Raw genomic sequence first — 114,777 nt, forward strand, 5'->3', positions numbered from 1 at the left:
CAGCAGCGCGGCGCCCTCGGGCAGCAAACCGTCCACGGCGTAGCGCAGGGGCGGGAAGTGCTGGCCGTCCAGCCATGCGCCGTCCCGGATGCTGTCGAGTAGCTTGCTCACCTCCTCTTCCGATGACGCGTCAGAAGTGTCAGAAGTGTCAGGGTCGATGCCGTGCGCGGCCAGGATCTTCGTTGCCGCCTCACGGGTGCCGCTCACGCGCTCACCCCGGTACGGACGGGGGCCTGTTCGGCACTACGGACGGTGCGGGTCGCCTCCGTCTCGGAGAGGCCGACGTGCCGCCCGGCGTCGACCAGAGCGCCGGACACCGCGCCCTCATCCACCTGGCCAGCCTGGACGAGCTCCCGTGCGCGGCACGCGGCCCAGTACAGCCGCGCGTTGCGCTCCCCCTCGTGCGACTCCAGCACGAACGCCACCAACCCCCTCAGCGAGTCACCGGCCCGACGCTGGCCGCGCGGTGCGCTCGCCGCGACGACGGGACGCGGAGCGGCGGACGTGCGGAGCATCAAATCCAGTAGCCAGCCGGGCACCGGTCGCGGGCCGGCGGTGGCCGCGGTGGTCTCCCACTGATAGGGGCTACCACCCGCGGTCGACGGCGGCGCGACGACGTACCCGCCGGCCGCGCGCACATCGACCTTCCACCCGACGCGCCCGGCGCTGTTGCGCACCTCCTGCTCCGGTGCGGAGTGGTACAGGTGCATACCGCCCGAAGCGGTTCGCACTGCCGGGGTGCTCCCGAACGGGAAACGGTCGGCGTGCCGGGCGTACAACTCGGCCAACACGTCCAGGCCGTCGACCACGCCAGGCAACCGCCACTCCTCCGGCGGAGCGTCGTCCTTCGCCGTGTCCAGGTCTACGACGACCAGCCGCGACGGGCCACACGCGATGCCGACCCCGTACGGTCCGGCCGTCCAGGCGCGCTCAATCCGGGCGGAGTCGGTGGTGGCGCGCTGCTCCCACCCCTTGATGGCGGGGCGCTTATCGTTCGGGCGCAGCGGGAAGACATGCCAGCCCCGCGCCGCGTACTCCAGCGCGGCAGACAGCAGCCCCAGGGGGTGTCCCGCAACGGTGGTCACGCCGCCACGCCTCCGCCCTGCTGAGCGTTCAACCAGGCTTCGACGTCCTCCGGCCGGTACCGGACGTGCCGACCAACCTTCCGAAACTTCGGGCCGGTGCCCTTGTAGTTCCAGCCATAGACGGACTTCACGGGTACACCGAGGTAGCCGGCGAGGTCTTCCGGCGACCACATCCGAGGTTTCGACACCTTGCCTCCATGGATCACCAAAGAACAAAAATGTTCTTTGAGGGAACGCAAACGGGCAACAGTTACCCGTCTCGACTCATGGTGACCGGTCCTTGCGCGTTCCACAAGTGCCCTTTAATGTGCTCTCATGGAACACAACGAACGATGGGCACCGACGAGTGTCATCGCGAAGCGTGTACGCGAGGTCCGCAAGCGGCGCGGCCTCACGGCCGAAGACCTGGCCAACCGGCTCGTGGAACAGGGCATCGGGTGGCAGCGCAGCACCGTTGCCAAGTTGGAGAACGGCAAGCGCGAGAACGTCACGGTCACTGAGTGGCTGGCACTTGCCTACGTGCTCGGAGTGGCGCCGGTCCACCTGCTGGTGGACCCCAACGACGATGAACCGTTCCAGATCACCCCTGAGCACTCCGAATCCGGCTCTACCGTCCGTGCATGGGTGCGTGGCTCCAGCCCTGCCCAGGGTGTGGACACCCGCACCTTCTCGGCTGAGGTCCCCGAAGGCGAGTTCGCGCTACGAGACCACTTTGCGGGCCGCGCGCTCGCCGCCGCCCAAAGCGACGTGGAGCGGTTGATCACCCGCTCGGGCTTCGTCGTTGAGGGCACCGAGGACGAGTTTCAGAGCGCTCTGGACAGGGCCCGCGCCTCGGTGGAGCGACTGTCCGCGGAGATCGACCACATCGCCGAAGGCCACGCTTCCCTCGCCCGGGAAGCCCAGCAAGTGAAGGACTCCAATGGCTGAGGTCTACGACCGGTGGCACAAGTCGCGTCCGAGTGAGGACGACAAGCCGTGTGGCGAGCACAGCAGTAAGACGCGCAAGCTCGTGCCCACCAGCGAGCATGGCGTGGGCAAGCGGTGGCAGGTCCGCTACAGGGACGCTGCGGGTGTGCAGCGCAAGGAGAATTTCGCCAAGAAGTTCGACGCGGACACGCGCGCGTCGGCCGTGCAGGCGGAGCTCGACGCCGGTACCTACGTCGATAAGACGAAGCGGCGCCAGGACTTCCGTACGTTCGCTGAGGAGTGGCGTACCTCAGCTACGCACCGAGAGCGGACGGAAGGGAATGTGGAGCGGGCGCTGCGGCTGCACGTCTACCCGACGTTCGGCAGCCAGCCGCCGGGTAGCATCAGGCGATCCGACGTGCGCGCATGGGTCAAGGACCGGTCTGAGATCCTCGCGCCGATCAGCCTCCGTACCCCCTGGAACGCGCTGGCTGCGGTCATGAACGCCGCAGTCGCGGACGGCATCATCACGTCGAACCCGTGTCACGGCGTCGAACTGCCCGAGCCGCGCAGAGCCGAAGTGGTGCCCCTTGAGCCCCTGGTGGTGAAGGCGCTCATGGGAGCCGCGTCGGAGCGGTACACGGCGCCGGTGCGCCTGGACGCGACGACGGGGCTGCGTGGCGGCGAGCTGTTCGGGCTGGAGGACCACCACGTCGACTTAGACGCCATGGAAGCTGTGGTCGAGCAGCAGCTGATAGGGCCTGACAAGGGCGTGCCGTACTTGGGGCCGCCCAAGACGGACAAGAGCTATCGCACTGCGCGTCTGGCGCCGTCGACGGCCGAGGCGATCAAGCTGCACCGTGAGATGTTCCCGCCGCGTGAGATCGAGATCGAGGACCGGACGGACCCCCGGAACCCCAGGTGGCGCAAGGCGCGACTGTTGTTCCTGAGTGAGGTGAACGCTCCTGTGCGGCGCGGGTCGTGGGCCAAGGCGTGGGCCCGAATCGTCAAGCGGGCAAACAAGCTCTTGGGGGAGTGGGGTTCGCCGCTACGCGTCCCCGCGGGTACGACCCTGCATGACCTGCGCCACTTCTTCGCGTCCGTCCTGATCAAGCACGGGGCTACGGTGAAGAAGGTTCAGCGGCTTCTCGGGCACGCGAAGCCCTCGATCACGTGGGACCTGTACGTGCATCTGTGGGAGGACGACGAAGACGAGACCGCCGGCATCATCGAGGCGGTTCTGACGTGATGTGCCCTCAGAGTGCCCTACGTGCCCAGCGATTGAGCATCTTTGCAGGTCAATTGCAAGGGGGCGGCACCTGTGCGGAGGTGCCGCCCCCTCTCACTCCCCCCACGGGAGCTGTTGCCGCTCGCATCGGCCCGAGCGGCAACAGAAGTGCTCAGTGGCCGGTACGCACTCGTCACCCCCCACGGGAACGAGCAATCCGATCCTGAGCACCGCTGTTGAATAGCGGACATTCGCCACGCTCCCGCCGCTGCGGCGTTGGGGCGTATACCCGCTTTCCTGGGGAACAGCATTCCGGTTGGCGTCCCGTCTCCGCGACCCGTTTCAAGTGTGGCCAAAAGGGCGTGGTGACTGCCTGTGTTAGTGTGCATACTCGTCCGTGATCGGGGGGTGGCCACGGCATGTCGCATGTGGGGGTCAGGTGCTACGCGTTCACTTCAGTGAACTCGATCTGGCGCGGTTGCGGATGGCGACCCGCCCCGACGCGCTCTGGGAAACCGTTTTAAGTTTCCACCGGCTCCGCGACAAACAGGGGGAGTTGGTATACGGGGAATGGCGCTCCGGAACGCGCGCCCGGTTGAAGGGTGAAACGCGACTGCTGGCGCCGCTGATTCCGCTCCGCGGCTATTTCCCCGACTTCCTGACACCTGCCGAGGGAATAATCGGCGCGGACGCCGCGATGGAGGCGCTGCGGGCCACGGATAGCAATCGCTTGCATGATGAAATCTCCCGGCTCACCGCAGCGCGCAGTCTACCCGCGTGGATACGGGACTTGGCCGAGGGGGTGGACCGGTCGCTGGAGCGGCTGGTCAGTGCGTTGCGCGCGTACCACCAGGCGGCCATAGCGCCGTACTGGCCGCACATACAGGCCCGCATCGAGGCCGATCGGGCCACCCGGGGCCGGGCGCTGCTGGACGGGGGTGCGGACGGTCTGCTGGCCTCGCTGCCGCCGACGATGCGCTGGAGACCTCCGGTCCTGGAGGTGGACTACCCCGCCGACCGGGATCTGCGTCTGGGCGGGCGCGGTCTGCTGCTCCTGCCGTCGTTCTTCTGCCGGCGGACGCCGGTCACCTACCGCAATCCCGATCTGACGCCGGTGCTGGTCTATCCGGTGGAGCACACGCCCGAGTGCGCCCCGCCGCGCCCGCTGTGCCAGCCGGTCAGCGCCCCGGGCAAGACGCACTCGCTCGGCAAGCTCGTCGGGCAGACCCGGTCCGCGGTGCTCCAGGGCGTCGGCGGCGGGTGCACCACCAGCGAACTCGCCCGCAGGGTCGGGGTGTCGCTGGCCTCCGCCAGCCAGCACGCCAGTGTGCTGCGCGAGGCCGGACTGCTGTTGACCCTGCGCCAGGGTGGCGCGGTGCTGCACACGCTGACCCCGCTGGGCGCCGCCCTGCTGCGGGGCGGCGCGCCGGCGGAGGTCTGAGCGGCCTAGCCGCGGAACGGTCCCGTCACCTCGTAGGTGACCCCGGCCGAGGAACTCCCCGAGCTGCCGCGCTGGCTGGAGAAGTAGAGCCGGCGGCCGTCGGGCGAGAACGCCGGGCCGGTGATCTCCGAGCCGGAGTGGCCGGTGACCCGCAGGAACGGCGCGACGACGTCGTCCGGCGTGATGAGGCAGATCTCCATGTTCCCGCCGTCCTCGGCGATGTACAGATCGCCCGAGGGGGCCCCGGTGATGTTGTCCACGCCGGTGAGCGGGGGCGTGCCGGAGACCAGCGAGTCGTCGTAGGCCAGCTCGTAGCTGCCGGCCGCGAGGTTGATCTGCCACACCCGGTTGTCGCCCTTGGTGGTGAACCAGACGGTGTCGTCCGCGTAGTGGCAGCCCTCTCCGCCGTTGAACCGCTTGGCCCCGGAGACCTGGTTGCGGGTGGCGGTCGGTGAGCCGTCCGGGTCCGGCACGGTCGCCCAGGTGAACGTGCCGGACGTGGCGGAGCCCGCCCTGAGTACCTGGAGGGTGCCGGCGGACAGGTCGCCCCAGGTGGTGGGGAGGAAGCGGTAGAAGCAGCCGTCGCCGGTGTCCTCGGTCATGTAGACGGCCCGGCGCACCGGGTCGGCCGCCGCCGCCTCGTGCTTGAAGCGCCCCATGGCCGGACGGCGGACCGCCGCGTTCACGCCCCACGGGTCGGTCTCGTAGACGTAGCCCCGGTCGACCTCCTCGCAGGAGAGCCAGGTGCGCCACGGGGTGGCGCCACCCGCGCAGTTCTGCCGGGAGCCGGACAGGATCCGGTAGGCGCCGGTGATGGTGCCCGCCGCGTCGAAGCGCACGGCGCTCGCCCCGCCGCCGGGGTTGATCTCGGAGTTGGAGACGTAGATCCAGCCGCTTCCGTCGGCGAAACAGGCGCCGCCGTCGGGGGCGTCGTGCCAGCCGTACGAGGTGCCCGCGACGGTCTGGCGAGACCGGGCGATCACCCGACTGGAGAAGCCGGCGGGCAGCTGGACGCCGTGGGCGTCGGCCGCCCCGAGGGCGCCGTACGGGCCGGGGCCGGGCTGGGCGGGCGCGGCGTACGCGGCGCCCCGGGTGAGGGTGCCTCCGAAGACGGCGGCCGAGGTGCCGATCACCGCCGCGCGCAGGAGACTGCGTCGTTCCATGGTCACTCCACCGAAAGTCGCGGGTGCCCCGCGACCGGGCGGGCGCGGGGGAGGAGCCAGGTCAGTGCGCTGAGGACCATAGGAGGGGTTGGTTGACTGTACGCGAACAAGTAGTGAAGGGGAAGCGGCGAACCCGGGACCCTCCGGGCGCCCGAACGGCGGCGCCGCCCGGGTCAGTCGTCGATTCCGGAGCGCTCCACACCCGCGACGATGTGGCGCTGGAGCAGCAGGAAGACGACGAGCAGCGGAAGCACCGACACCGCGGCCGCGACGAACAGCTCGTGGATCCGGACCGTCTGGGCCGTGGTGAACGTGGAGAGCGCCACCTGGACCGTCCAGGAGTCCCGGTCCTGGCCGATGACCAGGGGCCACAGGAAGGAGTTCCAGGAGCCGATGAAGACGATGGAGCCCACGGCGGCGAAGACGGGACGGGAGTTGGGGACCACCACCCGCCAGAAGACGCGCCAGTAGCCGAGCCCGTCGACCCGGGCCGCGTCCTCCAACTCCTTCGGGAAGCCCAGGAAGTACTGACGGAAGACGAAGCAGGCGAAGGCCGAGAAGAGGGTGGGGATGATCAGCCCGCGCAGCGTGGAGATCCAGCCCAGGGTCGAGACCAGCACGAAGCTCGGCAGGAAGGTGACCGCCGCCGGCACCATCAGGCTGCCCAGGATGGCGTAGAAGACCGCGTCGGCGTGGCGGTAGGGGATGCGCGCCAGCCCGTAGCCGGCCAGCGAGGCGAGCAGCAGGGTGCCCAGCGTCGTGGCGACCGCGATCAGCGAGGAGTTCAGCAGGGCCCGCGCCATCGGCACGGTCGGGTCCTGGAACAGCTCGCTCAGGTTCGACCAGCGCACCTCTCCGGGGAAGAACGTCCAGTCGGGCGCGGTGATGTCCTCCTCCCGGGCCAGGCCGTTGCGCACCAGCAGGTAGAAGGGGACCAGGAAGAGCAGGGCCAGGGTGAGCAGCAGCACCAGCCGCAGCGCCCGGCCGACCCGCACCAGCGCGTCCCGCACCTAGAACTCCTCCTTCCGGCCCAGCCCGAACCAGCGGGCCTGGACCACCGTCACCACGCCGATGACCAGCGCCAGGATCACCGCGCCGGCGCTGCCCAGCCCCAGGTTCTGCCCCTGCCCGAGCGCGGTGTAGTAGAGGTAGACCAGCGGGGGACGGGCGTACGGGGGGTAGCCGCGGGCGTCCGAGAGCAGGTTGTAGAACTCGTCGAACGCCTGGAAGGCGTTGACGACCAGCAGCAGCACCACCGCCACCGAGGTGGCCCGCAACTGCGGGAAGGTGATGTGCCGGAAGACCTGCCAGCCCGGTCGCGCGCCGTCCACCGCCGCGGCCTCGTACAGCCGTGGCGGGATCCGCTGCAGGCCGGCCAGGAAGAGCAGCATGTAGAAGCCGGCCTGGAGCCACAGCCGCACGGTCACGATGACCAGCCAGTACCAGGGCGGGTCGGTCGTCGACAGCCAGGCGATCTGCTCCCCGCCGAACCGCCCCAGCACCGTGTTGGCCAGCCCGAACCGCACCCCGTTGAAGATCGACATCTTCCAGACCAACGCCGCCACCACATAGGAGCAGGCCACCGGAAGGAAGAAGACCGACCGGAAGAACGCCTGCCACCAGCGCAGCCGGTTGACCATCAGCGCCAGCGCCAGGGCCAGCGCGTAGGTGGCCGGAACGATGAAGGCGGTGAAGACGGCGAAGGTGCGCAGGCTGTCGGTGAAGGCGTCGTCCCGCAGCATCGCCGCGTAGTTGTCCAGCCCGACGAAGTCCTCCCGCGACGGCGAGACCGTGTTGTGCGCGTCGAAGAGGCTGAGATAGACGCTCCAGCCCAGCGGCACATAGGTGAAGACGAGGAGCCCGAGCACGAACGGGCCGACGAACACCCAGAACCACAGCGTGCGGTTCCGCGGGCCGGCCGGCGCGCGCGGCCGCCACCGCATCAGCGCCGCTTCCGCACGCGCCGCAGCTCGTCCTCGGTCGTTCTGAGCACCGCGCGCAGCTCGCGCCCGGGGTCCGCCCCGCCCTTGACGATCCGGCTGAGCGCGTCCTGGTACGCGGTCCGGGCGACCACCGTCCAGAGCAGCGGCTGGGCGGCGAAGCCGTGCTCGCGGGTGAACCGGACCGCGGCCGCGGCCGGACCCCGCCGCAGCGGTTCGGCCTTGGCCGCCAGCGAGGCGCGGGCCGGGATGTGGAAGCCGTAGGAGAGCGCGAAGTCCACCTGGTGGTCGGTGCGTTCGACCCACAGCCAGCGCACGAGCTCCTTCGCCACGGCCCGGTTCCGGCCGCGGGCGCTCACCGCGGCCCCGTACGCCCCCACGGGGACGGCGGGCCGGCCGTGCGCGCCGTCCGCCGGGAACGGCAGCACCCCGAAGTCGTCGCCCAGCTCCTTCCGCACCCGCGGCAGCGCCCACAGCCCCGACCACTGCATCGCGGTCAGCCCCTGGAGGAACGCGGACGGGTCCGACCAGTCGGAAGGCGCGCCGAGCAGCAGCGACTTGTCGGCGTAGAGCCGGCGCAGCTTGCCGAGCGTCCGCGCGGCGGCCGGGTCGTCGAAGCCGGGACGGCCGTCCTCCGTGACCGGCGCCAGGCCGGCGGCGTGCAGCGGGGTGCCCTGGAGGACGCCCGCCCCGCCGTCGTTGCCGAGGAACAGCCCCTTGACGTCGCCCCGCGTCAGCTCCCGCGCCGCGTCGACCAGCGCGTCGAGCGTGGTCGGCGGCTCGACGCCGGCGTCGGCCAGCAGGCTTCGGCGGTAGTAGAGCAGCTGGGTGTCGACGACCTGCGGGACGCCCCAGATCCGGCCCTCGTACGTCTTGGGCGCCAGCACCGCCGGGTCGAAGTCCTCCCGCACGCCCCGGAGCAGATCGGTGAGGTCCACCACCTGCCCGCCCTGGATCTGCTCCAGCGTCGGGCCGCCCTCGAAGACGTCCGGCCCGGAGTCGGTGAGCAGCGCGGTGGCGGTCTGCTGGTCGTAGTCGCCGGGCCGCCACTGCACCCGCACCTCGGCCCGGTCATAGCCGGCGGCATACCGGCGCACCGCCTGCTCGACGCCCGCCTCGCCGTACTGGTGGTACCACTGCTCGATGACCGGCCGGCCACCCGAATCCCCCGATCCACGGCCGGTGTCAGACCCGCACCCGGCGGCCAGCGCGCCGGTGAGAGCGAGCCCCGTGCCCGTGCCGAGCAGTCGTCTGCGGCTGATGGACATGTCTGTGCGCCCCCTCGTCTCGTGGGTTCACCCATCCAACGATCAACCATGGAAGGGGAGGACGACAGACGGATTGCGGCCGTGTGTCACCCGCACGAGGGACGCGGGGGCCGGTGCGGTCAGTGCGGCGGTGCGGTCGGTGCGGTCGGTGCCGGTCGGTGCGGTCGGTGCGCCGGGGCCGGTGCGGGCCGTGAGGCGGGCGCACCGCCCGCGCGGTGGTGGCGTCCACGGGGACGCTCTGCCCGGCGGGCGGTTCGGCCCCCGGCCGGGTGGGGCGCCGTCGCGGAGGGCGGCCGGACGGAGCCGGGGACGCGGTGGGTTCGGCACCGCCGGGCTCCGCCGTCGCGCTTCTCGCCGTTGCGGCGGGAGGTGACCGCCGTCCTGGCCGGGTGGGTGCCTTCCGCCATCCGCGTCCCTCTGGCGCGCTCTTGGCGCGCGACGGCTGGATCCCGTCCGGACCTGCGGCGCCGACATCAGCGGTGCGTCAAGGAAAGGCAGCGACGAGTCAGCACTGCGTCAACGACCCGCACAACCGGTCGAACCGGTCCTACCGTCCGGAAGTATGGAACCCGGACCCGGATGCGGCCCCATGACCGGTGGCGACGACGCCGACCGGAACGGTGGGCGGCGGCGCCACGAGCCGCCCCACACCCCTCCGTCGGCTGCCGCGGCCGACCCCCTCGACGCCCCCGCCGACCGCGCCCGGCCGCTGCCCGCCGACGAGGGTGCCCGGCCGCTGCCCGTCACCGGCCGCGCCTGGCCGTTGCCCGACGGCCCGGAGCCGGTCGTCCTCGTCGGGCCGCCGTCGGCCACGCTCGTGGTGGACCGGCACTGGGCCGGTGAGCGGCGCTCCGCCGTCCGGGTGGCCACCGTCATGCTCGCCGTCATGGCCGTCTTCGACCTCGCCAACGGCACCCTGACCGCGCCCCGGGGCCTGTGCTGGACGGCCGTCGCGCTGCTGCTCCTCGCCGTCCTCCACCCCGCGCGGGTGAGCGCGGGCGACGGCTGGCTGGCCAGCCGCGGTCTGCTGCGCGAACGGTGGGTCCACACCGACCTGCTCACCAGCGTCGTGCGCGCCGAGGGCATGGCCCCGCGGCTGGTGCTGCGGGACGTCTTCGGCCACCGGGTCGAGCTCGACCCGAAGGTCCTCACCGCCAACCCGCTGCTCTGGCACGAGCTGGACCGCGGCGCCCGCCGCTCGCTCCAACGCGGCCTGCTGCGCTGCGGCGAGGCCCCGCTGCGCGCCCTCGCCGCGCGCATCGACGGCGACGGCGCCCGTCGGCTGCTGGAGTCCTCAGGGCTGGACTGACCCGTGGTGACCCTCCGCGGCCGGCGAGCCGTCCGGCAGCTCCAGGGCCTCGTACGCCACCCCGGTCAGCCGCACCGAGGCCGCCCACAGTTGGGCCGCCGCCTTGTCGCTGCGGGCCCAGGAGGCGCGCAGCGAGCGGGTGGGCGCGCCGCGCCACAGCTGTAGCCGCGGCCCGAAGAACTCGTCCGCCCGCACATCGGGCGCGGTCGCCGCGTACAGCGTGGGCAGGGCGCCCGCCTCGGCGCTCTGCGCGAAGACCCGGTTGCCCAGCTCCATCAGGCGCGTCGCCGCTCGCCGGCCCTCCATGCGCGGCCCGGCGGTCTGCAGGTTGGTCGCCGCGTACCCGGGGTGCGCGGCGACGGCCGTCAGCGGGGCGCCGGCCGCCCGCAGCCGCCGCGCCAGCTCGTGGGTGAAGAGCAGGTTGGCGGTCTTGGAACGGGCGTAGGCGGTCCACCGCCCGTACCGCCGGGTGCTGTTGAGGTCGGCCGGGTCGACGGTCGCCATCAGGTGCGCGCTGCTGGAGACCGACACCACTCGCGCCCCGCGGCCGGCCGCCAGCAGCCGCGGCAGCAGCAGCCCGGTCAGCGCGAAGTGCCCCAGGTGGTTGACGCCGAACTGCATCTCGAAGCCGTCGGCGGTCTCCAGCCGGGGCAGCGCCATCACCCCGGCGTTGTTGATCAGCAGATCGAGCCGGTCGCCCGGCAGATGGCGCGTGAGCTCCGCGGCGAAGCCCCGGACGGAGGCCAGGTCCGCCAGGTCCAGCGGGGCCACCCGCACCCGCGCCCCCGGCGCCTCGGCCCGGATCCGCTCCGCGGCCGCCGCGCCGCGCTCCGCGTCGCGGCAGGCCAGCACCACCTCCGCGCCCCGCCGCGCCAGCTCGCGCGCCGTGACATAGCCGATGCCGCTGTTGGCACCGGTGACCACGGCGGTGCGGCCGGTCTGCTCGGGGATGTCACTCGCCGTCCAGCCCGTCATGCGGCCAGCCTAGGCCCCGCGGGGCGGCGGCGCGTAGGGATCGGGAGCGATCCGGGTACGTCAGCCGGTCCGCACCTCGTACGCCGTCACGCTGACCGAGGCGTCGTCCAGGCACCGCCCGGTGGTCAGGTCGAAGCGCTGCTTGAGCAGGGGCGAGGCCACGAAGGCCCGGCCCCGGGCGGAGCCCAGCAGCCCGCGCGAGAGCACATAGGCGCCGGTGAACGGGTCGCGGTTGGCGATGGCGTACGCCCGCCCGGCGCGGTCCAGGAACACCGCCACCTGACGGCCGTCCGGCAGCAGCGCCGCCACCCCCCGCCCCGGGGTGAGGTCGGTGAGCGCGCACACCGGGAACCAGCGCTGGTCGACCAGCAGCTCGACGCGGAGATCGGTGTGCTCGGGGGCCAGGGTCATCGGGAGGGGCTCCCTTCGAGGGCTTCGAGGGTGTCGAAGGCGCGGACGGGGATGGTGGGGCCGGACAGGATCGTGAGGTCCGGCTTGAGCTGCTCGCGCTCCGGGACGAACTTCACCGTCGGGTCGGGCGCGTCCGGGGCGTTGACGAAGGAGACGAAGCGCCGCAGCCGCTCAGGGTCGTCCAGGGTCTCGGCCCACTCGTCGCGGTAGTGGGCGACGTGGTCGGCCATCAGCGCCTCCAGCTCGGCGCAGAGCCCCAGCGAGTCGTGCACCACCACGTCCCTTACGTGGTCGAGTCCGCCCTCGATCCGCTCCAGCCACGCCGAGGTGCGCTCCAGCCGGTCCGCGGTGCGGATGTAGAACATCAGGAACCGGTCGATGAGCCGGATCAGCTCCGTGTCGTCCAGGTCCTGCGCCAGCAGCTCGGCGTGGCGCGGCTCCGCCCCGCCGTTGCCGCCGACGTACAGGTTCCAGCCGTTGGAGGTGGCGATCACCCCGAAGTCCTTGCCGCGCGCCTCCGCGCACTCGCGGGCGCAGCCGGAGACCGCCGACTTCAGCTTGTGCGGGGCGCGCAGCCCCCGGTAGCGCAGCTCCAGGTCGATCGCCATCCGCACCGAGTCCTGCACCCCGTAGCGGCACCAGGTCTGTCCCACACAGGACTTGACGGTGCGCAGCGCCTTGCCGTACGCGTGCCCGGACTCGAAGCCGGCGTCCACCAGCCGCGCCCAGATCCGCGGCAGCTGGTCCACGCGGGCCCCGAACAGGTCGATCCGCTGCCCACCGGTGATCTTCGTGTAGAGCCCGAAGTCCCGTGCCACCTCGCCGATCACGATCAGCTTCTCGGGGGTGATCTCGCCGCCGGGGATGCGCGGCACGATCGAGTACGAGCCGTTGCGCTGGAGGTTGGCCAGGAAGTGGTCGTTGGTGTCCTGGAGCGCCGCCTGCTCGCCGTCGAGCACATAGCCGCTGGCCCCGAGCGTCGGCGCGAGCGAGGCGATGATCGAGCCCACGGTGGGCTTGCAGACCTCACAGCCGTCGCCGCTTCGCGCCTCCTCGCGGCCGTGGCTGTCCAGCAGCCGCGCGTAGCTGGTGATCCGCAGCGTCCGCACGATCTCGTACAGCTCGGCGCGGGTGTAGGCGAAGCAGCCGCACAGCCCCTTGTCGACGGTGATCCCGCCCGCCTCCAACTCGGCGTTGACCAGGGCGGTCAGCGTCTTCACGCAACTGCCGCAGCCGGTACCGGCCTTGGTGCACTTCTTCACCTCGGCCACACAGGTGCACCCGTCGTCGGCGACGGCCGCGCGGACGGCGCCCTTGGTGACGTTGTGGCAGTTGCAGACGACCGCGGCGTCGGGCAGCGCGGCCGGGCCGAGCGCCGCCCCGCCGCCCGCCCCCGCGGGCAGCACCAGCTGCTCGGCCGGGACCGGGGGAACGCTGCCGGTCAGCGGGCGCAGCAGGCCGTACCCCTCGGCGTCGCCGACCAGCACACCGCCCAGCAGGGTGCCGTCGGCGCCGACGACCAGCTTCTTGTAGACGCCCGCGCGGGCGTCGGAGTAGACCACGTCCAGCGCGCCGTCCGCGGCGCCGTGCGGGTCGCCGAAGGAGGCGACGTCGACGCCGAGCAGCTTGAGCTTGGTGGAGGTGTCGGCGCCGGTGAAACCGGGGGACGGCGGGGTGTCGCCGGGGCCGGCGGCGCCCGCCGCGATGTCCGCGGCGGCGACCAGCGCCATCTCGTAGCCGGGGGCCACCAGCCCGTAGACCCGGCCGTCGGCGGCGAGCGCGCACTCGCCGATCGCGTATACGGCCGGGTCCTCGGTGCGGCACCGCTCGTCGACCGCGATCCCGCCGCGCTCGCCGACCCGCAGCCCGCAGTCGCGGGCGAGCTGGTCCCGGGGCCGGACCCCGGCCGAGAAGATCACCAGGTCGGTGTCGATGCCGGAGCCGTCGGAGAGCTCCATCCGGGCCACCGCGCCGGAGTCGTCGGCGACGATCTCCTTGCCGCCGACGCCGGTGTGCACGACCAGCCCCATCTCCTCGATCGTGCGGCGCAGCGCGGCACCCCCGCCGGCGTCCACCTGGAGGGCCATCAGCCGCGGCTGGAACTCGACGACGTGCGTGGTCAGCCCCAGCCCGCGGAGCGCCCCGGCGGCCTCCAGCCCGAGCAGCCCGCCGCCGACCACCGTGCCGGTCCGGCAGCCCTTGGCGTACTCCTCGATCGCCAGCAGGTCCTCGATGGTGCGGTAGACGAAGCAGCCCGCGCTGTCCCGGCCGGGGACCGGCGGGACGAACGGGTACGAGCCGGTGGCCAGCACCAGCGTGTCGTAGCCGATCATCAGCCCGGACCGCGAGGTCACCGTCCGCGCGCCGCGGTCGATCGTCACCGCCGGGTCGCCCAGCCGCAGCTCGATCCCGTGCCGCTCCAGGAAGCCCGCCTCGACCAGCGAGAGCTCCTCGGCGCCGCGGCCGGCGAAGTACGCCGACAGCTGCACCCGGTCGTACGCCGGCCGCGGCTCCTCACACAGCACCACGATCCGTGCCGCCTCGGTGACCCCCCGCTCGGCCAGCGCCTCCAGGAACCGCTGGCCGACCATCCCATGGCCGACCAGTACGATCGTCGGTCGCGCCGGATCCGGCGCGCTCGGCTTCGTGTTCGGCTTCGTCTTCACCACCGCCTGACCTCGCGTCTCCCGCGTCGTCTCCGCGCTCATGCCACTCATGGCACGAAGCGTGCGATGGCGCTGTTAACCACCCGCATCCACGCCGTTTCCCGCGCGCAACGCTGCCCTCAGCCGTCCGGGAGGCGCTGTGTGAGGCCGGTGCGCCCGACCGGGCCGGGACGGCGCCGGACCGTCGCCCGCGGAGCCGTACGACCGGTCCGCGGACATTTCGATCATGCTCGCGGCGGGCTCGCTAGGGTCGCGATCATGCCTGACATATCCCTGACGACGGTGGTGCTGCTGTGCGTCGCGGCGGCCGCGGCCGGTTGGATCGACGCCGTCGTCGGAGGCGGCGGCCTCCTCCAACTCCCCGCCCTCATGGTCGCCCTGCCCCACCTCCCACCCGCCCACATCCTCGGCACCAACAAGGCCGTCGCCGTCGTCGGCACCTCGGCCGCGGCGGTCACCTACACCCGCAAGGGCCTGGTGGACGTGGGCTCGGCGCTGCGCATCGGCCTGGCGGCCGCGGGCGGCTCGCTGACGGGCGCGTTCTTCGCCGCCGGCATCGACAGCGAGGTGCTGCGCCCGCTCATCATGGCCGTCCTGCTGGCGGTGCTGGCCTTCGTCCTGCTGCGCCCCGCCTTCGGCACCGCCCCGGCCACCGGCCCGGTGACCCGCGCCCGGGTCGTGGCCGGCATCGCGATCGCGGGCCTGGGCATCGGCTTCTACGACGGCCTCATCGGGCCGGGCACCGGCACCTTCCTGGTCATCGCCCTCGTCGCCACCCTCCACATGAACCTGGTCACCGCCTCCGCCACGGCCAAGGTCGTCAACGTCTGCACCAACCTGGGCGCCCTGGTCACCTTCGCCTACCAGGGCACCGTGCTGTGGCGACTGGCCGCCCTGATGGCCGTCTTCAACTTCGCCGGCGGCACCCTGGGCGCCCGCATGGCCCTCAAGCGCGGCAGCGGTTTCGTCCGGGGCGTGCTGGTCGTGGTGGTGGTCTCGCTGGTCTGCAAGCTGGCGTACGACCAGTGGCTGGCGTGAGCCCGGCGCACCCGAGAAGCCCGTCCTTGACTTCAACCAAAGGTGAACTTCTACGTTGATCACGTCCGGCCGTTCGAAGACGAGAAGGAGCCGCCGCCGTGGTCATCAAGGAGTACCCCCGAGAGCGCCTCGCCGCCCAGCCCATCGGCTACTGGGCGAGCTATGCCGGCCGGGTCGTCGTCGGGCGGATCCGCGCGGAGCTGGCCGTGGAGGGCCTGACCCAGCCGCACTGGTGGACCCTCAACCACGTGGCCGGCGCCCCCGGCTCCTGGGACCGGGACCGGCTCACCCGGCGGCTGACCCCCTTCGACGACCAGGACACCGACTTCGACGCGGTCTTCGACGACCTGGTCGCCCGGGGCTGGATGACGGAGGAGAACGGGGCGCTGACCCTGACCGAGGCCGGCGAGGCCGGCCGCCTACGCGCCAGGGAGCGCAACGCGCGGGCCCATGAGCGGATGCACGAGGGCATCCCGACGGACGAGTACGTGGCGGCCCTCGACGTCCTGCGCCGCGTGATCGCCAACCTGGGCGGGGAGAGCGACCTTCCCTGAGGGGCGGCCGACCAATCAGCCGGATGGTGATCACCCGGGGACTACCGAAATGAGTGAGCCCCGCTTGCAGACAGGCAGGAGTACGGCGAACGGGGCTCGCTCGTTTTCGTCTGCCGGGTCAGTTGCCGAGAGCGGCGGTCACGGCAGAGGGGCCGGGGAAGTCCTCGGGCAACACGTCCATGAGCAGTTCGTCAACGGGCTGCCCGAGCCAGAACCCGGACTTGCGTAGACGTCCGGACTGGCGGAACCCAGCCTTTGCGTAGGCGGCGATCCCGGCGCGGTTGGGCTCCATCACCTTCAACCACACCATGCGCAGGGCTGCGAGGTGGAACGCCCAGTCCAGTGTCAGCCGGGTTGCCTCTGCGGCGTGTCCCTTCCCCCGCTCTTCCGGGGCCAGCACGATGACGAATTCGGCGGTGCGGTCGAAGGTATTGACCTGAAGGACCGTCATCCCCACGGACGCCTGGTCCTCCAACCTGACGACCTCGAACTGTTGGTAGCGATCGTTGCCCCTCTGCCGCTCGTACCCTGCGGCGCGGACCTCCCACGACTGGGCCCACTGGTTGCCGTACCCGAGGATGGTTCGGGCATCGTTCTCCCACCTGTGGTACTCGGGCAGCATGTCTTGGCGAGGCATCCCCAGGGCAAGGCTCTGGCCGCTCAGGAGGATGTGCGGGTCACTCACGGGCGTACTCCTCTTTCGGCCCTCGGCGGGCCGGGTCCGTCTGGCGTGTAGGTGGGGGTGTAGAGGGCGGTGTCCGCTGGTTCCTCAACTGGTTCCCCTTCCGGGTCGGCAATCCAGGCATGCAGGCGCACCGGGTCGGTGGCTATGCCATGCCGCCATTCGGCCCGGCGTCGAGCCATCGTCAGCAAGACAGCCGCAGCCGTCGAGTCCTCCAGGCAGGCCCAGCGCACCGGCATCGTCCGCGCGGCCCAGCGAACCGCGCACACAGCGTAGCGAGCCTGATACGCCGTAGCCGCGGGTAAGTCGCGCCCAGCGCGGGCCAGCCGTACAAGTCGGGAGAACCGGCCGCGGTGAGGGCCGATGGCCCATGTCACAGCGGTGACGAGTACGGCCAGCAGGGCACCGGCACGCCACCGCAGCGGGATGGACGCCGGGGCCGGCAGGATGGCCGACTGTTCGATGGTCCCCCACGAAAGGCCGGTATCCCGAAGGTGTACGACCGTCGCCCCCATGTTCGTGGCAGCGTCCGAAGGAGGGCGCAGCTCGGTGTGTCCTGTGTCGTAGTCGATCAGACACGCAGACATGGGCAGTGAGCGCGGCCACGGTGGTGTTACGGCTCATCGCACACCCCCAGGGCGGTCGCGGACCGCTTCCACTCGGTACTCGGCGCGCTTTCGACAGCCTCTAGCCACCCTTCGGTGGCAAGCGCCGATAGCAGCGGGGGCCAAACCGTTTGCGCCCGAGCGATGCGGCATGGATCGTGGCTCGCAAGGGCGCCGGGCTGACGAGGCCGAGGGCAGCCAGACGCCCGTCCGCGAGATCGAGAACGCGTCTCAGGTTGAGGCGTAGCCCCTGGTGGAAGTCGCCGACGAATAGTCCCTTAGTGGCTCGTGTGAGGTGTGCCGCCGGCAGTAGATCGGCGAATGTGTCGGCGAGCAGGGGCTTATACCGCCGCGCGGAGAACCGTTGTTCTGCTGGTGCCGAGACGACGGCGTCAAGAACAGCCCCATCAAAGTAAGGATTGTGGAGCGAGATGTTGAGTGAGTCCGCAAGCTGGATTTCCGCGTAGGCGGACCGTGCCAAGTTCTGAATCGATGCGACGAACACAGCGTCCACATCGCTACCCTCGGGCACGCTCACAGCTGGCACGGGCACACTCAGCCACGCAGGCCGAGGCCGCGCGGTGCGGCCGATCTGCGCCGTGTTGCCTCGGAGAGCCGCTGAGATCAGCGGGCGCGGGCTCTGCCTTCGCAACCGCGCCCAGTCCATTGCGTCCCTGAGTAGCCGCAGCCAACGTACTTGGTGAACGAGACTCGCAAGGTGGGTTGGAGCGGATAGGAATAGGCCGTCTCCGCCGTCCCCGGTCAGGTGGCAGGCGGAGCCCGCTGTGGCCATCTCCCAGAGTTGGTTCGAGAGCATCGACCACACAGGAGTAGACGGAGCGGGCTCGTCCGTGGCAGGCAACGCGACGTCGGCTTCAGTGAAAGGCAGGTGACGAGGGGTGAGTGGAAGGGCCACGCGGTGCAGACCGGGGACGGTCAGGGCGCGGGCATAGTCGAGGTCGCCGCCGTGGCTCACTCCTGCTGGATGGAGCGTGATGCCAGTGACCGGGCCGCACTGCGCAGCCAACAAGGCCAGGGTGGTTGAGTCCATGCCCGCAAGGTCTGTTGTTGCTGTCACCCCTTCTACGCGTACGCGGACGCCTTCGCCGAGAGCACGCCGAAGCGCTACGGAGGCGTCGACAGGCGTGCGCTTAGTCGGGCTCCACCAGGGGATCAGCGATGCTCTCCCCGCAGTGTCCAGCGATAGCAGGTGTCCGGCGGGCACCGGCTTTACCCCCGTCCAGGCACTACGACCGTGAGCGGGGGCGTACTTCTCTCGCAGGAAGGCAGCTAGCCATTCGGTATCCACCTTCCCGCCGGCCAGCGGAGAGCGCGAGCGAACTCGATCCCCACACCAGTCCATCGGTACCGCACACCGTATAGAGGGGGGACGCGCCGGATGCGTCGGAGAGGACTTCAACGGCACCGCGTGCATCTGTGCGCACCACAGTGTGCGAACCTGCCCACAAGCCGGCTACGGCCGGAAGAGCCGGACACAACAGGGCACGGGCGAGATCGCGTTCCGAAGCGGAACACGGACCGAGTACGGCAATCCGTGTTTCCCCGAGTTGCAACGTTCGTACGTGCCCCGGCTCCCAATCGCCAGAGACCCACAGCATCGGATCGCGCCAAATCAGACGTGCACCTAATGGAGTTGCGACGGTTCGGCTGCCTGGCGCGCACCCACCGAACCAGCGTGCTTTTCGTTCTTCCAACTCAACACCTCATCCGCCACGAGGAACCGGAGCGGCCCCCGTGGGATTCCTCCCGCCGGGGGCCGCCGCGCTTCGATCAGTCGTACGGGCTCTGCTTCGACTCGGTGCTGTTCTGGTCGCTACCGCGTGTAAGCGCGGCAGCGTCGCCCAGAACGATAACCGAAGGAACGGCAAGGGGGTCTAGATCCCTTTCCGTGTCCGCTGCGGTCTGCTGCTGCGACATGCGTGGTTCCTCCTCTCCACATGTGGCGGGGCGAGACAACCCCTTGCAATGCGAGCACCCAATATTGCGTGCAAGGGGAAGACTGGTCAGACCTGTACGCCCCCGTACTCACTGAAGATGCGGCTCACGCTTGCCCCCTGTCATTTCGGGCGGCTACGAGCTCAGCGATGCGGCGCTCAAACTCAGCGAGGTAACGAGGATCGGAGAATCGCGCTTCGGCCTCAGCGTGCGCCCACCGACGGCTCGGCGAGACCAGTCGCACGAGCCACGAGAACTGGGCCTTGAGACACCACCACATCTCGACCCGGACGAACAGCCCCCTCACTCCGCACCCCCCACGGGCGTGCTCGCCGCATCGGGGCGCAGGCGTACGGAGGAGTCGGGCCGCCCCTTCCCCGCCCGGTGCTGTGCGCAGGCGCACTCGGGGTACTTCATGGTGCCCGGGGGCAGCTCGGCGCCATCGCCGTCGAGCACCCGGGCTGACCCGCCATGCTCAGCCCGGAGCTGCGGGTAGGGGTGTTCCGCGCTCACTGCGTCACCCCCTTGGGGGCACGCGGACGGATGAGCGCCACGTCCACGGCGGCGACGAACAACCAAGGGTGGCACAGTCGGAGGGGTGCAGTGTCGGGGGTGTCCTTGGTGGGTGGGCGCCGGCTGGTCTCCGTGCGGCGGTCCGAGATCCGGAGCAATCGCCGCAGCACCAGTTCGAAGATCCACGCGATAGCGTGGTGCATGTCGTCAACCTCCCGGGGTTGATGGCCACGCCCCCGGACGTTCGCAGCGTCGCGGGGGTCTTGCTTGCTCTAGGCAACCCCTCGGCTACACATCGCGCTACGGTGGGCCCCGCAGCAGCCTTCAAACGACTTCAAATGTCATTAGCAAGACGGGAGTTGAGTCATGGGCGCACGGGAGCCGAACCAAGATCTACGGCGGCTGCACAGCGAGGCGGGATGGACGCTGCGTCAGTTCGCGCAAGCGGTGAATCGGGTCGGCACCGAGTGCGGCACTCCCACGACGTACAGCGCTCAGACCGCCCACACATGGCTCAAGGGGCACCTGCCGTCGGAGGAACGGCGAGCGTTGATCCTCGAAGCGCTGTCGCGAAGGCTTGTGCGCCGGGTCAGGCACACCGATGCCGGGTTCCCGGCGACGAGTGAGGCGAACGCCAGTCCGGGTATCGATACGGTGGACGAGATCATCGGACTCGAAAGGCGAGCTATGGTCGACACAAGCCGCCGGAGCATGCTGGGTATCGGCCTGTATTCCGCGGCGCTAGCCATTCCCGGGTGGCAGGACGTGCGTGCCCGCATGAACTCCATCAAGATGGACCCTCATGCCCGAATCGGTCGTCCAGATGTGCAGGCTGTCTCGGCGATGACTGATCGTCTTTCGGACTTGGATGACGATTTCGGCGGCCAGTATGTGCGCCCCATGGCTGTGGCCTTCTTCGAATGGAAGGTTGCGCCGTACTTGAGGGCAACCGCATCCGGAAAAGTTCGGCAAGAGATGCTGTCTGCGGCGGCGTTCCTCTGCTATCTCACGGGTTGGATGGCAGAGGATGAAGAAGCACAGGGTCTCGCGCAGCAGTATTACGTAAAAGGGCTGGAGCTTGCTGGCGCCAGCGGTGATCGCATGACCTATTGCCACATTCTTCGAGGTATGTCCGTGCAGGCCGCCAACTTGGGGCACGGGGCGCCAGCTGTACGTCTCGCAAACGCCGCTGCCGAGGCGTCTCCGGAGTCCAACCCCCGCATGCGAGCTTTCCTTGCAGGGCAGCAGGCGCACGCATACGCTCTGGCCGGAGAGCGTATACGCGCGCTGAACAGCCTTCGAGAGGCTGAACGCTCCGTAGAGCAGGCGGAAAGCGGATACGGAACCTTCGGCGGATACAACCCGGCGACGTTGGCCTACCACACGGCGCAGGTGCGGCACGCTTTGGGGGATGTGAAAGGGGGCATTGTATCGCTGACCGACCACTTTCGACTGCGGCAGGCAAACGACAAGTTGCGAACCGAGCTGATTTTCGGATCGCTCCTTGCTGAGCGGCAATTGAAAGTTGGTCATCTAGAGGCCGCATGTGCGCGGTGGAGTAAGGTTCTGGACGCCTATCCACATATGCATTCGGGCCGTCTTGACAGTCGCGTAGCTGATATCCCAAAGCTTTTGTCCCCCTACGAGGGTAACGCCGCTGCGCGGGAGTTGCGTCAACGCGTGCGTGAGCTGCGCCCAGGACATGAAGTCGGTAACCGGCACGACCCTCGGTAGGGTCCTCAGTCGTACGGCGCGAACTCCACTGTGGAAGCGGGGCACGCCGGTGTGGGGAGAGGTGCGCAATGGGTAGGCGGGACTACGAGGACGACTCCGATGCTCCGGCGGCGAACAGCCTGGTTCCCGCTGCTTCCGTGGTGGTTGTCGACGGCTCGGGGAGCATCCTGCTTCAGCGTCGGCGCGACAACGACATGTGGGCGCTCCCCGGCGGCGTCATGCACATCGGCGAGTCATTGCCGGATTGCGCCATCAGGGAGACGCGCGAGGAAACCGGGATCGACGTCGAGATCGTCGGCATCGTCGGCACCTACACGAACCCTGGTCACGTCTTCGCCTACGATGACGGCGAGGTGCGGCAGGAGTTCTCCATCTGCTTCCTGGCTCGACCCCTCGGCGGGCAAGTGGCGGTCTCCGAGGAATCCACGGATGTGCGCTGGTTCGCGCCCGGAGAGATTGACGCGCTGCCCATGGTTCCCAGCATTCGAAAGCGCGTGGATGACTGGCGGGACGGAAACATGCCGGCTATTCGGTAGTCGATACTTCCCGGCGGCTTAGTGGTCGGCTCCGCAAATCCTTCGGGGGTTGACTCCGGGGCCGGTGTTGTGCGCGAGACGTGGAAAGGGGGGTGCTCAGAAGATCACGGTGATCTTTCCTGCCAGGCTGCCTTGGCGGAGGCGTTCGTGTGCGGCTTGGATCTCTTGGAGGCCGAAGGTGGAGTGCACACGCAGCCGCAAGGAGCCGCGGTCGACGAGCTTGGTGAGTTCGTTCAGTCCCGCGCCGTCCTCACGCACCTGGTTGACGGTGGTACGCACATCGCGGGAGGACAGGTCGGGTACTGGACCTGCTTGGGTGGCGATCGACGCATACCGGCCGCCATCTGCCACTGTCTCGGTCACGAACGCCCCGAAGGTATCGAAGACCGCGTCATAGCCGCCGTCTTGAAGAGCGCGGCGGTCGGTGGTGACGAGGTCAGCACCGTGCTCGCGGGCGAAGGCGACCTGGGCATCCCGGGAGACCAGAGCGTCGACCTCGACGCCGCGCGCACGGGCGATCTGCAGCGCCAACCCGCCAACCGCACCCGCGGCACCGGCGATCAGCAGCCGCTCACCGGCCTTCACCGCAAGCCAGTCCAGGGTCTGCCAAGCCGTCAGTCCGGGAAGCGGCAAGGTGGCCGCCTCGGCCAGGCTGACCGTCTGCGGCGCAGGGGCGACGGCCTGTGCTGGAAGCGCGACCAGATCGGCCCAGGTCCCCCGGCCGGAGCCGAGCTGGTGCGACATGGCGATGACGCGTTCCCCAGGGCGCAGCCCACTGCTGCCGCCGTCGACCACGATGCCGGCCAGGTCCCAGCCAAGCGTCATCGGCAGAGGCGGCGTTCCTTCGCCGATGGCCCCTTCTCGCGTCTTGTCGTCGACGGGATTGATGCTGGTCGCGACAGTCCGGACCAGTACATCCCCGGTGCCTGGTTCAGGCTCGGGAGCATCGACGACGCCGAGGACGTCGGGGGTGCCGAAGCGATCGATCTGTATGGCGCGCACGAAAGGTCCTTTACACGACTGGTGCTGACGGGAAGATCAACACCTGAGGTGATCACGGGATTCCCGAGGGCTGGCCGCCGAGAGCGGGGTACGCCCGCACCTGGCAGGGCGAAGAGCTGGGCGATTCCTTCGCAAGGCGCACCGAGCACGGTCTGAACCGGTGGTCCAGGCCGTGCTCGGTGCGTGTTCCTGTGGCTCAGCCCGCTCAGCCCTCGCGTAGGGCCATGCGCAGGTGGGTGGCGAAGAGGTCGGGGGTCTCGACGAACCCGGTGTGGCCGCCGGGGAACGTCGTCGGCTCGGTGCCCAGCGACTGAGCGAGCGCGCGGGAGGTTCGGTCGCAGAGCTGTCCGGCGGAGTCGTCGCCGATGCCCACCAGGATGCGGGTGGCCGCCGCGCGCAGGGCTGCCGGGTCAGGCTGCCAGTAGGTGGAGGCACGCATCTCGTGCGCGAACCAGCGGCGCTCGTCCGCCACGTGCTGCGGCTCGCGCTCCCCGCCGAACATCTGCTCTATCAAGGGCTCGGGCATCGTGAGGTCGGCCTGGGCGAAGAACTTCTTCCATGCCCCCGTCACGTCGCCGGCGAGGTAGGTGGCGATGAGGTCCTCGGTTCCGGTGCGCAGTCGCTCTCGGTCCTTCAGGAGCTCGATCAGCGGTGGCTCGTGGGCGACGATGGTGTGCACCTGGTCGGGATGGGTCTGGGCGAGGGCCAGCACGCTGACGGCGCCGCCGCTGGAGCCCACTGCGACGGCTGGCCCCGCGCCGACGTGGGCGATCAGCCGGGACAGGTCGTCGGCGCGCAGTCGGGGTGTCGAGTCCTGGTCGGGGTCGTCGAGCTTGCTGCGGTTGATGCCGCGTGGGTCGGTGGTGAGCACCGTGTGGTCGGTGGCGAGCAGTTCGGCCAGCGGGGCGAAGGCCGCGGCGTCCATCGGGGCACCGGCCAGCACGATGAGAGGACCCTCGCCGCGCACTTCGTAGTGCAGGCGTGCGCCGGGCACCTTGAGCGAACCGACGGCAGCGGTGTCAGTGGGGTGAATGGTCATGCGTTCTCCGGATGAGGCGGTGATGAGGTCTGTCGATGAGTGAGACCCCCCGGATGGTGCGGACTCATCGCTCGCAGATCGCGGCCCGACTGCAAAAGCACGGGGCGGCGTCGCCAGGCGGACCAGCCGAGCCGGTGGGCAGCGTCGCGCGTGGGCCGGGCGACATGCGTCGTGGGCTCGCGGTCCACCGCCGCGTGTCTCCGGCTGGAGTATCAGGCCCCTCGGCCGTACGACGCGAACTCCTCGACCACCAGCTCCCGGAAGCGCCGTGCGGCCGCGGAGAGGTAGCCGTCGCGGCGCCAGGCGAGGGTCAGGGTGCGGTGGCAGTCGGGGTGGTCGACGTGCAGCCAGCCGACCGGGGCGTCGGTCACGGCGCCCTGCGCGGCGCGGGCCATGGCGGGCATCAGGCCGAGTCCGAGGCCGGCGCTGACCAGGAACTGGGTGGCCGCGGGCTCGTTGCCCTCGCAGGTGATGACCGGGGACAGCCCCTCCGTGGCGAACAGCCGGTCCAACAGGGTGCGTTGCCAGTGTCCGGGGCGCGGCGTAATGAACGGCTCGTCCGCCAGCTCGCGCACGGTGACCCGGGCCCGCGCGGCCAGCCGGTGGCCGGGCGGGACCGCGAGCAGCACCTCCTCGCGGGCCAGCTCCACACCGCACAGGGTCGGGTCTCGCAGCGGCTCGGAGGCGAGACAGAAGTCGACCTCGCGGGTGTGCAGCTGCTGCGCCATGAGCTCCGTCGAGGACTGGAAGAGCCGCAGCTCCGCCGAGGGGTGGGCGGCCCGGAAGGCGGCGAGTGGGCCGGCGACGGTCAGCAGCGTCTCCGCCGCCACCGCCACCCCGCCGTGGTCGAGGCCGGCGGCGTCGGCGAGCTCCCGGCGGGCGTCGTCGAGCTCCCCCAGGGCGCGGTCGACCCGGTGCAGGAAGGCGGCGCCGTAGCGGTTGAGCCGCACCCGGCGGCCCTGCCGGTCGAAGAGCGGGACGCCCAGCTCCGCCTCCAGGCGGGCGATGGTGCGGCTCACCGAGGGCTGGGCGACGCGCAGCTCCTCGGCGGCCCGGCTGATGTGCTCAAGACGCGCCACCGTCTGGAAGTAGCGCAACGACAGCAGGTCCACGCGGACACTCCTCCCCCGAGTCCCCGAAGCGGCGCCCCGAGACGCCGACTCATAACGCGAAAGGCATTCTTTCATGGCCGAATTGGTCTTTGAAGGCATGAGCGAAGACGCCTAGCGTCGGGGGCATGGCTGAACAACCCTTCGTCAGTTACGTCGAGTTGATCCTGGACAAGCTCGCCCGCGAGCCCGAACGCCCGGTGGTCGTCGCCGCCGACGGAGGACGCGTCTCGGCGGCGGAGTTCACGGACGACGTGCACGGCCTGGCCGCCGAGATGGCCGAGCGCGGCATCGGCCGCGGCTCCACCGTGGCCCTGCTGATCGGCAACCGGCCCGAGGCGCTCAGCGCCCGCTACGCGGCCAATCTGCTCGGCGCCAGGGTGGTGTTCCTCTACGAGGGCATGGCACCCGAGATACAGGCGCGGATCGTGGACAGCGTGGAGACGGCGCTGCTCGTCGTCGACCCGGATCTGGAGGAGCCGGCCCGCGCGCTCACCGCCGTGCTGCCCCGCCCGCCCGCCGAGCTGACCCTGCACGCCGACCACGCCGACCACGCCACCCGTCGCCCGCGCCGTGCCGGCCTGCGGGTGCCGGCCGCGGCCCGGCCCGAGGACGACTGGTGCATCCGGCACACCGGCGGCACCACCGGCATCCCCAAGGGCGTACCGATGACCCACGGGCCGTACGAGCGCGCGCTGCGGTCGATCGCGGTGGGATCGGGCGGGGGCGCGGGCGCGGCCGGGGGCGCGGCCGAGAGGACCGAGCGGGCGGCCGCCGTGGAGCCGCGGTTCCTGGCCTGCACCACCCTCGCCCACCTCGCCGGCCTCGTCGCCGACGGGACCCTGCTCGCCGGCGGCCGGGTGGTGCTTCGGCCCGGCTTCGACCCCGGCGACGTGCTCGCCGCCGTGGAGCGCGAACGGCTCACCGACCTGTGGCTGCTGCCGCCGCTGCTCTACCGGCTGCTCGACCACCCGGACATCGCCACCACCGACCTCTCCAGCCTGCGCCGGATCTCCTACGGCGGCTGCCCCGCCTCGGCGGCCCGGCTGCGGCAGGCGGCCGAGGTCTTCGGCCCCGTGCTCTACGGCTGGTACGGCCAGGCGGAGGCGGGCCTGATCACCGAGGTCGGCCCGGCGGAGCACGCGGTGACCGGCGGCGCCGGGCAGATCACGGTGGGCCGCGCGACGCCCGGAGTGGAGATCGCCGTACGGGACGAGACCGGCGCGGCGGTGGAGCCGGGCACGGTGGGCGAGATCTTCGTCCACACCCCGCAGACGATGACCGGCTACTGGAAGCAGCCGGAGCTCACCGCCGAGGTGCTCGGACCGGACGGCTGGGTCCGCACCGGAGACGCCGGCTACCTCGACGAGGACGGCTACCTCTTCCTCGTCGACCGGGTGAAGGACCTGATCATCGTGGTGGGCGGGCATGTCTACCCGGCCGAGCTGGAGGAGCTGCTGCTGACCCACCCCGCGGTGGCGCACTGCGCGGTCTTCGGGGTGCGGCGGGAGGACGAGAGCGAGGAGGTGCGCGCGGCGATCGTGCCGGTGCCCGGCGGCCTCGTCGACAGCGCGTCGGTCCGGGAGTTCGTCACGGCGCGCAAGGGCGCGATGTACGCCCCGAGCCGGGTGCACACCGTGGACCGCATCCCGCTGACGGCGGCGGGCAAGCCGGACAAGAAGCTGCTGCGGGCGCGCTTCGGCGGCTGACGGCGGACCGCGGGGGCACGGAGGAGCGGCGCCCGCGAGCTTCCCCCACCCGGGCTGAGTCGCCGGTGTCGCCGAACTCAGTCGCCGGTGTCGCCGTACTCAGTCGCCGGTGTCGCCGGAATCGACGCCGGTGTCGCCGGGATCGCCGGGCGTCGGGCAGCCCGTCGTCGCCGTCACCGCCGTCAGCAGCACCACCGAGTCCTGGACCGCCGTCAGCCCCTGCCGCTCCGGTGGCAGGCACTGCACCTGCCCGGCGATGAGGTCCTGCTGCCGGTCATGGGTCGTCAGCCGGACATGGCCGTGCAGCACCTGCAGGCTGGCGGCGGGCGGCGCGTTGTGCTCGTCGAGCGCGGTGCCGGAGACCAACGCGATCACGCTCTGCCGCAGCGGCCCGCTGTGCAGGAAGAGATGGGCGCTGCGGCCGTGCGGGTCCTCCTTGGCCTGGTCCAGGTGGCGGCGGGCGAGCGTGGGGAGGTCGTCCATGGCTTACCTCGGCTTGGCTGTTCGCTTCCGGACCGTCGGCGGCATGTCTCAATCGTCACCGGCTAGCGTGGAGCGCGCCAGTCGCGGACCGACGCAACGGAGGACTCGTGCCGGACTACCTGACCGTACTGACCACCACGGACAGCCCTGAGAAGGCCGAGGCGCTGGCGCGCGGGGCCGTGGAGGCGCGGGTGGCGGCGTGCGCGCAGATCAGCCAGCCGGTCACGTCCGTGTACCGGTGGCAGGGGATGGTGGAGACCGCCGCCGAGTGGCAGGTGCTGTTCAAGACGACGACGGAGCGGTACCCCGAGCTGGAGGCGTACGTCCGCCGGAACCACGACTACGACACGCCGGAGGTCATCGCCACACCCGTCACCCATGGCAGCGACGGGTACCTGGCGTGGGTGACGGCGGAGACGTCGCCGAAGTGACCCCGGCGCGGCCGGGCCGGAGTGGAGCGATCCGGCCCGGTGTGGAGCGATCCGGCCCGGTCACCGGTCGAGCGCGAGCACATCCGTGACGCCGTGCTCGCGCGGGCCGAGGAAGGTGGGGTCCGGCTTGAAGGTCGCGTCGAGCGCGGCCTTCCCCGCCGCGACGATCTCCCGCAACCCGCCGTACTGCCAGGTCGCGTCGTTGGGCTCGCCGACCCCGACCCCGTACGCGTCGACCCCCGCCGCCTCGCACAGCGCCAGCGCCCGGCGGATGTGGAAGCCCTGGCTCACCAGCACCGCCTTGCGCACCCCGAAGATCCGCTGGGCGCGCACACAGCTGTCCCAGGTGTCGAAGCCCGCGTAGTCGCTGACGATCCGCCGGTCCGGCACGCCGTGCTCGACGAGGTAGCTCCGCATCGCGCTCGGCTCGTCGTACTCCCGCCGGCTGTTGTCCCCGGTCACCAGCACCGCGCGGACCTTGCCCCGCCGGTACAGCTCCGCCGCCGCGTCCAGCCGGTGCGCGAGGTACGGCGTCGGCCGGCCGGTGTACAGCCCCGCCCCGAACACCACCGCCACCGGCGCCGACGGCACGTCCGCCACCGTGCGCACCCGGTCGTCCGTGCTCAGCCGCAACCAGGTCGCCGGCAGCAGCCCCAGCACGCAGACCAGCACCACCACCTGGAACGCCTGCCGCTGCCCCCGCCGCGTCCGCGGCCACCGCGGCCGTGTCCTCCGCACCCTCCGCAGCCCCGCCCGCACCCCGTCCCGCAGCGCCCCTGCCCCACCCACGCCTCGCACCCGCCCCTCCGGATCCGCCGATCACGTCATCCGGTGCGACGTCGGGAGCGCGGCCGCGGTTGCCTCAGGTGTTCGACCAGACACCGCCGCGCCCCCACTCACCTCTCTCGATAGCCTGAATCACGTACGTCACAGAACCCCCGGCGTCCGCGGCGTTCGCGGAACGCGCCAGACCGAGCAGGCAGGTGTCACCGACCGTGCCCCCGATACCCAAGGCAGAGCTGCACCTCCACATCGAGGGCACCCTGGAGCCGGAGCTGGCGTTCGCGCTGGCGGAGCGGAACGGGGTGGTGCTGCCGTACGCGACGGAGGACGAGCTGCGCGCGGCGTACTCGTTCGTCGACCTCCAGTCGTTCCTGGACCTCTACTACGCGCTGATGGCGGTGCTCCGCACCGAGCAGGACTTCGCGGACCTCGCCGACGCCTATCTCGCCCGCGCGCACCGGCAGGGGGTGCGGCACGCGGAGATCTTCTTCGACCCGCAGGCGCACACCTCGCGCGGGGTCGACATCGGCACGGTGATCGAGGGACTCTCGGGCGCGCTGGACGCCGCGGAGGAGACGTACGGCATCACCACCCGGCTGATCATGTGCTTCCTGCGGGACGAGAGCGCCGAGTCGGCCCTGGAGACCTTCGAGGCGGCGCGGCCGTACCTGGACCGGATCACGGCGGTGGGCCTGGACTCGGCGGAGGTCGGACACCCGCCGTCGAAGTTCCGCGAGGTGTACGCGCTGGCGCGGGAGGCCGGGCTGAAGTGCGTGGCGCACGCCGGGGAGGAGGGCCCGCCGGTGTACGTCTGGGAGGCGCTGGACGTGCTCAAGGTGGACCGGGTCGACCACGGGGTCCGCTGCCTGGAGGACGAGGCGCTGGTGGCCCGCCTGGTCGCGGAACAGGTTCCGCTGACGGTCTGTCCGCTCTCCAACGTACGGCTGCGGGTCTACGACCGGCTGGCCGACCACCCGCTGCGCGCCATGCTCGACGCCGGCCTGCTGGTCACGGTCAACTCCGACGACCCCGCCTACTTCGGCGGCTACGTCGACGACAACTTCACCGCCGTGCGGGACGCGCTCGCCCTGGACCAGGAGACCCTGCGCACCCTCGCCCGCAACTCCTTCCGCGCCGCCTTCCTGGAGGAGGACCTCCGCGCGGCGTACCTCAAGGAGGTCGACGAGCACCGCGGGTGAGCGACGACCACGCGAGCCGCGCACGGTGCGTTTGCCGTGCACGGCGCGTGGGTCGGGCACCGGGTGAGGCGCGCACGGTGGGTGGGTCGGGCACCGCGCGGGAGCCGGGCACCCCGGGTGAGGCGGCGACCGCGCGTGAGTCTGGCGCCGGGAGTGGATCGGGCACGGTGGGTGAGACGGGACCGCGCCTGTGTCGGGCACCCCCGAGTGAGGCGCGACGCGCGCGTGGGTCGAGCATCGCGCGCGAATGGCGTACCGGGAGTGAGCCACGCACCGCGTGAGCGCGCACCGCGCGTGAGCCGCCGGCCGTACGGCGACCGGGCCACCGCCAGCCCGCCAGCCCGCCAGCCCGCCAGCCCGCCAGCCCGCCAGCCCGCCAGCCCGCTGGCCGGCTGGCCCGGCCCGCGCCTCAGCGGCTCGGTCTCGCCCCTGTGAAGCGGGTGAAACCAAAGGTCATCCGCCCGCAACGGCGGGGCAACGCGACGCTGACAGGCTCGGCACATGACGCCCACTCTGCTCGCCGTCGCGCACGGCAGCCGCGACCCGGAAGCACTGCGGACCGTGACCCCGCTGCTGGAACGGGTCCGGCGGCTGCGGCCCGGCCTGCCGGTGCGGCTGGGGCACATCGAGCTCAACGAGCCGCTGCTCGGCGACGTCCTCGCCGGGCTGCGCGGCCAGGTCGTCCTCGTACCGCTGCTGCTGGGCCGGGGCCACCACGTCAAGGTCGACCTGCCGGCCGCGGCCCTCGCCGCCCCCCATCTGAGCGTGCGCGTCGCCGCCCCGCTCGGCCCCCACCCGCTCCTCGCCGAGGCCCTCGCCGCCCGGCTGGTCGAGGCCGGCTGGCCGCCGCTCGACCCATCGGCTCCCGACCCATCGGCTCTCGACTCGTGGGCCACCGACCCGTGGGCCCCCGACCTGTCGGCTCCCGAGCAGCCGAGCTCCGGCCGACCGATCCCCGCGCCGCCCCGCTCCGGTCGGCCGCTGCTCGGCCGGTCGCTGCTCGGTCCGGGCGCCGTGCTCGCCGCGCGCCCCGCGGACCTCGGCCACCCCGCCCGCCGCGCGGCGGACCCGCACCGCACCGGCGTCGTGCTCGCCGCGGCCGGCTCGCGGGACCGGCACTCGGCCGAGGACACCGGCCGCACGGCCGCCCTGCTCAGCGCGCGGCTCGGCGGGGTGCCGGTGCGGCCCGGCTACGCCTCCGCCACCGGACCCGGCGCACCCTCCGTCACCGAGGCGGTCGCCGCGCTGGCGGCGCGGGGGTGCCGGCGGGTCGCGGTCGCCGCGTACTTCACCGCCCCCGGCCGCTTCGCCGCCCAGTGCGCGGCGGAGGCCGCCGAGGCCGCCGCGGACCTCGGTATGTCCGTCTCCGCCGCGGCCGCCCCGCTCGGCGACCAACACGCCATGGCCCGCCTGGTGCTGCACCGGTACGAGCGGGCCCTCGCGTCTGCTCCGTTGTCACACCCGGCGGTTACTGTCGGTGTATGAACGGGACACCACCGACCGCACCCGACACCACGGACGCCATGGGTGCCATGGGCGCCCCCGACGTCCCGGGCTACCAGGCGTCAGACATCGAGCGGTGGGCCGTGGAGCCCGACAAGCGGCCCGGCCGCACCGCCTTCCAGCGTGACCGCGCCCGCGTGCTGCACTCCGCGGCGCTGCGCCGGCTGGCCGGGAAGACCCAGGTGGTCACGCCGGGCTCGGCGGCCCACTCCTGGGACGCCTCGCCGCGCACCCGGCTGACGCACTCGCTGGAGTGCGCCCAGGTGGGGCGGGAGCTGGGCGCCGCCCTCGGCTGCGACCCGGACCTGGTGGAGGTGGCCTGCCTCGCGCACGACCTCGGCCACCCGCCCTTCGGGCACAACGGCGAGCAGGCGCTGGACGAGGTCGCCGCGGACTGCGGCGGCTTCGAGGGGAACGCCCAGTCGCTGCGGCTGCTGGCCCGCCTCGAACCCAAGCGGTTCGTCGCCGACCCGGAGAGCGGCGAGCCGGTCAGCGTCGGCGTCAACCTCACCCGTGCCGCCCTGGACGCCGCCACCAAGTACCCCTGGCCGCGCGGTGGACATCCGACCGACCCCGCCTCCCGGAAGTTCGGGGTCTACGAGGACGACCTGCCGGTCTTCGCCTGGTTCCGGGAGGGCGCCCCCGGCCACCGCACCTGCTTCGAGGCGCAGGTCATGGACTGGTCCGACGACGTCGCCTACTCGGTGCACGACGTCGAGGACGGGCTGCACGCCGGCCACCTCGACCCGGCCTGCCTGCTGGCCGACCCCGAGCGGCGCGAGGTGTTCGCCGTCGCCGCCGCGCGGTACGCCCCCGGGGCCGACCCGCAGGAGCTCGCCGAGGCGCTGGACCGGCTGCTCGACCAGGAGTGGTGGCCGCACGGCTACGACGGCTCGGCGGTCGCCCAGGCCCGGCTCAAGGACGCCACCAGCCAGCTCATCGGCCGGTTCTGCCTGGCCGCCGAGACCGCCACCCGCGCGGCGTACGGCCCCGGCCGCCTGACCCGCTACCGCGCGGAGCTGGTGGTGCCGCGCGCCACCCGGCTGGAGTGCGCGGTGCTCAAGGCCGTGGCCGATCGCTATGTGATGCAGCGCGAGGACCAGGAGCTGCTCCGCGCCGAGCAGCGGGTGATCATCGCGGAGCTGGGCGAGGCGCTCATCGCCCGCGCCCCGGACGGGCTCGACCCGCAGTTCCGCGCGATCTTCAACCAGGCCGAGGCCGCGGGCGACGAGACGGCGCGGCTGCGTGCCGTCGTGGACCAGATCGCCGCCCTCACCGACGCCTCCGCCCGCTCCCTCCACGCCCGACTGGTGCGGCACCGACCGTGACCGCGGGCCGCACCCCACGGAAGTCCGTGAAAAGCCCCCGGAGAGTCGGCCGAGAGGGCTGGTGGGAGGCGTGATCGCTGGACCGTCCGGCGTACTGCCCCTTCCCGCATCCGGCTCGGTGCGGGACGCTCACCTAGGCGAAAAAGCGACCAGTAGGTAGCGACAAGCAGACGTCCTGCGTGGCGGCGAGGAGGCAGCAAGTGGTCGACGCAGACCAGACATTCGTCATCGTCGGTGGGGGCCTGGCCGGGGCCAAGGCCGCGGAGACCCTCCGCGAGGAGGGCTTCACCGGCCGGGTGATACTGATCTCCGACGAGCGCGACCACCCCTATGAGCGACCGCCGCTGTCCAAGGGCTTCCTGACCGGCAAGGACGACCGCGACAGCGTCTTCGTCCACGAGCCCGCCTGGTACGCGCAGGCCGACATCGAGCTGCACCTCGGCCAGCCCGCCGTCCGCCTCGACCGCGCCACCAGGGCCGTCATCCTCGGCGACGGCACCCGCGTCCCCTACGACCGGCTGCTGCTGGCCACCGGCGCCGAGCCGCGCCGGCTCGACATCCCCGGCACCGGCCTGGCCGGCGTCCACCACCTGCGCCGGCTGGCCCACGCCGAGCGGCTGCGCGGGGTGCTGACCGCCCTCGGCCGGGACAACGGCCAGCTGGTGATCGCCGGAGCCGGCTGGATCGGCCTGGAGGTCGCGGCCGCCGCCCGCGGCTACGGCGCCGAGGTCACCATCGTCGAGCCCGAGCCCACCCCGCTCCACCCGGTCCTCGGCCCCGAGCTCGGCACCCTCTTCGCCGACCTGCACCGCGAGCACGGCGTCCGCTTTCACTTCGGCGCCCGACTCACCGAGATCGTCGGCCAGGACGGCATGGTGCTGGCGGCCCAGACCGACGACGGCGAGGAGCACCCCGCCCACGCCGTCCTCGCCGCCATCGGCGCGGCGCCGCGCACCGCCCTCGCCGAGGCCGCGGGCCTTCAGGTGGTGGACCGGGCGCGCGGCGGAGGCATCGCCGTCGACGCCTCGCTGCGCACCTCCGACCCCGACATCTTCGCCGCCGGCGACGTGGCCGCCGCCGACCACCCGCTGCTGGACGTGCGGCTGCGCGTCGAGCACTGGGCCAACGCCCTCAACGGCGGCCCCGCCGCCGCCCGCGCCATGCTCGGCCAGGAGGTCTCCTACGACCGTGTGCCGTACTTCTTCTCCGACCAGTACGACGTCGGCATGGAGTACTCCGGCTACGCGCCGCCCGGCTCCTACGACCAGGTGGTGTGCCGCGGAGACGTCGGCAAGCGGGAGTTCATCGCCTTCTGGCTGCGCGAGGGCCGGCTGCTGGCCGGAATGAACGTGAACGTGTGGGACGTCACCGACTCCATCCAGCGGCTCATCCGCTCCGGCGCCCGGCTGGACCCGACGGCGCTCGCCGACCCGCAGACCCCGCTGGAGTCCCTGGTCGAGGGGTAGCGACGGGCGCCGTGGCGTCATCTCCCGGCGTGGGGCCCGGCTGTCACCGCCCCACCGTAGAATTCACCCGTGGCAGGCAGGATCAACGATGACGACGTGAGGGCCGTACGGGAAGCGATCCCGATCGACGCCGTCGTGTCCGAGTACCTCCAGCTCCGCAACGCCGGCGGTGGGAATCTGAAGGGCCTGTGCCCCTTCCACGACGAGAAGTCCCCGTCCTTCCAGGTCAGCCCCAGCAAGGGGCTCTTCTACTGCTTCGGCTGCACGGAGGGCGGGGACACCGTCGACTTCGTCATGAAGATCGACCACCTGTCGTTCACCGAGACCATCGAGCGGCTCGCCGCCCAGGCCGGCATCACGCTCCGCTACGAGCAGGGCAGCGCCACCCCCGGACGCCAGCAGGGCGAGCGCACCCGGTTCGTCGAGGCGCACAAGGCCGCCGCCCAGTTCTACGCCGAGCAGCTCGGCGGCGCCGAGGCCGAGATCGGCCGGGTCTTCCTCGCCCAGCGCGGCTTCGACCAGGCCGCGGCCGAACACTTCGGCGTCGGCTACAGCCCGGCCGGCTGGGACCACCTGGTCCGCTTCCTGCGCGGCCGCGGCTTCACCGACAAGGAGCTGATCGTCTCCGGGCTGGCCCAGGACGGCCGCCGCGGCCCCATCGACCGCTTCCGCGGCCGGCTGATGTGGCCGATCCGGGACATCACCGGCGAGGTGGTCGGCTTCGGCGCCCGCAAGCTGCGCGAGGACGACAACGGCCCCAAGTACCTGAACACCCCCGAGACGCCGATCTACAAGAAGTCGCACGTCCTGTACGGCATCGACCTCGCCAAGAAGGAGATCGCCAAGACCAGCCGGGCGGTCGTGGTCGAGGGCTATACCGACGTCATGGCCTGCCACCTGGCCGGCGTCACCACCGCCATCGCGACCTGCGGCACCGCCTTCGGCGGCGACCACATCAAGATCCTCCGCCGGCTGCTGATGGACAACTCCGGCGCGGAGGTCGTCTTCACCTTCGACGGCGACGCGGCCGGCCAGAAGGCCGCGCTGCGCGCCTTCGAGGACGACCAGAAGTTCGCCGCCGAGACCTCCATCGCGATCACGCCCGGCGGCATGGACCCCTGCGAGCTGCGCCTGGCGCAGGGGGACGAGGCCGTGACCGCCCTGGTCGACAGCCGCACCCCGCTCTTCGCCTTCGCCATCCGCCAGCTCGTCGGCCGACACAACCTGGACACGGCCGAGGGCCGGGCCGCCGCGCTGGACGAGGCCGCGCCGATCGTCGCCAACATCAAGAACCGGGCCATCCAGCATGAGTACGCGGTGACGTTGGCCGGAATGGTCGGCATCCTCGACACCCAGTTCGTGGTGCAGCGCGTCGCCCAGCTGGCCCGCTGGGCGCGCGAGCGCGGCGGGGCGCCCGGCCCCCAGTCCGGCCGGGCGAACCACCGCGCCGCCCCCGCCGCGCAGGCCCCCGCGCCGCCCGTCCCCCGTGGCCCGGCGCTCAATCTGCGCAGCCCCGCCCACCGGGTCGAGCGGGAGCTGCTCAAGCTCGCCCTCCAGCGCCCCGAGCTGGTCTCCCCGGCCTTCGACGCGTACGGCATCGACGAGTTCACCGCACCGCCGTACGCCGCGGTGCGCCGTGCCATCGAGGACGCCGGCGGCGCCGCGACGGCCGACGCCGACTACCTCGCCCGGGTCCGCGACGCCGCCCCGGACGACACCGTGCGGTCCATGGTCACCGAGCTCGCCGTCGAACCGCCGCACACCCGCCGCGACCCCGACGAGGCGTACGCCGGCGTGCAACTGGTCGCCGTGCGCCTCGCCGCCGTCAACCAACGGGTCGCCGAGGTCCGCGGCACCCTCCAGCGCCTCGGCCAGCACGGCGACCCCGCGCACCTGGCAGCCGTGCAGAACGAGCTGTGGGTCCTCCAGCAGTACGGCCAGTCACTCCGCGAGCGAGGCGCGGCCGCGCTCTGAGCGGTCTCTTTTCTGAGGGCTCGGTTCGCCTCCGGGCGCCCTGAGCGACTGCCGACGGTCGACCGTGCGCCCCTTTTTCCAGGGCTCGGTTCGCCTCCGGGCGCTGTAAGCGACTGCCGACGGTCGACCGTGCTCGACCACTCGTTCCTCGCGGCCTCCGCGCGCTCTCCCTTTCGGCAGCCGCGCGCCCTTCGGCTCACTCGCCGGTGCGTACGGGGCGGGACCGCGTCCGCAGCCGCGAAGGGGCGGCGCTGTTCCTTTCGGTGGCCGCGGGCTTTCGGCGACCGGGCGCCTTCGAGTACGTCCGTAATCGGTCGGTCACCGCCCGCTCGGCAAAAAGTGCTCGCACGCCCCTCGTGGCGGGCATGTGTCGTACTCCACACTGGGGAGCGGTGCCTGAGTCTTCGGAACGCGGCGGTGTCGGCGGTCGGGAAGGACCGGAAGCCCCCGCAGATCCGCTCACGATGTACGGGACGGATGGCGGCGCGGCCGCCGCAGCCGCGCCCGATCGCCCTGCCGTCTCAAGCGCGATCACCCTGGAGGTCGCCCTCGTGCAGACCCAGACCCTCACCGACGTGACGACGACGGACGTCACCACCGAGATCCCCGCCCATGTCGCGGCCCTCGCCACCGGCGGTGGCCCCGCGGACCCCGTCGTGCCGTCGCAGGGCATGCCCCCGCTCCATCCCGAGGCGGATCTGGGCGAGTCTCCGCCCCCGCCCGAGGCCCCCGAGCCCGCCGCCGTACGGGCGGACACCAGCGGCCCCTCCTCGGACCTCTTCCGCCAGTACCTGCGCGAGATCGGCCGCATCCCGCTGCTCTCCGCGGCCGAGGAGGTGGAGCTGGCGCGCCGGGTGGAGGCCGGGCTGTTCGCCGAGGAGAAGCTGGGCAGCACCCCGGACCTGGACAGCCAGCTCGCGCTCGATCTCGACAAGCTCGTGGTGCTGGGCCGGATGGCCAAGCGCCGTCTGATCGAGGCCAACCTGCGGCTGGTCGTCTCCGTCGCCAAGCGCTACGTCGGCCGCGGGCTGACCATGCTGGATCTGGTCCAGGAGGGCAACCTCGGCCTGATACGGGCCGTGGAGAAGTTCGACTACGCCCGCGGGTACAAGTTCTCCACCTACGCCACCTGGTGGATCCGCCAGGCCATGTCGCGCGCGCTGGCCGACCAGGCCCGGACGATCCGGGTCCCGGTGCACGTCGTCGAGCTGATCAACCGCGTGGTGCGGGTGCAGCGCCGGATGCTCCAGGAGCGCGGCTACGAGCCCCCGCCCGAGGAGGTCGCCGCCCACCTCGACCTTCCCCCCGAGCGGGTCAGCGAGGTGCTGCGGCTGGCTCAGGAGCCGGTCTCGCTGCACGCCCCCGTCGGCGAGGAGGACGATGTCGCCCTCGGCGACCTGATCGAGGACGGCGACGCCGCCTCCCCGGTCGAGTCCGCGGCCTTCCTGCTGCTCAGGGAGCACCTGGAGGCCGTCCTCTCCACGCTCGGCGAGCGCGAACGCAAGGTCGTCCAGCTCCGCTACGGCCTGGCCGACGGCCGCGCCCGCACCCTGGAGGAGATCGGCCGCATCTTCGGCGTCACGCGCGAGCGGATCCGCCAGATCGAGTCGAAGACCCTCAACAAGCTGCGCGAGCACGCCTTCGCGGACCAGTTGCGCGGATATCTGGACTGACCGCCCGGCGGGGGCGGTGGTGGTCCGCCGTCCTAGAGCGTGCGCGCCGGGTCGAAGGCACCCGGGTGGGTCTGTTCGCGGACGGCGACGTACTGCTGGCGGACGGCCTGGCCGACGGCGAGCTCCTCGCCCGGCTCGAAGACCTGGCTGGCCGCCGCGGGCCACATCGGCGGCTGGCGCGGGGAGAGGGTGCCGTGGTGGACGCCGAGGGCCCAGGCGGCCTGGCGGGCGGCTCCCAGGGCGGCGTAGTCGGCCGGCTGGGGGACGACGACCTGCGCGCCGAAGAGGGCGGGGGCGATCGCCCGGACGGCGGGGAGGTCGGCGGCCGGGCCGAGGAGGAAGACGCGGCGCACCTCCACCCCACGCCCGCGCAGCACGTCCAGCGCGTCCGCGAGCCCGCACAGCATGCCCTCGAAGGCGGCCCGCGCCAGGTGCTCCCGCTTCATGCTCTCGCGCCGCAGGCCGGCCAGCGTGCCGGCGGTGTGCGGGAGGTGCGGGGTGCGCTCGCCCTCCAGATAGGGGAGGAGGACCAGACCGTAGGAGCCGGGGGAGGAGGTGAGGGCGAGCTCGGAGAGGCCCTCCAGGTCGCAGCCGAGCAGCTCCGCGGTGCCACGCAGCGCCCGCACCGCGTTGAGGGTGTGCACCACCGGAAGGTGCATGCCGGTGGCGTCCGCGTACGAGGTGATGGTGCCGGTGGGGTCCGCGAGCGCCTCGTGGTGGACGGCGAAGACGGAGCCGGAGGCGCCGAGGGAGATCACCGCGTCGCCGATGCCGACGCCCAACCCGAAGGCCGCCGCCATCGTCTCGCCGGTGCCGGCGGAGATCAGCAGCCCCTCGGGGGTGTGGCCGGCGGGCTCGCAGGGGCCGATGACGTCGGGAAGCCGCACCCGGTGGCCCAGGGCCAGCTCCACCAGGTCGGGGCGGTAGCCGCCGGTCGCCGCCGACCAGAAGCCGGTGCCGGAGGCGGCGCCGCGGTCGGTGGTGCGCCGCACCGGGCGGCCCAGCAGCTGCCACACCAGCCAGTCGTGCGGCTGGAGCAGCTCGGCCACCCGGCGCGCCGACTCCGGCTCGGAGCGGGCCAGCCAGCGCAGCTTCGCCACGGCCAGGCCGGAGTGCGGCACCAGGCCGACGGCCTGCGCCCAGGCGGAGCGCCCGCCGAGCGCGTCGATCAGGTCGGCCGCGGCGGCCTGCGCCCGCTTGTCGTTGCCGGCCATCGCGGGGCGCACCAGCACCCCGCCGGCGTCCAGCGCCAGCAGCCCTTGCTGCTGCGCGGAGACGCCGATGGCCTGCACGCCCTCCAGCAGACCGCCCTCGGCGGCCTCCCCGAGGGAGAGCAGCCACACCTGCGGGTCCACATCGCTGCCGCCGGCCGGGTGCGGCGCGTACCCCTGCTTGAGTACGGCACCCGTGTCCGTGTCGCAGACGACGATGCGCGTGCTCTCCGACGAGCTGTCCAGACCGGCGACTATCCCCATAGCCCCAGATGATGCCCTATCGCCGCACTGCGGGCGTCCGGTATCGGCGTGGGGCGTCAGGTGTTGCTGGTGCCCCAGTCGTCGTCCTCCGGCGCCCGGTCCTCGCGCAGCGAGCGGACCCGGCTCGCCATGGAGTCCGGGAGCCGGTCCCCGACCCTGGAGCTCACCGTGTCGAACGCCTTGGAGGCGGCCTTGCGCCCGCTGAGCGCGGTGGCCTCGGCGGTGTTGCGCACCGCCGGATTCCGGGCGACCCGCTGCGCGGCTTTGCGCAGCTGCTCGTACCGCTCGCGGCCGGCGCGCGTGCCGAGCACGTACCCGACGGCCACTCCGGTGATGAACGTCAGCCGGTAGCGCATCCCACTGCCCTTCCCGTTGGACCTGGCCCCGTACCCGCCTACCCTCGGCCGCCGGAGATCACCCGTCGGACACGCGCAGGCCACCTCGGGGATACCGATTGGCGGAGCACCCCCCTGCTTGCGCTAATGTATGTCTCGCAGCGAGCGCGCGCCGTCCGGCTGGACCGGGTGGGGGCGTGATCGAGGCACACGGAGCAATCCCCTGTAGCTCAATTGGCAGAGCAGCCGGCTGTTAACCGGCAGGTTACTGGTTCGAGTCCAGTCGGGGGAGCTCGGTCCCCTGTAGCTCAATTGGCAGAGCATTCGGCTGTTAACCGGAGGGTTACTGGTTCGAGTCCAGTCGGGGGAGCAGCGGAAGAGGACCCCTTCGGGGGTCCTTTTTCATGTTCCGGCCCGCACGGGGGAGGACTACCAGGACGGTTTCCGACCGGTGCCGGCCCGGAACGCGGCCGGTTTCAGGCCCGGATTTCGGCCTCGGGAAATTTCCCGACCCACCGGGAACCGAACGTCGGTGATCGCAGTCCTCTAGGTTGGCAGTGCCGCTTACGGCGGCCCCCCGGGGCAACAGATCGTATGAGCGGCTATGCTGCGGCAGACGGCGCGCACAGATGTGCGCGACACGCCGCTACGGGGCGGTAGCTCAGCCGGTTAGAGCAGCGGACTCATAATCCGTCGGCCGTGGGTTCGAGTCCCACCCGCCCCACCACCCACTACGCGGGGAGAACCGTTTCTACCTGCGGAAACGTAAGAACGGGGGGCACCACTCCAAGGTGGTGCCCCCCGTTCATCCGTTCAGACCAAGATCCAGTGGACACACAGTGGACGCGGGGGCGATTCAGTGGACAGAAGCGCCCTCACGCCGCCTTCCGGCGCCCTTTCGGAGCCCGGAGACCGTGGCGGGACGCCGCCGGAGGCAAGCCGGTCGGTAGGGCCCATGCCTCGACGGTCGGGGACTCGGAGCGGGCGACCGTGAAGCGCGTGAGCGAGAAGTCGGCTCGCTGCTCCTCGAGGTAGCGGTCGTTGAAGTTCTCCACGCGCACCAGCTCCAGGTCGCTCGCGGAGCAGTGATCACGTACCCACTTCACCGCTCCGTTGGCGGCGTCGTCCTGACCCCGGCCGGTCAGGGTGATCATGCCGAGGAGGTCGGAGTCCGGTTGGGTCTGCGCTCCGACGGCCCAGGTGTCGCCTGACTGCCTGGCGCCGTGCGCGAAGAAGACGGCGATGTCGTTCTGCCAAGCTGCCTCGGGGATCGTCAGCGGGGTGCGCACCTGGAAGGGGACGTCGCGGGGGACGACGGCCATGACCGACTCTGCCTCGGCCCGCAGCATCTCGGGCAGCACGCTGGTGTACGTGTCGGAGGTGATCTGGCGCGAGGAGTGCCCCAGCTTCTCTTGGACGACCTTGATGTCGTGCCCGGCGAGCAGGGACAGGGTGGCGGCGAGGTGGCGCAGGTCGTGGAGGCGGACCGGCGGCAGGCCGGACAGCTCGACCAGGCGGGTGAAGCGTCGGGATATCCAGTCGGGGTGCAGCGCCTCGCCGTTCTCGTGCGTCCACACCCGGCCGCTCTCGATGTAGGCGTCTCCCCACTCCTGGCGCTGCTTCTCCTGCTTCGCGCGAAAGGCGGCGAGGTTGTCCGCAGACTCCAGGCTCAGGGACAGGGTGCGAACGCTGTCGGCCTTTGGCGCTTCTCCGTAGAGCTCGTACGCCACCTCGACGATCTGCTGGGAGATCCGTAGCCACAGGGCATCGAGGCTGACCTCCGTCCAGGGTAGGGCGGCCATCTCGCCGCGGCGGGGGCCGAGGAAGATGAAGCTGTGCCACAGCTCGTAGAGCCAATCGTCCTTGACGAAGTCGAGGAATTGGCCGGTCAGCTCCGGTGTCCAGACCATGACCGGGCCGGGCTTCTCGCCGGTGCGCTTCCAGTGCTCGATGCGCTCGGGAGTCCAGACGAGCGGCTTGGGTCGAGTGACTGGCGGCAGCTCCACGAGCTGAGCCCAGTTCCTCTGGAAGAGCTGTTCGCGCTTGATGCCCCAGGACAGCGCCGAGCTGAGGGTGTCGTTGATGCGGTGCATGGTGGCTGCGGAGGTGACCTTCCGCAGCCCCTTCTTTCCCTCGCGCAGCTCTGCGTTGGCGTCGAGAAAGGCCCGGCGCGCGGCGCGGCGCTCCTCCTTCTTGGCATAGCCCGCCGTCTTCACCCAGGCCCGGTGCGCGGCGTCGCGCTTCTTCTGGAGCTCGTCGACATGCAGCCGGTGGAGGATCCGCTGGGCGTTCTCTTTCTCGATCGCGTCGTACATCTTGTCGAGGTGCCGAACCTTGAGGTCACGACACTTGATGTGTCCGAGGTGTGGGAGGAGGTAGTTGTTGATGTGCTCCTCGTAGCCGTGGCGGGTCGTACGGGCCAGGGACTTCTTCGCCTTGATCCACCGGAGGAAGAAGTCGCCGCACTTCTCATCGGACAGCACGTCGCCGCCGGCCATGGCGGCGTCGTAGATCTCCCTGGCCTTCTTCTTGGCGTCTTCCAACTTGGCGAAGCCGCCGCGGCGTACCCGCTGGCGGGTGCCGCCCTCGGCTGGTTCGAGCTCGAAGTAGAAGTTCCAGGTGCCGTGCCCCTTGCCTAGCTTGGGGCACGTCGTGCCGATGGAGCCGACCTTGGGGTTGCCGTCGGCGTCGAGGACGGGGTTGCCCTTCTTGTCCTTGAGTGGTCCCTTGCACTGGCACCGCCTGTAGTAGCTCGGCTCGAACATCCGACACTGCTCCCTGTTGACTGTCGCTTGGATCACAGCCAGCCGTTCGTGTGCGTACGTGTCCGTACGTGTCTGGCGTGATCTCTCTCGATCTTGCTGGGGCTGTCGGACAGCGTTGTAAAGTTGCTGACAAGTTGGCGCGGGGGAGATTGCGACCAACGAGATGACTGCTCAGGAAGCGGGCGGACAGGCTTCGGCCGGAGCGATGGGTCTGGAGGAGCTGCTGGCTCTTCCGGCCACGGTCAACGTGACAACTGCCGGGCGTGCTCTGGGAATCGGCCGAGACAAGGCGTACGAGCTGATCCGCAATGGGAAGTTCCCTGTTCGGACGCTCCCGCTAGGCGGCACAGTCCGGGTACCAACGGTGGAGCTGTGGAAGGTCCTCGGCATCGAGCAGCGCCGGGACGCGGGGGTGAGTACGTGATCGACGGAGGCGGCGCGTGATCTTGGGGTGTTTGTTGGGTTTCCAACAATGTGACCTATCTTCGGTAAACTAGTTCACTAAAGGGGGTCGGTAGGAGGGGCGAGGAGATGCCGAGGCTGTACGGCTTTGAAGACATGGCGTACCGGCGGGTGCGCGAGAGCGAGGCGGAGGGCATTCGTGCTGCCGCCTCGCGGCGGTTGCTCAAGCAGCCCTATCCCGCCATCACGGAGTGGATGAACGCCGAGGGGTACCGCACGACGCGCGGTGGCCTGTGGAAGCCAGACGTCCTGGCAAACGTGCTCGATCACCCGGCCATTGCCGGCCTGGAGGAAGACGAGAACCGCAACCTCGTCGAAACGGGCGGCCCCGCGATCATCCCTCGGGAGGACTTCGAGGCCATCCGCGCCATGCGCCCCGTCCACGACCCCGACAAGCAGCGGGCGCCACAGCGCGAGTACCTGATTCCGGGTCTGATGGGTACCTGCGGGCTGTGCACGACCTCGCTGGGCTCCTCTCCCTCGAACCGCGGCAGCCGCGGTTACCGGTGTGCGCCCAGCACAGCTCAGCATCCGGGCGGGTGCGGCAAGGTCCGCATCAATGCTGACCTGTTGGAGACGTACGTTGCTGAGCACGTGCTGGCAGAGTTGGCCAAGCCGGACGTCAGCGCGCTGATTGGTCAGGCGCGAGATGAACTGCTGGCCCAGGCTGCCCTCTTGCGTAAGGAGGCGGCAGCCGCGCGCCGTCGGCAGAAGAAGCTGGGCGTGGACTACGGGCGTTCGCCGGACATGTCGCTCAAGGCGTTCAGGGCAGCCGACAAGGAACTCACGCAGCTGATCCGCGAGAGCGAGACGAAGGCTCGTCTCCTGGAGCAGGTCAAGCATGTGCCGGTGGGTGACATCCCTGACCTCGTGCGCTGGTGGAAGCACGCGCCGATGAGGGCGAAGAAGGGTGTCTTGGTTCTCATGCTGGAGAAGGTGGCTGTGTACCCGGCCGCGTCCAGAGGCTCTCGCACGGTGGACGCGGACCGGGTGGCACTGCATTGGCGGCAGTGGGGCGCGGAGGCTGAGGAGTTGTCCGCCTAAACTGCGCTGCCGGCGCCTTTGGGGCTGATGTTGTAGCCGATGGTGGCCAGCGCGAGACCGGTGGCCACACAGATGATGGAGAGCCCCGCCAAGGCGGGGCTGACGGCGTTTTCGACAGACAGCGGCCACGCGTGCCCGGTCCGGTCAGCGATGATGTACGCGCTACGGCTGAGCGCATGGGCTACGCCGAAGATGCCCCCGGCTGCAGCGATGGACAGTCCGGTTGCGGCTGCGCGTCGTTGCTGCCAGGCCGCAATGGCCAGCCCGGTAGAAAAGGCGCCGATTTCCAGCCCGGCCACGGCTGTGAAGCCGAGGTAGGTGAGCAGGTACAGCCAGACGTCGGATCTACGCGCGTAGGTCGCGGACAGCTCAGTGTGCGCGGTGTCGGCCATGTGGAACTCCCAGATCATCGCCGCGACAACACAGCACACGGCGATGATGCGCACCGCGACTCCCGCCTGCACGTGGCTTCTTGAGTGCGTCCAGTCCACGATCATGACTTGGAGGCATGCCCAGAAGATCACTGCGGCGAGGTCCGAGGCGAGGGAGGAGACCTCGTTGAGGTCCATGAGTCGGTCAATGGCTTCGGCGACTGTGGGGATCGCCAGGAGTGAGCCGATGAAGCAGGCTGCGAACGCCGACATTCGGGCCCTATGGGCGATTTGATAGACCGCTTGATTGCGACGCTTACGGGTGTAGTGCAGGCGTATCGCCGCGCTTACGGCTGTGACAAGGGCACAGACGCCGTAGATGAGGCCGTCCAAGAGGTTCAACGTCCTTCCAGATCATCCGCTGCCCTCTCAGCGGCTTCGTGCAGGCTCAGCAGGCGGCGCGGCCGGCCCTCACGGGGCTGGTCGACGCCGGGGGGAGGTGGGGGGATCGTGGGGACCTCTTCGGGTAGTCCCCTGCGACCACGGATCTCCCGGAGCTTCGAACTGATTTCAAGAATGTCCTGCACCTCAAGACCCTGCATTAAACGCAGGACTTCGCGGGCTTCTGGGCGCTCCTGGTACACGGACAGGGCTGCGAGGTCGTCCCACTCCGGTCCTGGGAGCAGGAACGCGGCCGGGGCGTCGAGTGCCTGTGCAAGCGCGATGAGTGTAGACGATCTGGGGTTGCTACTGGTGCCGTTCATCAGGCTGTTGACGGTGCCGTGCGACAGCAGGGGCTTGCGCTGTCCCACGGGGGTCGTTGCATCTGAGACGTCCCTGGCGCTGGGCGTGAACCCGTCCGGATCGCGGCGTAGTCGCAGCAGGGCGAGCAACTTTGAGGCCAGGCTCATGAGTTGACGCCGGTCAGTGGTGTCTGTCATGTCCGCCTTCTCTGGCCGTGCCGTATGCTGCCGCAGGTGACTGGCCGGTAACAATCGTCCCTGCCTCTACGATACCTCGCAGCTCGGAGGGGTTATAGGGTTTGTTGGACAGTTTCCCCGGGGGAGCCGGCGGGCGAACTGCGGGCGTCACGCGCTCCGTTGCCTGCCTCTTGGTGGGCTGTCGAGGAAGTCGCATCTGGGCGGGCGAAGGCGGCGCGCTTGCCGTTCACGGGAGGAATCGCATGTCCGAAATCGACGAGCGGCGGATCGCTGAACTGGCCAAGCAGCCCCCGTGTTTGCTTCGAGGTGGGACGGGCGTCTCGACCCGCCAGGAGGCCCGAAAGCTGCTGGAGTGGCAGGCTGGTATGCGCGGCCGGGAGCCAGACGACGGCCTGCAAGAGGATGGGTGCTGTTGAGTCACAGGGTGACCAGCGCCCAGATAGGTGACATTTTTGAGATGCTGCTGTACGTTTTGACGTGCCGGGCGGGTACAGCAGCCGCAGGAGCCCGTACGGCAGCGTCGCGCGAGCGGCGTCCTTCCCTACTCCTCGCCGGGCGGCCGACCCCCCCGCGCCCCGCCCGGCGAGGAGTCGGCCGTCCGGTGCGGCCGTCGGGGTGCGTGACGGGAGTCAGCCCGCCGTGACCGCTTGGTCGTGGCGGGCTCTCTCATGTCCGCAGCCAGAAAAGGGAATTCAGAAATGCAGTGAATTCCCTTTTAGAATTCCTCTGAAATAAAAGAGTTCTGAACTTGCTTTGGCGGTATTCGCCATTAAGATATAAGCGTAAGAACAAAGGGGAAAACCCAAACGGAATTCACGAAAGGCGCGGGGAAATGGCTGACAACAAGGTCGAGTTCATCAACATCAAGGTCAGCGAGATTGCTCCCAACCCGGAGCAGCCGAGGAAGTTCTTCTCGGAGGAGGCGCAGGATGAGCTGACCAACAGCATCAGGGAGAACGGCCTCCTCCAGCCGGTCGTCGTCCGGCCGGTCGAGGGCGCCAAGGTCCCTTACATGCTGATCGCGGGCGAGCGGCGCTGGCGGTCCTGCCAGGCGGCCGGCCTGGAGGTCATCCCGGCGAAGGTCGTCGAGGGTGCCACCGAGGAGGAGGCGTACGTCCTCAGCATCGCTGAGAACGTCAACCGGGCGGACATGACCATCATGGAGGAGGCTGGTGCGTACGCCGACCTCAAGGCTGCCGGATGGACCCCGGCGAAGATCGCCAAGCAGTTCGGCAAGACGGAGACGCACATCACTTGGCGGCTGGGCCTGCTCACCCTGCGCCCCGAGGTGGCCGAGATGGTCGACCAGGGGCAGATAAAGAACAACCTCGCCTGGCACATCGCCCAGCTCAACCCGGCGAACCAGATGGTGGCCGCCATGCGGTACGTGCGCGGCGACTTCGACAGCGAGGCCGAGGCGCAGCACTTCGCCAACGGCCTCAAGATGATGGAGCAGCAGACCTCCCTCACCAACGAGAAGGCGCCGACGGCCGAGGAGCAGGAGAAGCAGAAGAAGGCCAAGGCCAAGGCGAAGGACGGACTCGGCAAGGCGGAGGAGGTCCTGATCCCGCTGCTGGAAGAGTTGGCGGAGAAGAAGCCGGAGGACCTGGCCGTCATCCTCGGTGACGACCTCGCCCGCCACCTGCGGGTCGTCGGCCGCCTGTACGCCAAGGTGCAGATGGTGCGGAACCTGCTGAGCAAGGCGCAGGGCATCCAGCGGGCCATGGCCGAGGAGTTCAACAAGGCGGCCGTTGAGGTCCAGCAGGAGGCCACGGCTGCGAAGAAGGCCGAGGTGGCGGCCAAGCCCGAGGCGAAGGCCGAGAAGCCGGAGGCGAAGGCGGCGGACGAGCCGCAGTCCACAGCGAAGAAGGCGGCGGCCAAGCCCGGCCCGAAGCCCGCGGCGCGCACGGCCGCGGGCGCGAAGGCCCCGGCGCGCCGGACGCCCACCAAGAAGGCGGAAGCGGCAGGAAAGTAGACCGGAGGGGCGCGGCGGCGGCCGCGCCCCTGTTCTCCTGTGGGTTTGGGTGAGTGGGCGCGGCCGGAATTCCGGCCGCGCCTCTTTCCACTTGAGTCCCTGTCCAAATTGCAACCCGTTTCTGCCCGAGCCGGGCGCGCGGGGGGACTCTCCCTACGCGCCCGGTGCCGCTCAGACCCCCAAGATCCGAGCGGGCGGCATCATCGGTCACCGGGGCCGCCGGCGGCGACGCCGACGCACCCCGGCATCTGAGCACCATGAAAGGAATGGCTACGTGCTCACTCTGTTCACCAACCGGTTCCAGGCGTTTCAACGCCCGCAAGGGGTGCCGGTACGCATCACCCTGGGCGCTCCCCGCTTCAAACTCCCCTACTCCCTCACCCACTCGGTGCGGGAGCTTGCGCCGCGTCGGGACTACCTCTCCCAGCCTGAGCCCGAGTTCACGGCGGCCTACCGGGCCGACCTCGACCAGCTCGGGCCCGACCGGATCGCCGCGCGGCTGCGGCAGATCACGCAGGCCGAGGGTGATCACCGACTGGTGCTGCTCTGCTTCGAGGACCTGGCCAAGCCGGGTCTGTGGTGCCACCGCCGCGTGTTCGCCGCCTGGTGGAAGGGCGTCACGGGAGACGAGGTGCGGGAGCTGTCCCCGATGGATCAGCAGGGCACCTTGATCTGAGCGTCGGAAGCGCGCTCTAAAGATAGGTGACATGATTCCAAGGAGCTGCCTGCTCCTTGTGTAAGGTTCCAGCGCAGCGCCCGGCCCGGCACCCCGAGGCCGGGCGCTGTCGTTCGTCGGGAGGCGAGAGATGTTCCAGGGCACCATCCCGGGCCCCATGCGCTCCATCGTGCGCGAGACCGCCAGCGGCTGGCCGACCGGCCCGGTGTACGTCCCGTGCTGCGGCAACTTCACCATCGAGCGCAGTGTGGCCGGCATGGGCTTCGCCCTGCACTCCTCCGACGTGTCCATCTACACCAGCGCGGTCGGCCGGTGGCTCACCCGGCAACCGGTCGGCATCCAGCTCCGCGAGGAGAGTCGAGACGAACTCCGCTGGCTCGCGGACTCCTTGGACGACGGCGTCGGCACTGTCGCCACGCTCATGCTCGGCACGCGGTTCCTCGCCAGCGTCGGCCGCGAGGGGCTATGGCACGAACGGGTCGTCCGTTCCTACCGGGAGCAGTGGAAGGCCAAGCACGCGGAGACGGTCGAGCGGCTGTCCGGCTCGGACATCGAACTCGCCTCGTACGAGGTGGAGGACGTGCGCTCCTGGCTCCAGAAGGTTCCCCGCGACGCCCCGGTGTGCTCCTTCCCTCCCTTCTACGGCGGCGGCTACGAGAAGCTGTACGAGCCGCTGGAAACCCACTTCACCTGGGACGCGCCCGAGTACGAGCCGCTGTCCGACGACGACGTGGTCAGCGTGCTCGGCGCGATCACGGACCGGCCGTACTGGCTGACGGCCTCCAATCACGACGTGCCCGAGCTGCACCCCTACCTGCGCGGCGTGATCAAGGCGACACCGCGCGCCGCTCCCTTCTACGTGTACGCCAGTCAGGCCCGGACGAGGATCGTCGCCCCACGCCAGCCCATCGAGCCGGTGAAGGTCCCCCGCCTGCGCGAGGGTGACGAACTGGTCGGTCCGCTGCGGCTGTCGTTGCTGAAGCCCGGCCAGTTCAACGCGCTGCGCTCCCGGTACCTCAACCCGAAGATCGCGCCGGGGGCGGCGAACCTGGCCGTCGCGGTGAAGGACGGCGACGGACGGCTCCTGGGCGTGTTCGCGATGGTGCCGAGCACGTTCACGCCGGACGAGGCGTACGTGCTCTCGGACTTCGCGGTCGCGCCGACCGACTACCCGCGGCTGTCGAAGCTGATCGTGCTCGCGGCCACCAGCGCCGAGGCGCAGTTGCTGTGTCAGCGGGCGTTCTCGCGGCGGATCCGGCGGGTGGCGACGACGGCGTTCAGCAACAACCCGGTGTCGATGAAGTACCGCGGGCTGCTGCGGCTGCACAAGCGCAGCCCATCGAACGAGGACGGCTGGAAGTTCCAGCTCCAGTACCAGGGGGCCATGGGCCAGCACACGCTGGCCGAGGCCCTTCAGATGTGGGCGAAGCGGTGGGGTGCCCCGACGACGAAGACGGGAGTCTGACCATGGAGGAGACCACGCGCCTCGCCCCGCCGCAGATGGTGCAGGGCGACCCGCGCACGCTGACGCTGCTCGACGTCAACGCGCGGTTCCTGCCGCACGAGCAGTTCCGGCAGCTCGTGGCGAACATCGAGCGTGACGGCTGCCTGACCTCGACGCCGCTGGTGTGGAACGACCGTGACACGGGGCGGCTGGTCGTCCTGTCCGGCAACCACCGCACGCTCGCCGCGATCGAGGCCGGCCTGTCGCAGATCTGGTGGATGCAGATAGACGAGCCGCTGCCCCGCCAGCGGCAGATCGCTCTCCAGCTCTCGCACAACGCCATCGCAGGCCAGGACGATCCGGCGATCCTCAAGGAGCTGTACGACGAGCTGGAGTCGGTGGAGTGGCGGCAGTACACGGGCCTGGACGACAAGGTTCTGGACCTGCTGGAGAAGGTGGACGTTGCCTCCCTGGGCGAGGCGAACCTCGACTTCGCTAGCGTGCAGTTCATGTTCCTGCCCGATGAGCTGGAGCGGGCCGAGGCCGCGTTCGACGCGGCCCGGTCGACGGCGACGGCGGATCGGCGTTGGGTGGCCGGGCTGGAGCAGTATGAGCCGGTGCTCGATGCGCTGGAGACCTCCCGAGCCGCGTACAAGATCGGCAACAGCGCGACGGCGCTCGGCGTGATCCTCGCTGTGTTCGAGCGGCACTTGGGCGAGCTGGCCGAGGGCTGGTTCGACACGGACTCCGGGGAGGCAACCCGGGCGGGAACGGCGCCGCTGGAGACGGTGTTCGGCGTTCGGGACGTGCCGGTGGAGACGGCCGCCGTCGTGCGGGCGTCCATCGACCGGATGGTGCAGGACGGCACCGTGCCGGCCGACGAGCCGTGGCGGGCGCTGGAAGTCCTGGCCGCACAGAGCAACTAGTCGGCCGTCGGCCAGGAGGTGAGCGGTGGCCGAGGGCACCGTGGAGTCCTGGGAGCGGCAGAGCGGGGAGTCGGTCCAGGCGTTCGAGGCGTTCACCCTGTACCGCGATCTCGGCCCGGCGCGGAGTGTCACGAAGGCAGCACGGGAGTTGGATAAGTCTCGGTCTCTGCTGGGCCGGTGGTCACGGCAGTTCGCGTGGGTGATGCGGGCTGCGGCTTACGACCGGGAGCAGGACCGGCTGTTCCTTGCAGAGCAGGCGCAGGCGCGGCGGGACATCGCCCGCAGGCACGCGAAGTTGGCGCAGGCCGTCCAGAGCAAGGCGGTTGCACGGCTCCAGACGCTCGACCCGCGGGAGCTGTCGCCGTCGGAGCTGCTGCGCTACATCCAGGTCGCGGCGGAGATCGAGCGCCGGGCCGTGGGTGAGGCCCCGGCGGCCGGGGCGGTCGAGGACCGGGACCAGGGCGTGGACGTGGCCTCCTTGTCGGACGAGGAGCGCCGGGCTCGGATGGATCAGCTCCGCCGGGAGCTGGAGCGCCGGTTGTCGGAGGGCGCGCAGTGAGCCGCGGCCGGGCCAAGCGGCGGATGGTCGAGGGGTTCGCGGACCCGTCGGTGATGAGCGACGAGCAGCTGAAGGCCGAGGTCGCGGCGCTGGTACGGGCCGATGAGCTGTCGGCGCGCCGGTGGGCGTGCGAGGTTCCGAACTGTGACGGGCTGCCCCACGCGGGGTGGCTGCATCACCATGCCCGTGCGGCGCAGCGTCAGCCGCTGTGGCTGTGGACGGTGTGGATGCTGCTCACCGGCCGTGGCTGGGGCAAGTCGCGGACGGCGGCGGAGACGGTTAGGGAGTGGGCGCAGACGCCGGGATTGCAGATAGCGGTGGTGGCGAAGAACGCGACGCTCGTGCGGGATATCTGCTTCGAGTCACCGAAGTCGGGGCTGCTGTCGGTGTTCCCGCCGGAGGAGGTGGCCAAGTACAACTCGTCGCTCGGTGAGACGACGCTGCGCCTGGTGAACGGCACGCTGATCCGGGGGTTCGGTGCGGAGACGCCGGACAACCTGCGCGGCTGGGCGTTCGACAAAGCGTGGTGCGACGAGTACGCGGCCTGGTCACGGCACACCGCGCAAGAGGTCTACGACATGCTGTGGTTCTGCCTGCGTGAGGCGGATACCCCGCAGGTCGTCATCTCCACGACGCCGAAACCGCTCCCTCACGTCAAGCGGCTCGTCGAGCGCGGCCGGGAGCAGGAGAAGGCGCATCAGGAGGGTGGGGCGCCGCCGCGGGTGGTGTTGACGCGCGGGCACATGCGGGAGAACGACGCGAACCTGTCGGCGGCGGCGCGCGAGGAGCTGGAGGAGGAGTACGCCGGCACCCGGCTGGGCCGTCAGGAGCTGTCCGGGGAGCTGCTCGAGGACGTGGAGGGCGCGCTGTGGAAGGGCTGGATGCTGGAGGTCGAGGGCTTCCGGCCCCGGCCCGAGCATCTGCCGGACCTCCAGCGCGTGGTGGTGTCCGTGGATCCGGCCACGAAGTCGCACGAGAACGCGGACATGACGGCGTTCACGGTGGCGGGGCGCGGGTTCCCGGTGGAGACGATGTTCGGGGACGACCGGCCCCGCGGGTATCTGCTGCACTGCGAGCAGGACCGGTACACGCCGACGCAGGCGATGAAGCGGGCCGCCGCGCTGTACCACGAGCACCGGGCGGACTGCGTGGTCATCGAGGCGAACAACGGCGGCGACTACCTGCCCGCTCTGCTGGAGCAGGTGGACCCGACGGTGAACTGGCGGATCGTTCACGCAACGCGCGGGAAGCGGGCGCGGGCGGCGTCGGCTGCGCAGCTGTACGAGCAGGCCAGGGTGTCGCATGTCGGTCCGGCACGGCGGTTCGCGGAGCTGGAGGAACAGATGACGACGTTCGTCGGCCAGGGAGAGACGGAGGATTCACCCGACCTGATGGACTCGGCGGTGTGGGCGCTGTGGGACCTGTTCCTGGATCCGACGATGCCGCCCCCGCGCGCCAGCGATGATCAGCGGCTAAGTGGCCGTCGATAGACCGGCTCTGCGGCGAACCTTTGATGGTCATCAGACAAGTCGCTTCAGAAATACGACCATGCCAATGCCGACAAGTGCGGCAAGGACGGCGCCTATAAATTTTCGTGACACCCGCAACCTCGGCAGGGGGGCATTGTTGAAGCGACTGTTCTCCCAGCGTCTCTCTTCGCTCTCCATCGTCTGATGTGCGATGTTGCGAAGCGTTCTCAACTGCCTGCTGCGATTGGGGAACAGAGCGTATGCGATCATCAGTGCTACGGCCCATACGTTAATGAGGATCATGACTCCGTAGATAGGGGCAAGGATCCAGAAAAGCTGCTCATTGACGTTTTCCCTGTAGGCAATATGGGCCGTATATCCCGTGAACGTGACGACCAATGCAATGTGGGCCAGGAACGTCAAAAGAGTAAGGACGGCGAATGTCCATAGTCGGCTTTTCAAGCCGGAAAATAGGCCCTGATGTAGGCTGATATAGCCGGGGACTAGGACGTCGTTGTGCCAGTCCTTGTCCGGTGATAGCTGCTTTTCTAGGTGCATCAGGTAACTCTGGCGAAGCCTTGAAGCGGCATACTGGAAGGTGATGTATCCGCTCAGGATGAGCAAAGGAAAGGGCGCGGCCATAAGGATCTCAGGTTGCAGCTTTGCCTGCCTATTCCTGTCGGCTAGGTATGCGCCACCAGCCGCAATGTAGGCAAGGGTGCCCGTACTTACAGCGATGATCAACGCTGCCGTGTTCTGTTCATCGCGGCGTTCCGAATCGTAAATGGCGCGGATTCCAGCCTTGTTGCTCGGATCCCCGCCTTCCAGTGGATTGACCGCGGTGTCTGTCTCATGTGTCACATTGGTCCGGGGTGGCGTTCTTCCTTTTCGTGAAATTGATTTCACCTCCTTTGGCGGTCTTCACGCAAGTCACCGGCGGGCGGACGTACAAGAGAGACAACGAGGTCTCGGCGCGACTTCCCTCGAAGCGGCACGCCTCGATCCTTGCTGTCGACGGGAGTAACTGCCACCAGAAGTACGCTCTTCGAGCGACAGTCCGGACCCTCAGACGCGGGGCCGTTGGTGGCGTCCGTGCGCCTGGGCGGAGGCGGGCTCCGCACCTAGATGGGCGGATTGCTTGCACCTACGAGAACTCCGGGTCACTAACTGATTGGAGGTCAGCGTTTGCGGGCTGACCCTCATTGCGCTAGCGACGCGTTAAAGATGGAGACACTAGGCTGGGCAACGGCGCGGGGCCGATCTACATGGAGTGGACGTGGGCCTGCGCCAATTCGTGATCGACGCCTGGTCGTGGCTGAACTACAAGCCGGTGATGGCCGACGCTGGCCGTCCGGGCAGCCGCGCGTTCCCAGAGCTGGCCAAATCGTGGGTGCCACCGCACGAGCTTCGGCGGTTGGCCGCGTACAAGGTGCTGGCGTCGTACGACAACAACCAGGCCGGGCAGCTCGCGGCGGCCGGGGGCGACGCGAGTGCGCTGGAGCGGCGGGAGCTGGGCGACGCGGCGAACCTGGTGGACACCGCGCTCGGCTACCTCCTCGGTTCGGAGCAGAAGGTCACGGTCGAGGGCGCCGAGCACGCCGATGCGAGGACGTCGACGCCCGGTGCGGCGGAGGCCGCCGCCGTTCAGGACCGGCTCAGGAAGTGGGCGGACAAGGAGCTGCTGACCTTCCGGGTCCAGCAGGCCGAGCGAGCTGCGGTGCTGCTCGGCGACAGTGTGATGGTGCTGGCATGGAACCCGGAGAAGCAGCGGCCGACGCTGCGGGTCTACGATCCGGGCTTCTTCTTCCCGCAGTGGGACGACGAGGACGAGGACTTCCCCAGCCGGGTGCATCTGGCGTGGGAGCTGCCGGCGGACGACGACGCCGGGTTGAAGGCCAGGGTGCGTCGGGTGACGTACGAGCTGGGTCCGATCTCCGAGAACGGCGAGCCCGGCGAGGAAGGTGCTTCGACTGGTCGGCGGCAGTACCCGTGGGAGCCGGGTCGGACGTCCACCGTGACGTGCTACCTCACTGACGCGGAGTGGCTGCTGGAGGACCTGAAGAACGGCGAGACCCTGGACCGGCTGCCGATGGACAAGGCGAGCTTCCGGGTGCGGCCGGATGGCACGGAGCTGAACCGGCTGGATCTGATGATCGACTTCGTGCCGGTGGTGCACATCGCGAACACGATCCCCGACGGCGGGGAGCACTGGGGGCGCTCGATTCTGGCGCGGGTTCTGCAGGCGCTCGATGAGCTCGCGGCCACGGACTCGGACAGCTCGGCGGCCTCCGCGACGACGGGCACGCCGATCATCGGACTCGCGGGTGCGCGGCTGCCGGTCGATCGGGCCACGGGCAAGCCGCAGGAGCTTCAGGTGAAGGCCGGTGCGGTGTGGCAGCTCGGCGAAACCGGGCGGATGGATGCCCTGGACACGTCGCCGCAGCTGGCCGAACTGCGGGCGCGGGTGGATCACCTGCTGGAGCGGATCGCGGCGAACAGCCGCGTGACGGCAGCCGGGCTCGGGACGCTGGAGGCCACGGAGGTGCCGTCGGGGTACGCGCTGAAGCTGGCTCTGGGGCCTCTGGATGCTCTGATCGGCATGATGCGGCTCGCCCGTGAACATAAGTACCGGCTGCTGTTCAAGATGGTGCAGCGGCTGTACCAGGCCGGGCGTGCGGAGGGCTGGGCTGCTGGGGAGACGCTGCCAGCGCGGCTGGCGTGGGCGCCGCACACGCCGACGGACCGGGGCGCGGTGCTGGAGGAGGTCGTCAAGGCGTACGGGGCGGGGGTGCTGTCGCTGGAGACGGCGGTGGCGATGCTGCTGGAGGCCGGGTACCCGATCAAGGACGCCTCGCAGGAGGTGGAGCGGATCCGGGCTAAGGCGGAGCAGGAGGCCGCGGTGCGGATGGCGGAGGCCGCTGCTCGGCGCGAGCGCGACGAGGATGACGGCGACCAGGAGGAGGACGACGGGTCGGGGTCGGCCGGGGTGAGGAAGCCGGTGGGGAAGGTGAGCGAGCGGGAGCCGGTGGAGGCGGGCCGGTGACGCGGCCTCGGGGTGGTGCCTTCCTTGTTCGACGCCATCCTGGGGCAGTCGGACAGGGCTCGTGGCCGTGTCGGTGCAGGTGGCTACACTGGCTGTCAGCGCGGGGGCGCGCTCTGGAGGAGATGTATGGTCCGGCCCCTGCCGCCTCGCCGTCGTGTCGGCCACCGCCGTGACGGGCGGCCGATCTACCCGATTCTTGGTGCCTCGTCGGAGGACGAGACGAACGACCAGCTCGACGACGCCACGGACAGCGGCGGCCAGGAGCAGCAGATCACGGTCACCCAGGACCGGTTGGGCAAGATGCTTACCCGCGAGAAGGCACAGGGCGAACGGGCCGCGATCAAACGGCTGTTGTCCACGCTCGGGTTCGACTCCCCGAAGGCACTTACCGAGTTCGTGACCGCGCAGCGCGAGGCAGAGCAGGCCGCGCTGTCGGAGGTGGAGCGTCGGGAGCAGGCGGCTGCCGAGCGGGAGTTGCAGGCTGCACGCCGGGAGGAGCTGGCCGCCGAGCGGGAGAGGGCGGCGCTTCGCCGGGCCGCGCTGGTGGCGCTCGGTGCGGAGGGTGACGACTTGGTGGACGCGGAGCGTCTGCTGGCCGTGGATGAGGAGGACGCGGACGAGGCGCAGATCCAGTCGGCGGCCGAGGCCCTGCGGGCACGTCGCCCTGAGTTGTTCGGCGGGGTCCGCGCGCTTGTGCCGGCCGCCCCCGCGGGCGCACCGGCCGGTCGCGGCCCGATCCGTACGGCCCCGGTGTCCAGGCCCGGTTCGGCTGGGTTGGAGATGGCCAAGCGCCGTGGCCTGATCCCGGAGTTCAGCGACTCCGGAGCCCGATAATCCGGCCCAGACCTTGGGGGACCACGCCCCCTGAACTTCGTGGACGGCATCGCCTCCGTGGGCGGTGTGCGGAATCTGACCGCAGCGTCCATGGAGACACGCACATGACCATCCAGCCCGTCTCGAAGTCCGAGTACACCACCGCCAACCGCGAGTGGCTGGCGTCCCTGCACGGCACCGACTCCGTCGACACGATCACCCTCGACCTGAACCTGTTCTGCGAGGGCACGCACTACGTGTGCGGCGACGGCTGCGACCCGTATGGCCGGGTGCTGTCCGGTGTGCCGGTCGGCAGGGTCGCTGAGTCCGGCCTGTATGGCCCGTACGACCCGGAGGCGCACTGCGGCCGCCAGATCCTGCGCGGCTTCCTGATCGCCGAGGCCCCGTTCGCGCCGGGCCAGACCCGTGTTCCGGCCGCACTGCTGTGGCACGGCGCGGTGAAGGCATCGAAGGTGCCGGGCGGCATCGACGTGTCCCAGCTCGTGTGGCACCCGCGTGCCGCGCAGATCCGCTTTGTGTGAGCGGGGGCCAGCTGTGACGATTCAGGACCTGCTCAAGGACGTCTCGGTCATGGACCTGACGGCGTTCGCCAGGGCGATCCCGTCCCCGAAGGACTTCCTCCTCACTCAGACGATCTTCCCGACCGTGGAGATGCGGGAGGTGAAGTGGCGTACGAAGGACTCGGGCCGGTACGTCAACGTCGCCAAGTACCGGGCGTTCAACGCCTCGGTGCCGTTCGCAACCCGTGAGGCATGGCAGACGTCCCGCGAGGGCGCGCTGCCCGCGCTGGGCCAGAAGCTCGTCGTCTCCGAGCAGGAACAGATCCTGCTGGAGGCGTCGCACGGCTCGGATCAGGACCGGCTGATCGAACTGCTGTACGACGACGTGGAACGGCACGTCGAGGCCATCCGGTCCCGGCTGGAGTTGGCCGCCGGCGACGTACTCGCGGACGGCCGGTTCACGCTGGAGCAGGAGAACGGCCTGACGCTGGAGGTGGACTGGAACGTCCCCGCCGAGAACATGCCGGTCGCCCGGACACCGTGGTCGGAGCCGGCCTCCGACCCGATCGCGGACGAGCTGCGGTGGATCCAGCACCTGGACGACATCGGCGCGCCGGAGCCGGAGCTGGTGATCACCTCCCGGAAGGCGTTCAGCTACCTGGCGGCGAACAATGCCTACCGGGCGGCCTACTACGGGTCCGTGAGCCCGTCGACCACGCCGACGGCGACGCTCACTCCGCAGCAGATCAACGTGGTGCGCGGCAACTACAGCCTGCCGCCGATCCAGTTCTACAAGGCCCAGGTGCGGGTGGACGGCAAGCCCCGCAAGGTGCTGCCCGAGGACCTGTGGATTCTCGTGCCGCCGGAGCGGGAGAAGTGGGCGCAGACCATGTACGGGGTGACCGCGGAAGCCCTGGTGCTGTCGCGCGGGTCGAACCCCGAGATCATCCGCGAGGATGCTCCCGGCCTGATCATCACCCGAGGTGTCCAGGATGACCCCGTGCAGATCTGGACCAAGGGCGCCGCGGTCGGGATGCCCGTCATGCACACCCCGGACGCGCACATCGTGGCGAAGGTCCTGTGATGGCGGGCCGGGGGCGGCTGAAGGCCGCGGTCTACGTACAGGACCCGACCACGCGGGAGGAGTTGATCCTGCTGCCGGGAGACTACCCGGAGCCGGGGGTGGCCGCGCTGATCACCAACCCGGACGCGTGGGAGGAACCGCCGGACGACTGCGACGAGCCGGAAGAGACTGTCGTGGTGGAGAAGTTCGGGCCGTCCGGGAACAAGGACGGCGGCCAGGAGGAGACGGCTGGCACGGGCGGGGCGAGGAAGTCCCCGTCAAGGCGGGGCGCGGGTCGTTCCGCGTCCTCGTCGTCGTGACCATCTGGAGGCGCGGCCCGCCACCGGGAACAGCCCGGCGGCGGGCCGCACCGCGTGGAGGGAGTAGCGGGTGGACGAGTTCCAGCGGTCATGGCTGCTGGCGCAGATCGGGCCGGACACCGACCCGGCCGACCTGGAGCGCCGGTTCTTCCGACTGCGCTCGGTGCGCGCAGTTGCGCTGGAGGTGCTGGGCGAGCGGCGAGCGAAGCTCCTCGCGGACCCGCTGAAGGTCACCGTGGACGGGGTGGTGACCATGGACCTCCAGGAGAACTTGCGAGGGATCGAGCGGCATATCGAAGTTGTACGGCAGGTGCCTGCGCCAGAGGACGAAGACGAAGCGAGCGAAACTCTGGCAGTGGCTAGGCTCGTGCCGACCCGCTGCTACAGATAGCGCGCGGCTCTGGGGCCACGCCGGCGAGACACTGCAGCACTTCGTCTGTGCCTTGAGACCGCCCGAAGGCCGCGGGGGCAGGTGCCCCCGCGGCGTGTCTCACGGTTCTACGGCCAAGGCCAGTGGCCCCAACTCGCCGCCCCGAGTACCAGGGACGCAACTGCTGCACCCGTCACAATCGCGGGCGAGATGTACACCGCGAAGACGGTGCGGCCGCCGATCAGCAGTTGTACGTTGGCGCGCCGTACATGGGCGGACGTCGACGATGGAGGCTCCGGGCCCCAGGCGTCATCCGCGGGGCCATCCCCGGGTGACTGCCGGCTGGAGCCTGTGCCATGGTGTGTACTCACCAGTTGTCCTTTCGCATGAGCAAGGCCGCCGTCTCCCTGGCCGCCAAACCTGAAGAAGACGGTGGCACGCGACACTCGGTCCCCCCGGGTTCGAGAGGACACAAAAGGGCCCCACCAGACCTAGGCATGGTGGGGCCCTCATTGATGACGCGACCGTATCGGAGGGGCCAGGAGCGAGGCAAGTTGACCCTGCGACTCGTGCCCTGGCGTCAATGGCCAGATGTCCACGGGGAGTTGTGCTGGTACTCCGCATGCACAGGTCAGTGCCACGCGGTGCCCACACCAGCACCCCCGATAACGTCGCCAACGGTGTTGAGGGTGATCAGGCGCTCGCGCTCGCCTGCTTGCGGCGTCGAAGGAGGGCCAGCACGGCGATTGCAGCGAAGGTCATCCACGCCTTGCCGAGAATCTGGCCGGGCAGGTACTCGAAGGAACCGAAGGCCAACTTGAGGAAGAGGAGGCTGTCCGCGAGCAGGCCGACGGCGTTCGAGGCGAGCATCGCGATCAGCAGGCCGCGCTTCCGGAGGGGCTCGTAGACGACGAAGTCCATTGTCTCGGCCACCGCGAAGGCGGCAGCTGAGGCGCCAGCCAGCGCCGGGTCAGCAAGGAAGTACGACAGGATGGTGCCGACGGCTATGGCCGCGAGAACAGCACCACGGCCAGCGGACTCACGGGCGAGGTCCCGAAGTACCAAGGCGAGACCCACCATGTAGACCCCGGCAGGGGCGATGTAGCCGAAGCCGACGGGGACGGCTCCGAAGTGGGTGACGGCAAGGTTCGCGGCAGGGATGGTGGCGACGTAGGCGACGAGGGTCGCGATACCGGCAGGGGCGGGGACGTTCACGGTCTTCTTTCTGTTTCGGTGATGTGGCGGTTTGCGCCGATACCACGCCGTGGACGGACAGCGAGGCGAACGCCCAGACAGTACAACCCAGGCCACTGACATCGGCACGGCTCGCGGCCTTGGAGACTCTGTCTGGGATTGAGTGCACTGCCGACGGCATATGCAGATCAGGGCACCATGAGTCGGCTACATCCGGGCGCACCAGAGAGCGCATCTCGACCATGCACTCGCAGGTCAGGCGGAGGTCGTTCCCCAGCGGTCTCGCGGCGGTCGTTGCTGTGCCCGGCTCGCTGCGATGACGGTGTCACATCTGAGCAAGACGTTGTTTCGGCCGTATTTTGTGGCGCGACGCATTTAGCGAACCAACCCGATAGGTCCATTTTAGTCCCCAATGGGTGGGTGTGCGGCGACCGCAGACGGATGCTGCAGGGGAACCTACTATCCAGTATCGAAAATGCATACGAATTCGCGATCTACTCCGTCGACTGCGTTGTCAGTGGATGCGCTTAAGCTCGTGCCAGTTGTTAAATCAGCAGGTGGGGGGCGAGCAGAAGGATGTCTTCGGGCTTCGCGGTTGGACACCTCGTCGAGTTCACGGGGGCTCCGGGCATCGGCCGGGTTGGCGCCGTCGACGGCGAGATGCTGCGCGTCGACTTCTTCGAATCAGTAGCCGAGGAGGTCGTCCACTCTCAGCGTGTGCCGGCGAGGAGCTGCTGGCGTGCCAAACTCGAAGCAGAAACGCGGGTCTACTGGCGCGAACCGAGCACCGGAGATTGGCTCGCTGGCCGGGTCACGGGGGAGCACCTCCCGGAATACTTCATCCAGGTCCCCAACAAGAAGTGGAACGAGCGCGCGAACGAGTGCGATCTCCGAGTGCGTTGGGACCGCCCCGTTCACGATCCCCTCCAAGTCCTCACGAGTGGTGGTGGCGAGTCGGGGTTCTTCCGCGACGCTCGGCTTCCCTTCTTGCGTGACCTCGTTGCCCAACGGGCTGCTTGCGCGAACATGGCTGCGCTGCTGTCCTCGGCTGCCGAGGTCTTCCCACACCAGATCCGCGCGGCAATGACGGTGCTCGCTGACCCAGTGCAGCGATACCTCATCGCAGACGAAGTAGGCCTCGGGAAGACCATCGAGGCTGGGTTCGTCATCCGGCAGACCCTCCTGGACGATCCGCAGGCACGAATAACGGTCGTTGCCCCCGAGCCACTGCGGCGCCAGTGGGACAAGGAGCTCCGCAACAAGTTCTTCGTCGACGACTTTCCATCAGCCCGGATTGTGATCACGTCTCACGAGACGCCGGAGAAGTGGTCCGCGTACCACGACAGTGCACTTGTCGTCGTGGACGAAGCCCATGCACTGGTGCAGAACGCCGACGAGGGCCTCTCGCCCTACAGGGAGCTAGCCGCCCTGGCTCACTCCGCACCGAAGCTCCTGCTCCTGTCCGCGACCCCCGTGACTTCGCACTACACCACTCACCTCGGCCTGCTGCACCTGCTCGACCGCGACCTCTACAGCTGGGACGACCGCGAAGCTTTCGAGCACCGCTATGCCCTACGAGCCGAGTTGGCCGACAGCGTCTACGCCCTGGATGCCACCTTCACCTTCCTGCTGAGGTCCACGCTCGACGACATCCGGCGGATCCTCCCCGATGACCCCCGATTTGAGCACCTTGCAGATCGGATCGTCGCATGTCTCACCGAGGACGATGACCTCCGCGATGAAGTAGAACCGGATGAACTCTCCCTGCGCGTAGAGGAGCTGCGGGGGCACATCAGCGAGACGTACCGCCTCCACCGCCGGGTGATCCGACACCGGCGCGACCAGGTGGAGAGGCCAGAAGACGATTCCGAAGAAGGCGAACCCTACGCTGTCCGCGGGCGGAAACTCTCGGACGTCATCACCCTGCAGTCCACCTTCGACGCGGTCGAAACCGCCCTTACGGAGTGGCGCATCGGCGTCTCAAGTTCCTTGCTCGATGCCGGGCTTGAAGCTCAGACCACCGCGTACGCCCGCATCCTCGGCGTCCTCATGTCCAGGACGGGCGGGCCCTTCGACGACTTCGTCGACGCCCTGCGCTGGCGAGTCCGCGGAGATGGCGAGGCGGCGCAACGAGCCGGTCTCAGTGCCCAGGAGCAGGCCATGCTCGCCGCGCCCCCTCTCATCCCTGCAGAGGTAGAAGCACTCGACGAGCTAGAGAGGCACCTCGACGAAGCAGAGGGCAACCAGCCGCTCAAGGCGACAGTCAACGCCCTCGTCCCCACTCTGAATCGCGGTGGACGCATCGTTGTCTTCTGCGGTGCGGGCGTGCTGGCACACCAACTCGCGGCGCACCTGCGGCGGCTGTCTCGTACAGCCTGTGTTGTGGAGCACACCGCACAAGCCGGAGCGGCAGCTTCCGAGGACGCGGTCACGAAGTGGCGCACAGCGCCGGGGACGTCCGTCCTTGTCGCCGACCACACCGCCGAGGACGGGCTGAACCTTCAGGCCGCGAGTGCCGTCGTTCATATGCGCCTGCCGTGGAACCCCAACCAGCTCGAACAACGGATCGGACGGGTTGACCGTTATCCCAGTGGCGAGTCCGTCAGCCAACTCGATAAAGCCAGCCAGTACGTGCTCAGCGCAAGCACCGAGGACGAAGCCCTTGGCACGGCGTGGCTGAACCTGTTGCGCGACGGCTACGAGGTCTTCTCGAGGTCAGTGTCGACACTGCAGGACGCCATCGCAGAAGGCCGCGACGCTGTCTGGAGCGACGCCCTACGAGATGGCCCGTCCGGGCTCGCCTCCGCCCAGCAACGAGTTCAAGACCAACTCCGCGAAGCCCGCCAACAGATCGAGAAGATGGACATGCTCGAAGCCATCTACCTCGATGTCGATGACCGAGGCAGCATGGTCAAGAACCTCAGGGGGCTAGAACTGGAGTGGAAGGAGATCCAGCGCGGTGTCTTCCGGTACACGAGCGCAGGATCTGGCGGTATCAACATCCGCCACTACGAGCGCACAGCCGGCAAGACCGTCTTCGACCTCGTAGGGTCACGGCCGCAGGTGCCGCCGCGGCTCTACGTGGCGCAGACCGCGGCGCTGGAACCTGCCATGGCCCAGGGCACGTTCAACCGGTCCAGGGCCCTGCGTGATCCTGGCACAAGGCTGTTCCGCATAGGCAACCCCTTCATCGACGCGCTCGCCGCGTTGAGCGACATCGACGAACGTGGCCAGGCCACTGCCTACCAGCGCGTGGACCCCAGCCACATGGGTGACCCGGAGCCCTACTTCGGCTTCGACTTCCTGGTTGAGGCCGACGCCTCCGTGGCGGCAGAGGCGATGGCCAACCGGAAAGAGGTGAAAAGGGCGTTGCAGCGCCAGGCCGATCTCCTCCTTCCGCCGTTCACGCGCAGAGTGTGGGTGCGGGCTGGAAGCACCGAGGCGCTGACGCTGGCCTCGGCGCTCGAATGGCTGAACGAGTCCTACGACAACCGAGAGTGCCAAAACCTGAGTGGCCAGCGAATTCGTGTTCTCATCGACGTCTTCGGTGGCTGGTCGGAGTTCCGTCATGCTGCTGAGACCGCCGAGAAGGTCGCACGCGACGAACTCTTCCGCGTCACTGACCTGAAGGCACTCTGCGCCGAGGCCCAGGAACGCGGTCGCCGGCGACTCGCCGTGACTCGGGCGCAGGCCGAGGCCCGCAGGGCTGCCGGTCGCCTCCTGCGTGAGGACGAAAGCCAACTGGCAGACGTGAAGACCGCCGGTCTACTCATCGACGGCCTTATGCAGCCCAGCGTACGGCTCATGGCTGCAACCTGCGTTCTCCGCGCTGGGCGAAAGGGGGCCCAGGCAAGTGCGTGACAGTTGGGCTGCGGCACAGCAACTCTTCGACGCCTGGCCGTTCGTTGTCCCGACGCCGGAGGAGCCGGAATACGGCGGCACATTGCGACGGCTCAAGCATGCCCTCGACGGCCTCGCTGAACAGAGGGCCTCGTGGCGTGACGTGGCAGCACTGACACGGCAGATCCTTCTCGAAGCTCAGGCCAGCGGAAACACCTTTGGCCTTTCAGTACCACCTGGCGCACCGCTGCCCACGCGACAACAGTGGGAACAGATGCACTGCCATGCGCTCCCGGACGGCCGTCGTGTCTTGGTCACAGCCCGGCCGTGGCACCCTGGCGGGGAAGATCAGAAAGCTGACGAAGCAGCCACGTACGACTTGGAGAAAGTCCACCTCGGGGAGAGCCTCCAAACACACCTTGAGTTGGAGCCGTGTCCAGCTGACCCCTTCTGGATCCGTGCTCTCGGCAGCGGTTACGCCCAGTACAAGTCAATCGGGCAGCGGCAAGCCGCGCGCGCTGTGGCACTCGCAGAGCCTGGCAGCACTGTCATCGCTTGTTTGCCGACCGGCCACGGCAAGACCGCCCTCGTACAGGCTCCGGCTCTGCTCGCAAGTAACCGTACCGGTGTCACGTTGGTCGTAGTGCCGACTGTCGTGCTCGCGTTGGACATGGAACGTCGCGCCCAGGAGTTGCTGAACAGCCGCGGACGACGAAGTCCCTCCGGCCGCTACGCTTACATCGGCGGCCTCGACGAGAACCTCAAGCAACAAATACGAGAAGATATCCGGACAGGCAAACAGCGGATAGTCTTCACAAACCCTGAATCGCTCGTTTCTGGACTCAAGTCTGCACTGGAAGATGCTGCCGAGGCAGGTCACCTTCACTACTTCGTCATTGACGAGGCCCACCTCGTCGAGCAATGGGGCGAAGGATTTCGGCCTGAGTTCCAAACCATGTCCGTCCACCGTCGGACCTGGCTGAGCGCAGCACCACCCGGACGTGCACCCGTGACGGTCTGCATGAGCGCCACACTCACCGAGCAGCAGGTAACCACGCTCGAGAAACTCTTCGCAGACCCCAAGCCAGCCGAGATCGTTTGGGGCGCCCAGGTGCGCCATGAACCCAGCTACTACATCGATGCCTTCACCGACGAAGAGCAGCGCACCGAGGCAATCCTTCGTGCCATCGACCTTCTACCGAAACCACTAGCTCTGTACGTGACAGAGCGGAAAGACGCCAAGGCGTGGCTCGACCGCCTGCGCACAGCCGGCTTCGCACGAGTAGCCGACGTCGCCGGCTATTCCAGCCCCGACGAACGCCGAAGCGCAGTGGAAGGCTGGAGCGGCCGTTCCGCTTCGGGCCCTATGCCCACCCGATACGACATCGTCGTAGGAACTTCAGCCTTCGGCCTGGGCGTAGACCTACCCGACGTCCGCAGTGTGGTGCACGCCTGCCTGCCCGAAACCGTCGACCGCTACTACCAGGAGGTAGGGCGCACAGGCCGGGACGGACGTCCGTCCGTGGCCTACCTGGCGTCCGCCCCCAGGGACGAGCCCGTCGCCGAAGGCATCAATCGGCAAGCAATCATCGGCGCAGACAAAGCGTGGTCGAGGTGGCGGTGGATGTGGATGCTCAGGGACAAGACATACCCACGTCAGCGTCACTACCTCGTCAACCTCGACTCCATCCCGGACAACGTCCACGACACCTCGGAGGCAAACCGCGACTGGAACATCCGCACCTTGAACCTCATGCTGCGCGCCGGGCTCATCGGTCTCCACGTTCCTGAGCCGCCCCAGCGACACGACGACGAACCACGCGCAGCCTTCCAGGAACGCCTCGACCGGTTCTACGAGGTGGCATCCACGCATGTGGACGTCACGCTCGAAGACACTCAGACCAACGACGAGGAGCACTTCCGGAGTCGGTTCGAAGCGGAGCGCCGGCGCTCAATCACCGCGCAGCGACAGGCCCTAGCCGATCTCCGCACCCTGCTACGCGGCGATCGATGCACAGGCGAGGTTCTCAGCACCTACTACCGGGTCCAGCAAGGCGGTGCCCCACTGCTGACGGGGGTGAATTGCCGAGGCTGCCCCAGTTGCAGAACGACAGGCCTTCCGCAGGAGAACGGCTTCTACAAGCTGGCCGGAGACCCTCATCCACTGGTTCCAGCCCCTAGTCGGACCAGCCACGATCCACTCCGACGCATGCGTGGCACCGCGTCCTGCCTCAGTTTGTGGTGGGGGACCGAGACGGACCGCCAGGTCAAGGTGCCTCGGCTGCTGGAGATGCTGGCCCTTCGTGGCATGAATGTGATTGGTGGGCCAGGGATCACCCCATCTCTAGCCGAAGCTCTTCAGGAGGATGTGGCACCGCGGCCGATCATCTGCGACACCGACGCGGATCTGCTCCGCTTCTACGAAGGCCCCATCGTCTGGGTTCTGGACGATGATCCCTCACCGATGGACCGGGTGCTCAGATCGCGGCTTGACTCACCAGATGTGACCTACTTGATCCACCCGCGAAGTACGCCGGATCCGAGTCGCCCAGGCCTGGCCTTCGGTGCTCTTCATGCTCAAAGTTTCTCCGTCCAGACCGCGTTGGAGTCCTTCTGATGGCCCTGATCAACGTGGACGCCTCGCGCCCCGACCCCATGTGGGCAGTCGTCCGTCTACTGGCCCACTCGAAGAAGCCGGTACCACTCAACGGCGCGCGCGCTCTGCTGAGCCCACCGACCCTCGCATCCGGTGACAAAGACGCGTCGGAGATGTTCAACAAGGCCGTCAAGACGCTGCGGGAGCTCGGGCTGCTCCACGTCGCCGAATCCACCGGTGAGCTGACGCTCACGGGACCCGCTGAACATCTCGACGGCCAAGACTGGGACGCATTTGCGGCTGCGCTGCGCAGCGCCGTCTTCGCACCTGAGCGCAACAGTGGTCTGGGGGACAACGATGAGCAGAGGGAATCCCGAGACCTCACGCGTGCCCTGGCATGGTTCCTCACGCTAGATCCCATGGGCCCTGCTGTGGACTGGGACCAGGCGCAGGACCTCATGAAGGAGACCCCTCTCAGGCCCGAGGCGGGACCGGCTGTCGTGAACGCCGAGCGATGGCGGCAGTTCTGCGACTGGGCCCCGGCGCTAGGGCTCGCAGCACGACCACTCCTTGCCGGCGGAGGTGGCAGTCGACTGGTACCCGACTGCACGGCCGCAGTCAGATACGTCATGCAGTGCCTGTGGGAGCCGGGCCGCCAGGTGAATGCCGTAACAGCCGTACGAAGCGTCCGGGAGCATTTGCCGGTACTCTCCAGCGGCCAATACTCGCTGGCTCTCCACCTCCTCAACCCCGGTGACCGTGTAGCGGGCCCTGCTCTCTCCTTTGCGCTGCTCCGCGGTAACGACGAGGGCTGGCTGCGCCTAGAACTCGATTCCGATGCCGCAATGGTGCTGCAGGTGAGCGATCCAGAGCAGCCCTCCAGTCCGCGCTACGTAAGCGACATCACGATCCAGGAGGCCCCCAGTGCCTGACTTCCGCGGAAAGGTCTGCTGGGACCCCGCAACGGCCGCCAACACCATCAGCGTTGAAGCCATCTCCCCATCTGCGGCCGTGTTTCGGGCCACTCATGCGCCGTTGCGGATCCAGCGAGCGCGGCTCGACGGCCGGCAACTCGTGCTTGAGGGCCAGCCGGTCGACGAGCGGACGGTTCTTCACGACTTCCTGAATCATGAGTCCAACAGCGGCGCACTCCTTATGCCCATCGTGGGCGAGTCCGGGTCGGGAAAGTCTCACCTCGTCCGATGGGTCCGCGAGCACCTCGAACTGGTCGACGACGGGCGCCGTGATCGCGAGATCATCTACCTTGAGAAGCACAGAACAAGCCTCAAGGCAGTGGTGCAAAGCCTGATCGCCAAGGCAGACAGTGACGAACTGAAGCAACTCAAAGCGGAGATCGACAAATTTACCGCTGACATCGACGCATCAGTGCTGGCTCGGCGGCTGATCCACTCCCTCAACGAGACTCTCGTAGCCGAGACCGGCCGCGGCGTCTCGGGGCCGGCGCGGCAACTCTTCGGCCCTCATGGTCTCGGAGCACTCCTTGACGATCCACACGTCAGCGAATTCATGCTCCAGCCCGAGAAGTTTGTTCCACAACTGGCCACGTACCTCCTACGAGACCGCACCAAGGGTGACAAAGATCGCCCGCCAAAGTTCACAGTTGATGATCTGCCGCTAGACATCACAGATGTCAGCAAGGCTTCCGCACTGGCCAAGAAGTGGGTACAGGTTCTCAGCGCCAAGGCCGAACTCCAGGAGATCGCGATCGACCTCCTGAACGAGCACTTGGAGACTGCGATCAATCGCAGCTTCAACCTCGGCATGGGCCGCTTGCTGGAAGCGATGACCCTTGTCCGCGAGGAGTATCACCGACAGGGCAAAGAGATCATTCTCCTCATCGAAGACTTTGCTCTCATTCAGGGCGTACAGAAGGACCTGCTGGATGCTCTTGTCGAAGCCGCTCACCGTGAGGGGGCGACACGGCTAGCCCCCATCCGCACCCTTATGGCGGTAACGACTGGCTACTTCCGTGACCTGCCAGAGACCGCCCTCACCCGTGTACAAGCAAACCTGGGCTACGCGTATGACCTCGATGTGCCCTTCAGCGAAGAAGACACCGGCGAAGAAGCCATCGCTTCATTCGTTGGCCGCTACCTCAACGCCGCGCGCATCGGCAAGGATCGATTGGAGCAGGTAGGCGGCGCCGAGCCGCCGAACGCGTGTGATGCCTGCCCGCTGCAGCCGCGTTGCCACGACGCGTTTGGAGCATCAGCGGATGGATTCGGGCTCTACCCCTTCAACCGCTCAGCCCTGACTCGCATGGTCCACTCCACCGCTTCGAAAGATGAACCGTGGGGGTTCGTCCCCCGAACGGTGCTCGGAAGTGTGGTGCGACCCATTCTCATTGAGCACGCTGGATCGCTGCGGCGTGGGGAGTTTCCCGATGAGGCCTTCTCCGAAAGCTTCCCTACCGCTGACATCGACACGACGCTTGACACAACCGTGCGATCGTTCATTGATACCAACGATCAGGTGGCCGGTACACGCCGGAAGCTGATCCTTGAATTCTGGGGCGATGCCGCTGCACAGGGCATCGAAATCGATCCCACGGTGATGGAGGCCTTTGCTCTCAGCCCGATGGCTGCCGGAGCCCGAACCCCTCTGAAGCAGCCACGGCGCGAAGCTGAGCCTTCCCCCCAATCCGGCGCCTCGCCTGGCACTGCCAAGACGGAAGACAAGACTTATCCGCCGTCCGTTCAGCGGAGCCTTCAGAACATCGAGGAGTGGGTGACCCGCGGCGACGACCTTAAGCAGGATCATGCCCGAGCCATCCGCACTGTCATCGCCACGGCGGTAGCCGAGCGGTACCGCTGGAACGCGCCGCTCATGCAGGCGCAGAGCAACGTGAAGGAGAAGGGCTGGCCCAACAACGCCACCGTCGTCAGCATCGAAGGCTCTGCTGTCGCAGGCATCACAGGTGCCGATAGCGCGCCGATCCAGTTCAAGCGGAGTGCGACGAACAGCAGGTTCTTCCAGAGCTTGATCCGTGCGCAGTACGGGTTGGACCAAGTACGCGGTGAGGACATCCGCAGGCTCGCGACCCTGGCCGAGCGGCACGCGGGTTCGCTGGCGTCGCGAGTTCAACGCAACTTGGAGGTCACTGACGACGACCTTGTCCTCGGCCTACGGGCATCCGTACTAGGAGCGGTTCTTGCTGGCCGGTGCTGGCCTGGCATGAGTATCGAAGAGCTCCTGGCGGCAGCGGTGGACGACGGCGATGCTTGGGAAGGTACCGGCGTAATGTCGAGGCCGGACCGGTGGACCGCCGCCCTCAACCAGCACCTGGCGGCCCGAAGCGCCCTGGTGAAGCGTATCCGTGCTGGTATCGGCATCTCGCAGGGAAGCAGGGGAGCCGTGGGCATGATCGATGCAGCCCGGGCAGTCCCTCTGCTGGAAGAGGCAACAGCCACCTGGGCGTGGGAAACGCCGGCGGGCAGCATCCCCGAGTGGGTGAAGCCCGCAGTCAAACCATTCGCGTCATGGTCCGCGCTGATCGACGGGCAAGTCACGATGCTCAAGGGCTGGCTGAGCGACATCCGAATGCGGCAACCCCGCAGCACCCCGGGGAATCACACCCTGGCCAGCATCAGAACTGCCGTCGACAGGGCAAGAGAGGTCAGTCTGTCGCTGTCCGCCCAACGAGCACGTGAACTCGATGCTCTCCTCGAGCAGGCAGGTGCTGTGGAGTGGTCCACGATCTCCGCTCTGGAGGATGACCTGGGTCGGTGCTTCGACGACGATCGCCCCGAGGCGGCGCGTCTGACGGCGCGCATCCGCACGGCCGCCCAGGACCGCGGAGCCTCCATCGAAGTTATCCGGAACCTGCTTTGTGTCGCTGACGAATGGCTTGATGAGGCACTGAAGGGTGCCGAGCTGCGGGCGAGTTCGTCGGCTGCGAAGAGCGCAGCCGAGGGCGTGCAAGAACTCATTGCCGAATGGCGTTCCCTGGCAGTTGAAGGGGCTGATCAGTCGTGACTCGGATGTCTGTGTACGAGAAGGCAAAGCTGCTTGAGGATCACGCTTCCCGCATCGCAGATGGCGAGGACTCTCAGCGACAAGCCACTCGTGTATCAAGCCGGCTGCTGGAACTCCGCTCTCAGCTCAACCAGCTTCGCTCGCAACTGGCCGTCACGCAGGCCCTACAGTCCCGTGGCGCGGGACTCGACATTGACTTGTCCGGCATCGATGACGGCAGAGTTGGATTCGAACGCAGTCTGGGGCCCAGCGGACTCCCTTCCAACCAGGTGTTCAACACGGCGAAGAAGAAGACACAGGCAGTAACCGATCGTCTCGCGGAAGAAAATCAAGCCGCTTGGTCAGCCTGGACTGAGCAACTTCTCGCGGAACTGCCCCTTGCGCGAATCTCGATGCTCGTCGAACTCGAAGCGGAGAAGCAGGCTTCCAAGCGACAAATCGAACTGGAGCGAATCGCCAGGGGTAAGGCTTCTCAAGAAGCCATCACCACATTCGCGACCACGTACGCCGGCCTAGCGGAGCTCCTTCAAGACACTCAAGATCCGCCGGAAGCACTCGTCGATCTGCTAAATCGGCTACGCGAGCAACCTGGCCTGACGCTAAGCGACGTCACAGACGAAGAGATCGCACTCCTTCGCGAATGCCGGATGGACGCCCACATCACCCTGAAGAGGAAGGGTTCGTGAACCAGAGCACAGTAGGCCGGAAGTTCGCCAACGAACTCCTGAACCAACTTGAAGACCTTGAGATGCCCCTCCTCATGTGGGGCGTGACGGAAGGCGCGCTCTCAGAGGATGACGTCCTCAACTGCATCGAGCAGTTCCTCGACGAATGCGACAATCCGCCGGCACTATCGGCCGTCGAGATCCTCCGCGAGATGCAGGGCCGCGCGCTGCTCTTCAAGGTGCCCTGGCCTAGCGACGGATCGATCCGCTACCGCACTCGTTTTGCCGAAGCCCTGCGCTTGACCGCCGGACTGCGTCAACTCTTCCGCCCCCGCGGAGACTGGGCAGACGACATACCCAACGGATGGTGGCGGCAAGGGAAGCGACTCGTTGCTGACTACCGCCTACACGTTCGCTATCGTCGTTACCCTGATCGAGATATTCCGGGCTCCCAAGCACTCAAGGAGTTGCGCACCCTTCCAGGTTGGGGCGATCTCCAAGACCGCGTTGCCCAGGACCAACTGGGCGGCAAGAACCTCGCTCGTTTTCAGTTGGAGGCAACGCAAGCTGTCTTCTCCTCACTCCAGGGCCAAAACCGTTCCAAGGGCATTATCGTCAGCGCCGGCACCGGTAGCGGCAAGACGCTGTCCTTCTACCTGCCCGCCTTCGCAGCCATAGCGGAGCACGCGACCAACAGGGTCCAGAACAGGATCCACACTCTGGCTCTGTATCCGCGAACTGAGTTGCTGCGGGATCAGTTGCGCGATGCGATCATCAATGCTCGAAGCGTTCAGAGCGCGCTCGTCAGCCAGGGGAAGAGGCCTCTGCGTCTCGGCGCACTCTACGGAGGCACCCCGAATCACGCCGATGACTGGCGACTTCAGCCCGGACGAGGTTCCGGCCGTTGGGCACGTGTAGGGGACGGCGCCGTGTGTCCCTTCCTTCCCTGTCCCAGCCCTGAGTGTGAAGACGGCGAGTTGATTTGGTCTGACAGGGACCGCGCTGAACGCGTTGAACGCCTCATATGCCGACGCTGCGGGGACGAAATCCCGGACGGCCAACTCGCCCTGACTCGCGAGTCCTTGAAGAAGAACCCGCCGCACCTGTTGTTCACAACTACGGAGATGCTGAACAACTGCAGCGCCGACGGCTACCTCGATAGCCTCCTGGGATGGCGCGGGGGAAGCGTGCCGTCCCTGATGCTCCTCGATGAAGTGCACACCTACTCGGGAGTGCACGGGGCGCAGGTCGCCTACCTCCTACGCAGATGGAGGGACGCAGTAGGCAAACCCGTAACTTTCGTGGGCCTCAGCGCCACACTGCGCGACGCGAACCAGTTCTTCGCACAGTTGGTCGGCCTGCGCGAGAGTGACGTGGACCCCATTGCACCCGACGATGCCACCATGGTGCGGGAAGGCCGCGAGTACGCGCTCGCGCTGCGAGGCGACCCAGTCTCGGGAGCCAGTCTCCTGTCCACGTCGATCCAGACTGCGATGCTCTGGGGCCGCGTACTCGACAACGGTGACGACGCCTTCCTCTACGGCTCGACTGGGTTCCTATTCACGGATGCCCTGGACGTCACCAACCGTTTCTACAAGTACCTCCGCGACGCCGAGGGCGACCAGGACCATCGCGGGCGCACGAGTCGCCGGGGTGACGTGCTGGCCGGGTTGCGGTCACGTGCGCGCCCTGAGCCCGGGCCTCGCTACCTCGAGGGACAGAACTGGGAACTCGTCGAGCGGGTCGGTCATGAACTCGACCCCGATCTCCGCATGCACCCCTTGATCATCGGGCGAACCTCATCCCAGGACGCGGGGGTGAACCGCAATGCGAACCTCACGATCGCTACAGCGTCGTTGGAAGTGGGCTTCAACGATCCCCGGGTTGGTCTCGTCCTTCAACACAAGGCACCGCGGAATGCCGCTTCGTTCATCCAGCGCCGCGGCCGCGCCGGCCGAGAGCGCGGGACTCGGCCGCTGACCATCGTGACCTTGTCGGACTACGGTCGCGATCGCCTGGCCTACCAGGGCTACGAAACGCTCTTTGCTCCGGAAGTCGCTGCCACGACCCTGCCGCTCAAGAACCGGTACGTCCTCAAGATCCAGGGAGCCCAGGCTCTTCTTGACTGGGCCGGGCGCAGGATGCGTGTCCAGGTCGGGCGCGGCGACGTGCGCAAGCTCCTGACGACCCCGGATGACCCAAGGATCTTGTCCGAGTACGAGAACGAGCGCCTCGGACTGATCAAGATCCTGCATCAACTGCTGACCGAGGAGCGTGTCCAGGACGAGTTTGCACGGCACCTCGTCAAGGCGTTGAAGATCAGCGTCGACGAGGCACAGGCCGTGTTGTGGGAACAGCCTCGCTCCCTCCTCATGGCCGTCGTGCCCACGGCTCTTCGCCGGCTTCGCTCCCGTTGGGAACCTCTTGTAAACGACCCCGGCATGGGCAAGAAGGCCATGCTGCCCGAGTTCATCACCCGCACCCTCTTCGAGCCGCTGAACCTTCCTGAGGTCGATCTGGAACTCCCCTTCGATAATGGGGATGGATCCATCGAGCACATGCCCATCGGTAAGGCACTGACTGAAGCCGTGCCTGGACGGGTCAGCCGGCGCTTTGGGTACCTGGACGACACTCACCGCACGTGGCTCCCCATCCCCGACGAGGACGGCCACGTACTCAACCTGAGGGAAATCGTCACCGAGGGCAGGCTGGAGGGCACCTGGCAGCCTCATGGACACGATGGCGCCAACTTCGAAGTCGTCCGCCCCTTGAGTCTTGCGCTTTCCCAACCCGATCCCGACATCGTGGATCAGTCCCACGGACAGCCGCAGTGGGGCACCCAGATCGTTGTGGAGGACGACGCACCCCTCAGTGAGGGCACCGTGCCGAAGCCATCCCCCTGGCAACGACGCATTGACACGGTCAGCTTTGCGACCCACGCGGCCGGCAACCCTGTACAAGTGCGCCGCATGACGTTCGGCGCTGAGTGCAACGTCCGCCGGGAACGCCAGAACAGTCAAGCGCGCACTGTTCGGTACGAACTCCGAGGACGGCCGGCCGCTCTTGGATTCGCCTTGGGCGTCGATGCCATCTGCTTCGAGCTCAAGCCGCTCAACCTCGACGATCCTGCTGTCAGGGAGTACCTCACTACGCCTCAGTGGCGCTCTCTGGCCTTCTTGCACACGGTTCAGGATGATCCGGCCTTGGCCGAGATCTCCGACAGCTTCCAGAGGGAGCGCCTGGCCCAGATCTATCTGACCGCGTTCGCTCTGGCCGGACTCGACGGGAACCGCACGAACGCTGACGTCCGTGCGCTGCTGAAGAACGGTTCCTGGACTAACGATCTCTCCAAGATCTTCCAAGTGCTCTACCGTGACTCCGACGTGACTGAGCAGGAGGTCGACGGTGATCGACTCGTGTCAGAGTTGATCAAGCTTGTCGCCAACAGCACGGTCATCACAGCTCTGGACAGGGCAGCAGAGCTGCTGGTAGCAGAGGACATTTCAGCCGAGACCAGCCCGCTCGCGCGGCGCACATACCGCGACACGATGGCAGCCGCGATTCTCGCTGCTGCTCAACGCGCGTGCCCGAACGCACAGGACGGCGATCTCATCGTTGACACACTTCCCGGTGAGGGAGGGGACTCGCTCACCGAGGTGTGGCTCAGCGAAACGTCCGTGGGTGGGTTGGGGATCGTCGAGCAGTTGGTCGACTTCTACTCGAAGGATCCCCGGCAATTCTGGGGGCTTGTGACGAGCAGCCTCGCGCCAAGCGAATACGAGTACGTCGACGCCACGCTGACCCGGTTCCTCCGGCACGTCATCGACGAACCCAGCGGAACAGCTGCCCAGGCAATGGCGACACTCCGGGCCGGCAGTTCCGCCAAAGAAGCCGAGGACGCTCTGGACGTCCTTCGCGAGGCCTGGGCACGGCTCGACGGCCCGCCTCGGCATGCAGCCGTTGCTGCCCTGTCCACAAGGCTTCTGCGCCCGGGGTCCGGGCCCGATACTGACGTCACCGCTCTCGTCCTTGTTGACGCATGGACGGAGTTGGAGCAACGTCTCCGGGTCGAGGTCGACGCCCGCGTGATCGCATACGCCGTGGGATCCGGCAAGCTCAAGTTGGAAGGGGCCCGGTCCCTGACCGCAGACCAGGTCTTCAGTCTTCTCTGGCCTCGTGGCCACCAGGCCCGCACTCAAGACTTGAAGCACTACCAGCCATACGCTGACGACCCCGTCCTCGAGCGTCTGCTGGTCCAAGCCGCACACGATGACCGTGTACCGGTGATCGACGTGACCAAGCCCACCTGGGATAACGCCTATCGGCAGCAACTGACCGCAACCTCAGCTGTCGAGCTGGTCTGTCCAGCGGGAGACGCAACTCTGATGGCTCAGGCCCTGAAGCAGGTTCCGGTCACGCCCATCGACCGGGATGTGCTGCGCGTCTACGGAGAAATCTGCGGCGTGGTCCGCCACCAAAACGAGATTCGAGTCAGGGTCGAACTGAGGGAGGCAGCCCAGTGAAGTCCCAGGAACGAACCCTCCGCACTGGGCAGCACACCGCGATTCGCGTTGACACCATGCTGTCCGCCGCGCTGATTGCGGAGTTCATCGCACCCAGCGACCACCTGTGGTTGGTGTCCGCATGGATCACCGACGTTCAGGTCCTCGACAACAGCCACGGCGCCTACGACGCACTCTTTGGAGACACCCCTCCCGTGGGGTGCCGACTCTCAGACGCAGTGGCCCGCATCGCCCATGGTGGCGCACAGGTACACGTCGTGACCCGCGATGATCCCCACAACGAGGACTTCCTGCGCCGCCTGATGAAGGCGGCATCAGGAACGAAGCTTCACATCGTCCGCGACCCGGATATCCACGAGAAGACGCTGTGCGGGAATGACTGGATGCTGAGTGGATCGATGAACTTCACGATCCGAGGCATGGCCCGGAACGACGAAAAGATCACTTACCGGGCAGGCAGCGACGCTGCCGCTCAAGCACGCATTGACCTGGCCGAGCGGTGGGGGAACGGAGAATGAACCAGACCACGTCCTGGACCATTGATCGTATCCAGGCGTTCCTGCACAGGTTCTTCGGCGAGGGCAACGACGCGTGGCCCAAGATGGACCCCAAGCACTCGTGGACGGCGCGCACCGAGCCCTTCGTCAAGATCGCGTTGGGCGATAACGACGCGCCCATCGTTCTCCCTCGTTGGGTCGCTGAAAACCAGTCGTACTCGATGTACGCCATCGCGCGTGACCCAGCAGATGTCGGCAAGACAGCTGAACTCATTGAGGCATTTGCCGGGCCTACGTACATCTACTGCAACATGGAGCGCGGTGGCCTTCGTCCAAGTCTCCTCAACCGTGACGATCCCGTAGAACGCGCCGTCATCGACCTGGCTGGCGAACGTTCCACTTTCCGGCTGACAACCGGGGAAAGCGACAAGTACCGGCAGGGCCTGACTGATGCTCTGCTACTGATGCAGCAGACCTACCTGAGGCGTCCGCCAAGGCTATGGCGCGTAGTAAAGCCGGTCGGGCGTCTCATCGCCGAGTTCGACGCGGCTCTCGCGGCCGGCGGCGAAGCTGCGTCGCTTGACCTCCTTGAGCAACTGGCCGCCGCGGGCGGGCTTACCGCGACGAATCTCGCGCATCTCAAGCTCAAGAGACTTGACCGTCTCGGAGCGAGTACCAAGGTGCTGGAGTTCCCGGCACTCCAGGACGTAGCCAGGCAAGATCCTCCTGCGCCGGTGAAGGCAGCAATCCTGAACGCCGTGTACACCGTTGCTCTGGAGGAGCCACTCGCGGCTCGGAATCTGGAGGCGGCCAAGTCCAACCTCATCACCCACGGCAGGGCCGTCCCCGAGCTGCTAGCAGGCGACCCGCGGTCGTATGGACCGCAGGCCATGACGGTGCTCCTACTGGCTTGCGTGATCCTCAAGAACGCAGAGGCCGCACGCCGGTTCGTGACGGCTGCTGAGGACCTTGACCAAACACCCGAGATCCCCACGCTTGTGTTGAACGAGGCCAATGCGCTCATTGCGCAGGCTTCGGACGACCTTGATGCCTCCACAGTCGCGCAACCCGAGCAGTCGGCAGACACGGCCACTCCGATCAACGATTGGCCAGCCCTGTTCTTCGCGCTCGCCGAGGGCGACAGCGCGGCGAAGGACGCACTGGATGAGGAACAGTGGACCCTGTGGCCCACTCCTGCAGAGCACGATGGGACCCTCGCCGAGTTCCTGGACGGGTTGAGCGACGGTGCGGCGCGAGAACTATGGCGGGCAGTGGGCTCGTTCATCGATGCCGTGGGCTACGACGACCCCGCACCCGAATGCGCCCACGCATTCATCCGCAACGCAGTGCTTTTCAACCGCTACAGCCCTGGCGACTTGGCGGCCTTGCAGGCGCTGATGGAGATCGCACTTCGCGCAGCTCCCTCTGCCGAGCAGTACGCGGAGATCCTTAAGGACATCGGTTCGGACACGGATCGGTGGGTTGCTCCCGAACGGGCCTCGGCTGTCTTGGACTTCGTCGACCGCTTGTTCCTTGCAGCGTGCCCTGATCCTGAGGCCCGCACGAGCCTGTGCTCGCAACTGCTCGGGCCTCTGTCTGCGCACAGCCGCCGCCTCACTGAGGCAGACCTTGCCTTTGCCCGCCGGCTCTCTGAAGACCTCGGCATCAGCTTCTCCTGGGATGCTCCTGCTGGCGAAGACGGCAAGGAGAGCACGCCCGTCGAGTTCCCCTCGGCGACACTGCTGCTCTACTCACTGGACGAGGCAGTGCTCACCCGATGCCAGGAGGAACTGAAGCGGCTCGCTCCCGCTGTGAAGGTCTTGACGGCTTACGACCACGTAGGCACGCCGCAGCTGCGGCAGAAGGCCCGTACTGCGAATGTGATCGTTTTGGCCACGCGCTGCGCCAAGCACGCGGCCACCGGCTTCATTGATCAGAACAAGACGACAAAGCACGTCGGATATGCGAACGGGAGTGGCTCCGCATCACTCCTCCGCGCTGCGGTCGATGCGCTCCGCCTCGCAGCAGCAGAGTCCTAACAGAATGGCGGCCGCCCAGGACCGGGCGGCCGCCGCAGCAAGGCGCGAGCTATGGGCTATGCGCTGACTCGGGCTTGCAGATAGCTGCTGAGCAGCCGTACGTCCTTGGACGTATTCTGCAGGCTGTTCCAGTTGGGCTGATGGTCATCTCCGAAGTTCCATTTCCCCGAGGTCCAGGCCACGTGCTCTTCCAGCCCACGCAGAATGGCACGAACGTCATCCCAGTCGACCTTGTCGACCGGGACATCCGCAGTGAGCCGGTCCATGACGAAGCCCATCGCCTGGATGCCCACCCCATGGGTCAGCCTGGACTCCTTCGGGGGCTTCCCCCACGCCTCCCGGAAGATGCTTGCCACTGGCGTCCAGAAGGCCAGCAGGTGGGCCAGCATCCGCTCCTCGTCCCCGGTGCCGTCGGTGGCGTTGCGGTACTGGTACAAGGCGCCCTCGTAGATGCTGTGCTCCAGCATCTTCAGAACGCTGTTGTCCTTGATGTCTCCGGTCGGGGATGTGGGACTGCTGATTCTTCCGCTGAAGGGACCGTCCCCCATATTCAGGTGGACCATGAGCCTCGCGGCGAGTGCCCTGCGCGCGAGTGAGCGCGGCAGCTGGCCGGTGGTCTCGGGCAGGAGCTCGTACACGAGTCCCTTGGGGAGCGGCTTGGTGGAGTTGACCAGGATGAACTGCGACCGCTGCTCTTCCTGCCCGGAGGCGATGAAGCCCACGGCGGCGACAGGGAACTCAGCGAGGTCAGCGTCCCTGATGGCCGCGCTGCGCTGCTGTCCGTCCACGAGCCAGGCGGGCTTCTCGTCGTCGGCCAGTGACTCGTCGACCGGGATGATCAGCTCGCCCGGGATGGAGTACTTCACATCGCCGCCGCGGACCGCTGGTTCGAACCTCACCCGCTCGTCGAATGCGAGGACCACGGCGTTAGGGAGCATCGCTCCCTCGGACTCGAGGTAGCGGCGGATTGAGCGGATGTGGCTGAGGACCTCGGGCCGCTGGTACCCCTGCAACCGCTTCTGGTCATCACGGCGGATGCGCGATACGGCGGCGAAGTCATGCAGTTTCTTGCCGTCGACGGCGAAGCAGTAGATCTCCTTGGTGCCTTGGAGGATCTTGAGGGCGGGTAGCTTCAGCTCGTAGCGGTCGGCCACATCATCTCCTGTTGGGTTACTTTGGGTGTTATGCGCGTTCTGGGTGATTATGTGAACGACAGCTTGCGCATCTTTGCTTCGAGTACCGTCATGTTATGGAATCCGCGGCGCTTGTTACGCTCGGACCCACGGAATATGACCATCTCGATCTTGTGTTCCCGGCAGAGGTCGCATGTGCAGTGCTTCCATGGCCTGTCAGCCAGCGTGGCGCCGTATCGCTTCAGTTGGTTGTCCAACTGCTTCAGCTTCTTGGCATCGCCGAGGAGCACCTGGTAGCGGCGCAAGGCATCCAAGACCTCTGAGGCATCCACCAAATCCTTGTCGTAATCACGCAGCAGTTGAAGGCACTCTCGCTCGGCCTTGATTGCTTCGGATTGGGATACGACGCCGGCCAGGATCAATCGCTTGAGAGCTGGATTTCCGTCGACCTGTGGAACGCGAATCGCCGTGTAGGCCTTATCTGCGGTGTGATAATTGTTGCGCTCATCCATAAAGGCCTGACGGAAAGCAGAGGTGCTATCGAAGCTTTCTACGTGAAATTTCGCGAATTCTTCCATGCTGTCTACGCGAGTGATTCCGAGGAGATGGAAGTCAACTCCTTCTGCGCGAACTTGTGCAATCCTCTTCAGGCACGCCACGATCTCGGGCGTCTTTAGTGGAACCATGCCGCCTAGGGCAATCCGCTTGTAGCCCATTTTCTGAAGTCGGGCAACGCTGTCGGCGTAGCTGTCCGGGCTCCAGCCCTGTGCTGCGCCGACCGGTTCGAGCTTGTCGTCTTCTTCCAGGATTTTGGAATTGCGTGATCGGACAGCAGCGATGAATTCTTCAGCCAACTCCAGCGAGATCTCGCGTCGCTTTACCCATGCAGGGTTTGCGTCCTCTTCGGTGAGTTCGGGCTCATATCCGAAGATTACGTGGTCGATGCTGATTCCGGAGTTGAACTTGCAGCCGATATAGAAGTCGAGTACCTGATCAACCGTATAGGGTGGGCGCTCTTCATTGATATAGTTGAAGGCTCCGCAGTCTCCCAGACTGCTCATAGTCTTGGGGAGCCTGAAGAAATTCCGCACGCCAAGCCGGTAGAGACGTTCACGCTGCGGTGCGCTGTACTTACCCGCCCCCTTGACGGACCCGTCGACAATGGCCTTGCTGACCAGGATGCCGTCGTAAGGTGCCGGCTTCACAGCCTGATGGGCGTAGAAATCGTCCCGTTGTCGGACGCGAAAAGGAGAATACTCGTCATTGAGGAAGTCATAACTCGGACTGACCTGGTCCTGACTGTCCGGAAAGTAGAACCTCACGCTGCGCCCATCCTTGCCTTCTGGTAAACGCGAATCAGGTAATTTGACAGGATGTTGATGTGCTTTGTGATGTTCTCCAATTCGTTCCAGTTGTAGTTAATCTCGGGCCAGCGCCCCTTGGTCCAGCGGCAGTAGGGTTCGACCAGGGCCAATTCGGCCATGACCTTGCTGTACGCCTCATCCGAGTTGATGTCTACTTCAAACATCACTCTCTCCATGACGCGGTCCATGAGCTGGCCCATTGACCGAATGCCGACGCCGTGCATTAGTCGGCTCTTATTGGGGGAGATTCCCCAGGCGTCAGGAAAGGTGTCTCGCACGGCCGTCCAGTAGACGACAAGGATCTTGCGAATGGTGCTCGTATCAATGGTTCCGCTGGACAAGTCTTTGTAAGGGAAGAGCACCCCAGAAGGCGACAATGACGCGGTGATCGCCTGAAGCAGACTGTTGTCCTTAACGACCGTCTCAGATTTCCGGCTAGCTGTCGTCGACGCTTGTTTGATCAGGCCCTTAAAGGGTGAGTCGCCATCCTGGCTTAGTGCATTCACCAAGATCGCCGGAAGTTTACGAGCCGAGAGCTTGGTAGGCAGTTGAGTGTTTACTTCCGGTAGGAGTTCGGAAACCAGGTCGCTGGGGAGCGGCGACACTGTATTGACCCGCAAAAACTGCTCGCGCTGGACATGCAGATCTTCGGAAACGAAGCCAGCCACTGTGATAGGCAACTTGGCATTCCGAGTACGGGCAAGGGCCAGGCTCCGCTGCTGGCCATCAACGATGAGAGCCGGACGGGGAGCCTCCCGTGACTCTGGCAGTGGGATCTCAAGCATCCCAATGGTTGCAAGGCCGTCGCTAGGGTTCGGTCCGCGGCTTCCTCTGAAGCGTACTGAGGATGGGAGTGCGAGGATGAGTCCGTTCGGAAACAGCACCTCGTCCCCGTCCAGATACTCCAAGATCTGCTTTACGTGCTGTTTCTTCTCGGGGCGCTGGTAGCCGAGGAGCTTTCCGGCCTCATCGCGTGAAATCCGCGCAACGTCGGCTACGAGGTCGACTTCTCCGGCTTCCAGGGCAAAAAGGTACAAGGGGATGTCGGGGTGCTGATTGATCCGCAGAGCTCTGCGTGTGATGAGGTTCTCGGTCACTGATCCCCCATGGTTCGCTTGAACAGGGTGGCAAACCTGCTCTGTTCACATGCTCGGCCGCTGTCGCGCAAGATCCGCAACAGCCGCGTCCGGGAGATGCCCGGTTGAGCCTCCGTCTCCTGCCTAATGAAGGCGATGACCTCTGCATCGGTCATGGGCTGACGGTTGAGTTGTTCCGGCCTCGGTACAGCCGACGCCCACTCGTGCCAGGTGGAACTGGTGGTCTCAGACGTCAGTCGACTGTCCTCGCAGTGCTGGAGCCAGGAAGCGGCCATGCGGACATTGAGGCTCGTGAGGGTTCCGCCGAGCGCGAGTCGCAGCCCTGCATCGGAGGCGACTCTTCGGATGCCGGGGATCTCTTCGACACCGCCTACCAGCAGCGCCTCGCTCGCAACGGCACCCAGAGCTCGGAGTTCGGCTTCCATGGCCTTCGCGTAGACCTCGGACAGAACCATCAAGATGGGCCCGCTTTTTCCGAGTTCCTGCAATGTTGTGCGACTTTGTCCCTCTTGTAGGTACTTCCACCACTGGGCGCTTCCATCTGCAGAGGTGGCTACCGAGTCAGCGTGTCGCGTGCTGAATGTCGCCGCGTATGCCGGGGCCGGCTCGGATGCTGGCCGAAGGCCGAGGCCGGCGGACGCGACCCATAGCCGTGCGTCGAAACCAGCCTTGGCGGCCGTAGCGACGAGGCGACGCGACTGTGTCCAGTGGTCGCCGCAGTAGAGCCTGTCGAGTGGATGGGTAGCGGAGGCGTCCGCGACGCGCCCCTTCCAGATGGTCGAGCGTTCCTCCACGGTCCCAACTGGCAGTGACCTGGCGTGCAGTGAGGCTTCCGGCGCTACAGCCTTACGGTCCGTACATGTGACCACAAGTGAAAGTTGCCTCACGCGGCTCGGCTCCCGACGCTCATAACTACCAGTCTGTCGTCGTTACTCTACCTGTCACTTTTCGCGTAGGCTGCCGCAGTACACACGGAGCTAACTAGGAGCAGGCATGGCGGAGCGTCCCGCGATCGTTCTACTGAGTGGCGGACTGGACTCAACGACCGTTTTGGCGATCGCCAAGGACCAGGGCTACGCGCCGTACGCGCTGAGCTTCCGCTACGGGCAGCGGCACAGCGTGGAGCTTGAGGCTGCGAAGCGTGTGGCTGAGGCGCAGGGGGTCGCTCGGCACGTCATCGCGGACATCGACCTGCGAGTTTTCGGCGGATCCGCGCTCACGTCGGACATCGACGTTCCGAAGCATGAGTCTCTGAACGACGCCGGGGACAAGGGCACCGGCAGTAGCGTTCCCATTACGTACGTCCCGGCACGCAACACGATCTTCCTCTCCTTCGCCCTCGCCTATGCGGAGACGGTTGGGGCGAGCGACATCTTCACCGGAGTGACCGCGGTCGACTACAGCGGCTACCCGGACTGCCGCCCTGAGTACATGGAGGCCTACGAGCGCATGGCTAACTTGGCCACCCGCGCCGGGGTCGAGGGCACGCAGCGTCTCAAGCTCCACTCGCCGCTCATCGCCATGTCGAAGGCCGACATTGTCCGTGAGGGCCTGCGCCTCGGCGTGGACTACTCCCTTACTTCCTCTTGCTACGACCCGGACGAGCAGGGGCGGGCATGCGGACATTGCGAGACCTGCCTGCTCCGCCTCAAGGGCTTCGCCGAGGCCGGCGTCACCGACCCCGTGCAGTACCAGGGCGCGTGAGAATGACCTACCTGGTCAAGGAGATCTTCTACACCCTGCAAGGCGAAGGGAGTCACGCAGGCCGTCCAGCCGTCTTCTGCCGCTTCTCCCGGTGCAATCTGTGGACGGGCCTTGAGAAGGATCGTCACCGTGCGATCTGCCAGTTCTGCGACACAGATTTCGTCGGAACCGACGGGGAAGGCGGCGGCCGGTTCCGGACCCCGGACGACCTCGCTCAAGCCATCGAGCAGGCGTGGCCGTCGTCATCCAGGGATCACCGCTTCGTGGTGTGCACCGGCGGCGAGCCGCTTCTACAACTCGACGAAGCGGCGATCGACGCGCTGCACGCCCGCGGCTTCGAGGTTGCCGTAGAGACGAACGGCACCCGCGTACCGCCGAACGGCATCGACTGGCTCTGCGTCAGCCCCAAGATCGGCTCCGAACTGGTCGTGACTAGCGGAGACGAACTGAAGCTGGTCTACCCGCAACTGGGCGGCGACCCCGGTCAGTTCGAGCATCTGGATTTCCGGTACTTCCGGCTCCAGCCCATGGACGGCCCGGACGTTGAAGCCAACACCAGGGCGACTGTCGACTACTGCATGAAGAACCCGCGCTGGATCCTCTCTCTCCAGACGCACAAGTATCTGGGAATTCAGTAATGGAAATCTTCCGCGAGTTCACCTTCGAAGCTGCACATCGCTTGCCCAACGTGCCCGAGGGCCACAAGTGCGCGCGCCTGCACGGCCACTCCTACAAGGTCATCGTCCATGTCGAGGCTCCCGTCGACCCCGAGTCGGGCTGGGTCATGGACTTCGGCGACCTCAAGAAGGCCTTCAAGCCCCTCGAAGCGCAGCTCGACCACTACTACCTCAACGACATTGAGGGCCTGGAGAACCCGACTAGCGAGGTCCTCGCCCGCTGGATCTGGGAGCGGCTGAAGCCGACCCTGCCCGACCTCTCCGCGCTCACCGTTCGCGAGACGTGCACGTCTGGCTGCACCTATCGGGGCGAGTGAGCGATGCACGACATCCAGAACGAGACTGACACCCGCGGCATCGAGATCGACGATGTCGGCATCAGCGGCCTGCGCTACCCGCTGTACTTCGAGGACGGCCACCTCCGCCAGGAGGGCATCGCCGTGATCGACGTGACCGTGCGGCTCCAGCATGACCGCCGGGGCACCCACATGAGCCGCATGGTGGCTCTCGTCCACGAGCACCTTCGCCGGTTCGATCCGCGCAGGCTGCCGCACGTGCTGAAAGTCGGTGCGGACCTACTGGATGCACCGGCGCTCGCGGTGTCAGTAGCCTTCCCGCTGAGCACGACCGTAGTCGCGCCAGCGACTGGCGCCGAGTCGTACCAGGTCCACGATGTCCGGTTCGACGGCCGCTGGGACGACGGAGACACGACGGTTGTCACGTCGGTTACCACCGAGGTCACCAGTCTGTGCCCGTGCTCGAAAGCGATCTCTGACTACGGCGCCCACAACCAGCGCAGCCGCGTCACGCTGTCCGTGACAGGGCACGGGGACACTCCCTATCCGTTTGGGGTGCAGCAGGCCGTACGACTCTTGGAACGGTGTGCGTCCGCTCCCGTCGTGCCCTTGGTAAAGCGTCCAGATGAACGTGTGCTGACGATGCAGGCCTACGACCACCCTGTGTTCGTCGAAGACATTGCCCGCGAAGTCAGCCACGTCTGCCGCGAGCGGGGTCTTCGTCACTCGGTGAGGGTCCGCAACCTAGAGAGCATCCATAGCCACGACGCCGTCGCATACGTCGCCGGGTGAGTGAGCATCGGGTAGAAGCCACTGCCGCACCGTTCTGCTCAGATCGGGTGGAGACCACGACAGAGCAGTGAATGATGTGGCCCATGCTCTCGCATCCGTTGCTGGAAGTTGAAGCCGTTGATCTGTTGGAGCCGTATCTGGAAGGCGTGGGCAGCATCTTCCGTGCCTTCCGCGACCAGGACTCCGGCTGCCAGTCTTACGGGGTGGCTGTCGGCGATGAACGGTGGTTCGTGAAGGGGGCAACCACTCCGCCGGCAGCACGCTCTTTACGTCGAGCCGTGGACGTGCACCGAGCGGTGCAGCACTCGGCGATCGTGCCTCTGCGGCACCACTTCCAACTCCGAGATGGCCTGGCGCTGGTCTACCCCTGGGCCGAGGGCGAGGTCCTATATCACCCCACGGCCCATGCACACGGGGGCCGCGCAGCCCCAGACAGCCCGATGGCCCGGTTTCGCAGGCTGCCTGTCCCTGACATTCTGCGGGCGTTGGACGAGATCCTGGACGCACACCTGGCTGTCGAGCAGGCAGGGTTGGTCGCAGTCGATCTATATGACGGGTGCTTCCTATACGACTTCGAGGCGCACCGCATGGTCCTGTGTGATCTGGATGAGTACCGGCCTGGGCCCTTCATCGTGGAAGACGAAAGGCTTCCAGGGTCACGGCGCTACATGGCGCCCGAAGAGTTCGTCAGCGGCTCGATCATCGACATTCGCACAACCGTGTTCGTGCTTGGCCGCGCGCTACGTCTACTCCTGGACGCCGGTGATGAGGAGCAGGCGTGGCGCGGCTCTCCTGTTCAACTGGCCGTGATTCAGCATGCGACGGCCGACGATCCTGCTCATCGGTACCCGTCTGTCGAGGCGTTGACGCAGGCATGGCGTGGCGTATGCGGTGGTTGATTTCTAAGGTGCGCGATGTACTCGGCTGAGCGAGTGGCCAGCCGAGGCCCCGGCCCACCTGCGCGGCCGCGGTCATATGGGCGCCGCGACAGTCTCGGTGAGCCGGGCCGCGCTATGCGCAGGCGCGGCGGAGGTCCTGCTGTTCGCGGACCTGGCCAACTCCACCAGCAACGGCCACTACCAGCGAATCGGGTACCGCCCGATCGCCGACTTCGCGGTGTACGACTCTTAGTGTGGCGCGCCGGAGATCCGTCGAAGAAGTCTGGAAGGCCGCGGGCAGCGCAGCGAACACGTGGCTGGCGCGCCGCCTCGAAGCCGCAGCACCTGGACCCAATGCCCGCCTGTATCACGTGGTCCGTGCGGCATTGGATGGGCAGACCGAAGCCCTTGTGGGCGTGGTTGACGATGTCCTGGCTCGGGCCGGCGGACGCTTGTGGGTCGGATAACGGCGTGGCGGCACTCCGTGAGTGGCGGGAACGCTGCTGCCCGCGTGCCGATCGCTACCCTGAGAGGCCCATCGGCACGCGGGCAAGCGGGGACAGGCCCAGCCATTGGTCCGCGTCAGCAACAGGGCCCGGTGCCTCGGCAGATCCGCAGACGAGGAGTGGCACGGTGGTGAGTCGAAGGTGGCATGACTTCGAAGGCTTGCCGCGCCTGTGAAACGCAGCCCGCTCACATTCGCAGATTATTTGCGGGCCAGTCGTTCTTGACCAGTTGGCTGAGCGTCGCGGTGTGCGTCCGCTTGAAGGTCGTCTCTCGTGCCCGCACTCTGGCACAAACTACTCGTACGAGCTGACCGTGACGCTGGGGGCCCGGGGCGTCGGACGGGAGTCTATTGGCCGTGGGCCTCCTGCCCGCGAGCTTCCCGGCTGAGACCAGAGCTGCGAGAGTGCGCCGGCTTGAGGAACCAACGGCGGGCCGAGATGAGCCACCAGGCGCCGCAGAAGCCGACGACGACGCCGACGGCGATGGGTGCGTAATTGAACGTGTGCGCGGTGATCGGTGACGTCTGCGGCAGCATGAACAGCACGGTGATCACCAAGACCCATGCGATAGCGATCGTGCCGACGATGGTGGACCAGGAGCCGAGGTGCCAGGGGCCGCGCTCGAACCTGTCGCCCTGGCGCAACCGGAGGAAGGTGGGGATCACGTAGGCGATGTAGAGACCGATGGTGGCGATGGAGGTGACGGCCGCGTACGCGGTGCTGTTCCACAGGTAGGGCAGCCCGAGAGCGAAAGCCCCACCGGTGGCGAGCCAGACGGCGTTCGTGGGGGTACGAGTGGCCGGGTTGAGCTTGTGCCACGTCCTGGAGAAGGGGAGCGCGCCGTCGCGGGAGAAGGCGTAGATCATCCGGGAGTTGGCGGTCACCGAGGCCATGCCGCAGAAGAGCTGGGCGACGATGATGACCAGCAGCAGCCACTTGCCGGCCGCCGCGCCGAGGGCGTCCATCAGGATCTGCGCCGGTGGCACCCCCGTGGTGGACTCGAGCGCGCCCGAGTAGGAGTCGATGGCGTAGGTGAAGCCGAACAGCAGGACGAAGCCGGCGGCGAGGGAGACGAGGATCGAACGGACGATGCCCTTGGGACCGGCGGTGGAGGCGTCGATGGTCTCCTCGGTCATGTGGGCGGAGGCGTCGTAGCCGGTGAACGTGTACTGAGCCATGAGCAGTCCGATGAGCACCACGTACACGCTCGACGAGAAGCCGGTGTTGTTGACGAACTCACCGAAGACGAAGCTGTTCGACTGATGGTGGTCAGGGATGAGCACCAGGGCGCCGCAGATGACGACGACGCCGAGGATGTGCCACCAGATGGACACCTCGTTGAGGAAGGCGACGATGCGCACGCCGAAGGTGTTCAGTACGCCGTGCAGGACGAGGATGATCCCGAAGAGCGTGATGGTGTGTCCGGGCGTGGCGGCGTAGCCGAACTGCAGGTCCAGTAGGGCGTTGAGGAAGGTGGCGGCGCCGAAGTCGATGCCCGCGGTGACAGCTATCTGGCCCAGGGTGTTGAACCAGCCGGTGAACCACGCCCACGCCGCGGCCGTTCTCGCGGGCGCCATGCGGTGCGCCCAGAAGTAGAGGCCCGCGCTAGTGGGGTAGGAGGAGCAGACCTCCGCCATGGACAGCCCGACGAAGAGCGTCATGAAGCCGACGAATAGCCAGCCCCACATGATCACCGCTGGCCCGCCGGTGTTCATCCCGTAGCCGTAGAGCGTCATGCAGCCGGACAGGATGGAGATGATCGTGAAGCTGACGCCGAAGTTGGCGCGGCCCGACATGGAGCGGGAGAGCGTCTGCTGGTAGCCGAGTTGCTTCAGGCGTTCCTCGTCAGAGACGCGAGATACATCGAGGGGCACAGGATTTCCGTCCTTCGTTCGTTTAAGGGGTAGTTCGAGGGTTCAGCGGCGTCGGCGCCGAGGTGGGCTGTAGGCCCAGGCGCGGTGCCGCAGGAATAGGTCGCGGGCCTGTCCGCAGTACGACCAGGGGACCTGCGTGGCGTACGGGCCAATCGCGTCGAAGACCTCCAGGGCCTCGCTGTGACGGTTCGCGAACGACAGGGCGTGAGCCAGGTAGTTGGCGTCATCCGCGAAGCAGGCGTGCGGTCGCGGGGCGCGGTAGCGCCACCAGCCCTCCAGCACGTGGTCGATCTGCGGGCAGTCGACCCATGGATGGATGGTGAGCCCGTAAGCGTCGCGGTCCTGCTCCTGGCGGGTCCGGTGGGCCTCGGCGATCACCACGAGTGGCAGAACCGCGATCGGCAGCCCTTGAGGGGCGGTGGCCGCCTGTTCCTCGGCCCACCACATCGCTTCGCCCTGCTGGCCGTGGTAGCGGGGGAGTAAGAAGGTCACGACCTCGTGGTGTGCCTCGCGATTCCACCGGTCGCGCTTGACGATCTCGTCCCATACCGCGTTCAAGGTCTTACGGTTTGGGGCGTGGCTACGTAGCAGCGCGAGCATCACCACCAGCGGCGCTACGTCCTCGGGCCACGTTTCCAGGGCCGTACGGCAGGTGGCCCAGGCTTCCTCCATCAGGCCCCGGCCGCTGCTGCCTGGGCCGGCGATCATGGCCCGGAGGGCCTGAACGTTGGCCAGGAGGGCGAGTGCGTGCGGCGAGCGCGGTTCGGCCCTTGCCCAGGTGTCGGCGAACCGCAGGCGGGCTCCGGCCTCGGCGAGTACCTGAAGGCGGAAGATCCGGCGGTCCCAGTCCGTGCCGGTCGCCGTCAGCAGATCCCGTGCCCCCTCCCAACGGCCCATCGCGGCGTCCTCCACCGCCGGCCGCAGCGCAACGTCGTCGCGCGCCGGGTGCTGGTCGAGCGGGACGTTTTGGTCGCTCCGGTGCCGGGCAATCACTGGACCCGCCAGGTCATCCGAGGTTCGTCATACACGAACCCGAGCGATGTATACAGCGGCTCTCCCTCTGGGCTGGCCGCGAGGCTGATACGTTTGCAGCCGCGCACGGCCATCCAGTCCATGAGGGCCGTCACCACTGCCCGGGCGTAGCCCCGCCTGCGGAACTCTGGATCGGTGGCGACGGTGCTGATGTCACCGTTGAACGGCTTGCTGCTCCCTGGGCCAGGAAGCCGGGGTAGAAGAAACCCCACCGCACAGGACGCCACGCGGCCTGGAGCCGCATCCACCACGAACGCGGCGACCGTGTCTGGGCCATGGAGCAAGGCAGCGAACACCTGCTGGCACTCCTGGACCCACGGTCCGTCCGGTACATCCCGGGGCCTGCTCCAAGGGACTGTCGGGCAGGTCAGCGATAGCTGGCGCAGGCGGGCCAGCTCCCCGGCGTCGGCGGCCACCGCCCGTCGCACGGGCACGCTCACAGCCGTTCCTCCCGTTCAGAAGTGTGTTCTTGATTGCGGCGGCGCCCGTGAGATCCGTATCCTGCTGGGCAACGCGTTGATGGAGACGAGTAGCCCGGGATCACGCGAGCCGAGAGAGCCGCCGGAAGCTGGAAAGGCGGCCTCGCGCCCCGAGGCGAAGACCCTCCTGAGCGCGGGGAGGAACGACCCCGTTCGGTGGTCCAATGCCCCGCCGGTTGGCCCCCGTCAACGGGCCCGAATGAGGCCGCCACGCTGTGGCGGCGAAAGTGCGGTGGCACCGCGAGTTGCCCTTCTCGCCCGCACTCCCAAGGGATCATGACGACGTCCTTCGGAGGACCGCAATGATCCAAAGCCGCGTACACGTCTCTGACCTGCGAGAACACGTCGGCCGTACCGTCACTGTCTGCGGGTGGGTAAACACCCTGCGCCTGCAGCGCAAGATGCAGTTCGTCATCGTGCGGGACAGCACCGGCATGGTGCAGGTGACCCACAAGCGTGACGACGGGCCGCTTGAGGCCCAGCTCGAAGCTCTCACCCCCGAGTCCGCAGTCAAGATCACCGGCCGCGTCGTCGACGCTGAGCAGGTCAAGCTCGGCGGCCTGGAGCTCGTCCCTGAGTCGGTCGAGGTCCTGAACCTGGCCGCTACGCCGCTGCCGATCGACGAGCACACCGGCATTGAGCATCGGCTGGACTGGCGCTTCCTGGACGTGCGCCGTCGGACCGCCACACAGCTGATGTTCGCCGTGCAGACCACCCTGGAACAGGGGATGCGCGAGTACGCCTACACGCAGGGCGCCACTGAGATGCACACCCCCAAGCTCATGGGTACGGCGTCGGAATCCGGAGCGGAGGTCTTCAAGCTCGGCTACTTCGGCCGCAGCGCCTACCTGGCGCAGTCGCCGCAGTTCTACAAGCAGATGGCAATCTCGGCCGGCATCGAGAAGGTCTTCGAGATCGGCCCTGTCTTCCGTGCCGAGCCATCGTTCACCTCCAGGCACGCCACCGAGTTCACCGGCGTCGACGTCGAGCTTGCCTGGATCGACGGCGTCGAGGACGTGATGGCGTTCGAGGAGCAGATGCTCGCCCACGCGATCGCGAAGGTCGCCGACTCCCACGGTGACGCCATCCGAGAGCACTTCGGTGTGGAGATCACCGTACCGACGACGCCCTTCCCCCGCATCACCATGGCCGAGGCGCACGAGATCCTGCGCAAGGGAGGCTGGGACCCGGAAGGGATCAAGGAGGACCTGGACCCGGAGGGCGAGCGCAGCATCAGCGCCCACATCCAGGAGGCCACCGGGCACGAGTTCGTGTTCATCACGCACTACCCGGTGAGCATCCGGCCCTTCTACCACATGCGGCCGGCCGACGACCCGAGTGTGACTCTGAGCTTCGACCTGCTGTGGAAGGGGCTGGAGGTCACCACCGGCGCACAGCGCGAGCACCGGTATGACGTGCTGCTGAAGCAGGCCGCCGAGAAAGGCATGAGCCCAGAGCCGCTGCAGGACTACCTGAACGCGTTCCGGTACGGCTGCCCGCCGCACGGTGGCCTGGGCATGGGGCTCGGCCGGGTGCTGATGGTGCTCCTCGGTCTGGAGTCGATCCGCGAGGCCACCTTCCTCTTCCGCGGACCGAACCGCCTCACGCCGTAACCGGCTGATGGGGGCGTCCCACGACACGGGCCGATGCCTCGTGTCGTGGGACGCGGTCTCAGTAGCGGACGCTGCGCAGGTCATGCGTCCACGCCTCGGCAGGGTTCTTGTCCCAGTAGGCTCGTAGCGCCAACTCCCGTTCGGAGAAGCGGCCCTGGTGGCACAGGCCGCCGTGGGAGAGGGTGACGCTCATGGCGAGCGACGACTCGGTGGTGACCCAGTGGGGGGTCAGGGCATGGCTCCACAGCTGGTCGCCGGGCCGCATGACGACGGATTGGCGGTCGGCCGCGTCATGCTCGGGCGGCTCCTCACCCGTCGTCTCGCCGATCACCGCGGCCTCTGCCGAGAGGTGCTTGTCGGGTGTGAGGTAGCTGTGGAACGTCTTGGTGCCATGCACCTGCCAGACCAGACCGTGCGAGTTGTCGTTGTGGTACGTCGAGGACGCGCCTTCGGTGGACAGGAAGAGGATCGGAGCCAGGCGCTGCCAGGTGAAACCCCGGGCGGACAGATGGGCGCGCCAGGGAATCATCACCTCGTCCTGGAAGCCGTGCAGAAGGTCGTCGTAGAAGCGGCTGAGGTTGAAGTGCACCAGCCGGAACGGCCATGTGACGATCTCTTCGAGCGGGGCGGTGCGGAAGGCGGCGGTGCGATCCATGCGCACCTGCCAGTCGTCGTCCCCGAGGATCGTGAAGCGCACTTCCGTGTCCTGGCGGATGTGGTCGAGGATGTCGATGGCGGGCAGGAACGTGTAGTCGAAGGCGACCTCCAGGGGGAAGTTCGGTGGTTGCCGCCACCGATGTGTGAAGTCGTCCGGTGTCGTGATCGTCATAGGTCGGTCCATGGAGTCGTGTACGTAGCGCCGCTCACGCCGGCGCGGCGCACGACGCCGCGCGGTCGTCGGATGCGGCGGAGGATCGGCAGATGGCAGCGCAGTCCGGGGTCACGCGGTCCTGCGCCGGATCGGTCAGGAACTGTCTGATGCTGGCCCGAGGCGCATGGACGCTGACTGATGCCTGGCCGTAGGGACAGCGCCGTATGTGACCGTCCGCGGACACGTACGCAGTCGCCGAGCGGCACGACCACCGCTCGCCCCCCGCCGGTGGCAGCTGTAGGTCCCGGAGCTCGCCGAGGTAGGCCCGGTACCGATCGGACAGGTTGAAGTAGCGGCTCAGCACGTCGGCGTCCAGATGCTGCTGTACCAGGTAGTCCTGGACCGACTTGCCGTCCCGGCGCAAGGCGCGTTCGTCGAGGACGACGGGGCTGAACTGGACCTCCACGCCTGCCTCGGACACGAGGTCGGCCAGCTCCTGGCACTCATCGTCGCTCAGGCCCCAGCAGGTGACGTGGAGGATCTTCGTCTCGGTGCTGATGGCGCGTAGCGTGGCGATGCCCGAGGCCGCTGTGCGGGTGGTACGTCCCAGCAGCATCGCGCCTTGTGAGTCGGCGGACACGGTCACGTTGCTCAGTAGGTGCGTCACGTGGGAGAGGGCGATGACCTCGGCCACGGAGCGGGCCGAGGTCACCATCGACACCGACATGCCGAACTGGTGCGCCAGCCGTACAAGTTGCCTGAGCTGCGGATGATGGGTGGGCTCGCCACCCGTCAGACAAACGCCCTCCACGCCGGCTTCCCGCAGCCGCGACAGCGTGCGTGTGTACGTCGCGGTGTCGAGGAAGCCGTGAGCACGGTCAGCGCGGAAGCAGAAGCCGCAGGCCACCTTGCAGTGCCCGGCCGTGGAGACCAGCGCCGTACGGACGTGGACGCTCATTGCACCCCCGTGTTGTCCCACACGGCGATCTCCACGGTGCTCGTGTAGAACGCGCACATCTCGGGATCAGGGCTGCTGCCTCCGACGAGGGCCTGCTCGTTGCGGGAGGGGCCACCGCAGATGGCGAGCGCCGGGCAGTTCCCGCACTCGGGGATGGGCGCGACGTTCTTCGCCACACCAGCCAGTCGTCCTGGATCGGCACGCAACTCGTCCAGGGTGTGCAGGAATGACGGCTCGGTGAAGTTGATGTCGCACAGGCTCACCCGGTTGCCGGGCAGCAGGGCGGCGTTCAGGCTGCGGTCCCCCTGCATGTGGTCGAACAGCATCGGCCGTCGGGTGTCGAGGGCCTGGAAGGCGCGGTCGAGGACAGAGAACAGCATTCCGCCGCGACCCAGGGCGGCCAGGCGGGCCTCGTACAGCTCCTGAGCCAGGTTGGCGCCCTTTACCTGCCAGCGGCCAGCAGTCGGGATGGGAGTGTTGACGTAGATGAACTTCAGCCCGAGGTCATCGATGATCCACCGGACAGTCTCGGCCAAGCGCCCGATGTTCGCGGCCGTCGGGGTGAGGTTGCAGCCCACGTGCAGCCCCTCCGCCTCGACGAATCGGGCGACGTTGCGGCGAATGCGGTCGTCTGCGGGCTGTCCGCCGAGCAGAAGGCGGTGGGCGGAATTGATGCCCGGGGGGCCGTCGATGGAGATGCCGACCCCGTACTCGTACGCGACGAAGTGGTCGAGGGCTTCGTCGGTCAGACGGGCCCCGTTGGTGACGACCGTGCGCCGGACCCTTGCGACGTCGTAGCGGTCGGCGAGGGTGTCTGCGAGCCGGTCGCCGTACTGCATGAGGTCGAAGCGGATCGTCGGCTCGCCGCCGAACCACTGGATGGACACCTCTTCCTGGCCGGCGTTCTGCTCGAACAGGAACTCCAGGCCCTCCGACAGCTCCTCCTTCGTCATGTCCGGCTTGCCGGTATTCGTATCGACGAAGCAGTAAGTGCAGGCCATGTTGCAGCGGTCGGTGAGCACTACGCGCAGACCACTGATGCGGTCAGGTGTGGCGTCGAGCCCAAGGAGTCGAAGACGGTTACGGAGTGCTTCTCGCCGGTCGGCCACGGGGCCGTCGGAGGTGAAGCCGAGCCCTGCGAGGGCTTCATGAGTCGCGGTCGGGGGGACCCCGGCGAGGTCGTGGACCTCGCCGGAGTCGATGAACACACTGTCCAGCCCGACCGGGTCGAGGAGAACTGCTTCCCCGTCCCGCTCGTACTGGAAGTACTTCCCCCACAACATCCGGGGGACGGCCATGTTGGTCAGGCCGCCGTTTCCTCTTCGGCGATGCCGAGCTCGGCCATGACCTCGCGGACCTTGTCCTCGGCGGTGGCCTGGAGCTTCGCGGAGGTGGCCGGCGAGCCACCGTCGGCGAGGACGATCACGCCGGGCAGGGTCGGGTTGGGGGCGATGACCGTGATGCCGGCCGGGTCGGTGCCGATGACCATGATCGCGTCCTTCAGCTCGACCCAGTCGGTCTGCTCCTTGAGCGCGTCGATGATGCGGCCCTGCTTCTCCTGGAAGGAGGCCCGCTCGCCCATCCAGACGCCCGCCTTGGACTTGGAGTCCACGACGTCCGCGTAGATCAGGTGGTCCTTCTTCTCTCGCCTGGGCTGAGGCACAGTTGATCCTCTCTGTGTGTCGGACGTGCTGGAACAATCACTTGCATCCGCCGGGGTCCGGCGGGGGCCGCCCCACGGGGAGTGGGTGGGGCGGCGTTTAGCCGCTCTGCGGCAGCTCCCACGGGGAGGAGTTCAGGCCGCAGAGCGAGTCCTAATGGGGGCCTTCGCGCTCCCGGCGCGCCTTGATCAGGGCGCGGTGAAGCCCGTCAGGTGAGATCACGGCACGGGGGCCGGTGGGCAGCCGGTGCCAGTGGAGTCCGGGGCCGGACGTCCGCTTCGCCGAGGGGACGAGAACGTGGCAGGACGGTCCCAACGCGACAGTGCCCTGTTCCTCCCACCGTTCAGCGGTGCCGACCGGCGTCAGGAAGTACATGCGCGGCTCACGGCCGCCGTCGTCGAGGACGACGGACCCGACAGGCAGCCCCTGCTCCTCGATGAGCTCTACGGCCCTGCGGCCCACGTGCTCGGGCGCACGGATGGCGTCCCACCACGTGCCGGCGGGACACAACTCCGGCTCGCTGCCGAGAGGCATCCACCTTGGCAGTCGAGTGGTCGGGATCGCGTCCGACATAGGAAAGGCCCCCTCACAACTGAGTGTGAGAGGACCATTCCACTCTGGAGGCGGGTGTGCGCGGACAAACTGTCCGCACCCAATTCAGGCCAAGTCCCGCGAGAGTAAAGGGAGTTGTGCTACGCGACTCCGGCCCAGGTGCCGAACGCGGACAACTCGGCTGACGGGTGCGTGTCCATGCGCAGCAGCGAGCCGAGCGTTTCGCGCACGGATGGGTGGAATCGCGTGTGGTTCGGCGCGATCTTCCGGGCTCGCTTCAGCTCTGCGAACGCTCCGCCGCGGTCACCTTCCGCCAGGCGTGCGGAGGCGACGTCGATGTGATGGTGGCTGGATCGCTCACCCACCGTGGAGGCAGGCGGCGCCCATGCCGCTCCGCCCTGTCCCCATTCAGTGAGCCGGGCGAGGGCCTGCTCGCTGTCGCCGGTGTCGATCAACGTATGCACCGAGTGGATCTTGATGTTTGTGGGGCCGAAGCTCATCTCGTAGGCCAGGCTGTCCCGGTTGCCGGCCATCAGCGCGACTTGCTCTGCTTCGCGCAGGAACTCTTCCGCCGCATCGGGGTTGTTGTCCCGCGATTCAACGACCGCCAGCTTCAGCAGCAGCGCCCCGTCGACCGCAAGCGCGTCGTCGGTGTACGAATGCTCCGGCTGGGCCCGCTCCAACTCGTGCCGCAGACCCTTGAGCTTGCGACGAGCCGACTCAGTAGCTCCCTGCCGCAGCATCGACCCCGCCACCAGGAACCCGGCCGTGAACTGCATGAGTGGGTCACCACTGCGATCCGCTGCCCACCTCACCCGCTCCAGCGCCGTATTGCCGAGGTCGTGGTGCCCCATCTTGTGGGCCAGGCTGTTGACCGCACGGTACGCGCGGGCCAGATGCCAGAATGCCTTCTGCTGTTCATCGCCACGCGCGCTGAGAGCGACGTGGGTCAGTTCTGTGATCACCGGAGGGAGCAGCGGCCCCATCGGCACGTACCGGGCATCACGCCGGAGAGCTGCGATCTGGTCCACCTCGGAGGCCAGGACCGGCAGAGCGCGTGGACGCGTCTCCAGCTCATCTGGGGTGTCGAAGCACAGCAGGATGCGCCTCAGCTCCGGAATGACGGCGTGCACGCCGTCCTCCGCCTCGGGGTCCCCGTAGTACGGCTGACCGGTCAGCACCTCGGGGCCGAAGTGCAGTGCCCTCGACAGCGCGAGAATCAGGCTCGGCGTCGCCTTCCGCGCGCCGGACTCCAGCTTCTGCACCAGGCTGGGGGAGACCGCGACCCGCTGGGCAAGTTGCGCGGCGGACAGTCCCCGCGTCTTGCGTGCCACCCGGAGTCGGTCCCCCAACATAACGCTCTCATTCACGTCGGCTTCCCCTCGCTGATCGGAGCATTGTGGCCAGAGTACGTATTGCGAATGGTGCCCAGAAGGCCCGTCGCCAAGAGTTAACGGACCAACGGAGAACCCGTAGATCGGCGTCAGGACATCCGTGCGGCTGCGCGCGGTTCACTGGACGGCACCGTGACATCTCGATCAACGGCCTGCGAGCCGTGATCGCTCACCACTGATCTTCCACATCGCACGAGAGGTAGTCATGGGATCGAGTGACCACACGGCGTTACCCGCCGACGCCACAGTCGAGAGCGATAGCGTCGGCGCGGTGAGCACCGACATGATTGCTACTCCCGATGCCGCAGCCGAGCGGCTTCGCCATGCCCTTGTCGACAGCGTCCGCAAGTCCGGGTACGCCTGCACGCCTTCAGTAGAGACGGCGATGAGGGCCGTGGCCCGCCACCTGTTCGTGCCCGAAGCGTCACTCGAGGACGCCTACGCCAATGCGACAGTCCATATTAAGTACGACGGCGACGGGGCATCCATCAGCTGCGCCTCACAGCCCGACATCGTCGCCCTCATGCTGGACCAGCTCCAAGCCCAGCCCGGACACACGGTGCTGGAGCTGGGGGCCGGCACCGGGTACAACGCCGGACTGCTGGGCCACATCGTCGGAGAGACCGGCCACGTCACCACCATCGACGTCGACCAAGATCTCGTGGACGGAGCCCGCGCCCACCTCTCGGCCGCCGGGATCGAGAACGTCGACGTCCTGCTCGGCGACGGTGCACTCGGACACTCCCAGGGCGCGCCCTACGACCGGATCATTGCCACGGTCGGCGCGCACGGCATTCCCCATGCATGGATGGACCAGCTCACGCCCGGAGGGCGGCTGGTCGTAGCTCAGCGGCTGCGCGGCAGCGTGTGCCGCTCGATCGCGTACGAGCGACAAGAGGGGGCCTGGCGCAGTGTCAGCAGCCAGTTGAACACGTTCGTGCCACTGCGTCAGGGCATCGCTGATGATCCACGGCGCATGGTTCCGCTGACCGCCGACGGCTCCGTCCGCGTCCAGATCAACGAGGAGCAGGCAGCCCACTCGGAAGCTCTGCTCGGCGTGTTGGACCAGCCGGCACATGAGGCATGGTCCGGGGTGACGTTCCGAGGCCGAGAGTCCTGGGAGTGGATGTGGCTGTGGCTCGCGTGCACCATGGACAACGCCTTGAGCCGTTTCGAACCCGATGCCCCGGCAGTCGAGCGAGGGCTCGTCCGACCGCGGTTCCAGTACATGGCCGTGGTCGACAGGGGCGCCATCGGCTACCTGGTCAATCGCCAGGCGGAGAAGGACCAGGACGGCCGCCAGCTCTACGAAATCGGTGTCGTCGGGCATGGCCCCGGCGCTGACGAACTGGTTCAGCGTGCCGTCGCGGAGATGCGTACCTGGGACAGCGGGTACCGCGACCGTGAGGTCCAGTTCGAGATTCAGCCGCTCGGCAGCGAGCCGCTCGATCCACGGCCTGGTCGCTTCGCCTTCGACAACGCCCTCAACCGAGTCCTCATCGAGTGGCAGTGAGAACGGGACGAAAGCCTTAGCACGCCGGTCGGGCCCGCTGGAGCTGTCCGACAGCCCTCCTAGCGTCGGCTGAATGGATCAGACGAACGACAAGGCCGCCGCCCGGCGCGTGGAGATCAGCGCGCGGGGCGGTAAGGCCGACATCGAGATCGACGGCGCACGGATAGACCCGAGGGCCGTCAAGGCGTACACCGTCACCCACTTCGCCGGGGAGTGGCCGGAGATTCTGCTGCACGTTGCCGACCGCGGCGACAGCCAGTGGTCGGGCATGGCCCGCGTCGCGATTGCCGACCCGCCCGACCCGGGCCCAGTGGCAGCCATCTTCCTCGACGCGATCGACCCGGAGGCCCTGGAACGCGCCGCACTGGCCCGCCCCGACCTCGGCACCGAGCCGTACTCGCTGACCAAGGCGATGCTCACCCAGCTCGGGGAGTGGGCCCGTGGCCTTTGACGTGGAGGGTGCGCGCCGGGTCCTCGACCGCATCCTGGACGACAAGCTGGAAGCGTGGCGGGACAGCGCAGGCCGTACGGATGACGTGCTGGACGAGACCACGGGCCGGCTCGTGCCGCCCGCGCCGGACGAGGAACTGGTCTGGGACGGGCTCGGCGCGGTAATGCCGATCAGCCGCCCGGCCATCACCCAGCCCGTCGGAGGGTCGATCGCCGTCGAGCCGCCGACCACCGACTACCAGGCCGTGCTGCCGGTCGATGCCCCGGTGTTGCGTCGCGACGACGTGATCCGCGTGGCCGGTTCCGTGCGCCCTGGTGGTCCCCGTGACCCGCAGTTGGTGGGCCGTCGGTTCCGCGTCTCCGACGAAGCGGTGGGCACCTACAGCGTGGTGCGCATCGTCAGGGTGCAGGTGATCGACTGATGGCCCCGGCGAACCCGCACCCCAACGCTCACCCGGACGCGACCGCGTTCCGTGATCCGATCGCGCTGGCCGCCGCGCTGGCCCGGATGGGTCCGGCGACCCGTGCCCGTACGCGTACGATCACACGGCACCACGCCATGCTGCTGCGGGTCCGCATCCAGCGGAACGCGAGCGGCAGGCCCGGCCCAAACGTGATCACCGGGCAGTACCGCGCCTCCTGGGACGTCCGGATGCGCAGCGGCGGCGGCGAGGTCACCGCCGAGGTGTTCTCCGACGCCCCACAGGCGCGACGCCTGGAATACGGCTTCGTCGGCGTGGACAGCCTCGGGCGGCACTACCGGCAGCCGCCGTTCCCGCACGTCGAGCCCGCGTTCCGGCAGACCGAACCGGCGTTCATCCAGGCCCTGGCGGACGGGGTGCTGCCGTGACCGCTCGTCTTCCGGTGACCCGCGCGCTCGCCGCCCTCCTGGAGCACGTCACGGGCCGCCCTTGCGGTGTCGGCGAACTCCCGCGTGTTCAGGGGAAGTCCGGCTGGGAGCCCGCACCCGTGCCGTACACGATCCTCGACTCGCTGCCCGCCGAGTTCGCGGGCCCGCCCCTGTGGGACTGGCACGCCGATGCCGCCTGGTCCTACCAGGTCACCTCGGTCGGGGAACGAGCCGATCAGGTCGAGTGGCTGGCCGACCGCGTACGCGCCGGCGTCGTCGGCCGGACGGACGGAAGCTGGACCCACGACCTGCACGTTCCCGAAGCCCGTGTCATCGACCGGGAGCTGACCTACGACGCCGGAGGAGAGCCCTCGGTGTCGGCGGCAGGCGCTATCGTGTCCTACGTGCAGCGGGTCACGATCACCGTGACCCCAGCATGAAGAATCGATTCTCCTGATCCTCACCGCGGAGGCCCGCGCGGACGCTAGGCCCCAGGCCAGGCGAACCCCCTTTGAACCTCAAGGGGCAGGGCCTCGGCACGGGACGCTGCCCCAGAAGTGGGAGCGGACCTGTGTCCACGAGCACGAAGAAGACCCAGACCCGATTTCTGCGGCGCGGCATCTCCAAGATCCTTTGGTCCAAGGACCTCAACGATCCGAAGTACCCCAGCCGCCGGGAGATCACCAACGCCTTCGTTCTGACCGACGCCGTCTCGGACATCGAGGGCTGGGCGCTGGAGAACGACCCCATCGAGACCCCCGACATGGGCTCGACCTTCAACTCTTCGATCCCGGGCAACGACAAGGCCGAGAACTCCAGCCTGACCTTCTACGAGGACCGGTTCTCCGACGCCATCGAGCAGCAGCTCCCCAAGGGCGCGAAGGGCTACGTCATCCTGCTCCGCAAGGGCGACCTGCCCGGCTCCCGCTCGGTGGACGTGTTCCCCGTGCAGGTCGCCACCCGCGCCGCGACGTACAGCACTGGCAACGAGGCCGCGAAGTTCAAGGTCGACTTCACGATCACCGACGAGCCGTCGCTCGACCGCCCGGTGCCGCAGGCCCATCCCCGTCCGCTGCCGGACCAGGACTGCGACGACGACCACGGGCACGGTCACCCCGACGGTGACCACGTCGACGTGACCGTGGTCAGCACCACGAAGACCAAGACCGAGGCGACGGTCCGCGAGCACGACGCCGACGAGGGCTGATCGTGTCGCGCCCCGCACAGGCCAAGCGCCCGTCCCCCTCCGCCACGGCGGCGGAGGGGGCGTGGTCGGCCAAGATGGAACGGCTTCGCCGCCGAGCCCGCCCGCAGAACCGGCTGCGCATCTGCGATGACGCCGAGCTGCGCCAGCGGTACGACGAGGCTGAGCAGGCCGCCCGCCGTGCCCGGTTCGTCGCCGAGGCCAACCCGGGTGACGAGCTGGCCGCGCGCCAGGCAACCGACGCTGATGCGGCGCGGGACCAGGCCCTGGCGGCACTCGACGCCGCCTCGGAGTTCCTTACCTTCCGCGCGCTGCCGCGCCCGGTGCTGGAGGAGCTGATCAGCGAGCACCCGCCCACCGAGCAGCAGGCCGAGGAGGGGGCGATCTTCAACGCCGACACCTTCCCCGCCGCGCTGGTGGCGGCGGCCTCCGTGGACGGCATGAGCCGCGAGGAGGCCGAGGAGCTGCTGAACGGCTGGTCGGCGCCGGACGCCAACGCGCTGTGGGACGCCGCCTGGCAGATCCAGCAGGAAAGCCGGGTCGAGCTGGGAAAAGGCTGAGCCGTGACGCCGGCCTGCGCGCCGAACTGGAGCTGTGCGAGCGGTACGGCATCCCGCACTCGCAATTCCTCGGCGGCGACGGCCGCTGGTCCGACCTCGACCGGGCCAAAGCGTTGGCCTGGGCGCAGTGGCAGCGGTCGGTGTGCCCGGAATGCCACACCCGGCTGGAGGAGTGGGACCGCGAACGCGGCGGCGACCCCCACGCCTACGTCACCGACACCCTGCGCTGCCCCGGCTGCGAGCTGATCGAGCAGGAACGCGATCACGTCCCCCAGGACCGGTCCGGCTACGGCGTGAAGATCCAGCTCCTGCCGCGCGAGCAGTACGAGCCGCGCCCCTGATCCACCCCCGCACCACGTAAGTAAGGAGGCCGCCGCGGTGGCCGGGTTCACCCTCACGGTCGCGATGCGCGCCGAGGTCCGCGACCTGATCGCGGGAACCCGTGCTGCCTCCGCCCAGATGCGGACCCTGGGGGAGCGTACCGACGCCGCGAACCGGTCCCTGGCCCGACTGGACGCCAACGGGGCGCGGCTCGCTGCGCAGTTCGCCGCACTGAATCGTTCCTCCCGTGCGGCCGTCGGGGAGCTGAACCGGCTCACCGCCCGCGCCGGGGCGGCCCGTGCGGCGCTGCGCGCGGCCGGGGACGACGGCGCCCGGTCGATGTCCCGGCTCCAGCGGGCGACCGCCGGGGCCGGTCGCCGGGGCCTGTCCGCCACGAACATGCTCGCCGGCGGCGCCCTCGTCCTCGGCACCGGTGAGATGATCGAGGAGGGCAACCGCTACCAGCGGCAGATGAACCTGTTCCGGGCGGTGACCGGCGCGACCGCGGCGCAGATGAAGCGCGCCGCCGTCGTCGCTCAGGAACTCGGCAACGACCTGACGCTGCCCACCTCCACGTCGGCGGACGCCGCCGAGGGCATGGTCGAGCTGAGCAAGGCCGGTTTCCGCGCCGATCAGTCCATCGACGCCGTACGTGCCTCGCTTCAGCTCGCGGCGGCGGCCGACGTCAACGCCGCCACGTCGGCCAAGTACTTGGGCGACATCATGGATCAGTTCGGCCTCGGTGCTGATCAGGCGTCCCGGGCGTCGGACACCCTCGCGGCCACGGCGAACAACGCCTCCGGCTCCATCACCGACATCTACTACTCGATGCGGTACGCGGGCCCGGTCGCGAACGCGCTCGGCGTCAGCCTCCAGGACACCGCCGCCGCGGTCGGCATGCTCGGCAAGTCCGGCATCCTCGGCCAGACGGCGGGCACGAGCCTGCGTGGGATCTTCGCCAACCTGGCGGCGCCGACGCCGATCATGAAGAACGCCCTGCGGGACCTCGGTATAGAAGCCTGGGACGCGCAGGGGCGCTTCAAGGGCCTGCGCACGGTGATCGACGGTCTGTCGAAGGCCGAACACTCCATGAGCCAGAAGGACTTCGCGGCCGGAGTGACCCGTGCCTTCGGCAAGCCCGCCCTGTCCGGCGCGGTGGCGCTTGCCCACCAGGGCACCGAGTCCTTTGACGCCCTGTCGATGGCGGTACGGCAGACCGGTGCAGCAGCGTCCATCACCGCCTCGCGCGGCGAGGGTCTCGCCGGTGCGATGACGCAGCTGCGCACCCAGGCCAAACAGACTGGGATCGCCCTGTACGAGGGGATGGCGCCCGGCCTGGAGTGGGTGACCCGTCTTCTCACCCGCGGGATGGCCGGGGCCACCCCGTACCTGACCATGGCCCTCGACTACGGCCGCGACATCGCCACCCTGTACGGCCCCGACCTGAAGGAGGCGACGAAGAACGGGCTCAGCGGGCTCATCGATGAGGCCAAGGCGCTGATCGGGCCGCTCACGGAGATCGGTGAGCACTCGCTGGCCACTGGCCTGAACCTGCTGATCAATGCCGCAAGCACCCTGGGCGACGTCCTGGACAACGCCGCCGACGGTGCGGAACCGCTCCTCAAGGCCGTCGCCGGGCTCGGTGAGGAGGGCGGCGCGGCGGCCGGCACGCTCGACATCATCGCCACCGTCGGCAACGTGGCCATGGACGCGGTCTCCGGGCTGTCCCTGGTCCTCGTTCCCGTCGGCCATCTCGTCGGCGGGCTGGTCAGCGCGTTCGGCGCGCTGCCCGCGCCGATCCAGTCGGCCGCGTTGGCGATGCTGCTGTTCCGCCGAGCGCAGCCCGCCCTGACGAACATGGCGAACACCATGACCGGCCCCGTCCGGTCCGGGGTGCAGTCCTTCAACCAGCAGATGCGGGTGCAGCAGTCCTTGGCCGCCGCGTCCGGCGTCGCGCTGTCCCGGTACGGAGCGGCGTGGGCAGCGGTGCAGGCTCGTGTCGGATTCCTCGGGAACATGACTGCTGCGTTCCGCAGCGCGAACGGCGCCGGGCAGACGTTCGTCGGCACGCTCAACGGGGTCGGCCGGGCGGCTGGATCGGGACTGCGCTCGGCGCTCGGCGGCGTGACCAACGCGCTCGGCGGACCGTTCGGTGTCGTCATGGCGGGCGTCTCGGTGGGGTTGGGGTTGCTCGCGGCGCGTCAGCAGAAGGCCGCGCAGGCCGCTGCCGAACACCAGCAGCGCATCTCCACCCTGACGTCCGCGCTGCGTGAGTCCGGGGGACAGATCGACAGCAACGTCCGCCAGCAGGCGGCCCAGGCCCTGTTGGACACGAAGACCGAACAGGGCCAGCTCACCAAGGTCATGGAGCAGGCAGGTGTGCCGCTCGCGTCGCTCACGGACGCGTACCTGGGTCAGGGCACCTCGCTGGACGCGCTGCAGAAGCAGCTCCAGGCCACCGCCGACAAGCACAAGGTGTGGAAGGACGTCGCCGCAGGCAAGGCGACCGTCCAGGACTACTCCGAGGTCGGCCAGCAGTACAAGGACGCCGCCGATGCGCTCGGCAGCGTCAAGGGTGAGATGGCCGAGTCGGTGAAGAACGCGAAGGAACTCGCCAGGGCCACCAAGGGGGCCGGGGACGGCACTTCCGCATACGACCGGTTGAAGGCGGCCGTCGGCGGTCTGGCAGACGAGACCGCCGACGCCGACACGCGCACGCGCTCGCTGAAGTCGGCGCTCGACCTGCTGTCGGGCGGCCAGATCTCTCTTCAGGCAGCCAAGGCCAAGGTGAACTCCGCCGTCCTCGACTTGCAGGAGGGGAGCAAGAGCGTCAACCGCGGCCAGGGCTACGGCGGCAAGCAGCTCGTCAACGAGGACAAGACCCTCAACACCACGACGAGGAACGGGCAGCAGCTCTACACCCAGCTCACCGCCCTGTCCGACGCGGCGGCCGACGCCTCGGTGGCCACCTACGACCTGGCCATCCGCAATGGCGAGTCGCTGCCCGCGGCGCTGGCGAAGGCCCGCGGGGAGATGAGCCGCGCCCGCGCGGAGGCGATCCGAGCCGCCCGCGGCTACGGGCTGACCAAGGCCCAGGCCGAGGGCGTCGCCGACAGCCTCGGCCTGCTGCCGTCGAAGGTGTCGCTGCTGCTCCAGACCAAGGGCATGGACAGCACGCTGGCGAACCTGATCGCGGTGCAGGCCGAGTTCCACAGGCTGCCCAAGCAGAAGACGATCAAGGTCGACTCGCTGAGCGACGGCGCACAGAAGAAGCTGCGCAGCCTCGGTTTCACCGTCAAGACTGTCCCGGGCACGCGGCAGATCAAGATCACGGCACCGACCGCGGGCGCCCGCAAGAACCTGGACGTGCTGATCGACAAGCTCGGGCAGACCCCGAAGTCGAAGAACGTGAAGGTGTCGGCGCCGACCGCCGCGGCGATCAAGAGCCTGGAGGCCGTGCAGGCGAAGATCCGGGCGACGCCCGGCGCCAAGAGCGTCCGGGTCAGCGCGCCGACGGCGGGTGCCCGCAAGGAGCTGGAGTCGCTCGGCTTCCGCATCGAGAAGATCCCCGGCTCCAAGGACGTGAAGGTCACGGTCCCCACCGGGGGCCCGAAGAAAGCGGCCGACACGATCCAGGGCCGCATCAATGCCTTGCGCGGCAAGGAGATCACGGTCACTACCCGGCACGTCTCGATCTTCAGCCAGCTCGCCGAGCAGAACACCAACATCGCTGACGCCATCGAGAAGCAGGCCGAGGCGCAGGCCCGCGCCGCCAAGCGGCATGCCGACGGCGCGGTGGTCGACTACTTCGCCGACGGCGGGATCACCGGCGGCCGGCGCCGCGAGCGGCACGTCGCACAGATCGCCCCGGCCGGGAGCTACCGCATATGGGGTGAGCGGGAGACCGGCGGAGAGGCATATGTACCCCTAGCCGCTTCGAAGCGCGAGCGCAGCAAGGCGATCGTGGAGACCGTGGTCGACCGGTTCGGTGGCCAGGTCGAGTGGTACGCCAACGGCGGCGTACGAGGCCGGAGCAGCCGCGACTACAACCCGATGCTCGCCAGCAGCTTCAAGCAGGCCCGCAGTGTCGCGGCCATGGCGGGCGTCGTGCGCTCCTTCGACATCCGCACTGGCAGTGACCGCGCCCGCACCCGTGTGGTGGACGCCCGTGCCGGCGGGCGGGTCCAGGTCGTCGTCGTGCGCGAGCAGCAGCCGCTGATCGGCTCGATGCCGGTCACGGTCACCGACAGCTCCGCCACCCCCGAGCAGATCGGCAACGAGATGATGCGCACCCTGCGCAACGCGCAGCGGGGCGGGAGAGTGTGATGACCACAGCACCGAACAAGCACAGCCGCCCCGAACTGGCCCCGTGGCAGTACGAGATCGGCGGTGTCGTCCTGGGCACCGGCAGTTACGTCCCGATAGGGAACGTCGAAGGGCTCGGATCACCCGGCACCCGCCCGCAGGACGCCGACAACTCCAACAGCGACGGCACCTCACCGGGCCGGGACTTCTACGGCCCGCGCCCCCTGCGCTTCGAGGCGGGCATCAAGACGCCCGGAGACCCGGTGAAGGCCGCCGAGATCCTCGCCCGGCTGGAGCGCGCCCTGGACACCCCCGACGCCCGTACCAATCCCGACGGCCGTCACGTCCTGCGAGGCAGGTGGCCCGGGCATGCAACGCGCCGCATGTACGGGCGACTTCGGCGTATGGAGGCGACCAGTACGGCCAACGCGGTGCACGGGTGGATACCCCTCGACATCGAATTCGTCGGCCTGGACAACCCTCGCTGGTACGACGACGAGCTGTCGAAGCTGACGCTCGGCCTGGACCAGGCCGCCCGCCCCCGCAGCGGGGATCGCACCGTCGATGAGGCAATGGGCCGACCCGCCGCCTGCCGCCGCCCGGCCGACCCGGAGCGCCCCCCGGCCGACGACCGCCCCGGCTGGGTCACCAACCACGGCGACGTGCCGACCTACCCGAGCCTGCGCGTGCACGGCCCGGTCACCGGCCCACGCATCTGGAACACCGTCACCCGCCGCGTCCTCGAACTCGACCTGTCGCTGCGCGACGGCGAGTGGGTGGAGATGGAGACCCGGCCCGGCACCTGCTGGGCACTGCGCAACGGCACCGTCAACGTGGCTAACGACCTCAGCCCCGCATCCCGTCTCGACCTGTTCACCCTGCCGCCCGGACGGTCCGAGATCGCGTGGAGCGCGAACGACCCGTCCGGCACCGCGCGCCTCGAGGTGGCGTGGCGGTCGGCGTACACCACCCTGTGAACGGAGAGCACTCGTGACGCTGCAACCCCCGATGATGGTGCGCGGGGCCGACCACTCCGCCCGCGCGATGCGCCTGATGATCCGCGACCTGGCCCGAGGCCGGCAGGGTGTCGCCGGCGGTGAGGACCTGAAGGTCCGCCCCCTGGAGACTCCAGGCCCCGGTGTCCGCGTGGGCGATGGCTCTGCTCTGATCCACGGTGTCCGGCCGTGGCAAGGGGCCTACACCCAGTCCAACATCGGCGACACCGTGGTCGACGTGCCGCCGACCGGGCCCGTCGCCCGCACCGACCTGCTCGTGCTGCGCATCGAGGACCCGGAGTTCGAAGGCGACCGCGACCCGCGCCGCCAGGAGATCGGCTACTTCCACCTCATCCAGAACATCGGCGCGCAGGACACCACCGCGCTGCGGGAGATGACCGCGATCCCGCTCGCCCGCCTCACCATCCCCCGGAACACCGCGACCATCACCGCCGAGATGATCACGGATCTGCGGCGGCTGGCCAACCCGCGCACCGAGCGCACCCTGCGCACCGTGCACCCGACCACCACGGAGAAGGTGCCCGGCAAGCACGGTCAGTGGGCGGCCTGGCCCAAGGAAGCCGCCTGGGATCTCGACATCCCCGCATGGGCGACGGAGGCCGCCATCGTCGTCACCCTGTCCGGCCTGCGTGCCGAAGCGGGACCGGTCTACGCCGAGCTGCGCACGCGGCTGGGGGAGCGCGCCGCGAAGCCGACCGTTGTGGACGACGACGGCACCACCACCCGCCGCTCGTCCGTGACCTTGGCCGACACGCTCGCTGTGCCGCCTGCCTACCGGGGCACCCGCCAGCACCTGGCTGTCGAGATCAACCAGAACGACAAGTACGGCGACGGCGACCTGACCGTGGCCAAGGGCACGACGGTCACGCTCGACGTCGCGTTCACGGAAGGGCCTGCGTGACGATGGCCGACTACCGCTACATCGTTGCGCGGGCCGCGACCGGCGATGTTCTGCACTGGAACCTGCCGCTAAGCGAGGTTGAGTACGGCCCGGAGATATCCGGGACTGGCTCGTTGAAGGCCACTCTGCCGACCGCGTTCCGCCGCTCCCTTGGTGATGCGCTCGACGCCGGCGACACGGTGCTCCTCGTCGAGCGCAACGCCCGCCTCGACTGGGGCGGGCTGCTGTGGCGCGCCGAACCGGAGGGCAACACCCTGCCCGTCGAAGCCTCCGGGTTCACGAGCTACCTCCACCGCCGCTTCGACCTGCACGGCAACCTCGGCGGACGCGGCCCGTACATCGAAGCGGACCCGTGCGAGGTGATCCGCGATGTGTGGGCCTACGCGCAGGCCCAGCCAGACGGCGACCTCGGTGTGGTCGTGGACGACACGAAGTCGAAGGCGAAGACCGGCACCGCGAAGGACCCGTACAGCACCTCCAAGACCGATCCGCGTAACCTCGGCGAGATCGTGGATGAGATGGCCGAGATCGATGACGGCCTGGAGTGGTCGGAGACCGTGGCATGGCGCGGGCGCCGCGCCGAGCGCCGCATCATCCTCGGTGCGCCGCGCCTTGGCCGGCGCCGCGAGGACCTGACGTTCACCACCGGCGCCAACGTGGTCGGCACGCCGCACGTCATCAAGGACGCCGACTCCTACGCCCAGTGGGTCATCGGCCTGGGCGCGGGCGAGGGCAAGAAGCGCAAGGTCGTCGTGGACGGCGTGCGCAACGGCCGCCTGCGCCTGGAACACCGGCTGGAGACGAGCGAGAAGGACGAGGCGAAGCTGAAGCAGCGGGCGCGCCGTGAACGGCTGGCCCGCCAGGTCCTGCCCTCGTTGACCGAGCTGGAGATCATCGACCACCCGGCGGCACCGATCGAGGCTCTGCGCATCGGGGACGACGTGAGGATCCGCCTGTTCGAGCCGCACACCGAGTACGACGGCTGGTGCCGGATCGTGGGCTGGACGGTGCGGCCTGGCGAGGGTGAGACGGCAGAGCGCGTGACGTTGAAGCTGGAGCGCACCAACAAGCCCGAGGACGAGGCGGGCGAGGAAGAGGAGCAGTAGGTGCCGGACACGATCGCCGACCTCGGCCGCCGACTGGCCAAGCTGGAGAAGCGGGTCGTCACCCTGGAGCGCGCCCGCCGCGCGCCGTACCCGGAGTGGCGCGACCTTCCGCTGACCGGCGACACCACCGTCCCCGACGAGGAGCAGCCGCCGCAGTTCCGCGCCAATCACTGGGACACGACCGAGTTCTGCGGCCGTATCGGACTGGCGAGCGGCCGGGCCTCCGACGAGCAACTGGTTGCGCTGCTGCCCGAGGGGTACTGGCCGGAAGCGCCGCGCACGGTCGATGTCGCCTCCGACGCGGTACGCCGCAGCCTCCAGCTCGACATCGACCCGAAGGGCCTGGTGCGGCTGCGCGTCCAGGGCGGCGGCAGCGTCCGCGCGTCCTGGATCAGCCTCGACAGCACATCGTTCCGGGCCGACCGTGCCGACACCTGACCGGCTGCGCACCCCGGCCACCAGCCGGTCTGCCGCCGCTAGCATGACGCTTGGGTGACCCTCCACCCGCTTCGCACTCCCGAGGGACCGGACCGCCGCGGCGGCCACGGCCGACTGCCATCCGGCGCAGGGGAGAAGGACGAAGCGCGTGGCTACACCGCTGAGCGCGGACAGGTTCCTGTCCGTGCTGAAGGGCGCCGGGCTCGGCGTGGTCGAGCACGGCAAATGGCGCACCCACAACCGCAACACCCACGGCAACTGGGGCCCCGCGAACGGGGTCATGATCCACCACACAGGGCCGTACAGCTCCGAGAAGGACATGGTGGAGCTGTGCCGCGTCGGCTACCAGGATCTCCCAGGCCCCCTGTGCCATGACGTCATCGACCGGTCCGGGACGATCCACCTGGTCGGCTACGGCCGGACCAACCATGCCGGCATGGGGGACACCGACGTCCTGCTCGCGGTCATCGCGGAGAAGACGGACCTCCCGCGCGACAACGAAGCGGATACCGACGGCAACCGGCATTTCTACGGCTTCGAGTGCATCAACACCGGGAGTCAGCCGTGGCCGGCGGCCCAGCTCGACGCGATGGCGCGGGCGGCGGCGGCTATCTGCCGTGCGCACGGCTGGAACGAGCACTCCGTCATCGGCCACAAGGAGTGGCAGCCGGGGAAGCCGGACCCGGGCGGCATCGACATGGACGACTTCCGCGCCCGGGTCGCCCGGCACCTCAAGAACGCCGGCAAGCCGAAGCCCGACCCGAAGCCGAAGCCGAAGCCGAAGCCGAAGCCGAAGCCCAAGCCGGACCCGAAGCCGACACCGAAGTACGCGGCGTACCCGGGCAAGCAGTTCTTCCGCGAGGGCCGCTCCTCCCCGGTGATCGCCGCGATGGCGAAGCGGCTGATCGCTGAGGGCTGCGACTCCTACGACAGGCCGCCCGGCCCGGTGTGGAACGACGCGCACCGCCGCTCGTATGCGGCCTACCAGATCAAGCGCGGCCACCACGGCGCCGATGCCGACGGCATTCCCGGCCCGCAGACGTGGGCGGACCTGCGCGTCCCGCGCCAGGCCGGTGCCGCCGACCCGACCCCCACCACCCCGAACCAGGAGCACGACCCGATGCCGCAGGCCCTTGCCGATGTCGCCGAGCGCACCGTTGCCACCTACCTCCAGGCGCTGCTGGGCCTGATGGCAGCCTCCAGCACGACGGACATGGTGTCCCTGTCGGCGTGGCAGGCCGCCGCGGTCTCCGCCATACCGGCCGCGCTCAGCGCGTTGAAGTCCACCCTCGGCACCGTCCTGGGCAGGCCCGGAACGGCCTCGTGGCTACCGATGAAGCGCGACCCGGCCACACCCCAGCACTGACCACCGGGCAGCGAGAGAACAGGAGGAAGGACCGTGCCCGAAGAACAGGTCGCGCTCGCCCTGGCGGAGCTGCGCCAGGCGCTGGAGGTCGGATTCGCCCGCATCGACGGACAGTTGGCGCTGCTCGTCCAGCGCAGCGACCAAACGGACAAGGCCCTGGAGGACCTGGAGGAAAGGGTGAGCGCGCTGGAGAAGACCAGATGGCCGCTGCCGACCCTCGCCGTACTGGCCAGCATCACCGCGGTGGTGCTCACCGCCTTCAGCCTGGCCCGCGGCTGAGACGAACACCCAGGCTGTCATGCGGTGTTGTCCGACAGCGCGCATAGCGTGAGGGCGCACTTGTTCCTGCGGCCTGGGGGTCATGATGGATACGACAGACCTGCTCGTCACCGACCTGGAGGTGGACACCGCGCTGGCGGACCCGGCAGTTCCGGCCGCCATCCGCGCGGTGTGGCAACTGCTCTGGGAGTCGGAGGTCCGGCTGGATGAGGTCCTGGCGTTCGACGTGCCGGACGCGGAGCTGGATGACCGTCTGGTCGTCATCCGGCACGCGAAGGAGGGCGGCGTCTACGAGGCCGGGATCACCGTGTCGGCGGCCAACGCGCTGCGCGAGCTGATCGGGGCCCGTACGGACGGACCGCTGTTCACGCTGGAAGGGCGGCGGCTGACCAAGGCCGAGGTGGCGACCGCCTTCCGCGAGGCGACCGGCGGGCGCACCATCCACGCCCTGCGGTTCACACGACAGAGGAAGGAACAGGGCTCGACCCGGCTCAGCTCCACCGCCGACCAGCCCGAGGGCAAGACCGCGTAGAGCGCGCGGCAACGCACACGGCCCCCGCCGAAGCGGGGGCCGTTTGGCCTCTTGGAGAAAAGACCGCCGCCACCATAGCAGCGACCGCCGCGTACGCCGGCGTGCGCGTACGGCTACGCTGCCCTCTGCATCCAGGGCAGACACCGGAGGACGGGGATGAGTCGGGGCAAGCCGTATCTGGTCGGGCACCAGGAGTTCGCCGCGCTGTACCGCGTCGATCCGAAGCAGGTCGCGCAGTGGCTGTCCCCGAGCCGCGGCAGCGTTCTCGATCCGGAGACCGCCATCGTCGTCAGCGGGGTGCGGTACTGGCCGCTTGGCTTCGCGGCCGGGTGGGGAGCGACCACGGCGCGGTTCCGGCAGGTCGACCTGGACGTGAAGGCACGGATCATCGCGGAGCAGGGCGAGGGCTGGGAGCCGGGCCTGGGCGATGAGCTGCCGCCGATCGTCGGCCAGCAGGAGATCATCGAGCTGTTCCACCTGCCCGCCCAGGGCAACTTGGCGACGACCATCGCGACAGGGCGGTTCCCGGAGCATGACTGGCTGCTGTCCGGGTCGATGCTCTGGATGTTGGACACCGTCCTCGACGCCGTCCCGAAGCTCCGCGAGCGCGCGCGGAGCCTGCCCTGGGACGTGGACGAAGAGGTCGTCGCCGCCCTGCGCGATGGCACCTACGACGGGCCCGGCAGTCGCGTGCTGACCCGAGGCCGCCACGCCCGAAAGGCCCTCTGACCTGCGCAAACACTGTACTTAGCCCCGAATCGCGAATAAGATATAAGTAATCCCCGCTACGGGGTCCGCAGTTCACCAAGGAGGCAGCAGTGCAGTTCACCGCCACACCGGACGGCGGCGAGATCGTGGCCATGGATGCCCGAGAGGCCCTGGTCCTCGAAGGGGCCCTCTCGCTCTACGTCCTCAAGCACCCCGACTCCAACGTCGCCGTCGATGCCTTGCGAGCCGCATCGGCGGCCAATGAGGCCCGTGAGGCGCGCATGGAGGAAGCGACTGATCGGGCCTCGGTCTGACCTCGGGCTGAGCGTGTGAAGTCGCGCCTGTAACCGGTGGGGTTGATCATCTGCTCGCCGACCCGCAAGATAGGTGACATTCTTGAAAGAAGCCACCAGGGGGTGGGTATGGCAGCCGTCCAGGACGAGATACCGGGCCTGGTCATCCACACCGTGAGGCAGCCGGACGGTCAGCCGGCGTCGATCCAGGCCCAGTTCGAGACGTTCCACGAGCTCAACCCCTGGGTGCTGCGCGCGTTGGAGGCCCTGACTGCCGACTACCTGAAGCGCGGCGCGAGCCGTGTCGGCATCGGGATGCTCTTCGAGGTCCTGCGCTGGCGCTACGTCACGGCGACCGAGGGCGACGAGTTCCGCCTCAACAACAACTTCCGCAGCCGGTACGTCCGGCTCCTGATCGAGCGTCACCCCGAATGGGCGGGCGCCTTCGAGGTCCGCAGCCTGCGGACCGAGTGAACCAACCCTCTTGGAGAGACACGACCAATGAACCAACCCACCGAACAGCAGGACGGCGACACGGCGTCGGCCGCACCGGTGCCGACCGGCCCCGAGAAGCTGCCCGAACGCAGCGTCTCTCAGAGCGCCGTCGTCCTGCGCGCCGACCAAGTCGAGTTCGACGCACGTCAGGTGGCCGCCCTGTCGCTGATCAGCCCCGGACTTGCCCAGGCGCCGCGTGCCCAACTGGCCTTGTTCTTCCACTTCTGCGTGCGGTCCGGCCTCGACCCGTTCGCGCGGCAGATCTACATGATCGGCCGTACCAACTGGAAGGCTGCCGACAACCCCGACGAGCCGGAGAAGACCTGGACCATCCAGACCGGCATCGACGGCTTCCGCACGGTGGCCCACCGCGCGGCTATCAAGGCCGGGGAGTCCATCTCGTACGAGGACACCGTCTACTACGACTCCGAGGGCAACGCCCACGAGGTCTGGCTGTCGAAGGCGTACCCAGCCGCGGTCAAGGTCACCGTCCTGCGTGGCACTAGCCGGTTCCCCATGATCGCCCGCTGGGACGAGTTCGCCCCGACGTACTACGACCGCAAGCAGGGCGCGTACGTCGTGGCGAAGATGTGGCAGCAGATGCCCGCCCACATGCTCCGCAAGTGCGCCGAGGCCGGCGCGCTGCGCATGGCCGCACCGCAGGACCTGTCCGGCGTGTACGTGGATGAGGAGATGGCGCGGGCCGACGCCGAAGCCGTCGTCCGCGAGGCGGAAGAGGCGACCCGACGCCTGCGCGAGGCTGCCGGGCTCGAAGCGGGCGACGACAACGGCGGCAACGACAACGGCGGCAACGACAAGGGCGGCGACGCGAAGGAGGAGTCCGCCGAGGACTCCCAGGCCGGGGACCAGGACGAGAGCACGGACAAGCCCGCGCCGAGGAAGCGGGCACGCGCGAAGAAGGCCGCCGCAGAGGCCAAGCCGGACACCGCCGCAGAGTCCGACGAGGCCCCGGCTCGGGCGAAGCGCACCCCGCGTAAGTCGACCTCCGCGCCCCGCCGCGCCTCCTGACCCCTGACGACACCGGGTGCCGCCCGCTGTCGGCGGGCGGCACCCCATCCTCTTGGAGAACACCGTGACCACCATGGCCATCGCGCCGGAGCGGCCCGTCAGCCTGTGGCCCGCCGCTCACGCGGCGGACGCACGCCGCCCCCGCTCCCAACAGACCAAGCTCGGTGCCAGCGACACCGTGTGCGCACGCCGGGCCGGATACCTCCTGCACGGCCGCACCCCGACCGATGTCGGTGAGAAGCGCAAGGCGATCCTCGGGACCTGGCTGCACGCCGGGATACTCGAGGCCGCCCGCGAGGAGTACGGCTGGCTCGTCGAGCGCCGCGTCGAGGACGCCACCCTTCGGGGCCACATCGACGCCGTCCAGCTCGACAGCGCCACTGCCGCACGGCTCCCCAAGCGGCTGCGCCCCACGCTCCCGGCCGAGGAGACGACCGTCGAGGACGTGAAGACCAAGAGCACGTACCAGTGGGACAGTGTCCTGCGGTACGGCGCGAGCGAGGCCGAGCTGCGGCAGGTGTACCTGTACGCCGACCTGCTCGGCACGGAAGGTTTCGCCAGCGTCCGGGGCCAGCGGCAGCTCGCCCACCTCGGGCCGGTACCGGTCGCCCGCATCCGCTTCCGGTTCATCAACCGCGACTCGGGCGACGACCACGTTCAGGAGATCGCCTACGAGGCCGACCGCGCCCGCCGTGCCCGCTGGTGGGTCCAGCAGGTGCGGGCCGCCGCCTCACCGGAGGAACTGCCGCGCACCTTCCAGGGGCCGGGCATCTCCGCGATCTGCGACCACTGCCCGTTCCGCACCGCGTGCTGGGGGCCGCTCGTCGCCGGGCGCTCGCCGCAGAGCCAGCTCATCCACGACGACGAGGAACGCGCGAAGGTGCTGGCCGAGTACGCCGAGGTTTCCGAGCAGATCAAGCCGCTCAAGGACCGGCAGAAGTTCCTGCGCGCCCAGCTCG

104 protein-coding genes, 3 tRNA genes and 2 pseudogenes (2 of these 109 only partly in view) are annotated in these 114,777 nt (G+C 68.4%); 69 read left to right on the top strand and 40 right to left on the bottom strand.

Annotated elements, in window-relative coordinates; all coding sequences use genetic code 11:
- The 3 genes in view from CD790_RS14830 to CD790_RS14840 are tightly spaced (each overlapping or abutting the next) and all read right to left on the bottom strand, a layout consistent with a single transcriptional unit that may run on beyond the window.
- Positions 1–207, bottom strand: partial view of an AAA family ATPase gene (locus CD790_RS14830; protein ID WP_144383671.1) — the beginning only. 990 nt of this gene lie to the left of the window's left edge; the window shows 207 of its 1,197 coding nt (coding positions 1–207); the start codon lies at positions 205–207; its stop codon lies off the left edge, out of view.
- Positions 204–1,085 (bottom strand): bifunctional DNA primase/polymerase, encoded by an 882-nt coding sequence (locus CD790_RS14835; protein WP_260867579.1) that lies wholly within the window; start codon positions 1,083–1,085, stop codon positions 204–206. The genes CD790_RS14830 and CD790_RS14835 overlap by 4 nt, the downstream gene beginning before the upstream one ends.
- Positions 1,082–1,273 (bottom strand): AlpA family transcriptional regulator, encoded by a 192-nt coding sequence (locus CD790_RS14840; RefSeq protein WP_260867580.1) that lies wholly within the window; start codon positions 1,271–1,273, stop codon positions 1,082–1,084. Before CD790_RS14840 ends, CD790_RS14835 begins: the two co-directional genes overlap by 4 nt.
- Positions 1,274–1,400: 127 nt before the next feature.
- On the opposite strand from CD790_RS14840, the gene CD790_RS14845 reads away from it, so the two are divergent.
- The 3 genes from CD790_RS14845 to CD790_RS14855 all read left to right on the top strand — a co-directional run bounded on the left by CD790_RS14845 (position 1,401) and on the right by CD790_RS14855 (position 4,660).
- Entirely contained in the window at positions 1,401–2,012 is a 612-nt protein-coding gene (locus CD790_RS14845; RefSeq protein WP_144383672.1) for a helix-turn-helix transcriptional regulator, read from the top strand.
- A complete protein-coding gene (locus tag CD790_RS14850; protein ID WP_260867581.1) occupies positions 2,005–3,240 on the top strand; it encodes a site-specific integrase in 1,236 nt (411 codons plus the stop codon). The genes CD790_RS14845 and CD790_RS14850 overlap by 8 nt, the downstream gene beginning before the upstream one ends.
- 418 nt (positions 3,241–3,658) lie before the next feature.
- Complete coding sequence (locus CD790_RS14855) at positions 3,659–4,660, top strand: helix-turn-helix transcriptional regulator (RefSeq protein WP_144383673.1); 1,002 nt, start codon at positions 3,659–3,661, stop codon at positions 4,658–4,660.
- A 5-nt stretch (positions 4,661–4,665) separates the two neighbouring features.
- Here the strand turns inward: CD790_RS14855 and CD790_RS14860 are convergent, their stop codons facing one another.
- The 4 genes from CD790_RS14860 to CD790_RS14875 all read right to left on the bottom strand — a co-directional run bounded on the left by CD790_RS14860 (position 4,666) and on the right by CD790_RS14875 (position 9,031).
- Positions 4,666–5,823 carry an alkaline phosphatase PhoX gene (locus CD790_RS14860; RefSeq protein WP_144383674.1) on the bottom strand — a complete coding sequence of 386 codons (1,158 nt, stop codon included), beginning with the start codon at positions 5,821–5,823 and terminating at the stop codon, positions 4,666–4,668.
- A gap of 173 nt (positions 5,824–5,996) precedes the next feature.
- Positions 5,997–6,833, bottom strand: coding sequence for a carbohydrate ABC transporter permease (locus tag CD790_RS14865; protein ID WP_144383675.1), 837 nt, complete (start codon positions 6,831–6,833; stop codon positions 5,997–5,999).
- Complete coding sequence (locus tag CD790_RS14870; protein ID WP_144383676.1) at positions 6,834–7,766, bottom strand: carbohydrate ABC transporter permease; 933 nt, start codon at positions 7,764–7,766, stop codon at positions 6,834–6,836.
- Positions 7,766–9,031, bottom strand: coding sequence for an ABC transporter substrate-binding protein (locus CD790_RS14875; protein WP_186319020.1), 1,266 nt, complete (start codon positions 9,029–9,031; stop codon positions 7,766–7,768). Before CD790_RS14875 ends, CD790_RS14870 begins: the two co-directional genes overlap by 1 nt.
- 589 nt (positions 9,032–9,620) lie before the next feature.
- Between CD790_RS14875 and CD790_RS14880 the strand changes: the two genes are divergently transcribed.
- The gene (locus CD790_RS14880; protein ID WP_260867582.1) at positions 9,621–10,340 is read left to right on the top strand and encodes a hypothetical protein; all 720 of its coding nucleotides are present in this window, start codon (positions 9,621–9,623) and stop codon (positions 10,338–10,340) included.
- Here CD790_RS14880 and CD790_RS14885 read toward each other — a convergent pair.
- Genes CD790_RS14885 through nirB form a run of 3 tightly spaced genes read right to left on the bottom strand, consistent with a single transcriptional unit; the run spans position 10,326 to position 14,434 of the window.
- Positions 10,326–11,315: an oxidoreductase gene (locus tag CD790_RS14885; RefSeq protein WP_144383677.1), complete on the bottom strand. Its 990-nt coding sequence runs from the start codon at positions 11,313–11,315 to the stop codon at positions 10,326–10,328. The genes CD790_RS14880 and CD790_RS14885 overlap by 15 nt on opposite strands.
- A 60-nt stretch (positions 11,316–11,375) precedes the next feature.
- A complete protein-coding gene (gene nirD / locus CD790_RS14890) occupies positions 11,376–11,726 on the bottom strand; it encodes a nitrite reductase small subunit NirD (protein ID WP_144383678.1) in 351 nt (116 codons plus the stop codon).
- Positions 11,723–14,434 carry a nitrite reductase large subunit NirB gene (gene nirB, locus CD790_RS14895; RefSeq protein ID WP_144383803.1) on the bottom strand — a complete coding sequence of 904 codons (2,712 nt, stop codon included), beginning with the start codon at positions 14,432–14,434 and terminating at the stop codon, positions 11,723–11,725. The genes nirD and nirB overlap by 4 nt, the downstream gene beginning before the upstream one ends.
- A 216-nt stretch (positions 14,435–14,650) precedes the next feature.
- Here nirB and CD790_RS14900 point away from each other — a divergent pair, with 216 nt between their 5' ends.
- Both CD790_RS14900 and CD790_RS14905 read left to right on the top strand, forming a co-directional pair.
- On the top strand, positions 14,651–15,430 hold the full coding sequence (locus CD790_RS14900; protein ID WP_144383679.1) for a TSUP family transporter: 780 nt from the start codon (positions 14,651–14,653) through the stop codon (positions 15,428–15,430).
- 98 nt (positions 15,431–15,528) lie between these two features.
- Positions 15,529–15,984: a MarR family transcriptional regulator gene (locus tag CD790_RS14905; protein ID WP_144383680.1), complete on the top strand. Its 456-nt coding sequence runs from the start codon at positions 15,529–15,531 to the stop codon at positions 15,982–15,984.
- A 118-nt stretch (positions 15,985–16,102) separates the two neighbouring features.
- On the opposite strand, the gene CD790_RS14910 is transcribed toward CD790_RS14905, so the two are convergent.
- The 5 genes from CD790_RS14910 to CD790_RS14930 form a co-directional block, all read right to left on the bottom strand.
- Entirely contained in the window at positions 16,103–16,669 is a 567-nt protein-coding gene (locus tag CD790_RS14910) for a GNAT family N-acetyltransferase (RefSeq protein WP_144383681.1), read from the bottom strand.
- Entirely contained in the window at positions 16,666–17,253 is a 588-nt protein-coding gene (locus tag CD790_RS14915) for a lasso peptide biosynthesis B2 protein (protein WP_144383682.1), read from the bottom strand. The genes CD790_RS14910 and CD790_RS14915 overlap by 4 nt, the downstream gene beginning before the upstream one ends.
- A gap of 100 nt (positions 17,254–17,353) precedes the next feature.
- Positions 17,354–18,706 carry an albusnodin/ikarugamycin family macrolactam cyclase gene (locus tag CD790_RS14920; protein WP_144383683.1) on the bottom strand — a complete coding sequence of 451 codons (1,353 nt, stop codon included), beginning with the start codon at positions 18,704–18,706 and terminating at the stop codon, positions 17,354–17,356.
- Positions 18,707–19,062: 356 nt separating this feature from the next.
- The gene (locus CD790_RS14925) at positions 19,063–19,209 is read right to left on the bottom strand and encodes an albusnodin family lasso peptide (RefSeq protein WP_144383684.1); all 147 of its coding nucleotides are present in this window, start codon (positions 19,207–19,209) and stop codon (positions 19,063–19,065) included.
- Positions 19,210–19,736: 527 nt separating this feature from the next.
- Positions 19,737–19,943, bottom strand: coding sequence for a hypothetical protein (locus CD790_RS14930; RefSeq protein ID WP_144383685.1), 207 nt, complete (start codon positions 19,941–19,943; stop codon positions 19,737–19,739).
- A 163-nt stretch (positions 19,944–20,106) separates the two neighbouring features.
- On the opposite strand from CD790_RS14930, the gene CD790_RS14935 reads away from it, so the two are divergent.
- Positions 20,107–21,474, top strand: a complete 1,368-nt coding sequence (locus tag CD790_RS14935; protein WP_144383686.1) for a tetratricopeptide repeat protein — start codon at positions 20,107–20,109, stop codon at positions 21,472–21,474.
- 68 nt (positions 21,475–21,542) lie between these two features.
- Positions 21,543–22,010 carry an NUDIX hydrolase gene (locus CD790_RS14940; RefSeq protein ID WP_144383687.1) on the top strand — a complete coding sequence of 156 codons (468 nt, stop codon included), beginning with the start codon at positions 21,543–21,545 and terminating at the stop codon, positions 22,008–22,010.
- Positions 22,011–22,106: 96 nt separating this feature from the next.
- Here the strand turns inward: CD790_RS14940 and CD790_RS14945 are convergent, their stop codons facing one another.
- The 3 genes from CD790_RS14945 to CD790_RS14955 all read right to left on the bottom strand — a co-directional run bounded on the left by CD790_RS14945 (position 22,107) and on the right by CD790_RS14955 (position 25,163).
- Complete coding sequence (locus CD790_RS14945) at positions 22,107–23,012, bottom strand: NADP-dependent oxidoreductase (RefSeq protein ID WP_144383688.1); 906 nt, start codon at positions 23,010–23,012, stop codon at positions 22,107–22,109.
- Between the two features lie 205 nt (positions 23,013–23,217).
- Entirely contained in the window at positions 23,218–24,051 is an 834-nt protein-coding gene (locus CD790_RS14950; RefSeq protein WP_186319022.1) for an alpha/beta fold hydrolase, read from the bottom strand.
- Between the two features lie 212 nt (positions 24,052–24,263).
- Complete coding sequence (locus CD790_RS14955; protein ID WP_144383689.1) at positions 24,264–25,163, bottom strand: LysR family transcriptional regulator; 900 nt, start codon at positions 25,161–25,163, stop codon at positions 24,264–24,266.
- Between the two features lie 125 nt (positions 25,164–25,288).
- On the opposite strand from CD790_RS14955, the gene CD790_RS14960 reads away from it, so the two are divergent.
- Positions 25,289–26,869 (top strand): AMP-binding protein, encoded by a 1,581-nt coding sequence (locus CD790_RS14960; RefSeq protein WP_144383690.1) that lies wholly within the window; start codon positions 25,289–25,291, stop codon positions 26,867–26,869.
- Between the two features lie 99 nt (positions 26,870–26,968).
- On the opposite strand, the gene CD790_RS14965 is transcribed toward CD790_RS14960, so the two are convergent.
- Entirely contained in the window at positions 26,969–27,352 is a 384-nt protein-coding gene (locus CD790_RS14965; RefSeq protein WP_144383691.1) for a cupin, read from the bottom strand.
- 107 nt (positions 27,353–27,459) lie between these two features.
- Here CD790_RS14965 and cutA point away from each other — a divergent pair, with 107 nt between their 5' ends.
- The gene (gene cutA / locus CD790_RS14970; protein ID WP_144383692.1) at positions 27,460–27,783 is read left to right on the top strand and encodes a divalent-cation tolerance protein CutA; all 324 of its coding nucleotides are present in this window, start codon (positions 27,460–27,462) and stop codon (positions 27,781–27,783) included.
- 60 nt (positions 27,784–27,843) lie between these two features.
- On the opposite strand, the gene CD790_RS14975 is transcribed toward cutA, so the two are convergent.
- Positions 27,844–28,530 (bottom strand): vancomycin high temperature exclusion protein, encoded by a 687-nt coding sequence (locus CD790_RS14975; protein ID WP_144383805.1) that lies wholly within the window; start codon positions 28,528–28,530, stop codon positions 27,844–27,846.
- Positions 28,531–28,778: 248 nt separating this feature from the next.
- On the opposite strand from CD790_RS14975, the gene CD790_RS14980 reads away from it, so the two are divergent.
- From CD790_RS14980 to CD790_RS15005, 6 genes are all read left to right on the top strand, one after another.
- Positions 28,779–29,765, top strand: a complete 987-nt coding sequence (locus tag CD790_RS14980; RefSeq protein WP_144383693.1) for an adenosine deaminase — start codon at positions 28,779–28,781, stop codon at positions 29,763–29,765.
- A 501-nt stretch (positions 29,766–30,266) separates the two neighbouring features.
- Positions 30,267–31,250, top strand: coding sequence for a sirohydrochlorin chelatase (locus CD790_RS14985; RefSeq protein ID WP_260867584.1), 984 nt, complete (start codon positions 30,267–30,269; stop codon positions 31,248–31,250).
- A 38-nt stretch (positions 31,251–31,288) separates the two neighbouring features.
- Positions 31,289–32,596 (top strand): deoxyguanosinetriphosphate triphosphohydrolase, encoded by a 1,308-nt coding sequence (locus CD790_RS14990; RefSeq protein ID WP_144383807.1) that lies wholly within the window; start codon positions 31,289–31,291, stop codon positions 32,594–32,596.
- Positions 32,597–32,796: 200 nt separating this feature from the next.
- Entirely contained in the window at positions 32,797–34,062 is a 1,266-nt protein-coding gene (locus tag CD790_RS14995) for an NAD(P)/FAD-dependent oxidoreductase (RefSeq protein WP_144383694.1), read from the top strand.
- A 69-nt stretch (positions 34,063–34,131) separates the two neighbouring features.
- Positions 34,132–36,036: a DNA primase gene (gene dnaG / locus CD790_RS15000; protein WP_144383695.1), complete on the top strand. Its 1,905-nt coding sequence runs from the start codon at positions 34,132–34,134 to the stop codon at positions 36,034–36,036.
- Positions 36,037–36,428: 392 nt separating this feature from the next.
- Positions 36,429–37,709, top strand: a complete 1,281-nt coding sequence (locus CD790_RS15005; RefSeq protein ID WP_144383696.1) for an RNA polymerase sigma factor — start codon at positions 36,429–36,431, stop codon at positions 37,707–37,709.
- Between the two features lie 32 nt (positions 37,710–37,741).
- Here the strand turns inward: CD790_RS15005 and CD790_RS15010 are convergent, their stop codons facing one another.
- Positions 37,742–39,184, bottom strand: a complete 1,443-nt coding sequence (locus CD790_RS15010; protein ID WP_144383697.1) for an FGGY family carbohydrate kinase — start codon at positions 39,182–39,184, stop codon at positions 37,742–37,744.
- Between the two features lie 56 nt (positions 39,185–39,240).
- Positions 39,241–39,540, bottom strand: a complete 300-nt coding sequence (locus CD790_RS15015) for a YtxH domain-containing protein (RefSeq protein ID WP_144383698.1) — start codon at positions 39,538–39,540, stop codon at positions 39,241–39,243.
- A 198-nt stretch (positions 39,541–39,738) separates the two neighbouring features.
- Here CD790_RS15015 and CD790_RS15020 point away from each other — a divergent pair.
- The 3 genes from CD790_RS15020 (at position 39,739) to CD790_RS15030 (ending at position 40,246) form a co-directional block, all read left to right on the top strand.
- Positions 39,739–39,811, top strand: a tRNA-Asn gene (locus CD790_RS15020).
- Between the two features lie 5 nt (positions 39,812–39,816).
- Positions 39,817–39,889: transfer RNA gene (locus CD790_RS15025), tRNA-Asn, on the top strand.
- 280 nt (positions 39,890–40,169) lie between these two features.
- Positions 40,170–40,246, top strand: a tRNA-Ile gene (locus CD790_RS15030).
- A gap of 148 nt (positions 40,247–40,394) precedes the next feature.
- Here the strand turns inward: CD790_RS15030 and CD790_RS15035 are convergent.
- Positions 40,395–42,284, bottom strand: a complete 1,890-nt coding sequence (locus CD790_RS15035; RefSeq protein ID WP_144383699.1) for a site-specific integrase — start codon at positions 42,282–42,284, stop codon at positions 40,395–40,397.
- A gap of 163 nt (positions 42,285–42,447) precedes the next feature.
- On the opposite strand from CD790_RS15035, the gene CD790_RS15040 reads away from it, so the two are divergent.
- Together CD790_RS15040 and CD790_RS15045 are read left to right on the top strand one after the other, a co-directional pair.
- The gene (locus CD790_RS15040; protein ID WP_234334774.1) at positions 42,448–42,708 is read left to right on the top strand and encodes a DNA-binding protein; all 261 of its coding nucleotides are present in this window, start codon (positions 42,448–42,450) and stop codon (positions 42,706–42,708) included.
- Positions 42,709–42,815: 107 nt separating this feature from the next.
- Complete coding sequence (locus tag CD790_RS15045; protein ID WP_055550285.1) at positions 42,816–43,790, top strand: recombinase family protein; 975 nt, start codon at positions 42,816–42,818, stop codon at positions 43,788–43,790.
- Here CD790_RS15045 and CD790_RS15050 read toward each other — a convergent pair.
- The gene (locus CD790_RS15050; protein WP_144383700.1) at positions 43,787–44,554 is read right to left on the bottom strand and encodes a hypothetical protein; all 768 of its coding nucleotides are present in this window, start codon (positions 44,552–44,554) and stop codon (positions 43,787–43,789) included. The genes CD790_RS15045 and CD790_RS15050 overlap by 4 nt on opposite strands.
- Positions 44,555–44,559: 5 nt before the next feature.
- The gene (locus CD790_RS15055) at positions 44,560–45,102 is read right to left on the bottom strand and encodes a hypothetical protein (protein ID WP_144383701.1); all 543 of its coding nucleotides are present in this window, start codon (positions 45,100–45,102) and stop codon (positions 44,560–44,562) included.
- Between the two features lie 832 nt (positions 45,103–45,934).
- Here CD790_RS15055 and CD790_RS15060 point away from each other — a divergent pair.
- The 6 genes from CD790_RS15060 (at position 45,935) to CD790_RS15085 (ending at position 52,172) form a co-directional block, all read left to right on the top strand.
- Positions 45,935–47,077 (top strand): ParB/RepB/Spo0J family partition protein, encoded by a 1,143-nt coding sequence (locus CD790_RS15060; RefSeq protein WP_055550291.1) that lies wholly within the window; start codon positions 45,935–45,937, stop codon positions 47,075–47,077.
- 274 nt (positions 47,078–47,351) lie between these two features.
- Positions 47,352–47,753, top strand: a complete 402-nt coding sequence (locus tag CD790_RS15065; RefSeq protein WP_144383702.1) for a DUF488 family protein — start codon at positions 47,352–47,354, stop codon at positions 47,751–47,753.
- Positions 47,754–47,883: 130 nt separating this feature from the next.
- A complete protein-coding gene (locus tag CD790_RS15070) occupies positions 47,884–49,218 on the top strand; it encodes a hypothetical protein (protein WP_144383703.1) in 1,335 nt (444 codons plus the stop codon).
- Between the two features lie 2 nt (positions 49,219–49,220).
- Positions 49,221–50,123, top strand: coding sequence for a ParB N-terminal domain-containing protein (locus CD790_RS15075; protein ID WP_144383704.1), 903 nt, complete (start codon positions 49,221–49,223; stop codon positions 50,121–50,123).
- A 25-nt stretch (positions 50,124–50,148) separates the two neighbouring features.
- Complete coding sequence (locus tag CD790_RS15080) at positions 50,149–50,682, top strand: hypothetical protein (RefSeq protein WP_144383705.1); 534 nt, start codon at positions 50,149–50,151, stop codon at positions 50,680–50,682.
- On the top strand, positions 50,679–52,172 hold the full coding sequence (locus CD790_RS15085; protein ID WP_144383706.1) for a terminase large subunit domain-containing protein: 1,494 nt from the start codon (positions 50,679–50,681) through the stop codon (positions 52,170–52,172). The genes CD790_RS15080 and CD790_RS15085 overlap by 4 nt, the downstream gene beginning before the upstream one ends.
- A gap of 30 nt (positions 52,173–52,202) precedes the next feature.
- Here the strand turns inward: CD790_RS15085 and CD790_RS15090 are convergent, their stop codons facing one another.
- The gene (locus CD790_RS15090; RefSeq protein WP_144383707.1) at positions 52,203–53,012 is read right to left on the bottom strand and encodes a hypothetical protein; all 810 of its coding nucleotides are present in this window, start codon (positions 53,010–53,012) and stop codon (positions 52,203–52,205) included.
- Between the two features lie 415 nt (positions 53,013–53,427).
- On the opposite strand from CD790_RS15090, the gene CD790_RS15095 reads away from it, so the two are divergent.
- The 6 genes from CD790_RS15095 (at position 53,428) to CD790_RS15120 (ending at position 58,302) form a co-directional block, all read left to right on the top strand.
- Positions 53,428–55,194 carry a hypothetical protein gene (locus tag CD790_RS15095; protein WP_144383708.1) on the top strand — a complete coding sequence of 589 codons (1,767 nt, stop codon included), beginning with the start codon at positions 53,428–53,430 and terminating at the stop codon, positions 55,192–55,194.
- 126 nt (positions 55,195–55,320) lie between these two features.
- Positions 55,321–56,028, top strand: coding sequence for a hypothetical protein (locus CD790_RS15100; RefSeq protein ID WP_144383709.1), 708 nt, complete (start codon positions 55,321–55,323; stop codon positions 56,026–56,028).
- 104 nt (positions 56,029–56,132) lie between these two features.
- On the top strand, positions 56,133–56,549 hold the full coding sequence (locus CD790_RS15105) for a head decoration protein (RefSeq protein WP_144383710.1): 417 nt from the start codon (positions 56,133–56,135) through the stop codon (positions 56,547–56,549).
- A 13-nt stretch (positions 56,550–56,562) separates the two neighbouring features.
- Entirely contained in the window at positions 56,563–57,612 is a 1,050-nt protein-coding gene (locus CD790_RS15110) for a major capsid protein (RefSeq protein WP_144383711.1), read from the top strand.
- Positions 57,612–57,911, top strand: a complete 300-nt coding sequence (locus CD790_RS15115; RefSeq protein ID WP_055550311.1) for a hypothetical protein — start codon at positions 57,612–57,614, stop codon at positions 57,909–57,911. Before CD790_RS15110 ends, CD790_RS15115 begins: the two co-directional genes overlap by 1 nt.
- A gap of 70 nt (positions 57,912–57,981) precedes the next feature.
- Positions 57,982–58,302: a hypothetical protein gene (locus CD790_RS15120; protein ID WP_055550313.1), complete on the top strand. Its 321-nt coding sequence runs from the start codon at positions 57,982–57,984 to the stop codon at positions 58,300–58,302.
- 672 nt (positions 58,303–58,974) lie between these two features.
- Here the strand turns inward: CD790_RS15120 and CD790_RS15125 are convergent.
- Positions 58,975–59,496 (bottom strand): VUT family protein, encoded by a 522-nt coding sequence (locus tag CD790_RS15125; protein WP_144383712.1) that lies wholly within the window; start codon positions 59,494–59,496, stop codon positions 58,975–58,977.
- A 555-nt stretch (positions 59,497–60,051) separates the two neighbouring features.
- Here CD790_RS15125 and dpdE point away from each other — a divergent pair.
- Genes dpdE through dpdD form a run of 8 tightly spaced genes read left to right on the top strand, consistent with a single transcriptional unit; the run spans position 60,052 to position 77,631 of the window.
- Positions 60,052–63,336 (top strand): protein DpdE, encoded by a 3,285-nt coding sequence (dpdE, locus tag CD790_RS15130; RefSeq protein ID WP_186319023.1) that lies wholly within the window; start codon positions 60,052–60,054, stop codon positions 63,334–63,336.
- Positions 63,329–65,932 (top strand): protein DpdF, encoded by a 2,604-nt coding sequence (dpdF, locus tag CD790_RS15135; protein WP_144383713.1) that lies wholly within the window; start codon positions 63,329–63,331, stop codon positions 65,930–65,932. Before dpdE ends, dpdF begins: the two co-directional genes overlap by 8 nt.
- Entirely contained in the window at positions 65,932–66,843 is a 912-nt protein-coding gene (gene dpdG, locus CD790_RS15140; RefSeq protein WP_144383714.1) for a protein DpdG, read from the top strand. The genes dpdF and dpdG overlap by 1 nt, the downstream gene beginning before the upstream one ends.
- Entirely contained in the window at positions 66,836–69,907 is a 3,072-nt protein-coding gene (dpdH, locus tag CD790_RS15145; RefSeq protein ID WP_144383715.1) for a protein DpdH, read from the top strand. The genes dpdG and dpdH overlap by 8 nt, the downstream gene beginning before the upstream one ends.
- An 11-nt stretch (positions 69,908–69,918) precedes the next feature.
- The gene (locus CD790_RS15150; RefSeq protein ID WP_144383716.1) at positions 69,919–70,593 is read left to right on the top strand and encodes a hypothetical protein; all 675 of its coding nucleotides are present in this window, start codon (positions 69,919–69,921) and stop codon (positions 70,591–70,593) included.
- A complete protein-coding gene (dpdJ, locus tag CD790_RS15155) occupies positions 70,590–75,095 on the top strand; it encodes a protein DpdJ (RefSeq protein ID WP_260867585.1) in 4,506 nt (1,501 codons plus the stop codon). The genes CD790_RS15150 and dpdJ overlap by 4 nt, the downstream gene beginning before the upstream one ends.
- On the top strand, positions 75,092–75,613 hold the full coding sequence (gene dpdK / locus CD790_RS15160) for a phospholipase D-like domain-containing protein DpdK (RefSeq protein WP_260867586.1): 522 nt from the start codon (positions 75,092–75,094) through the stop codon (positions 75,611–75,613). The genes dpdJ and dpdK overlap by 4 nt, the downstream gene beginning before the upstream one ends.
- Positions 75,610–77,631, top strand: coding sequence for a protein DpdD (gene dpdD / locus CD790_RS15165; RefSeq protein ID WP_144383718.1), 2,022 nt, complete (start codon positions 75,610–75,612; stop codon positions 77,629–77,631). The genes dpdK and dpdD overlap by 4 nt, the downstream gene beginning before the upstream one ends.
- 56 nt (positions 77,632–77,687) lie before the next feature.
- On the opposite strand, the gene dbpB (CD790_RS15170) is transcribed toward dpdD, so the two are convergent.
- The 4 genes from dbpB (CD790_RS15170) to CD790_RS15185 are packed head-to-tail and all read right to left on the bottom strand — an operon-like array spanning position 77,688 to position 82,019.
- Positions 77,688–78,785: a DGQHR domain-containing protein DpdB gene (dbpB, locus tag CD790_RS15170; RefSeq protein ID WP_030951618.1), complete on the bottom strand. Its 1,098-nt coding sequence runs from the start codon at positions 78,783–78,785 to the stop codon at positions 77,688–77,690.
- A gap of 47 nt (positions 78,786–78,832) precedes the next feature.
- Positions 78,833–80,086, bottom strand: a complete 1,254-nt coding sequence (dpdA, locus tag CD790_RS15175; RefSeq protein WP_055550327.1) for a tRNA-guanine transglycosylase DpdA — start codon at positions 80,084–80,086, stop codon at positions 78,833–78,835.
- A complete protein-coding gene (dbpB, locus tag CD790_RS15180) occupies positions 80,083–81,225 on the bottom strand; it encodes a DGQHR domain-containing protein DpdB (protein WP_030951621.1) in 1,143 nt (380 codons plus the stop codon). Before dbpB (CD790_RS15180) ends, dpdA begins: the two co-directional genes overlap by 4 nt.
- Positions 81,222–82,019, bottom strand: coding sequence for a hypothetical protein (locus CD790_RS15185; RefSeq protein ID WP_260867587.1), 798 nt, complete (start codon positions 82,017–82,019; stop codon positions 81,222–81,224). The genes dbpB (CD790_RS15180) and CD790_RS15185 overlap by 4 nt, the downstream gene beginning before the upstream one ends.
- 199 nt (positions 82,020–82,218) lie before the next feature.
- Between CD790_RS15185 and queC the strand changes: the two genes are divergently transcribed.
- The 6 genes and pseudogenes from queC to CD790_RS15215 form a co-directional block, all read left to right on the top strand.
- Positions 82,219–82,929, top strand: coding sequence for a 7-cyano-7-deazaguanine synthase QueC (queC, locus tag CD790_RS15190; RefSeq protein WP_144383720.1), 711 nt, complete (start codon positions 82,219–82,221; stop codon positions 82,927–82,929).
- A 2-nt stretch (positions 82,930–82,931) separates the two neighbouring features.
- Positions 82,932–83,567 (top strand): 7-carboxy-7-deazaguanine synthase, encoded by a 636-nt coding sequence (gene queE / locus CD790_RS15195; protein WP_144383721.1) that lies wholly within the window; start codon positions 82,932–82,934, stop codon positions 83,565–83,567.
- Positions 83,567–83,923 carry a 6-carboxytetrahydropterin synthase QueD gene (gene queD / locus CD790_RS15200; RefSeq protein ID WP_030951629.1) on the top strand — a complete coding sequence of 119 codons (357 nt, stop codon included), beginning with the start codon at positions 83,567–83,569 and terminating at the stop codon, positions 83,921–83,923. Before queE ends, queD begins: the two co-directional genes overlap by 1 nt.
- A gap of 3 nt (positions 83,924–83,926) precedes the next feature.
- Entirely contained in the window at positions 83,927–84,694 is a 768-nt protein-coding gene (locus CD790_RS15205; RefSeq protein WP_144383722.1) for a GTP cyclohydrolase I FolE2, read from the top strand.
- A gap of 83 nt (positions 84,695–84,777) precedes the next feature.
- Positions 84,778–85,593 carry a hypothetical protein gene (locus tag CD790_RS15210; RefSeq protein WP_055551057.1) on the top strand — a complete coding sequence of 272 codons (816 nt, stop codon included), beginning with the start codon at positions 84,778–84,780 and terminating at the stop codon, positions 85,591–85,593.
- A gap of 37 nt (positions 85,594–85,630) precedes the next feature.
- Positions 85,631–85,825: pseudogene (locus CD790_RS15215) on the top strand (GNAT family N-acetyltransferase); the annotation flags it as partial.
- A 600-nt stretch (positions 85,826–86,425) separates the two neighbouring features.
- Here CD790_RS15215 and CD790_RS15220 read toward each other — a convergent pair.
- The 3 genes from CD790_RS15220 to CD790_RS15230 all read right to left on the bottom strand — a co-directional run bounded on the left by CD790_RS15220 (position 86,426) and on the right by CD790_RS15230 (position 89,424).
- Positions 86,426–87,952, bottom strand: coding sequence for an amino acid permease (locus tag CD790_RS15220; RefSeq protein ID WP_260867588.1), 1,527 nt, complete (start codon positions 87,950–87,952; stop codon positions 86,426–86,428).
- Positions 87,953–87,994: 42 nt separating this feature from the next.
- Positions 87,995–88,849, bottom strand: coding sequence for a hypothetical protein (locus CD790_RS15225; protein WP_144383723.1), 855 nt, complete (start codon positions 88,847–88,849; stop codon positions 87,995–87,997).
- Positions 88,850–88,941: 92 nt separating this feature from the next.
- Entirely contained in the window at positions 88,942–89,424 is a 483-nt protein-coding gene (locus CD790_RS15230) for a GNAT family N-acetyltransferase (RefSeq protein WP_222108248.1), read from the bottom strand.
- Between the two features lie 341 nt (positions 89,425–89,765).
- Between CD790_RS15230 and aspS the strand changes: the two genes are divergently transcribed.
- Complete coding sequence (gene aspS, locus CD790_RS15235) at positions 89,766–91,076, top strand: aspartate--tRNA(Asn) ligase (protein WP_144383812.1); 1,311 nt, start codon at positions 89,766–89,768, stop codon at positions 91,074–91,076.
- 58 nt (positions 91,077–91,134) lie between these two features.
- Here the strand turns inward: aspS and CD790_RS15240 are convergent, their stop codons facing one another.
- The 6 genes from CD790_RS15240 to CD790_RS15265 all read right to left on the bottom strand — a co-directional run bounded on the left by CD790_RS15240 (position 91,135) and on the right by CD790_RS15265 (position 96,413).
- The gene (locus CD790_RS15240; RefSeq protein ID WP_144383724.1) at positions 91,135–91,905 is read right to left on the bottom strand and encodes a hypothetical protein; all 771 of its coding nucleotides are present in this window, start codon (positions 91,903–91,905) and stop codon (positions 91,135–91,137) included.
- A gap of 34 nt (positions 91,906–91,939) precedes the next feature.
- On the bottom strand, positions 91,940–92,845 hold the full coding sequence (locus CD790_RS15245; RefSeq protein WP_144383725.1) for a radical SAM protein: 906 nt from the start codon (positions 92,843–92,845) through the stop codon (positions 91,940–91,942).
- Positions 92,842–94,143 carry a radical SAM protein gene (locus CD790_RS15250; protein WP_144383726.1) on the bottom strand — a complete coding sequence of 434 codons (1,302 nt, stop codon included), beginning with the start codon at positions 94,141–94,143 and terminating at the stop codon, positions 92,842–92,844. The genes CD790_RS15245 and CD790_RS15250 overlap by 4 nt, the downstream gene beginning before the upstream one ends.
- Before the next feature lie 5 nt (positions 94,144–94,148).
- Positions 94,149–94,508: a hypothetical protein gene (locus CD790_RS15255; protein WP_055550344.1), complete on the bottom strand. Its 360-nt coding sequence runs from the start codon at positions 94,506–94,508 to the stop codon at positions 94,149–94,151.
- A 151-nt stretch (positions 94,509–94,659) separates the two neighbouring features.
- The gene (locus tag CD790_RS15260) at positions 94,660–95,040 is read right to left on the bottom strand and encodes a hypothetical protein (protein ID WP_241837774.1); all 381 of its coding nucleotides are present in this window, start codon (positions 95,038–95,040) and stop codon (positions 94,660–94,662) included.
- 158 nt (positions 95,041–95,198) lie between these two features.
- Positions 95,199–96,413 carry a helix-turn-helix domain-containing protein gene (locus CD790_RS15265; protein ID WP_260867600.1) on the bottom strand — a complete coding sequence of 405 codons (1,215 nt, stop codon included), beginning with the start codon at positions 96,411–96,413 and terminating at the stop codon, positions 95,199–95,201.
- Between the two features lie 310 nt (positions 96,414–96,723).
- Here CD790_RS15265 and fxlM point away from each other — a divergent pair, with 310 nt between their 5' ends.
- The 21 genes and pseudogenes from fxlM to CD790_RS15370 all read left to right on the top strand — a co-directional run.
- On the top strand, positions 96,724–97,965 hold the full coding sequence (gene fxlM / locus CD790_RS15270; RefSeq protein WP_313956510.1) for a methyltransferase, FxLD system: 1,242 nt from the start codon (positions 96,724–96,726) through the stop codon (positions 97,963–97,965).
- A gap of 73 nt (positions 97,966–98,038) precedes the next feature.
- Complete coding sequence (locus tag CD790_RS15275) at positions 98,039–98,416, top strand: hypothetical protein (RefSeq protein ID WP_144383729.1); 378 nt, start codon at positions 98,039–98,041, stop codon at positions 98,414–98,416.
- Positions 98,406–98,837, top strand: coding sequence for a DUF6093 family protein (locus CD790_RS15280; RefSeq protein ID WP_144383730.1), 432 nt, complete (start codon positions 98,406–98,408; stop codon positions 98,835–98,837). The genes CD790_RS15275 and CD790_RS15280 overlap by 11 nt, the downstream gene beginning before the upstream one ends.
- Complete coding sequence (locus CD790_RS15285; protein WP_121746860.1) at positions 98,837–99,265, top strand: HK97 gp10 family phage protein; 429 nt, start codon at positions 98,837–98,839, stop codon at positions 99,263–99,265. The genes CD790_RS15280 and CD790_RS15285 overlap by 1 nt, the downstream gene beginning before the upstream one ends.
- Entirely contained in the window at positions 99,262–99,705 is a 444-nt protein-coding gene (locus CD790_RS15290) for a hypothetical protein (protein WP_143662768.1), read from the top strand. Before CD790_RS15285 ends, CD790_RS15290 begins: the two co-directional genes overlap by 4 nt.
- 131 nt (positions 99,706–99,836) lie before the next feature.
- Entirely contained in the window at positions 99,837–100,472 is a 636-nt protein-coding gene (locus CD790_RS15295) for a hypothetical protein (RefSeq protein WP_144383731.1), read from the top strand.
- 2 nt (positions 100,473–100,474) lie between these two features.
- On the top strand, positions 100,475–101,029 hold the full coding sequence (locus tag CD790_RS15300) for a hypothetical protein (protein ID WP_055550367.1): 555 nt from the start codon (positions 100,475–100,477) through the stop codon (positions 101,027–101,029).
- The gene (locus CD790_RS15305; protein ID WP_079038374.1) at positions 100,972–101,370 is read left to right on the top strand and encodes a hypothetical protein; all 399 of its coding nucleotides are present in this window, start codon (positions 100,972–100,974) and stop codon (positions 101,368–101,370) included. The genes CD790_RS15300 and CD790_RS15305 overlap by 58 nt, the downstream gene beginning before the upstream one ends.
- 37 nt (positions 101,371–101,407) lie before the next feature.
- Complete coding sequence (locus CD790_RS15310; RefSeq protein WP_144383732.1) at positions 101,408–105,676, top strand: phage tail tape measure protein; 4,269 nt, start codon at positions 101,408–101,410, stop codon at positions 105,674–105,676.
- A complete protein-coding gene (locus CD790_RS15315) occupies positions 105,676–106,632 on the top strand; it encodes a phage tail domain-containing protein (RefSeq protein WP_144383733.1) in 957 nt (318 codons plus the stop codon). The genes CD790_RS15310 and CD790_RS15315 overlap by 1 nt, the downstream gene beginning before the upstream one ends.
- A 13-nt stretch (positions 106,633–106,645) precedes the next feature.
- Complete coding sequence (locus CD790_RS15320) at positions 106,646–107,572, top strand: hypothetical protein (protein WP_144383734.1); 927 nt, start codon at positions 106,646–106,648, stop codon at positions 107,570–107,572.
- Positions 107,569–108,678 carry a hypothetical protein gene (locus CD790_RS15325; protein WP_144383735.1) on the top strand — a complete coding sequence of 370 codons (1,110 nt, stop codon included), beginning with the start codon at positions 107,569–107,571 and terminating at the stop codon, positions 108,676–108,678. Before CD790_RS15320 ends, CD790_RS15325 begins: the two co-directional genes overlap by 4 nt.
- Positions 108,679–109,116, top strand: a complete 438-nt coding sequence (locus CD790_RS15330; protein WP_144383736.1) for a hypothetical protein — start codon at positions 108,679–108,681, stop codon at positions 109,114–109,116.
- Positions 109,117–109,264: 148 nt separating this feature from the next.
- Positions 109,265–110,179: pseudogene (locus CD790_RS15335) on the top strand (peptidoglycan-binding protein); the annotation flags it as partial.
- Between the two features lie 336 nt (positions 110,180–110,515).
- On the top strand, positions 110,516–110,761 hold the full coding sequence (locus tag CD790_RS15340; protein ID WP_144383738.1) for a hypothetical protein: 246 nt from the start codon (positions 110,516–110,518) through the stop codon (positions 110,759–110,761).
- Positions 110,762–110,843: 82 nt separating this feature from the next.
- Positions 110,844–111,293 carry a tyrosine-type recombinase/integrase gene (locus CD790_RS15345; protein ID WP_144383739.1) on the top strand — a complete coding sequence of 150 codons (450 nt, stop codon included), beginning with the start codon at positions 110,844–110,846 and terminating at the stop codon, positions 111,291–111,293.
- Between the two features lie 156 nt (positions 111,294–111,449).
- On the top strand, positions 111,450–112,022 hold the full coding sequence (locus CD790_RS15350) for a hypothetical protein (protein WP_144383740.1): 573 nt from the start codon (positions 111,450–111,452) through the stop codon (positions 112,020–112,022).
- Positions 112,023–112,111: 89 nt separating this feature from the next.
- On the top strand, positions 112,112–112,315 hold the full coding sequence (locus tag CD790_RS15355; RefSeq protein ID WP_144383741.1) for a hypothetical protein: 204 nt from the start codon (positions 112,112–112,114) through the stop codon (positions 112,313–112,315).
- A 108-nt stretch (positions 112,316–112,423) separates the two neighbouring features.
- Positions 112,424–112,768: a hypothetical protein gene (locus CD790_RS15360; RefSeq protein ID WP_107417801.1), complete on the top strand. Its 345-nt coding sequence runs from the start codon at positions 112,424–112,426 to the stop codon at positions 112,766–112,768.
- A 27-nt stretch (positions 112,769–112,795) separates the two neighbouring features.
- On the top strand, positions 112,796–113,818 hold the full coding sequence (bet, locus tag CD790_RS15365; protein WP_144383742.1) for a phage recombination protein Bet: 1,023 nt from the start codon (positions 112,796–112,798) through the stop codon (positions 113,816–113,818).
- Between the two features lie 73 nt (positions 113,819–113,891).
- Positions 113,892–114,777: the 5' portion of a PD-(D/E)XK nuclease family protein gene (locus CD790_RS15370; protein WP_073752970.1), read on the top strand. 248 nt of this gene lie beyond the right edge of the window; only the first 886 of its 1,134 coding nucleotides appear in the window; the start codon lies at positions 113,892–113,894; the stop codon falls past the right edge of the window.

Origin of the sequence: Streptomyces sp. SAJ15, from assembly GCF_007595705.1 — a bacterium.
Lineage (GTDB): Bacteria > Actinomycetota > Actinomycetes > Streptomycetales > Streptomycetaceae > Streptomyces.

What these genes read in the sequence shown, in the direction of transcription:
- CD790_RS14845 (WP_144383672.1), top strand. Translation starts at nt 1,401, where the DNA reads ATGGAACACAACGAACGATGGGCACCGACGAGTGTCATCGCGAAGCGT.
- CD790_RS14850 (WP_260867581.1), top strand. Translation starts at nt 2,005, where the DNA reads ATGGCTGAGGTCTACGACCGGTGGCACAAGTCGCGTCCGAGTGAGGAC.
- CD790_RS14860 (WP_144383674.1), bottom strand. Translation starts at nt 5,823, where the DNA reads ATGGAACGACGCAGTCTCCTGCGCGCGGCGGTGATCGGCACCTCGGCC.
- CD790_RS14870 (WP_144383676.1), bottom strand. Translation starts at nt 7,766, where the DNA reads ATGCGGTGGCGGCCGCGCGCGCCGGCCGGCCCGCGGAACCGCACGCTG.
- CD790_RS14875 (WP_186319020.1), bottom strand. Translation starts at nt 9,031, where the DNA reads ATGTCCATCAGCCGCAGACGACTGCTCGGCACGGGCACGGGGCTCGCT.
- CD790_RS14880 (WP_260867582.1), top strand. Translation starts at nt 9,621, where the DNA reads ATGACCGGTGGCGACGACGCCGACCGGAACGGTGGGCGGCGGCGCCAC.
- CD790_RS14885 (WP_144383677.1), bottom strand. Translation starts at nt 11,315, where the DNA reads ATGACGGGCTGGACGGCGAGTGACATCCCCGAGCAGACCGGCCGCACC.
- nirD (WP_144383678.1), bottom strand. Translation starts at nt 11,726, where the DNA reads ATGACCCTGGCCCCCGAGCACACCGATCTCCGCGTCGAGCTGCTGGTC.
- nirB (WP_144383803.1), bottom strand. Translation starts at nt 14,434, where the DNA reads ATGAGCGCGGAGACGACGCGGGAGACGCGAGGTCAGGCGGTGGTGAAG.
- CD790_RS14900 (WP_144383679.1), top strand. Translation starts at nt 14,651, where the DNA reads ATGCCTGACATATCCCTGACGACGGTGGTGCTGCTGTGCGTCGCGGCG.
- CD790_RS14915 (WP_144383682.1), bottom strand. Translation starts at nt 17,253, where the DNA reads ATGTCTGCGTGTCTGATCGACTACGACACAGGACACACCGAGCTGCGC.
- CD790_RS14920 (WP_144383683.1), bottom strand. Translation starts at nt 18,706, where the DNA reads ATGCACGCGGTGCCGTTGAAGTCCTCTCCGACGCATCCGGCGCGTCCC.
- CD790_RS14925 (WP_144383684.1), bottom strand. Translation starts at nt 19,209, where the DNA reads ATGTCGCAGCAGCAGACCGCAGCGGACACGGAAAGGGATCTAGACCCC.
- CD790_RS14930 (WP_144383685.1), bottom strand. Translation starts at nt 19,943, where the DNA reads ATGCACCACGCTATCGCGTGGATCTTCGAACTGGTGCTGCGGCGATTG.
- CD790_RS14935 (WP_144383686.1), top strand. Translation starts at nt 20,107, where the DNA reads ATGGGCGCACGGGAGCCGAACCAAGATCTACGGCGGCTGCACAGCGAG.
- CD790_RS14940 (WP_144383687.1), top strand. Translation starts at nt 21,543, where the DNA reads ATGGGTAGGCGGGACTACGAGGACGACTCCGATGCTCCGGCGGCGAAC.
- CD790_RS14950 (WP_186319022.1), bottom strand. Translation starts at nt 24,051, where the DNA reads ATGACCATTCACCCCACTGACACCGCTGCCGTCGGTTCGCTCAAGGTG.
- CD790_RS14960 (WP_144383690.1), top strand. Translation starts at nt 25,289, where the DNA reads ATGGCTGAACAACCCTTCGTCAGTTACGTCGAGTTGATCCTGGACAAG.
- CD790_RS14965 (WP_144383691.1), bottom strand. Translation starts at nt 27,352, where the DNA reads ATGGACGACCTCCCCACGCTCGCCCGCCGCCACCTGGACCAGGCCAAG.
- CD790_RS14985 (WP_260867584.1), top strand. Translation starts at nt 30,267, where the DNA reads ATGACGCCCACTCTGCTCGCCGTCGCGCACGGCAGCCGCGACCCGGAA.
- CD790_RS14990 (WP_144383807.1), top strand. Translation starts at nt 31,289, where the DNA reads ATGGGTGCCATGGGCGCCCCCGACGTCCCGGGCTACCAGGCGTCAGAC.
- CD790_RS15010 (WP_144383697.1), bottom strand. Translation starts at nt 39,184, where the DNA reads ATGGGGATAGTCGCCGGTCTGGACAGCTCGTCGGAGAGCACGCGCATC.
- CD790_RS15015 (WP_144383698.1), bottom strand. Translation starts at nt 39,540, where the DNA reads ATGCGCTACCGGCTGACGTTCATCACCGGAGTGGCCGTCGGGTACGTG.
- CD790_RS15035 (WP_144383699.1), bottom strand. Translation starts at nt 42,284, where the DNA reads ATGTTCGAGCCGAGCTACTACAGGCGGTGCCAGTGCAAGGGACCACTC.
- CD790_RS15040 (WP_234334774.1), top strand. Translation starts at nt 42,448, where the DNA reads ATGACTGCTCAGGAAGCGGGCGGACAGGCTTCGGCCGGAGCGATGGGT.
- CD790_RS15045 (WP_055550285.1), top strand. Translation starts at nt 42,816, where the DNA reads ATGCCGAGGCTGTACGGCTTTGAAGACATGGCGTACCGGCGGGTGCGC.
- CD790_RS15055 (WP_144383701.1), bottom strand. Translation starts at nt 45,102, where the DNA reads ATGACAGACACCACTGACCGGCGTCAACTCATGAGCCTGGCCTCAAAG.
- CD790_RS15060 (WP_055550291.1), top strand. Translation starts at nt 45,935, where the DNA reads ATGGCTGACAACAAGGTCGAGTTCATCAACATCAAGGTCAGCGAGATT.
- CD790_RS15070 (WP_144383703.1), top strand. Translation starts at nt 47,884, where the DNA reads ATGTTCCAGGGCACCATCCCGGGCCCCATGCGCTCCATCGTGCGCGAG.
- CD790_RS15075 (WP_144383704.1), top strand. Translation starts at nt 49,221, where the DNA reads ATGGAGGAGACCACGCGCCTCGCCCCGCCGCAGATGGTGCAGGGCGAC.
- CD790_RS15100 (WP_144383709.1), top strand. Translation starts at nt 55,321, where the DNA reads ATGGTCCGGCCCCTGCCGCCTCGCCGTCGTGTCGGCCACCGCCGTGAC.
- CD790_RS15105 (WP_144383710.1), top strand. Translation starts at nt 56,133, where the DNA reads ATGACCATCCAGCCCGTCTCGAAGTCCGAGTACACCACCGCCAACCGC.
- CD790_RS15115 (WP_055550311.1), top strand. Translation starts at nt 57,612, where the DNA reads ATGGCGGGCCGGGGGCGGCTGAAGGCCGCGGTCTACGTACAGGACCCG.
- dpdE (WP_186319023.1), top strand. Translation starts at nt 60,052, where the DNA reads ATGTCTTCGGGCTTCGCGGTTGGACACCTCGTCGAGTTCACGGGGGCT.
- dpdG (WP_144383714.1), top strand. Translation starts at nt 65,932, where the DNA reads ATGGCCCTGATCAACGTGGACGCCTCGCGCCCCGACCCCATGTGGGCA.
- dpdD (WP_144383718.1), top strand. Translation starts at nt 75,610, where the DNA reads ATGAACCAGACCACGTCCTGGACCATTGATCGTATCCAGGCGTTCCTG.
- queC (WP_144383720.1), top strand. Translation starts at nt 82,219, where the DNA reads ATGGCGGAGCGTCCCGCGATCGTTCTACTGAGTGGCGGACTGGACTCA.
- queE (WP_144383721.1), top strand. Translation starts at nt 82,932, where the DNA reads ATGACCTACCTGGTCAAGGAGATCTTCTACACCCTGCAAGGCGAAGGG.
- queD (WP_030951629.1), top strand. Translation starts at nt 83,567, where the DNA reads ATGGAAATCTTCCGCGAGTTCACCTTCGAAGCTGCACATCGCTTGCCC.
- CD790_RS15205 (WP_144383722.1), top strand. Translation starts at nt 83,927, where the DNA reads ATGCACGACATCCAGAACGAGACTGACACCCGCGGCATCGAGATCGAC.
- CD790_RS15210 (WP_055551057.1), top strand. Translation starts at nt 84,778, where the DNA reads ATGCTCTCGCATCCGTTGCTGGAAGTTGAAGCCGTTGATCTGTTGGAG.
- CD790_RS15225 (WP_144383723.1), bottom strand. Translation starts at nt 88,849, where the DNA reads ATGGGCCGTTGGGAGGGGGCACGGGATCTGCTGACGGCGACCGGCACG.
- aspS (WP_144383812.1), top strand. Translation starts at nt 89,766, where the DNA reads ATGATCCAAAGCCGCGTACACGTCTCTGACCTGCGAGAACACGTCGGC.
- CD790_RS15240 (WP_144383724.1), bottom strand. Translation starts at nt 91,905, where the DNA reads ATGACGATCACGACACCGGACGACTTCACACATCGGTGGCGGCAACCA.
- CD790_RS15245 (WP_144383725.1), bottom strand. Translation starts at nt 92,845, where the DNA reads ATGAGCGTCCACGTCCGTACGGCGCTGGTCTCCACGGCCGGGCACTGC.
- CD790_RS15250 (WP_144383726.1), bottom strand. Translation starts at nt 94,143, where the DNA reads ATGGCCGTCCCCCGGATGTTGTGGGGGAAGTACTTCCAGTACGAGCGG.
- CD790_RS15260 (WP_241837774.1), bottom strand. Translation starts at nt 95,040, where the DNA reads ATGCCTCTCGGCAGCGAGCCGGAGTTGTGTCCCGCCGGCACGTGGTGG.
- CD790_RS15265 (WP_260867600.1), bottom strand. Translation starts at nt 96,413, where the DNA reads ATGTTGGGGGACCGACTCCGGGTGGCACGCAAGACGCGGGGACTGTCC.
- CD790_RS15275 (WP_144383729.1), top strand. Translation starts at nt 98,039, where the DNA reads ATGGATCAGACGAACGACAAGGCCGCCGCCCGGCGCGTGGAGATCAGC.
- CD790_RS15285 (WP_121746860.1), top strand. Translation starts at nt 98,837, where the DNA reads ATGGCCCCGGCGAACCCGCACCCCAACGCTCACCCGGACGCGACCGCG.
- CD790_RS15315 (WP_144383733.1), top strand. Translation starts at nt 105,676, where the DNA reads ATGACCACAGCACCGAACAAGCACAGCCGCCCCGAACTGGCCCCGTGG.
- CD790_RS15345 (WP_144383739.1), top strand. Translation starts at nt 110,844, where the DNA reads ATGATGGATACGACAGACCTGCTCGTCACCGACCTGGAGGTGGACACC.
- CD790_RS15350 (WP_144383740.1), top strand. Translation starts at nt 111,450, where the DNA reads ATGAGTCGGGGCAAGCCGTATCTGGTCGGGCACCAGGAGTTCGCCGCG.
- CD790_RS15360 (WP_107417801.1), top strand. Translation starts at nt 112,424, where the DNA reads ATGGCAGCCGTCCAGGACGAGATACCGGGCCTGGTCATCCACACCGTG.
- bet (WP_144383742.1), top strand. Translation starts at nt 112,796, where the DNA reads ATGAACCAACCCACCGAACAGCAGGACGGCGACACGGCGTCGGCCGCA.